At 72.7% G+C, this 113585-nt stretch carries 113 protein-coding genes and 1 other RNA gene (2 of these 114 cut by a window edge); 80 read left to right on the top strand and 34 right to left on the bottom strand.

Annotated features, from left to right (window positions below; translation table 11 throughout):
• The 10 genes from HDG68_RS09500 to HDG68_RS09545 form a co-directional block, all read left to right on the top strand.
• Window positions 1–926, top strand: the 3' portion of a protein-coding gene (locus HDG68_RS09500; protein ID WP_172151516.1) for an ABC transporter permease. The gene continues 55 nt to the left of window position 1, outside the view; 926 of the gene's 981 nt are visible here — the last part of the coding sequence; its start codon lies off the left edge, out of view; the stop codon is at window positions 924–926.
• Window positions 923–2647 (top strand): dipeptide ABC transporter ATP-binding protein, encoded by a 1725-nt coding sequence (locus tag HDG68_RS09505; protein ID WP_172151517.1) that lies wholly within the window; start codon window positions 923–925, stop codon window positions 2645–2647. Before HDG68_RS09500 ends, HDG68_RS09505 begins: the two co-directional genes overlap by 4 nt.
• Window positions 2648–2774: 127 nt before the next feature.
• Window positions 2775–4523, top strand: coding sequence for a BCCT family transporter (locus HDG68_RS09510; protein WP_172151518.1), 1749 nt, complete (start codon window positions 2775–2777; stop codon window positions 4521–4523).
• 57 nt (window positions 4524–4580) lie between these two features.
• Window positions 4581–6491 (top strand): translational GTPase TypA, encoded by a 1911-nt coding sequence (gene typA, locus HDG68_RS09515; RefSeq protein ID WP_172151519.1) that lies wholly within the window; start codon window positions 4581–4583, stop codon window positions 6489–6491.
• Window positions 6492–6504: 13 nt separating this feature from the next.
• A complete protein-coding gene (locus tag HDG68_RS09520; protein ID WP_343037517.1) occupies window positions 6505–7503 on the top strand; it encodes a PIG-L family deacetylase in 999 nt (332 codons plus the stop codon).
• Window positions 7500–7913 carry a DUF6113 family protein gene (locus tag HDG68_RS09525; protein ID WP_172151520.1) on the top strand — a complete coding sequence of 138 codons (414 nt, stop codon included), beginning with the start codon at window positions 7500–7502 and terminating at the stop codon, window positions 7911–7913. Before HDG68_RS09520 ends, HDG68_RS09525 begins: the two co-directional genes overlap by 4 nt.
• Window positions 7914–8014: 101 nt before the next feature.
• Window positions 8015–10111 carry a VanW family protein gene (locus tag HDG68_RS09530; RefSeq protein WP_172151522.1) on the top strand — a complete coding sequence of 699 codons (2097 nt, stop codon included), beginning with the start codon at window positions 8015–8017 and terminating at the stop codon, window positions 10109–10111.
• Window positions 10111–11004 carry a hypothetical protein gene (locus HDG68_RS09535; protein ID WP_172151524.1) on the top strand — a complete coding sequence of 298 codons (894 nt, stop codon included), beginning with the start codon at window positions 10111–10113 and terminating at the stop codon, window positions 11002–11004. Before HDG68_RS09530 ends, HDG68_RS09535 begins: the two co-directional genes overlap by 1 nt.
• Window positions 11001–11957, top strand: coding sequence for a prephenate dehydratase (locus HDG68_RS09540; RefSeq protein ID WP_172151526.1), 957 nt, complete (start codon window positions 11001–11003; stop codon window positions 11955–11957). Before HDG68_RS09535 ends, HDG68_RS09540 begins: the two co-directional genes overlap by 4 nt.
• Complete coding sequence (locus HDG68_RS09545; RefSeq protein WP_172151528.1) at window positions 11954–12976, top strand: prephenate dehydrogenase/arogenate dehydrogenase family protein; 1023 nt, start codon at window positions 11954–11956, stop codon at window positions 12974–12976. The genes HDG68_RS09540 and HDG68_RS09545 overlap by 4 nt, the downstream gene beginning before the upstream one ends.
• A 43-nt stretch (window positions 12977–13019) precedes the next feature.
• Here HDG68_RS09545 and HDG68_RS09550 read toward each other — a convergent pair whose 3' ends face one another.
• Window positions 13020–13310: a DUF6725 family protein gene (locus HDG68_RS09550; RefSeq protein ID WP_172151530.1), complete on the bottom strand. Its 291-nt coding sequence runs from the start codon at window positions 13308–13310 to the stop codon at window positions 13020–13022.
• Window positions 13311–13381: 71 nt separating this feature from the next.
• On the opposite strand from HDG68_RS09550, the gene fdxA reads away from it, so the two are divergent.
• The 3 genes from fdxA (at window position 13382) to HDG68_RS09565 (ending at window position 16327) form a co-directional block, all read left to right on the top strand.
• Window positions 13382–13699, top strand: coding sequence for a ferredoxin (gene fdxA / locus HDG68_RS09555; protein WP_172151531.1), 318 nt, complete (start codon window positions 13382–13384; stop codon window positions 13697–13699).
• 8 nt (window positions 13700–13707) lie between these two features.
• Complete coding sequence (gene dapC / locus HDG68_RS09560; protein ID WP_216648250.1) at window positions 13708–14856, top strand: succinyldiaminopimelate transaminase; 1149 nt, start codon at window positions 13708–13710, stop codon at window positions 14854–14856.
• 169 nt (window positions 14857–15025) lie between these two features.
• Window positions 15026–16327, top strand: coding sequence for a citrate synthase (locus HDG68_RS09565; protein ID WP_172151532.1), 1302 nt, complete (start codon window positions 15026–15028; stop codon window positions 16325–16327).
• Between the two features lie 358 nt (window positions 16328–16685).
• Here the strand turns inward: HDG68_RS09565 and HDG68_RS09570 are convergent, their stop codons facing one another.
• Together HDG68_RS09570 and dapD are read right to left on the bottom strand one after the other, a co-directional pair.
• Window positions 16686–17564: a hypothetical protein gene (locus HDG68_RS09570; RefSeq protein ID WP_172151533.1), complete on the bottom strand. Its 879-nt coding sequence runs from the start codon at window positions 17562–17564 to the stop codon at window positions 16686–16688.
• Window positions 17564–18529: a 2,3,4,5-tetrahydropyridine-2,6-dicarboxylate N-succinyltransferase gene (dapD, locus tag HDG68_RS09575; protein WP_172151534.1), complete on the bottom strand. Its 966-nt coding sequence runs from the start codon at window positions 18527–18529 to the stop codon at window positions 17564–17566. Before dapD ends, HDG68_RS09570 begins: the two co-directional genes overlap by 1 nt.
• Window positions 18530–18568: 39 nt before the next feature.
• Here dapD and dapE point away from each other — a divergent pair, with 39 nt between their 5' ends.
• The 4 genes from dapE to HDG68_RS09595 all read left to right on the top strand — a co-directional run bounded on the left by dapE (window position 18569) and on the right by HDG68_RS09595 (window position 21789).
• Window positions 18569–19714: a succinyl-diaminopimelate desuccinylase gene (gene dapE / locus HDG68_RS09580; RefSeq protein WP_172151535.1), complete on the top strand. Its 1146-nt coding sequence runs from the start codon at window positions 18569–18571 to the stop codon at window positions 19712–19714.
• A gap of 9 nt (window positions 19715–19723) precedes the next feature.
• Complete coding sequence (locus HDG68_RS09585) at window positions 19724–20503, top strand: LOG family protein (RefSeq protein WP_172151536.1); 780 nt, start codon at window positions 19724–19726, stop codon at window positions 20501–20503.
• Entirely contained in the window at window positions 20500–21471 is a 972-nt protein-coding gene (locus HDG68_RS09590; protein ID WP_172151537.1) for a dihydropteroate synthase, read from the top strand. Before HDG68_RS09585 ends, HDG68_RS09590 begins: the two co-directional genes overlap by 4 nt.
• Before the next feature lie 150 nt (window positions 21472–21621).
• Window positions 21622–21789: a DUF3117 domain-containing protein gene (locus tag HDG68_RS09595; RefSeq protein WP_106266794.1), complete on the top strand. Its 168-nt coding sequence runs from the start codon at window positions 21622–21624 to the stop codon at window positions 21787–21789.
• A gap of 114 nt (window positions 21790–21903) precedes the next feature.
• Here HDG68_RS09595 and HDG68_RS09600 read toward each other — a convergent pair whose 3' ends face one another.
• Window positions 21904–22542: an O-methyltransferase gene (locus tag HDG68_RS09600; RefSeq protein WP_343037533.1), complete on the bottom strand. Its 639-nt coding sequence runs from the start codon at window positions 22540–22542 to the stop codon at window positions 21904–21906.
• Between the two features lie 94 nt (window positions 22543–22636).
• On the opposite strand from HDG68_RS09600, the gene sigE reads away from it, so the two are divergent.
• Entirely contained in the window at window positions 22637–23221 is a 585-nt protein-coding gene (sigE, locus tag HDG68_RS09605; protein WP_246253798.1) for an RNA polymerase sigma factor SigE, read from the top strand.
• Complete coding sequence (locus HDG68_RS09610) at window positions 23218–24105, top strand: anti-sigma factor (protein WP_172151541.1); 888 nt, start codon at window positions 23218–23220, stop codon at window positions 24103–24105. The genes sigE and HDG68_RS09610 overlap by 4 nt, the downstream gene beginning before the upstream one ends.
• Here HDG68_RS09610 and HDG68_RS17090 read toward each other — a convergent pair.
• The gene (locus HDG68_RS17090) at window positions 24092–24334 is read right to left on the bottom strand and encodes a hypothetical protein (RefSeq protein ID WP_246253799.1); all 243 of its coding nucleotides are present in this window, start codon (window positions 24332–24334) and stop codon (window positions 24092–24094) included. The genes HDG68_RS09610 and HDG68_RS17090 overlap by 14 nt on opposite strands.
• Window positions 24335–24503: 169 nt before the next feature.
• Here HDG68_RS17090 and HDG68_RS09615 point away from each other — a divergent pair, with 169 nt between their 5' ends.
• From HDG68_RS09615 to HDG68_RS09635, 5 genes are all read left to right on the top strand, one after another.
• Complete coding sequence (locus HDG68_RS09615) at window positions 24504–25580, top strand: S1C family serine protease (protein ID WP_343037518.1); 1077 nt, start codon at window positions 24504–24506, stop codon at window positions 25578–25580.
• Window positions 25581–25622: 42 nt separating this feature from the next.
• Window positions 25623–26042, top strand: coding sequence for a twin-arginine translocase TatA/TatE family subunit (locus HDG68_RS09620; RefSeq protein ID WP_172151545.1), 420 nt, complete (start codon window positions 25623–25625; stop codon window positions 26040–26042).
• 73 nt (window positions 26043–26115) lie between these two features.
• Entirely contained in the window at window positions 26116–27171 is a 1056-nt protein-coding gene (trpS, locus tag HDG68_RS09625; RefSeq protein WP_172151547.1) for a tryptophan--tRNA ligase, read from the top strand.
• Entirely contained in the window at window positions 27168–27722 is a 555-nt protein-coding gene (locus HDG68_RS09630; protein ID WP_172151549.1) for a 2'-5' RNA ligase family protein, read from the top strand. The genes trpS and HDG68_RS09630 overlap by 4 nt, the downstream gene beginning before the upstream one ends.
• 52 nt (window positions 27723–27774) lie before the next feature.
• Complete coding sequence (locus HDG68_RS09635; protein WP_172151551.1) at window positions 27775–28797, top strand: YhjD/YihY/BrkB family envelope integrity protein; 1023 nt, start codon at window positions 27775–27777, stop codon at window positions 28795–28797.
• Between the two features lie 222 nt (window positions 28798–29019).
• On the opposite strand, the gene HDG68_RS09640 is transcribed toward HDG68_RS09635, so the two are convergent.
• From HDG68_RS09640 to sdhC, 4 genes are read right to left on the bottom strand one after another with little or no spacing between them, the layout of a single operon-like run.
• A complete protein-coding gene (locus HDG68_RS09640; RefSeq protein WP_172151553.1) occupies window positions 29020–29793 on the bottom strand; it encodes a succinate dehydrogenase iron-sulfur subunit in 774 nt (257 codons plus the stop codon).
• Window positions 29793–31628 carry a succinate dehydrogenase flavoprotein subunit gene (gene sdhA / locus HDG68_RS09645; RefSeq protein WP_172151555.1) on the bottom strand — a complete coding sequence of 612 codons (1836 nt, stop codon included), beginning with the start codon at window positions 31626–31628 and terminating at the stop codon, window positions 29793–29795. The genes HDG68_RS09640 and sdhA overlap by 1 nt, the downstream gene beginning before the upstream one ends.
• 52 nt (window positions 31629–31680) lie before the next feature.
• A complete protein-coding gene (locus HDG68_RS09650) occupies window positions 31681–32142 on the bottom strand; it encodes a succinate dehydrogenase hydrophobic membrane anchor subunit (protein ID WP_172151557.1) in 462 nt (153 codons plus the stop codon).
• A complete protein-coding gene (gene sdhC, locus HDG68_RS09655) occupies window positions 32142–32540 on the bottom strand; it encodes a succinate dehydrogenase, cytochrome b556 subunit (RefSeq protein ID WP_172151559.1) in 399 nt (132 codons plus the stop codon). The genes HDG68_RS09650 and sdhC overlap by 1 nt, the downstream gene beginning before the upstream one ends.
• A 154-nt stretch (window positions 32541–32694) precedes the next feature.
• Between sdhC and HDG68_RS09660 the strand changes: the two genes are divergently transcribed.
• From HDG68_RS09660 to HDG68_RS09725, 15 genes are all read left to right on the top strand, one after another.
• Entirely contained in the window at window positions 32695–33813 is a 1119-nt protein-coding gene (locus tag HDG68_RS09660; RefSeq protein WP_172151561.1) for a mannose-1-phosphate guanylyltransferase, read from the top strand.
• A complete protein-coding gene (locus HDG68_RS09665; protein WP_172151563.1) occupies window positions 33810–34985 on the top strand; it encodes an amidohydrolase in 1176 nt (391 codons plus the stop codon). The genes HDG68_RS09660 and HDG68_RS09665 overlap by 4 nt, the downstream gene beginning before the upstream one ends.
• Window positions 34986–35169: 184 nt before the next feature.
• Window positions 35170–36276 carry a BMP family ABC transporter substrate-binding protein gene (locus HDG68_RS09670; RefSeq protein WP_172151565.1) on the top strand — a complete coding sequence of 369 codons (1107 nt, stop codon included), beginning with the start codon at window positions 35170–35172 and terminating at the stop codon, window positions 36274–36276.
• Between the two features lie 114 nt (window positions 36277–36390).
• Window positions 36391–37911, top strand: coding sequence for an ABC transporter ATP-binding protein (locus HDG68_RS09675; protein WP_172151567.1), 1521 nt, complete (start codon window positions 36391–36393; stop codon window positions 37909–37911).
• A 37-nt stretch (window positions 37912–37948) separates the two neighbouring features.
• Window positions 37949–39310 (top strand): ABC transporter permease, encoded by a 1362-nt coding sequence (locus HDG68_RS09680; RefSeq protein ID WP_172151569.1) that lies wholly within the window; start codon window positions 37949–37951, stop codon window positions 39308–39310.
• Window positions 39307–40602 (top strand): ABC transporter permease, encoded by a 1296-nt coding sequence (locus HDG68_RS16715; protein ID WP_216648251.1) that lies wholly within the window; start codon window positions 39307–39309, stop codon window positions 40600–40602. Before HDG68_RS09680 ends, HDG68_RS16715 begins: the two co-directional genes overlap by 4 nt.
• A gap of 5 nt (window positions 40603–40607) precedes the next feature.
• Window positions 40608–40997: a cytidine deaminase gene (locus tag HDG68_RS16720; RefSeq protein WP_343037520.1), complete on the top strand. Its 390-nt coding sequence runs from the start codon at window positions 40608–40610 to the stop codon at window positions 40995–40997.
• Window positions 40994–42283 (top strand): thymidine phosphorylase, encoded by a 1290-nt coding sequence (locus tag HDG68_RS09690; RefSeq protein ID WP_172151573.1) that lies wholly within the window; start codon window positions 40994–40996, stop codon window positions 42281–42283. Before HDG68_RS16720 ends, HDG68_RS09690 begins: the two co-directional genes overlap by 4 nt.
• A gap of 15 nt (window positions 42284–42298) precedes the next feature.
• Window positions 42299–43201 (top strand): hypothetical protein, encoded by a 903-nt coding sequence (locus HDG68_RS09695; protein WP_172151575.1) that lies wholly within the window; start codon window positions 42299–42301, stop codon window positions 43199–43201.
• Window positions 43198–43458, top strand: coding sequence for a hypothetical protein (locus HDG68_RS09700; protein WP_172151577.1), 261 nt, complete (start codon window positions 43198–43200; stop codon window positions 43456–43458). Before HDG68_RS09695 ends, HDG68_RS09700 begins: the two co-directional genes overlap by 4 nt.
• A 46-nt stretch (window positions 43459–43504) precedes the next feature.
• A complete protein-coding gene (locus tag HDG68_RS09705) occupies window positions 43505–44608 on the top strand; it encodes an adenosine deaminase (RefSeq protein ID WP_172151579.1) in 1104 nt (367 codons plus the stop codon).
• Complete coding sequence (gene deoC, locus HDG68_RS09710; RefSeq protein WP_172151581.1) at window positions 44605–45357, top strand: deoxyribose-phosphate aldolase; 753 nt, start codon at window positions 44605–44607, stop codon at window positions 45355–45357. Before HDG68_RS09705 ends, deoC begins: the two co-directional genes overlap by 4 nt.
• Before the next feature lie 18 nt (window positions 45358–45375).
• Entirely contained in the window at window positions 45376–46020 is a 645-nt protein-coding gene (locus tag HDG68_RS09715; RefSeq protein WP_172151583.1) for an ATP-binding cassette domain-containing protein, read from the top strand.
• Window positions 46017–47630 carry a hypothetical protein gene (locus HDG68_RS09720; protein WP_172151585.1) on the top strand — a complete coding sequence of 538 codons (1614 nt, stop codon included), beginning with the start codon at window positions 46017–46019 and terminating at the stop codon, window positions 47628–47630. The genes HDG68_RS09715 and HDG68_RS09720 overlap by 4 nt, the downstream gene beginning before the upstream one ends.
• A gap of 47 nt (window positions 47631–47677) precedes the next feature.
• Window positions 47678–48484 (top strand): siderophore-interacting protein, encoded by an 807-nt coding sequence (locus HDG68_RS09725; protein WP_172151587.1) that lies wholly within the window; start codon window positions 47678–47680, stop codon window positions 48482–48484.
• Window positions 48485–48537: 53 nt separating this feature from the next.
• Here the strand turns inward: HDG68_RS09725 and HDG68_RS09730 are convergent, their stop codons facing one another.
• On the bottom strand, window positions 48538–50373 hold the full coding sequence (locus HDG68_RS09730; RefSeq protein WP_172151589.1) for a phospho-sugar mutase: 1836 nt from the start codon (window positions 50371–50373) through the stop codon (window positions 48538–48540).
• 12 nt (window positions 50374–50385) lie between these two features.
• Window positions 50386–51237 carry a purine-nucleoside phosphorylase gene (locus tag HDG68_RS09735; protein WP_172151591.1) on the bottom strand — a complete coding sequence of 284 codons (852 nt, stop codon included), beginning with the start codon at window positions 51235–51237 and terminating at the stop codon, window positions 50386–50388.
• A 46-nt stretch (window positions 51238–51283) separates the two neighbouring features.
• On the opposite strand from HDG68_RS09735, the gene HDG68_RS09740 reads away from it, so the two are divergent.
• Entirely contained in the window at window positions 51284–52750 is a 1467-nt protein-coding gene (locus HDG68_RS09740; RefSeq protein ID WP_172151593.1) for an NAD(P)H-quinone dehydrogenase, read from the top strand.
• 24 nt (window positions 52751–52774) lie between these two features.
• On the opposite strand, the gene HDG68_RS17555 is transcribed toward HDG68_RS09740, so the two are convergent.
• The 11 genes from HDG68_RS17555 to HDG68_RS09795 form a co-directional block, all read right to left on the bottom strand.
• On the bottom strand, window positions 52775–54775 hold the full coding sequence (locus HDG68_RS17555; protein ID WP_172151595.1) for an endonuclease/exonuclease/phosphatase family protein: 2001 nt from the start codon (window positions 54773–54775) through the stop codon (window positions 52775–52777).
• A 37-nt stretch (window positions 54776–54812) separates the two neighbouring features.
• Entirely contained in the window at window positions 54813–55328 is a 516-nt protein-coding gene (locus HDG68_RS09750; protein ID WP_172151597.1) for an NUDIX domain-containing protein, read from the bottom strand.
• A 3-nt stretch (window positions 55329–55331) separates the two neighbouring features.
• The gene (locus HDG68_RS09755; RefSeq protein WP_172151599.1) at window positions 55332–57143 is read right to left on the bottom strand and encodes an ATP-binding protein; all 1812 of its coding nucleotides are present in this window, start codon (window positions 57141–57143) and stop codon (window positions 55332–55334) included.
• Between the two features lie 159 nt (window positions 57144–57302).
• Window positions 57303–57974 carry a Maf family nucleotide pyrophosphatase gene (locus HDG68_RS09760; RefSeq protein ID WP_172151601.1) on the bottom strand — a complete coding sequence of 224 codons (672 nt, stop codon included), beginning with the start codon at window positions 57972–57974 and terminating at the stop codon, window positions 57303–57305.
• Window positions 57975–58085: 111 nt separating this feature from the next.
• Window positions 58086–59006 (bottom strand): AEC family transporter, encoded by a 921-nt coding sequence (locus HDG68_RS09765; RefSeq protein WP_172151603.1) that lies wholly within the window; start codon window positions 59004–59006, stop codon window positions 58086–58088.
• Window position 59007: 1 nt separating this feature from the next.
• A complete protein-coding gene (locus HDG68_RS09770) occupies window positions 59008–60762 on the bottom strand; it encodes a DUF885 family protein (RefSeq protein ID WP_172151605.1) in 1755 nt (584 codons plus the stop codon).
• Between the two features lie 107 nt (window positions 60763–60869).
• On the bottom strand, window positions 60870–61601 hold the full coding sequence (locus HDG68_RS09775; RefSeq protein WP_172151607.1) for a tyrosine-protein phosphatase: 732 nt from the start codon (window positions 61599–61601) through the stop codon (window positions 60870–60872).
• 114 nt (window positions 61602–61715) lie between these two features.
• Window positions 61716–62273: a hypothetical protein gene (locus tag HDG68_RS09780; protein ID WP_172151609.1), complete on the bottom strand. Its 558-nt coding sequence runs from the start codon at window positions 62271–62273 to the stop codon at window positions 61716–61718.
• Window positions 62270–62509 carry an acyl-CoA carboxylase epsilon subunit gene (locus tag HDG68_RS09785; protein ID WP_172151611.1) on the bottom strand — a complete coding sequence of 80 codons (240 nt, stop codon included), beginning with the start codon at window positions 62507–62509 and terminating at the stop codon, window positions 62270–62272. Before HDG68_RS09785 ends, HDG68_RS09780 begins: the two co-directional genes overlap by 4 nt.
• Before the next feature lie 31 nt (window positions 62510–62540).
• Window positions 62541–63077 (bottom strand): hypothetical protein, encoded by a 537-nt coding sequence (locus tag HDG68_RS09790; protein ID WP_172151613.1) that lies wholly within the window; start codon window positions 63075–63077, stop codon window positions 62541–62543.
• A gap of 38 nt (window positions 63078–63115) precedes the next feature.
• Window positions 63116–64693 (bottom strand): acyl-CoA carboxylase subunit beta, encoded by a 1578-nt coding sequence (locus HDG68_RS09795; protein WP_343037522.1) that lies wholly within the window; start codon window positions 64691–64693, stop codon window positions 63116–63118.
• Window positions 64694–64827: 134 nt separating this feature from the next.
• Here HDG68_RS09795 and HDG68_RS09800 point away from each other — a divergent pair, with 134 nt between their 5' ends.
• Both HDG68_RS09800 and HDG68_RS17560 read left to right on the top strand, forming a co-directional pair.
• Window positions 64828–65688 carry a biotin--[acetyl-CoA-carboxylase] ligase gene (locus HDG68_RS09800; RefSeq protein WP_172151617.1) on the top strand — a complete coding sequence of 287 codons (861 nt, stop codon included), beginning with the start codon at window positions 64828–64830 and terminating at the stop codon, window positions 65686–65688.
• Between the two features lie 42 nt (window positions 65689–65730).
• Window positions 65731–66795 carry an adenylate/guanylate cyclase domain-containing protein gene (locus HDG68_RS17560; protein ID WP_172151619.1) on the top strand — a complete coding sequence of 355 codons (1065 nt, stop codon included), beginning with the start codon at window positions 65731–65733 and terminating at the stop codon, window positions 66793–66795.
• A gap of 16 nt (window positions 66796–66811) precedes the next feature.
• Here the strand turns inward: HDG68_RS17560 and HDG68_RS09810 are convergent, their stop codons facing one another.
• Window positions 66812–67594: an SOS response-associated peptidase gene (locus HDG68_RS09810; protein ID WP_172151621.1), complete on the bottom strand. Its 783-nt coding sequence runs from the start codon at window positions 67592–67594 to the stop codon at window positions 66812–66814.
• 128 nt (window positions 67595–67722) lie between these two features.
• Between HDG68_RS09810 and HDG68_RS09815 the strand changes: the two genes are divergently transcribed.
• Window positions 67723–68952 carry a multidrug effflux MFS transporter gene (locus HDG68_RS09815; protein WP_172151623.1) on the top strand — a complete coding sequence of 410 codons (1230 nt, stop codon included), beginning with the start codon at window positions 67723–67725 and terminating at the stop codon, window positions 68950–68952.
• Window positions 68953–69062: 110 nt separating this feature from the next.
• Window positions 69063–70331, top strand: coding sequence for an LCP family glycopolymer transferase (locus HDG68_RS09820; protein ID WP_172151625.1), 1269 nt, complete (start codon window positions 69063–69065; stop codon window positions 70329–70331).
• 31 nt (window positions 70332–70362) lie between these two features.
• On the opposite strand, the gene HDG68_RS09825 is transcribed toward HDG68_RS09820, so the two are convergent.
• On the bottom strand, window positions 70363–71274 hold the full coding sequence (locus tag HDG68_RS09825) for a LysR family transcriptional regulator ArgP (protein ID WP_172151627.1): 912 nt from the start codon (window positions 71272–71274) through the stop codon (window positions 70363–70365).
• A gap of 70 nt (window positions 71275–71344) precedes the next feature.
• Here HDG68_RS09825 and HDG68_RS09830 point away from each other — a divergent pair, with 70 nt between their 5' ends.
• On the top strand, window positions 71345–71962 hold the full coding sequence (locus HDG68_RS09830) for a LysE family transporter (RefSeq protein WP_172151628.1): 618 nt from the start codon (window positions 71345–71347) through the stop codon (window positions 71960–71962).
• 1 nt (window position 71963) lies between these two features.
• Here HDG68_RS09830 and HDG68_RS09835 read toward each other — a convergent pair whose 3' ends face one another.
• The gene (locus HDG68_RS09835; protein ID WP_172151629.1) at window positions 71964–73166 is read right to left on the bottom strand and encodes a pyridoxal phosphate-dependent aminotransferase; all 1203 of its coding nucleotides are present in this window, start codon (window positions 73164–73166) and stop codon (window positions 71964–71966) included.
• A gap of 36 nt (window positions 73167–73202) precedes the next feature.
• Between HDG68_RS09835 and HDG68_RS09840 the strand changes: the two genes are divergently transcribed.
• The 5 genes from HDG68_RS09840 (at window position 73203) to HDG68_RS09860 (ending at window position 76718) form a co-directional block, all read left to right on the top strand.
• Window positions 73203–73817 (top strand): GyrI-like domain-containing protein, encoded by a 615-nt coding sequence (locus tag HDG68_RS09840; RefSeq protein ID WP_172151630.1) that lies wholly within the window; start codon window positions 73203–73205, stop codon window positions 73815–73817.
• Window positions 73818–74075: 258 nt separating this feature from the next.
• The gene (locus tag HDG68_RS09845; RefSeq protein WP_216648254.1) at window positions 74076–74219 is read left to right on the top strand and encodes a hypothetical protein; all 144 of its coding nucleotides are present in this window, start codon (window positions 74076–74078) and stop codon (window positions 74217–74219) included.
• Window positions 74220–74238: 19 nt separating this feature from the next.
• Window positions 74239–74907, top strand: a complete 669-nt coding sequence (locus HDG68_RS09850; RefSeq protein WP_172151631.1) for a hypothetical protein — start codon at window positions 74239–74241, stop codon at window positions 74905–74907.
• Window positions 74908–75619: 712 nt separating this feature from the next.
• Window positions 75620–76402 (top strand): hypothetical protein, encoded by a 783-nt coding sequence (locus HDG68_RS09855; RefSeq protein WP_172151632.1) that lies wholly within the window; start codon window positions 75620–75622, stop codon window positions 76400–76402.
• A 130-nt stretch (window positions 76403–76532) separates the two neighbouring features.
• Complete coding sequence (locus HDG68_RS09860; protein WP_172151633.1) at window positions 76533–76718, top strand: hypothetical protein; 186 nt, start codon at window positions 76533–76535, stop codon at window positions 76716–76718.
• 312 nt (window positions 76719–77030) lie between these two features.
• On the opposite strand, the gene HDG68_RS17380 is transcribed toward HDG68_RS09860, so the two are convergent.
• The gene (locus tag HDG68_RS17380) at window positions 77031–77159 is read right to left on the bottom strand and encodes a hypothetical protein (protein WP_281359049.1); all 129 of its coding nucleotides are present in this window, start codon (window positions 77157–77159) and stop codon (window positions 77031–77033) included.
• 253 nt (window positions 77160–77412) lie between these two features.
• On the opposite strand from HDG68_RS17380, the gene HDG68_RS09865 reads away from it, so the two are divergent.
• The gene (locus HDG68_RS09865; protein ID WP_172151634.1) at window positions 77413–77622 is read left to right on the top strand and encodes a hypothetical protein; all 210 of its coding nucleotides are present in this window, start codon (window positions 77413–77415) and stop codon (window positions 77620–77622) included.
• Between the two features lies 1 nt (window position 77623).
• On the opposite strand, the gene HDG68_RS09870 is transcribed toward HDG68_RS09865, so the two are convergent.
• The 3 genes from HDG68_RS09870 to HDG68_RS09880 all read right to left on the bottom strand — a co-directional run bounded on the left by HDG68_RS09870 (window position 77624) and on the right by HDG68_RS09880 (window position 80017).
• Window positions 77624–77998, bottom strand: coding sequence for a hypothetical protein (locus tag HDG68_RS09870; RefSeq protein WP_172151635.1), 375 nt, complete (start codon window positions 77996–77998; stop codon window positions 77624–77626).
• A gap of 9 nt (window positions 77999–78007) precedes the next feature.
• Window positions 78008–79456 (bottom strand): hypothetical protein, encoded by a 1449-nt coding sequence (locus HDG68_RS09875; protein WP_172151636.1) that lies wholly within the window; start codon window positions 79454–79456, stop codon window positions 78008–78010.
• 156 nt (window positions 79457–79612) lie between these two features.
• On the bottom strand, window positions 79613–80017 hold the full coding sequence (locus HDG68_RS09880; RefSeq protein ID WP_172151638.1) for a hypothetical protein: 405 nt from the start codon (window positions 80015–80017) through the stop codon (window positions 79613–79615).
• A gap of 82 nt (window positions 80018–80099) precedes the next feature.
• Here HDG68_RS09880 and HDG68_RS09885 point away from each other — a divergent pair, with 82 nt between their 5' ends.
• A complete protein-coding gene (locus tag HDG68_RS09885; protein WP_172151640.1) occupies window positions 80100–81227 on the top strand; it encodes a hypothetical protein in 1128 nt (375 codons plus the stop codon).
• Here the strand turns inward: HDG68_RS09885 and HDG68_RS09890 are convergent.
• A complete protein-coding gene (locus HDG68_RS09890; RefSeq protein WP_172151642.1) occupies window positions 81224–82225 on the bottom strand; it encodes a DUF4917 family protein in 1002 nt (333 codons plus the stop codon). The genes HDG68_RS09885 and HDG68_RS09890 overlap by 4 nt on opposite strands.
• A gap of 14 nt (window positions 82226–82239) precedes the next feature.
• Window positions 82240–82467: a recombinase family protein gene (locus tag HDG68_RS17670; protein WP_172151643.1), complete on the bottom strand. Its 228-nt coding sequence runs from the start codon at window positions 82465–82467 to the stop codon at window positions 82240–82242.
• A gap of 65 nt (window positions 82468–82532) precedes the next feature.
• Here HDG68_RS17670 and HDG68_RS09900 point away from each other — a divergent pair, with 65 nt between their 5' ends.
• Entirely contained in the window at window positions 82533–82910 is a 378-nt protein-coding gene (locus HDG68_RS09900) for a pilus assembly protein (RefSeq protein ID WP_246253824.1), read from the top strand.
• On the top strand, window positions 82907–83362 hold the full coding sequence (locus HDG68_RS09905) for a hypothetical protein (protein ID WP_343037523.1): 456 nt from the start codon (window positions 82907–82909) through the stop codon (window positions 83360–83362). Before HDG68_RS09900 ends, HDG68_RS09905 begins: the two co-directional genes overlap by 4 nt.
• A 23-nt stretch (window positions 83363–83385) precedes the next feature.
• Here the strand turns inward: HDG68_RS09905 and HDG68_RS09910 are convergent, their stop codons facing one another.
• Complete coding sequence (locus tag HDG68_RS09910; RefSeq protein WP_172151644.1) at window positions 83386–84126, bottom strand: HNH endonuclease family protein; 741 nt, start codon at window positions 84124–84126, stop codon at window positions 83386–83388.
• A gap of 107 nt (window positions 84127–84233) precedes the next feature.
• On the opposite strand from HDG68_RS09910, the gene HDG68_RS09915 reads away from it, so the two are divergent.
• The 13 genes from HDG68_RS09915 (at window position 84234) to HDG68_RS09975 (ending at window position 98759) form a co-directional block, all read left to right on the top strand.
• A complete protein-coding gene (locus HDG68_RS09915) occupies window positions 84234–85346 on the top strand; it encodes a magnesium and cobalt transport protein CorA (protein WP_172151645.1) in 1113 nt (370 codons plus the stop codon).
• 25 nt (window positions 85347–85371) lie between these two features.
• Window positions 85372–85740, top strand: coding sequence for an ankyrin repeat domain-containing protein (locus tag HDG68_RS09920; RefSeq protein ID WP_172151646.1), 369 nt, complete (start codon window positions 85372–85374; stop codon window positions 85738–85740).
• Window positions 85741–85762: 22 nt separating this feature from the next.
• A complete protein-coding gene (prfB, locus tag HDG68_RS09925) occupies window positions 85763–86872 on the top strand; it encodes a peptide chain release factor 2 (RefSeq protein WP_172151647.1) in 1110 nt (369 codons plus the stop codon).
• Window positions 86873–87253: 381 nt separating this feature from the next.
• Window positions 87254–88171, top strand: coding sequence for a cell division ATP-binding protein FtsE (ftsE, locus tag HDG68_RS09930; protein WP_172151648.1), 918 nt, complete (start codon window positions 87254–87256; stop codon window positions 88169–88171).
• 3 nt (window positions 88172–88174) lie between these two features.
• Window positions 88175–89086, top strand: coding sequence for a permease-like cell division protein FtsX (gene ftsX / locus HDG68_RS09935; RefSeq protein ID WP_172151649.1), 912 nt, complete (start codon window positions 88175–88177; stop codon window positions 89084–89086).
• Window positions 89087–89092: 6 nt separating this feature from the next.
• Window positions 89093–90616, top strand: a complete 1524-nt coding sequence (locus HDG68_RS09940; RefSeq protein ID WP_172151650.1) for a peptidoglycan DD-metalloendopeptidase family protein — start codon at window positions 89093–89095, stop codon at window positions 90614–90616.
• A gap of 102 nt (window positions 90617–90718) precedes the next feature.
• Window positions 90719–91225 carry an SsrA-binding protein SmpB gene (smpB, locus tag HDG68_RS09945; RefSeq protein ID WP_343037524.1) on the top strand — a complete coding sequence of 169 codons (507 nt, stop codon included), beginning with the start codon at window positions 90719–90721 and terminating at the stop codon, window positions 91223–91225.
• A 124-nt stretch (window positions 91226–91349) separates the two neighbouring features.
• Window positions 91350–91716, top strand: a transfer-messenger RNA (tmRNA) gene (gene ssrA, locus HDG68_RS09950).
• A gap of 234 nt (window positions 91717–91950) precedes the next feature.
• Window positions 91951–93684, top strand: a complete 1734-nt coding sequence (locus tag HDG68_RS09955; RefSeq protein WP_216648257.1) for a BCCT family transporter — start codon at window positions 91951–91953, stop codon at window positions 93682–93684.
• A gap of 82 nt (window positions 93685–93766) precedes the next feature.
• Window positions 93767–95557, top strand: a complete 1791-nt coding sequence (locus HDG68_RS09960; protein WP_172151652.1) for a family 20 glycosylhydrolase — start codon at window positions 93767–93769, stop codon at window positions 95555–95557.
• Window positions 95554–97206 carry an N-acyl-D-amino-acid deacylase family protein gene (locus HDG68_RS09965; RefSeq protein WP_343037525.1) on the top strand — a complete coding sequence of 551 codons (1653 nt, stop codon included), beginning with the start codon at window positions 95554–95556 and terminating at the stop codon, window positions 97204–97206. Before HDG68_RS09960 ends, HDG68_RS09965 begins: the two co-directional genes overlap by 4 nt.
• On the top strand, window positions 97203–98357 hold the full coding sequence (locus HDG68_RS09970) for an alanine racemase (RefSeq protein ID WP_172151654.1): 1155 nt from the start codon (window positions 97203–97205) through the stop codon (window positions 98355–98357). The genes HDG68_RS09965 and HDG68_RS09970 overlap by 4 nt, the downstream gene beginning before the upstream one ends.
• Window positions 98358–98759, top strand: a complete 402-nt coding sequence (locus HDG68_RS09975; protein WP_172151656.1) for a RidA family protein — start codon at window positions 98358–98360, stop codon at window positions 98757–98759.
• A 17-nt stretch (window positions 98760–98776) separates the two neighbouring features.
• On the opposite strand, the gene HDG68_RS09980 is transcribed toward HDG68_RS09975, so the two are convergent.
• Window positions 98777–99763: a DUF4349 domain-containing protein gene (locus HDG68_RS09980; RefSeq protein WP_172151658.1), complete on the bottom strand. Its 987-nt coding sequence runs from the start codon at window positions 99761–99763 to the stop codon at window positions 98777–98779.
• Window positions 99764–99942: 179 nt separating this feature from the next.
• On the opposite strand from HDG68_RS09980, the gene HDG68_RS09985 reads away from it, so the two are divergent.
• From HDG68_RS09985 to HDG68_RS10025, 9 genes are all read left to right on the top strand, one after another.
• Window positions 99943–101094: an ROK family transcriptional regulator gene (locus tag HDG68_RS09985; protein ID WP_172151660.1), complete on the top strand. Its 1152-nt coding sequence runs from the start codon at window positions 99943–99945 to the stop codon at window positions 101092–101094.
• A gap of 71 nt (window positions 101095–101165) precedes the next feature.
• A complete protein-coding gene (locus tag HDG68_RS09990; RefSeq protein WP_343037526.1) occupies window positions 101166–102515 on the top strand; it encodes an extracellular solute-binding protein in 1350 nt (449 codons plus the stop codon).
• Window positions 102516–102615: 100 nt separating this feature from the next.
• Window positions 102616–103557 carry a carbohydrate ABC transporter permease gene (locus tag HDG68_RS09995; protein ID WP_172151662.1) on the top strand — a complete coding sequence of 314 codons (942 nt, stop codon included), beginning with the start codon at window positions 102616–102618 and terminating at the stop codon, window positions 103555–103557.
• Entirely contained in the window at window positions 103554–104459 is a 906-nt protein-coding gene (locus HDG68_RS10000; RefSeq protein ID WP_172151664.1) for a carbohydrate ABC transporter permease, read from the top strand. Before HDG68_RS09995 ends, HDG68_RS10000 begins: the two co-directional genes overlap by 4 nt.
• A gap of 1 nt (window position 104460) precedes the next feature.
• Window positions 104461–105459 carry an ROK family protein gene (locus HDG68_RS10005; RefSeq protein ID WP_343037527.1) on the top strand — a complete coding sequence of 333 codons (999 nt, stop codon included), beginning with the start codon at window positions 104461–104463 and terminating at the stop codon, window positions 105457–105459.
• A gap of 92 nt (window positions 105460–105551) precedes the next feature.
• Window positions 105552–106871 (top strand): extracellular solute-binding protein, encoded by a 1320-nt coding sequence (locus HDG68_RS10010; protein ID WP_172151666.1) that lies wholly within the window; start codon window positions 105552–105554, stop codon window positions 106869–106871.
• Window positions 106872–106908: 37 nt separating this feature from the next.
• On the top strand, window positions 106909–107691 hold the full coding sequence (nagB, locus tag HDG68_RS10015) for a glucosamine-6-phosphate deaminase (protein WP_172151668.1): 783 nt from the start codon (window positions 106909–106911) through the stop codon (window positions 107689–107691).
• A 145-nt stretch (window positions 107692–107836) separates the two neighbouring features.
• Entirely contained in the window at window positions 107837–108157 is a 321-nt protein-coding gene (locus HDG68_RS10020; RefSeq protein WP_172151669.1) for a DUF3039 domain-containing protein, read from the top strand.
• Between the two features lie 53 nt (window positions 108158–108210).
• Entirely contained in the window at window positions 108211–110010 is a 1800-nt protein-coding gene (locus HDG68_RS10025; protein ID WP_216648298.1) for a DEAD/DEAH box helicase, read from the top strand.
• Between the two features lie 6 nt (window positions 110011–110016).
• On the opposite strand, the gene HDG68_RS10030 is transcribed toward HDG68_RS10025, so the two are convergent.
• Window positions 110017–111441, bottom strand: coding sequence for a nicotinate phosphoribosyltransferase (locus tag HDG68_RS10030; protein ID WP_172151673.1), 1425 nt, complete (start codon window positions 111439–111441; stop codon window positions 110017–110019).
• Window positions 111442–111533: 92 nt separating this feature from the next.
• On the opposite strand from HDG68_RS10030, the gene clpS reads away from it, so the two are divergent.
• The 4 genes from clpS to HDG68_RS10050 all read left to right on the top strand — a co-directional run.
• Window positions 111534–111848 carry an ATP-dependent Clp protease adapter ClpS gene (clpS, locus tag HDG68_RS10035; RefSeq protein WP_172151674.1) on the top strand — a complete coding sequence of 105 codons (315 nt, stop codon included), beginning with the start codon at window positions 111534–111536 and terminating at the stop codon, window positions 111846–111848.
• Window positions 111845–112525 carry a DUF2017 family protein gene (locus HDG68_RS10040; RefSeq protein ID WP_172151675.1) on the top strand — a complete coding sequence of 227 codons (681 nt, stop codon included), beginning with the start codon at window positions 111845–111847 and terminating at the stop codon, window positions 112523–112525. The genes clpS and HDG68_RS10040 overlap by 4 nt, the downstream gene beginning before the upstream one ends.
• Window positions 112526–112639: 114 nt before the next feature.
• Window positions 112640–113443: a glutamate racemase gene (murI, locus tag HDG68_RS10045; protein ID WP_172151676.1), complete on the top strand. Its 804-nt coding sequence runs from the start codon at window positions 112640–112642 to the stop codon at window positions 113441–113443.
• A gap of 19 nt (window positions 113444–113462) precedes the next feature.
• Window positions 113463–113585 carry the 5' portion of an MBL fold metallo-hydrolase gene (locus HDG68_RS10050; protein ID WP_172151677.1) on the top strand. The gene runs 681 nt beyond the window's last position, so 123 of the gene's 804 nt are visible here — the first part of the coding sequence; the start codon lies at window positions 113463–113465; its stop codon lies beyond the right edge, outside the window.

Here is a 113585-nt window from a genome sequence, read left to right on the forward strand (position 1 = left end):
CCGGGCAGGAGCACTTCACCGCACCGGTCGACGAGGGCGGCCTCGGCGCCGTCGACGCCGTCCGCGCCGACGACGCCCCCACGAGCCTCTGGGGCGACGCCTGGCACGCGATGCGCCGCCGCTGGCTGTTCTGGGTCTCCGCGGCCGTCATCGTCCTGGTGATCCTGGTCGCGGCCTTCCCCGGGCTGTTCACCTCCATCGACCCCCGGGTCTGCGACCTGAGCAAGGCGCTCCAGGGTCCGCAGGCGGGCCACCCGTTCGGCTTCGACCGGCAGGGATGCGACATCTACTCGCGCACCGTCTACGGCGCCCGGTCCTCCGTCGTCGTCGGGGTCCTCGCCACCGTGATGGTGGTGCTGCTCGGCACCACGATCGGAGCGGTCGCCGGCTACTACGGCAAGTGGTTCGACACGATCCTGAGCCGCATCACCGACATCTTCTTCGCCATCCCGCTGGTGCTCGCCGCGATCGTCATCATGTCCGTGACGGCCGACCGCACGAGCTTCCTCGTGGCGTTCGTGCTCGCGTTGTTCGGCTGGACCCAGATCGCCCGCATCACGCGCGGCACGGTCATGTCGGTGAAGAACAACGAGTTCGTCACCGCGGCGCGGTCCCTCGGCATGAGCCGCGGGCAGATCCTCGTGCAGCACGTGCTGCCGAACTCCTCGGCGCCGATCATCGTCTACGCGACGGTCGCGCTGGGGCAGTTCATCGTCGCCGAGGCGACGCTGAGCTTCCTCGGCATCGGCCTGCCGCCGTCCGTCGTCTCGTGGGGCGGTGACATCTCCGCGGCCCAGGGTGCCATCCGCACCGACCCGGAGATCCTGCTCTACCCGGCCGGCGGCCTGGCACTGACGGTGCTCGGCTTCATGATGATGGGCGACGTCGTGCGCGACGCCCTCGACCCGAAGGCTCGTAAGCGATGACGACCCAGTTCCCCGTGACCGCAGGAGACGACGGGCGCCCCGCCGTCGACCCGAACACCCCGCTGCTCGAGATCCGCGACCTGCAGATCTCGTTCTCCACGGGGGCCGGCGACGTGCACGCCGTGCGCGGAGCCGACCTGACCGTCTACCCGGGCCAGAGCGTCGCGATCGTCGGCGAGTCCGGTTCCGGCAAGTCCACCACCGCCGCCGCGATCATGGACCTGCTGCCCGGCACCGGCCGGGTCACCGGCGGCACGATCACGTTCGGCGGGCGTGAGCTCGTCGGCGCACCGCGCCGGGAGAAGGAGGCGCTGCGCGGCCGCGAGATCGGCCTCGTCCCGCAGGACCCGATGTCGAACCTCAACCCGGTGTGGCGCATCGGCACCCAGGTGACCGAGGCGCTCAAGGCCAACGGGTTCAAGGGATCCAAGGCGGACCTGCGTCAGCGCGTCGCCGACGTGCTGCGCGAGGCGGGCCTGCCCGACGCCGAGCGGCGGGCACGCCAGTACCCGCACGAGTTCTCCGGCGGTATGCGTCAGCGTGCGCTGATCGGCATCGGCCTCGCGTCGCGGCCCCAGCTGCTCATCGCCGACGAGCCGACGTCGGCCCTGGACGTCACCGTCCAGCGCCAGATCCTCGACCACCTGGGCGACATGACCCGGGACCTGGGCACGGCCGTGCTGTTCATCACCCACGACCTGGGCCTGGCCGCCGAGCGTGCCGAGCACCTCGTGGTGATGTTCAAGGGCCAGGTCGTCGAGTCCGGCCCCGCGCAGCAGATCCTCGCCGACCCGCAGCACCCGTACACCCAGCGCCTGGTGTCCTCCGCCCCGTCGCTGGCCTCGCGCCGCATCCAGACGGCGCACGTGTCGGGCCAGGAGTCCGCCGAGCTGCACGCCCACCACGCGGGCGAGCAGCCGCCCGCCTCGAACGAGGCCGTCGCGGTGCGGAACCTCACCAAGGTGTTCCAGATCCGCGGGGCGCGCCCCGGGTCGTCGACCGACTTCAAGGCCGTCGACGACGTCTCGTTCACCCTGGGCCGAGGGCGGACGCTCGCCCTGGTGGGGGAGTCCGGGTCGGGCAAGTCCACGGCCGCGAACATGGTGCTGGGGCTGCTGGAGCCGACGTCGGGCACGGTCGAGTTCGACGGCACCGACGTGGCGACCCTCAACGCCAAGCAGGCGTTCGCGTTCCGACGCCGGATCCAGCCGGTGTTCCAGAACCCGTACGGGTCGCTGGACCCGATGTTCTCGATCTACCGCTCCATCGAGGAACCGCTCAAGCTGCACGGCGTCGGCTCCAAGAAGGACAGGGAGAACCGGGTCCGCGAGCTGCTGGACATGGTCTCCCTGCCCCAGTCGGCCATGCGACGGTTCCCGAACGAGCTGTCCGGCGGGCAGCGCCAGCGCATCGCCATCGCCCGTGCGCTCGCCCTCAAGCCCGAGGTCGTGGTGTTGGACGAGGCGGTGTCGGCGCTCGACGTGCTCGTCCAGGCGCAGATCCTGGACCTGCTGGACACCCTGCAGACGGACCTGGGCCTGAGCTACCTCTTCATCACCCACGACCTGGCCGTGGTGCGCCAGATCGCCGACGACGTCGTGGTGATGCAGAACGGGCGGGTCGTCGAGCAGGCCACCACCGACGAGGTCTTCGACACGCCGCGCGAGCAGTACACGCGCGACCTGCTGGAGGCGATCCCGGGGGCGCACCTGGTGGGCTAGGACTTCCACCGCCGCCGTCGGACCCCCACCGCCGACCGCCGGCACGACACCGCAGGACGCCGATCGGGACCGACCGATCGGCGTCCTGCGTTTGCGCTGGTGACCGAACCACGACACTGTGAAGGGCATGGCACGCCGACGCTCGACCCTCGCGCCCGCTGTCTTCTACCCGGCAGGCGGACTCATCCTGCTCTTCGTCCTCCTGGGGTTCTTCGCCACCGACGCGGTGGCGGAGGTGATGAGCACCCTGCAGGCCAAGACCGTCAACGGCTTCGGCTGGTACTACGTCGTGCTCGTGGCCGCGTTCGTCATCTTCGCGGTCTACCTGGGGGTCAGCCGCTTCGGCGAGATCACCCTGGGACCCGACGACGAGGCGCCCGACTTCAAGCTCCCGGTGTGGTTCGCGATGCTGTTCGCCACCGGCATGGGGATCGGCCTGGTCTACTACGGGGTCGCCGAGCCGCTGTCGCACTTCGAGAACCCCAAGCCCGGCGTCGGCGGTGACGAACCGCAGCTCGCCGAGGCGGCGATGGGGCAGACGTACCTGCACTGGGGGTTCCACCCCTGGGCGATCTACGTGATCATCGGCCTGGCGCTGGCGTACTCGATCCACCGCAAGGGCCGGCCGGCCTCGATCCGGTGGGCGCTCGAACCGCTGCTCGGCGAGCGACGCGTGCGCGGGTGGCTCGGCAACGTCATCGACGTGCTGGCGATCTTCGGCACGGTGTTCGGCGTGGCGACGTCGCTCGGCCTCGGCGTCCAGCAGATCGCGGCCGGGCTGGACTACCTCGACGTGGCCAGCCCCGGTCTCGCGCTGCAGATGGGCCTCATCGCCGGCATCACGGCGGTCGCCGCGCTGTCGGTGGCCTCGGGCCTCGAGAAGGGGATCAAGTGGCTGTCGAACGCCAACATGATGCTCGCCGGCCTCCTGCTCGTCGCGGTCCTCGTCATGGGCTCCTCGCTGTTCCTCATGCGCGAGTGGGTGCAGTCGATCGGCTACTACTTCCAGAACGTCATGATGATGACGTTCGACACGCTGGCGTTCCAGGGTGACGCCGGCCTGGAGTGGGAGTCCGGCTGGACCATCTTCTACTGGGGCTGGTGGATCTCCTGGGCGCCCTTCGTCGGGCTGTTCATCGCCCGCATCTCGCGCGGACGCACCGTGCGCGAGTTCGTCATGGGCACGCTGCTCGTGCCGATGCTCGTGACCACCGTGTGGTTCAGCGTGTTCGGCGGGTCCGCCATCCACCAGGAGCGCAACGAGCCGGGCTCCATGCTCGCCGACGGTGCGGTGAACACCGACACCGCCATGTTCCAGCTCTTCGAGACGCTGCCGGGCGGCGGGGCCTGGATGGCGGTCGCCGCGATCGTGCTCGTCGTCGTGTTCTTCGTCACCTCGTCCGACTCCGGGTCGTTCGTGGTGGACATGCTGGCCAACGGCGGCGAGCAGAACCCGCCGCTGTGGTCCCGGCTGTTCTGGGCGATCCTCGAGGGCGGCGTGGCCGCGGCGCTCCTGTACGCCGGTGGGCTCAGCGCGCTGCAGACCGCGTCGATCCTCACGGCGCTGCCGTTCTCCTTGGTCCTCATCGGTGCCGCGATCTCGATCTGGAAGGCGCTGGACGGCGAGTACAAGGAGATCACGCGGGTCGAGCGCCGCCTGCGGCGTCGTGAGCTGACCGAGGAGGTCACGGAGCACGTCACCGGCCACGTGACCGAGCACTTCGCCGAGCTCACCGGGCAGCTCCCCGCGGTCGACGACTCGAACCGGGACGGGGCGGCCCCGGCGGCCGCCCGGTCCGGCCGTCGCGCCGGGGTCCCGTGGCGGCGTCGGGACGCCGGGAACGGTCGCGGGAGCGGGCAGGACACCAGCGGGTAGGATGGACCGGCCCCGGGTTCCCGGGTGCTCCCCTCCCCGACGGAAAGAGAACTGTCGATGTCTGTGCGCTCCGACCTGCGCAACGTGGCGATCGTCGCCCACGTCGACCACGGCAAGACCACCCTGGTCGACGCCATGCTCCGACAGGCCGGCGCCTTCGCCGCGCACCAGCAGGTGGACGACCGGGTCATGGACTCCGGTGACCTGGAACGCGAGAAGGGCATCACGATCCTCGCCAAGAACACCGCGATCCGGTACGCCGGACCCGCGGCGGCGGACGCCGGCGAGCCCGACGGCGTGACCATCAACGTCATCGACACCCCCGGTCACGCGGACTTCGGTGGCGAGGTGGAGCGCGGGCTGTCCATGGTCGACGGCGTCGTCCTGCTCGTCGACGCCTCCGAGGGGCCGCTGCCGCAGACGCGGTTCGTGCTGCGCAAGGCGCTCGCCGCCAAGCTGCCGGTCATCGTCGTCGTCAACAAGGTCGACCGCCCCGACTCGCGGATCACCGACGTCGTCGCCGAGACCACGGACCTGCTGCTGGGTCTCGCGAGCGACCTGGCCGACGAGGTCCCCGACCTCGACGTCGACGCCGTCCTGGACGTGCCCGTCGTCTACGCATCGGCCAAGGCCGGCCGCGCCTCGACCGAGCAGCCCGCCGACGGCGAGCTGCCGGCCAACGAGGACCTCGAGCCGATGTTCTCCACCATCCTGCGTACCGTCCCGGCGCCGACGTACGACGAGGACATGCCGCTGCAGGCGCACGTCACGAACCTCGACGCCTCGCCGTTCCTGGGCCGCCTCGCCCTGCTGCGGGTCCACAACGGCACCCTGCGCAAGGGGCAGACCGTGGCCTGGGCCCGCCAGGACGGCACCCTGAGCCAGGTGAAGATCACCGAGCTGCTGCGCACCGAGGCGCTCGACCGCGTGCCGGCCGAGTCGGCCGGTCCGGGCGACATCGTGGCCGTGGCCGGTATCGCGGACATCATGATCGGCGAGACCCTCACCGACGCGGACGACCCGCGACCGCTGCCGCGCATCACCGTGGACGACCCCGCCATCTCCATGACGATCGGGATCAACACCTCCCCGCTGGCCGGCAAGGGCGGCAAGGGGCACAAGGTCACCGCCCGGCAGGTCAAGGACCGCCTCGACGCCGAGCTCATCGGCAACGTCTCGCTGCGCGTGCTGCCCACGGACCGCCCCGACGCCTGGGAGGTGCAGGGGCGCGGCGAGCTCGCCCTGGCGATCCTCGTTGAGCAGATGCGTCGCGAGGGCTTCGAGCTGACCGTCGGCAAGCCGCAGGTGGTCACGCGGCAGGTCGACGGCAAGACGTGCGAGCCGATGGAGCACATGACCATCGACGTGCCCGAGGAGTTCCTCGGCGCGGTCACCCAGCTCATGGCGGCGCGCAAGGGCCGCATGGAGACGATGTCCAACCACGGCACCGGCTGGGTCCGCATGGAGTTCGTGGTGCCCGCCCGCGGCCTGATCGGGTTCCGCACCCGGTTCCTCACCGAGACCCGCGGCACCGGCATCGCCTCGTCGTACTCCGAGGGCTACGAGCCGTGGCACGGCACGATCGAGTCGCGCTCGACTGGTTCGCTCGTGGCCGACCGGGCCGGCGTCGTGACCCCGTTCGCCATGATCAACCTGCAGGAGCGCGGGACGTTCTTCGTGGACCCCACCCAGGAGGTCTACGAGGGCATGATCGTCGGCGAGAACTCGCGCAACGAGGACATGGACGTCAACATCACCAAGGAGAAGAAGCTGACGAACATGCGGTCCTCGACCGCGGACAGCTTCGAGAACCTGGTGCCGCCGAAGAAGCTCACCCTCGAGGAGTCCCTCGAGTTCGCCGCCGAGGACGAGTGCGTGGAGATCACGCCCGAGATCGTGCGGATCCGCAAGGTGAACCTCAACGCCGTCGAGCGCGCCCGCGCCGCCGCACGGGCCAAGCGCGCCTGACCCGGTCGGCGTCGTGCCGACGCGCCCCGCACCCTCCGCAGCCGGTCCGACGGCGTCACCCGTGACGCCGTCGGGCCGGCTGCTGGCCGTGCACGCCCACCCGGACGACGAGACCCTCGCCACCGGCGCGCTCCTCGCGGCGTGGGCCGCCGCGGGCGAGCCGGTGACCGTCGTGACCTGCACGCGCGGCGAGCGCGGCGAGGTGATCGACACCGCCTCCCACCGCACGGGCCTCGGCCACCTGGAGGGTGACGGGCCTGCGCTGGCCGCGCACCGGGAGCACGAGGTGGCCGCCGCGCTGGCCGCGCTCGGCGTGCGCGACCACCTGTTCCTGGACGCCGCGGGCCCCGGCCGCCAGGGAGCGCGGTTCGAGGACTCGGGGATGGCGTGGGTCGCACCCGGTATCGCCGGTCCGGCGGCGGACTCCGGGCCGGCGGCGTTCGCGCGCGTCCCGCTCGACGACGCCGCCGGACGCCTGGCCGCCACCGTCCGGGACCGTCGTCCCGAGGTCGTGGTCACCTACGAGGTGGGCGGCGGCTACGGCCATCCCGACCACGTGCGGGCCCACCAGGTCACCGTGCGGGCCCTCGAGCTCGCCGCGGACCCGGGCGCCCCCGTGCCCGGGGCGGCGTGGTCGGTACCGGAACGCTGGGAGGTCGTGGAGCCCGCCGAGGCCCTGCGGGCGGCGCGCCGCACGCTCGTGGCCGCCGGCGCCCCGGAGGGGCTGACGCTGCCCGACCCGGAGGGCGACCTCCCACCCGTCGCCGTCGCCCGCGCCGACCTGGAGCGTGCGACGGTGCGCACCCTCGACGTCCTGCCCGTGCGGGCCCCGGTCCTGGCCGCCCTGGCCGCGCACGCCACGCAGGTCCAGGCCGTCCGTCCGCTCGACGGCGGGGGCCTGGCCGCGCGGTACGCGCTGAGCAACGCGGTCCTCGCGCCGCTGGCCGCCACCGCGCACCTGCGGGTGGTCACGACGTCGGCGCCGGACACACCGGTAGGCTCGGCCCGGTGACCTCCCCGCCCCACCACGCCCACCCCGCCCCGGCCCGCCGCGGCCCGGTCGCGACGGCCGGTCGGATCCTGCTCGCCGTGCTGCTGGGCGGGGCGGTCGGCACCATCGGCACCGTCGCGCACCGCACCTCCTGGGCCGACCTGCCCGCCGGACTGGTCCTGGCGCTCGTGCTGACGACGGGTGCGGCGTTCCTGTGCCGCGCGTGGTCGGGCGTCGGCACCCTGCTGGGGTGCGGGGCCGGCTGGCTCGTCGCGGTGCAGCTGCTGGCCGCGGCCGGACCGGGCGGTGACGTCCTGGTCCCGGCCGACGTCGTCGGTTTCACCTGGACGTACGGGGGCTTGGTGCCGTTCGTCGTCGTGGCGTTCCTGCCCCGGCGCTGGTTCGAGGACACCGGCGACGAGGCCTGGTGACCGTCCCCGCCGAGTAGGATGCCGTCGCGCGCGGTGTACGCCGCGCGCAGACGTCCACGAGGGCTTGCGGGCCCTCTCGAGTGCAGCACGGGAGCGTGTCGATGGGCCAGTCGCCGACCGAGGACGAGTCGGGAGCGCCCGAGCGCCCGGAGGGCCCTGAGGACGCGACGACGTCGGCACCCGGGGAGCAGGGGACCGGAGAGCCTGCTGCGCAGGCGCCCGGCGCCGGAGGGCCGGCCGCCGAGGGGTCGACGACGGAGGCTGGTCCGGGGACGCCCGACGCGGCGCCGGACACGGACGACGAGACCCCGTACGAGCCGCGGGTGCGGGCGTACGAGCAGCGCCGGGTCGTGGGGACGGTGGCCACGCCGCGGACTCCCGACGCGACAGCGGCCCCGACCGAGGCGATCCCTGCGGTGTCGTCGGCCGGCACGGCGGACCCCGCCGGCGCCGCGTCCGGCCCGTCGGGCGATGCCGGGGACCCGCTGGGCGGGCTCTCCGGCGACGGCGCGCCGAGCCGCTGGCCCAAGGTGCTGCTCGGGGTCGGTGTCGGAGCGGTCGTGCTCGCCGGACTCTACGTCGGCGCCCAGTGGTACGTCGCCGACACCGTCCCGCCGGGCACCACCGTCGCCGGGGTCGACATCGGGGACCTGCCGACCGAGGAGGCCACGGCAGCTCTCGACGAGGGTCTGTCGCCGCGCGCCGCCGAACCGATCACCGTGCGGGCGGGCGACGCCACCAGCACGCTCGACCCGACCGAGGCCGGGCTGACGCTGGACGCCGCGGCCACGGTCGACGGGCTGACGGGCTTCTCGCTGTCACCGGCCCGGCTCGTCGAGCACATCGGCGGCGGGGGAGAGGTGGCCCCGGTCGTCGACGTCGACCAGGGGGCCCTGGCGAGCAGCGTCGCCGCCGTCGGGGAGTCGCTCGCGGTCGAACCCGTGGACGGGACGGTCCGGTTCGTCGACGGCGAGCCGGCGGCGACGGAACCGGTCGACGGCACGCAGGTGGTCCCCGACGCCGCCGGCGACGCCGTCGTCGACGCCTGGCTCGTGACCAGCGGCCCGGTCGAGCTGCCCACCGAGGCCGTGCCGCCTGCGATCGACCAGGCCGACACCGACGCGGCGCTGGCCGAGGCCGAGCAGGTGGTCGCCGCCCCCGTGGTCGTCGAGGTCGGCGGGCAGAACCCCGAGCTGCCGCAGCGGGTCCTGGCCCGGTCGACGTCGTTCGCGCCGCAGGACGGCGCGCTCGAGGCGCGGTTCGACGGGGACCGGCTCACCAGCGCGATCGTGGAGCGCACCAACGACCTGCTCCGGGAGCCGGACGACGCCCACTTCGAGTTCTCCGGCGGCGAGCCGGTGATCGTGGGCGGCCAGACGGGGACCACGCTGGACCCCGAGCAGGTGTCCGGCGCCGTCGGTCCCGCCGCGCTGTCCGCGGACCAGCGCACCGCCGAGGTCGAGCTGGTCGAGGAGGACCCCGAGAACTCGCGCGCCTCGCTCGAGGAGCTGGGCGTGCAGGAGGTGATCTCCGAGTTCTCCACCCCGCTGACCAGCGAGCCGATCCGCACCAAGAACCTGATCCGGGGCGCCGAGCTCGTCAACGGGACGCTCGTCAAGCCCGACGAGACCTTCTCCCTGGTGGACACGCTGTCCCCGATCGAGGTGTCCAACGGCTACTTCGCGGCCGGCGTGGTCAACAACGGCATCCACAGCGACGCCATCGGCGGCGGCCTGTCCCAGATGGCCACCACGACGTACAACGCCGGGTTCTTCGCCGGGTTCGACGACGTCGAGCACCGCCAGCACAGCTACTGGTTCAGCCGCTACCCGGCCGGCCGGGAGGCGACGATCTACGTCGGTTCCATCGACATGCGCTTCAAGAACGACACGCCCTACGGCGCGCTCATGCAGAGCTACGTCTCCGGCGGGCGCCTGCACGTGCGGATCTGGTCCACGGAGCACTACGACGTCGAGGCGTCGGACTCCGGCAAGCAGGAGATCGTGCCGACCAAGACCGTCGACCTGTCGAGCAACCCGGACTGCGAGCCCTACTCGGGCGGGCAGGACGGGTTCGCGATCACCGTCTACCGCAAGGTCTACCTGGACGGTGACCTCGTCAAGGACGAGTCGGATTTCTGGCGGTACAAGCCGGACGACGCCGTGACCTGCTCGGGCGGCGGCGAGGAGGAGGACTGATGCTGGGACGCACCTCGCGGGAGTCGCCGGCCCACGCCGCGCGCGCCGCGCACGACGCCGGCTGGTCCGGCGTCGCGCCGGGCTCGCCCGTGGTCTCCGCCGTCGCCGACGAGTCCACCGAGATGCTGGACCTGGGCACGACCCCCCAGGCGCTGGCGACGGTGGCGAGCATCGACGACCTGGCGGCCGTGGTGCACGTCGGCCACCCGGAGCAGCCGTCCCCGACGCTCGAGCAGGCGCTGCTCGCCGGCGACCCCACGCTGCTGCTGACCGCGGCGGTCCCCGTCGAGCCCCGGTGGGTGTGGGTGGCCCCGCAGGGTCGCGGCGGCGGACAGGTCGTGGTCGACGAGGCGGGGGTGCGCGACTGCGCGGACGTGCTGCGCACCATGGGTGTCTCGCCACGCCTGGTGCCGACGGCCACGTCGATCGAGGAGCGGGCCGCGCTCGCCGGCGACCAGGGGTCGCTGGTCGTCGAACGGTCCCGCGTGCCCGCCGGCTGGACCGAGATGGCGGGCAGCGAACGCCTCGCCGACGTCGGACCGGTCTGGTACGGGTTGCTGGAGGCGCGCCGGGCGTGGCCGCGGTTCGAGGCGCCGGCCCAGGTGTGGCTCGCCTTCGGCCCGTCCGACGACCACCGCGGGTCGCTGCGGCACACGCTCGCGCTGCTCGACGAGGCCGGCGTGGACATGCAGCACCTGCGCAGCAACCCCTCGGCGGCCGGACCGCACGTGTTCTTCACGTCGTTCCGCTGCCCGGACGTCGCCGTGCTGGACGCGCTCGTCGACGAGCTCGACGGGCGCTCGGTGGCGCACCGGACGCTGGCGGTGCTGCCGGGCGGCCCCTCCGCCGTCGGGCCGGAAGCCCTCGCGCCCCGCTGGTGGACGGGAGCATGAGACTCGCCTACCTGGGCCCGGAGGGCACGTTCACCCACCAGGCGGCGCGCACCTGGACCGACATGTCGGCCACGGGCGAGCCGGGTGCCGGTACCGCCGAGGTCGTGCCCGTCGCCGACGTGACGACCGTGCACGACGCCGTGGCGGACGGGACGGCCGACCTGGGCGTGGTCGCGATCGAGAGCTCGGTCGAGGGGTACGTCGTGCCCTCCCTGGACGCCCTGCTGGGCAGCGCCGACGTCGTCGCCGTCGACGAGGTCGTCCTCGACGTCTCCTTCGACGCCTTCGTGCGGCCGGGCCACGGGGAGCTCACCGAGGCCACGGCCCACCCGCACGGCCTGGCCCAGTGCCACGGATTCGTCGCCGCGGGCGGGTGGCGGACGGTGCCCGCGGCGTCGAACGCCGCCGCCTGCCGCGACGTCGCCGACCACCAGGTCGCGCTCGGTCCGCGGCTGTGCGGCGAGCTGTACGGCCTCGAGACGTACGCCGAGGCCGTCGAGGACTTCTCCGGGGCGCGCACGCGGTTCCTGGTGCTCGGTCGGCGCGCGGAGGCGCGGGCGCGGCTGCGCGCCCGGGAGTCGGCCGGTGCGGCGTCCTGGCGCACGATGCTCGCGGTCACGCCCGTGGTCACCGGGCCCGGGGTTCTGGCCCGGATCACGCACGCGTTCGGCGGCCGCGGGGTCAACATGTCGAGCCTGGTGACGCGTCCCCTCAAGGCGCGCGAGGGGCAGTACGTGTTCGTGGTGACGCTCGACGCGGCGCCCTGGGAGCCCGCCGTGCGGGAGCTGTTCGGCGACCTCCTCGACGCCGGCGACGCCCTCAAGGTCGTCGGCGTCTACCCGGCAGCACCCGGTGAGGGCGGTCTCGACGGCCCGCTCGCCGACCACGTGCCCACCGGGAGCGTGCGTCGCGGCCACGACGTCGCCGTCGTCGACGCGGGGCTGCTGTGGTGACGCCCGGCGCCGCGGGGCCGGGCCGCACCGCCGTCGTCGGGCTGGGCCTGATCGGCGGGTCGCTGGCGCGCCTGCTGGCCGCCCGCGGGGTCGACGTCGTCGCCACCGACGTCGCCCCGGCGACCCGCGCCGCGGCGCGGCGGGCGGGGCTGGACGTCCACGACGACCTGGCGTCCTGCGTGGCGGGTGCGGGGCTGGTCGTGCTCGCCGTCCCGCTGCGGGCGATGGCGGCGACCGCCCTGGAGGTCGCCCGCCACGCGCCGGAGTCCGCCACGATCACCGACGTCGGCAGCGTCAAGGGCCCCGTGCGCGCGGCCCTGGCGGCGGCCGGCCTCGCCGACCGGTACGTGGGTGCGCACCCCATGTCCGGCACGGAGCACAGCGGGTTCGACGCCTCCGACGCCGGGCTCCTCGACGGCGTGACCTGGGCGGTCGCCCCGGCCGCTGGCCCGGAGGGCAGGACCGCGCCCGCGCAGCGGCTCGCCACCGTGCTGGCGCTGGTCACGGGCCCCTGCGCGGGCCGGGCGGTGGTGCTCACCGACGACGTGCACGACGAGGCCGCCGCCCTCGTGAGCCATGTCCCGCACGTGCTGGCCACCCAGCTGTTCAACGCCGTCGCGGGCGCCCCGGTGCGCGAGGTCGCCCTGCGGCTGGCGGCCGGCAGCTTCCGCGACGGGACCCGGGTGGCGCTGACCGACCCCGCGCGCACCGAGGCGATGGTCACCGAGAACGCCGCCTGGGTCGCCCCCGCGCTGCGCAAGGTGATCCGCGACCTCGAGCTGGTGGTGGGCGCCCTGGAGTCCAACGGGTCCGTGCACGGCTTCTTCCACGACGCCGACGCCCTGCGCGGCGCGGTCCGGTCGGGTCCCGGACGCGCTCCGGACGGGTCGGCGACCGACGTCGAGGAGGTCCCGCTGGGCCCGGACGGCGTGACGACGCTGCTCGAGCACTGCCGGGCGGGCGCCGTCGTCGTCGGCCTGGACACCACCCGCGCGGTAGCGCTCCTCGCCGCGAGGTAGGCAACGTCCCCGCGAGGTAGGCAACTTTCCCGCGAGGTAGGCCTCAGGGCCTCCCGGTGCGTCGTGGCCGCGGCGGCAGCTGCTTGACGGCCTCGATCTCGGCACGCGCGACGCGCACCTCCGTCCCGGCGCCGGGCGCCGACGCGCGCGCCGGGTCACGCCGCAGCACCAGCGCGTCGTCGTCCGCGGCGACGACGACGCCGATCACGTCCGTCCAGCGCTGCCCCGTGGACGTGGCCTCGGCCGCGGAGAGCCGACGGCGCACCACGACGCGCGTCCCGACCGGCCAGTCTCGCCAGGCGGACGGTCCGGGGGGTGAATGTCGGGATCCCACGTGAGCGATACTAGAGTGATCCCCCGAAACACCGGAGCCTCGCTCCACCCCTCCTCCGGAAGGTGACTGCAGTGACCTACGTGATCGCTCAGCCGTGCGTCGACGTCAAGGACAAGGCGTGCATCGAGGAGTGTCCCGTGGACTGCATCTACGAGGGCTCCCGCTCGCTGTACATCCACCCGGACGAGTGCGTGGACTGCGGCGCCTGCGAGCCGGTCTGCCCGGTCGAGGCCATCTACTACGAGGACGACGTCCCCGAGGAGTGGAAGGACTACTACCGGGCCAACGTCGAGTTCTTCGACGACCTGGGGTCGCCGGGCGGCGCCGCCAAGATGGGCGAGATCGACAAGGACGACCCCATGATCGCGGCCCTGCCCCCGCAGGCCTGACGGCCCGGATGGGTTTCACCGACCTGCGGGACGAGCCCTACCCCTGGGACACGCTGGGCGACGTCCGCGCGACGGCGGCCGCCCACCCGGGCGGCATGGTCGACCTGTCGGTCGGCACCCCCGTCGACCCGACGCCGGACGTCGTCCGCGACGCGCTCGCGGCGGCGTCGGACGCGCCGGGGTACCCGGCCACGTTCGGGACCCCGGCGCTGCGGGCGGCCGTCACCGACTGGTTCGTGCGGCGACGCGGCGTCGAGGGGCTCGACCCGGCCGGTGTCATGCCGACGATCGGCTCCAAGGAGCTGGTGGGGCTGCTGCCGTCCCTGCTGCGCCTCGGGCCGGGAGACGTCGTCGTGCACCCGGGGATCGCGTATCCCACCTACGACGTCGGGGCGCGCCTGGCGGGGGCCACGCCGCTGCCCGCCGACGACGTCGGTACCTGGGCCGGGCGCGACGACGTACGCCTCGTCTGGGTCAACTCGCCGTCCAACCCCACCGGCGCGGTCGCCGACGTCGCGCACCTGCGCGCCGTGGTGGAGGCCGCTCGCGCGGTCGGTGCCGTCGTCGTGTCCGACGAGTGCTACGCCGAGCTGGCGTGGTCCGAGCCCTGGACCGCCGAGGGCGGGCGGAGCCGGGTCCCGAGCCTGCTCGACGACCGGGTCACCGGCGGGTCGCCGGACGGCCTGCTCGTCGCCTACTCGCTGTCCAAGCAGTCCAACCTGGCCGGCTACCGGTCCGCCTTCGTGGCGGGGGACCCGGCCCTGGTGGCCGACCTCGTCGCGACGCGCAAGCAGCTCGGCATGATCGTGCCGGCACCGGTCCAGGCCGCCACGATCGCCGCGCTCGGTGACGATGCCCACGTCGTGCAGCAGCGTGAGCGCTACCGCCGACGCCGCGACCTGCTGCTGCCCGCGCTGGAGGCCGCCGGGTACGTCGTCGACCACTCCGAGGCCGGGCTGTACCTGTGGGCCCGGTCCGCGGACGGCGCCGCAGGTGGGACGACGTCGCGGGACCTCGCGCGCGAACTGGCGGGACGGGGCATCCTGGTGGGACCCGGGGAGTTCTACGGCGCCGCGGGGGCCCGCCACGTGCGGGTCGCGCTCACCGCGTCGGACGACGCGGTCGCCGAGGCTGTGGCGCGCCTCACAGTGTCTTGACGCGGGGATTGGAACCGCATGGGATTGAGGGGTAGTTTCATCCGCAGGCCGAGGCTGCCCTGTGATTCCGCCCAGGCGGACCCGTCAGGTAGTCCGTGACATTGCCACGTGTTCACGTGCCCGTCCGCCTCCGACGTCGGAGGGCTCGGGCCCGTCAGGGAAGGAAGACATGACGTCCACCCAGCCGACCGCTTCGGTCCAGCTCAGCGTCGACGGCACGGCGCGCGACCTGCCCGTGGTCCCGGCCACCGAGGGGAACGACGGCATCGTCGTGTCCTCGCTGCTCAAGGACACGGGGATGGTGACCGTCGACCCGGGCTTCACCAACACCGCGTCCTGCGAGTCGACCATCACCTACATCGACGGCGCCCAAAGCATCCTGCGCTACCGCGGCTACCCGATCGAGCAGCTCGCGGACAACTCGTCCTTCCTCGAGGTCGCCTACCTGCTCATCCACGGCGAGCTGCCCACCACGGACGAGCTCGAGGCGTTCACCGACCGCATCAACCGGCACACGCTGGTGCCCGAGGCGTTCCGCACGTTCCTCGGCACCTTCCCGCGCGGCGGTCACCCGATGGCGATCATGGCGTCGGCCGTGAACGCCCTGGCGACCTACTACCCGGAGTCGCTCGACCCGCACGACGACGACGCGGTCGAGCTGGCCACGGTGCTGATCCTCGCCAAGATCCGCACGATCACCTCCTACGTGCACCGGTCGATGCAGGACGAGCCGCTGCTCTACCCGGACGCCGCCCGCGGGTACGTGGACGACTTCCTGCGCATGACGTTCCAGCGCCCCTACGAGGAGTGGCAGGCCAACCCCACGCTGGTCGCGGCGATGGACAAGCTGCTCATCCTGCACGCCGACCACGAGCAGAACTGCTCGACGTCGACCGTGCGCATCGTGGGCTCCTCGAACGCCACCCTCTACGCCTCGGTCGCGGCCGGCATCAACGCGCTGTCGGGCCCGTCGCACGGCGGGGCCAACGAGGCCGTGCTCCTGATGCTCGAGAACATCCGCTCCGGTGACGACTCCGTGGAGACCTTCATGAAGAAGGTCAAGAACAAGGAGGACGGCGTCCGGCTGATGGGCTTCGGGCACCGCGTCTACAAGAGCTACGACCCGCGCGCCGCCATCGTCAAGAAGCACGCCGACGCCGTGCTGGACGAGCTCGGCGCCAAGGACGAGCTGCTCGAGATCGCCCGCGGCCTCGAGGAGATCGCGCTCAACGACGACTACTTCGTCGAGCGCAAGCTCTACCCGAACGTCGACTTCTACACCGGCCTCATCTACAAGGCGATGGGCTTCTCGCCGGCGATGTTCACCCCGCTGTTCGCCCTCGGGCGGATGCCGGGCTGGATCGCGCAGTGGCGCGAGATGTCGAAGGACCCGCAGACCAAGATCGGCCGTCCGCGGCAGATCTACACGGGGCCGACCGAGCGGGACTACGTCGCGCTCGACCAGCGCTGAGCGGACCGCGACCGGCGCGGCGCCGGCGTGTGCCGCCGTCGTCCCGCCAGCGCTCTCGCGGGGTAGGCAACTCTCCCGCGAGGTAGGCAACGTTCTCGCGGGGTAGGCAACTCTCCCGCGAGGTAGGCAACGTTCTCGCGGGGTAGGCAACTCTCCCGCGAGGTAGGCGAGAGCTTCGCGGTCAGCACGAAGGGGCCCCTGGCCGGGGCCCCTTCGTCGTCTTCCGGGCCGGTCGTGTTGCCTACGTCGCGCAAGGATCGCCTACCTGGCCGGGAGGTTGCCTACGTCGCGAGAACGTTGCCTACCCCGCGAGAAGGTTGCCTACCTGGCGGGGACGTTGCCTTCGGTGGGCGGCGGTCTACCCCGCGAGGCGGAGGACGACCTCGCCGCGTCCGGGCGGCTCCGGTGCGCTCCCCGCCTCCCGCCAGTCGACGGCCTCTCGGGTCCAGACCAGCTCGCCGGCGCGCACCTCGACGACGCCGGTCGCGCTGGCCGTGGCCACCGCCCAGTGGGCGACGGCCCAGGTCGACCGGGAGCGGTCGTCGTAGCCCAGCACGGACGCGTCGATCCGCACGGTCGCGCCGTCGGTCGTCACCGCGTCGCCGGGCACGCCGAGGTCGCGGGCGATCCGGTCGGCGACCCCCACGGCGTCCGACCCGGCGTCGACGGGCCGCAGGTCGCACGTCACCGAGCCGGGGGAGTGACCCGTCAGCGACGACGCCCAGGCCCGCGCGAGCTGCTCGTGCTGGGCGTACGCCTCCGGGAAGGCCGACCGCTGCACGGCCTGGGCGGCATCGGTGACCTCCATCGACTCCCAGCCGTCGACCTCGACGAGCCCGTCGTAGAACGCTCCCGTGGAGTACACCGGGTCCATGATCTGCTCGACGGCGCCCCAGCCCTGGGAGGGGCGCTGCTGGAACAGCCCGACCGAGTCGCGGTCGCCGTAGTCGATGTTGACGATCCGTGACTCCTGCATCGCGGTGGCCACCCCGATGGTCGCGGCCCGGGCCGGCAGGCCGCGCTGGATCGTGGTGCCGACGATCAGCGCGGTGTTCTGCGCCTGCACGGTGGTCAGCTCGTGCTCGACGCCGTCGAGCCGCGCGGCGCACGACTCGCGCAGGGGGCCGGCGTCCCGGGCGGACAGCGCCCACACGACGCCGAGGACGGCCGCCGCCCCCACGGTGAGGACCGCGACGACGGCGCCGGCCGTGCGGGCGGCCGGACGCCGTCGCGCCATCAGTTGGCGTGCAGGTCGGCGTTGAGCTCGACGCCGGTGCCCCGGCGGGCGAGCACCTCGACCGTGCCGGTGCGCGAGTTGCGGCGGAACAGCAGCCCGTCGCGGCCGGCCAGGTCGCGGGCCTTGACCACGCGGGGCTCGCCGTCGTCGCCCATCTCGCCCAGCACGACCACCTTGGTGCCGGCGGTGACGTACAAGCCGGCCTCGACGACGCAGTCGTCGCCGAGGGGGATGCCGAGCCCGGCGTTCGCGCCGAGCAGGCACCGCTCGCCGAGGGAGATGACCTCCTTGCCGCCGCCGGACAACGTGCCCATGATCGAGGCGCCGCCGCCGACGTCGGACCCGTCGCCGACCACCACGCCGGCGGAGATGCGACCCTCCACCATCGAGGCGCCGAGCGTGCCGGCGTTGAAGTTGACGAACCCCTCGTGCATGACGGTGGTGCCCTCGGCCAGGTGCGCGCCCAGGCGCACGCGGTCGGCGTCGGCGATCCGCACGCCGGACGGCACCACGTAGTCGACCATCCGTGGGAACTTGTCGATGCCGTACACGGTCACGGGGCCGGCGTTCGCGGCCCGGAGCCGCAGGCGCGTCGTCTCGAAGTCGGCCACGCTGCACGGCCCGTGCGAGGTCCACACCACGTTGGTGAGCTTGCCGAAGAGGCCGTCGAGGTTGAGGCCGTGCGGCTGGACGAGCCGGCTCGAGATCAGGTGCAGGCGCAGGTAGGCGTCGGCGGCGTCGGCCGGCGCGGCGTCCAGGTCGATGGTCGTGTGCACGACGCGCACGTCCACGCGACGGGCGTCGTCGCGCTGGGTGAGCGCGGCCAGGTCGGCGGGGACGTCGACGTCGGCCGGCGCCTCGCCCAGCGTGGGCGTCGGGTACCAGACGTCGAGGGTGGTGCCGTCGTCGGCCACGGTGGCCAGTCCGAGGCCCCAGGCGGTGCGGGGGGAGGTGCTCGTGGTCATGGGCCACAGCCTATCGGCGCGAGGTGGCACGATGAGCGGGTGACCAGTGCGCCCACCCGCCTCGATCCCGCCCTCGTGGACCCCGCGACCGTCCCCGCCTCGGACCTGGCCGGCCTGTGCGCCGCGATCTGCGACGTCGAGTCGGTCTCGGGCGCCGAGACGGACCTCGCCGACGCCGTCGAGGCCGTGCTGCGCGACCAGCCGCACCTGAGCGTGCACCGTGACGGCGACGCCCTCGTGGCCCGCACCGACCTGGGCCGTGACCGCCGCGTCGTGCTCGCCGGGCACCTCGACACCGTGCCCCTGACCGACCCGCCGAACCTGCCCGTCCGGCTCGAGGGCACCGGCGACGACCGCGTGCTGCGGGGCCGCGGCACGGTCGACATGAAGGCGGGGCTGACGGTGATGCTGGCGCTCGCGATCGAGCTCGGCCGCCCCGGCAGCGAGCCGGTCGCGGACCTCACCTACGTCTTCTACGACCACGAGGAGGTCGAGGAGTCCAGGAGCGGCCTGAAGCGCCTGGCGGCGAACAGCCCGGAGCTGCTCGCCGGGGACTTCGCGGTGCTCGGCGAACCGACGTCGGCCAACATCGAGGGCGGCTGCCAGGGCACGATCCGTGTCGACGTGCGCACCCGGGGCGTGGCGGCGCACTCGGCCCGCTCCTGGCGCGGCGAGAACGCGATCCACGCCGCGGCGCCGATCCTCGCGACCCTCGCCGCCTACGAGGCCGCCGAGGTCGAGGTCGACGGGCTCGTCTACCGCGAGGGCCTCAACGCCGTCGGCGTCCGCGGCGGCATCGCCGGCAACGTCGTGCCCGACGCCTGCACCGTCACCGTCAACTACCGGTTCGCGCCGTCACGCACCCTGGCCGAGGCCGAGGCCCACCTGCGCGAGCTGTTCACCGGCTACGACGTCGAGGTCACCGACGCCTCCCCGGCCGCCCGCCCGGGCCTCGACGACCCGCTGGCCGCCGAGTTCGCCGCCGCCGTGCTGGCACGCACCGGCGGGACACCCCGGCCCAAGTTCGGGTGGACCGACGTCGCGCGGTTCGCCGAGCTCGGCGTGCCCGCGGTCAACTTCGCCCCCGGTGACGCCTCGCTGGCCCACGCCGACGACGAACGCGTCCCCGTCGCCGAGCTCGCCGTGTGCCGCGACGCCCTGCGGTCCTGGCTGCGCGGTGCCTAGGCTCGCCCTATGAGCGAACGCACCGACGACGGCGTGCCCCAGTCCGGCCGGGGCTACCGCAAGGGGCCCGTGCTGCTGCGCGGCACCCAGATCCCCGACAGCACCACCGACCAGCGGCTGCTGGCGCCGGGGGAGGGCGCGGAGTGGGTCCACACCGACCCGTGGCGTGTCATGCGCATCCAGGCCGAGTTCGTCGAGGGTTTCGGTGCGCTCGCGGAGGTCGGCCCGGCCGTGTCGGTGTTTGGCTCGGCCCGCACCGCGCCCGACCACCCGGACTACGCCCTCGGCGAGGAGATCGGCCGCCTGCTCGTCGAGTCCGGGTACTCGGTGATCACCGGCGGCGGGCCCGGGATCATGGAGGCGGCCAACAAGGGCGCCGCGGAGGCGGGCGGCACGTCGATCGGCCTGGGTATCGAGCTCCCGTTCGAGCAGGGCATGAACGCCCACGTCAACCGGGGCGTCAGCTTCCGCTACTTCTTCGCGCGCAAGACGATGTTCGTCAAGTACGCCCAGGGCTTCATCGTCCTGCCCGGCGGGTTCGGGACGTTCGACGAGCTCTTCGAGGCGCTCACCCTCGTCCAGACGCACAAGGTCACCGGGTTCCCGCTGGTGCTCGTCGGCAGCGACTACTGGGGCGGCCTGCTGGACTGGATGCGCTCCGCCGTCGTGGACCGCGGCATGATCAGCCCCGGCGACATCGACCTGCTGCACCTGACCGACAGCGCCCCGGACGCCGTCGAGCACGTCCTCGAACGCGGCCGCGCGCTCGCCGCCGAGTTCCGCGAGTGATCCCCCCGGCCGGGGCCCCGCTCGTCCTGCGCGGCCGGGAGGTCGGCCGGGACGACGACGGCGTCGTGCGCCCGGTGGTGATGGCCATCGTGAACCGCACCACCGACTCGTTCTACGCCCCGGCACGGCTCGCGGACGACGGGCCGGCGCTCGCGGCCGCGCACGCCGCCTGGTCCGACGGCGCCGCCATCCTCGACGTCGGTGGCGTGCGGGCCGGGGTCGGCCCGGAGGTCGACGAGGCGGCCGAGATCGACCGCGTGGTGCCGTTCGTCGCCGAGGTGCGCCGCCAGGTCCCCGACCTGCTGCTGAGCGTGGACACCTGGCGTGCCGGCGTCGCGCGGGCGGCGATCGAGGCCGGTGCCGACCTGATCAACGACACGTGGGCCGGTCACGACCCGGAGCTGGTCGAGGTCGCCGGGGCGGCGGGGGTCGGGGTGGTCTGCTCCCACACCGGCGGTGCCCGGCCGCGCACCGACCCGTACCGCGTCACGTACGACGGCGGCCCCCTCGGCCCCGGGGACCCGGGTGACCCGGGTGACCCGGTCGAGCAGGCCCTCGACGACCCGCGCGACGGCGTCACCCGGGACGTGGTGGCCACCCTGCGGCGCGGCGCGGCGCGGGCGGTCGCCGCCGGGGTGCCGCCGTCGTCGGTGCTGGTGGACCCCACGCACGACTTCGGCAAGAACACCTGGCACTCGCTGCACCTGCTGCGGCGCACCGAGGTCCTGGCCGGGCTCGGGCACCCGCTGCTGATGGCGCTGAGCCGCAAGGACTTCGTGGGCGAGACGCTCGACCTGCCGCCGGACGAGCGCCTGCCCGGCACGCTCGCCGCGACCGCGCTGGCCGCCTGGCACGGCGCGCGCGTGTTCCGCGCCCACGACGTCGCCGCGACCCGGCACGTGCTGGAGATGGTCGCCGCGGTCCGGGACGAGGCCCCGCCGCGGGCGGCCCGCAGGGGACTGGCGTGACGGGCCGTTGACCGAGGACGCGCTGGTCCGACGGTAGAATGGTGAGGCAGGCCTCATCCTGCGTGGCCGTGCTGGTGGCGTCGACCCGCTGCCGGGGCGACGGTGCGGGGGCGGGTCGAGGAACCGGACAACGGAAATGGAGAGCCACACATGGCTGCGATGAAGCCGCGCACGGGCGACGGGCCGCTCGAGGTCACCAAGGAGGGACGCGGCATCGTCATGCGTGTCCCGCTGGAGGGCGGCGGTCGCCTGGTGGTCGAGCTGAACGCCACCGAGGCCGGCGAGCTGGGCGAGGCCCTCCAGGCCGTCACCGGCTGACGTCGGACGCCTCCGGCCGACGCGATCCACGGGCGCGGAGCGGGACCCCCCGCTCCGCGCCCGCCGCGCGTCCGGACGGGTCCGCGCCGTGCCCAGCGGGGTGACGGGCCCCGGCTACCGGCGTACCGCCAGCAGCACGCCCTCGCCGACAGGCACGACCGCCGGGGCCAGCCGGTCGTCGTCGCGGAGCGCGCCGGTGACCTCGCGCACGATGGCGGTCTCCTCGTCGCGCAGCGCGGGGTCGGCGACTCGGCCACCGAGCAGGGCGTCGGTGATCACGAGCATCCCGCCGGGACGCAGCAGCCGGACCGCCGCGGTCACCTGGCCGGGCAGCGCGTGCGGCTCGGTCGAGACGACCACGAGGTCGTAGGCGCCGTCGGTGAGACGGGGCAGCACCTCCGCGGCGGAGCGGGCGATCGTGCGGGTGCGGTGCGCCGGGACGCCCTCGTCGGCGAACGCCGCCTTGGCGGCCCGCAGATGCTCGCCGTCGGCGTCGATCGTGGTCAGGACGCCGTCCGGTGCCATGCCGCGCAGCAGCCACAGGGAGGCGACCGCGCTGCCCGTGCCCAGCTCGACGACGGCCCGCGCCTGCAGGGCCGCCGCGAGGGTGCGCAGCAGCGCGCCGGTACCGGTCGAGATCGAGCGGCAGCCCAGCTCCTCGCCCCGCTCGCGGGCGCGCAGCAGCGTCACGTCCTCGGTGAGGTACGTCTCGCTGAAGGCCCAGGCGGCACTCGGACCGTCGTGGGCACCGATCCCGGTGGTGATGTCGGCCCCCCTTGCTCGCTGGGCCGATCGTACGGGGGAACCGTTCAGGGTGCTCACACGTTGGCGTGGGACCATGGCCGTGATGACCGAGACCGTAGCCAGCACCCGACCCAGCGACGGACCGTCCCCCGACGGCACCACGCCGTGGGTCCCCCCGACGTGGGACGAGATCGTCCGCGAGCACTCGGCACGGGTGTTCCGGCTCGCGTACCGGCTGACCGGCGACCGTCAGGACGCCGAGGACCTCACCCAGGAGACGTTCCTGCGGGTGTTCCGGTCCCTGTCCAGCTACACCCCCGGCACGTTCGAGGGCTGGCTGCACCGCATCACGACCAACTTGTTCCTCGACCAGGTCCGCCGCAAGAAGCGCATCCGGTTCGAGGCGATGGGCGAGGACGCGTCCCGGGTGGAGGCCACCGACGACCGCTCGCGTCCCGAGCGCGGGTTCGAGCACGCCCACCTCGACCACGACGTGCAGGCGGCGCTGGACGCGTTGCGGCCGGAGTACCGCGCCGCCGTCGTGCTGTGCGACATCGAGGGGCTCAGCTACGAGGAGATCGCCGTCACCCTCGGCATCAAGATCGGCACCGTCCGCTCGCGGATCCACCGGGCGCGCGCCCAGCTGCGCGACGCCCTGGAGCACCGACGCAGCGAGGTGAGCGGGTGAGCCGGCACCTCGGGGACTGGGTGAGCCCGCTCGCGGACGGACAGCTCGGTGCGGAGGACACCGAGCGCGCCCTCGCGCACGTGGCGGCGTGCCCGACGTGCGCCGCGGAGCTGGAGACGGCCCGCGCGGCGCGTCGGCACCTGGCCGGTGCCGGGGACGTCGTCGCCGACCCGGACCTGACGCGGCGCCTGCTCGCGTTGTCCGCGTCGATCCCGTCCACCGACGGGGATCCGCTGCGGGCCCCCGAGCGGGACACGACGTGGTCGACGCCGGTGGAGTGGCGGACCACGCTGACCGGCGACGTCGCGGTGGAACGCCGCCGTCGCCGCCGTCGGCGGGTCGCGCTCGCCGGCGTGGGCGGGGTCGGCGTGCTCGGGTGCACGCTGTTCGCGCTGGGCCAGGCGCCCGTGGTCGCCCCGGACCCGTCGCGGGCGGCCGCGCTGTCCACGCTGGCGTCGGCGTCGACGACGCCGGGCGGATCGGGGGAGGCGATCGAGTCGGCCGGGTTCGTGGCTCCCGCGGCGTTGCCCGCCGGGTACGAGATCACCGCGGTGCGGGCCGCGGACGACGTCCTGGAGATCGACCTGGACGGGCCGGACGGACCGGTCGTGGTGCGTGAGCAGCGGGGCCGGCTCGCCGACGTCGGCGAGCCCGAGGCGACCGTGTCGTTCGACGACCGGTCCGACGTCGTCGTCCTGACGGGCGACCCGTGGCACGTGGCCTGGCAGTCGGGGGACGTCGTCGTGGAGGTTACGACCGACGCGCCGCACGACGTGGTCCGCGACGTGGTCGCGGCCTTCCCCGGGCGTGCCTACGATGCCGGGGTCGTGCCTCGACTCACCCGGGGCTGGTCGACCGTGACAGGAGCACTCAGCAGCCCATGACGTCCCACGACCCGACGGACCTGTTCGCCACCCCGGAGCCTCCGCCGCGCCGCGAGGCGCCCGCGCCCCGGGCCGAGCCGGGCACGCCGTCGTCCCCGGCGCGGTCCGCCGCGACCCCGCCGTCGTCCCCGGCGGCCTGGACCGCCTCGCCGGCCTCGCCAGCGTCCTGGGCGCCGCGGAACGCGACTGCGCCGACAGGTTCCGCCGCCCCGCCGACCGGACCTGCCACGCCGTCCGGCCCCGCCGCGCCGTCCGGTCCCGCCGCGCCGTCCGGTCCCGCCGCGCCGTCCGGTCCCGCCGCGCCGTCCGGTCCCGCCGCGCCGAGCGGCCCGCACCCCGCTGCGACGCCACCGCCACGTCCCGCCCGCCCCCGGCTGGGCGCCGCGCGGGTCGCGCTGGTGGTCGTCCTGGCGCTCGTGGCCGGGCTGGTGGGCGGGTTCGCCGGCGACCGGCTCTCGGGCACGACGGCGGAGGATGCGCCGGTGGAGGCCGACCTGCCCGCGGCGCCCGACGGCGGTGAGGGCACGGACCTGTCCCGCCCCGCCGGGTCCGTGGCGGCGATCGCCGCGGACGTGCTCCCCTCGGTGGTCTCCCTGGAGGTCTCCGGCGGGGGCGGCGCCGGGTCGACCGGCTCCGGGTTCGTGCTGCGCGAGGACGGCTACGTCCTGACCAACGCCCACGTGGTCTCCGCGGGTGACGACGGCGGCGCGGTGACCGTGGTGCTGTCCGACGGCAGCGAGCACCCCGGCGAGGTCGTGGGGCTCACCACGGACTACGACCTGGCCGTCGTCAAGATCGACGTCGACGGGCTGACGCCGCTCGTGCTCGGCGACTCGGACGACGTCGTCGTCGGCGACCAGGTGCTGGCCGTCGGTGCCCCGCTCGGTCTGGACTCGACCGTGACGACGGGCATCGTCTCGGCCCTGCACCGCCCCGTGCAGGCCGGGGACCAGTCCTCCACGGCGTTCATCGACGCGATCCAGACCGACGCCGCGATCAACCCCGGCAACTCCGGCGGTCCGCTGGTCGACGCGGACGGCGAGGTGGTGGGCATCAACTCCGCCATCGCGCAGGCCCCGGGCGCGCTGCAGGCCACTGGGAGCATCGGTCTGGGGTTCGCCATCCCGGCGAACCAGGCACGCACCACCGCCGAGCAGCTCATCGAGACCGGGCAGGCGACCTACCCGGTAATCGGCGTCCTGCTGGACACGACGTACACCGGCGAGGGGGTCAAGGTCTCCGAGGATCCGCAGCAGGGCAACGCGCCCGTGACGTCCGGCGGGCCCGCCGACCTCGCGGGCGTGCGTGCCGGCGACGTCATCCTCGCGATCGACGGCCGGCCCGTCTCGCGCAGCGACGAGCTGATCGTGGCGATCCGTGCCCGGCAGCCGGGCGACGCCGTGACGTTGCGCGTGCGCAGCGGCGAGGAGGAGCGCGACGTGCGCGTCGTCCTGCAGGAGAGCGACGGCGAGTGACGCGGTACCTGTCCCGCGACGCCGCGGGCTAGGCTGTCGGCCGTGAGCTTCTTCGGAATCAACGGCGGCGAGCTCATCGTCATCGTGGTGCTGGCTCTGGTCCTGATCGGTCCCGAGCGCCTGCCCCGGTACGCCGCCCAGCTCGGGGCGCTCGTGCGCCAGGGCAAGGTGCTCGTCCGGGACGCCAAGGCACGGGTGGACTCCGAGCTCGGCGACGAGTTCCGGGACGTGGACTGGCAGAAGCTCGACCCGCGGCAGTACGACCCGCGCCGCATCGTCAAGGAGGCGCTGCTCGACGACGAGCCGGCGCAACGTCCCGCCCGCACGAGCGGGGGCTCCGGCTCCGGGCCTCGCCCGACGGCCGGCGCCGCCGCGGCGCCGGTGGCCGGAGCACCCGGCACGCCGACCGCCGGTCCCGCACCGGGTGCCGGTCCCGCACCGTTCGACGACGAGGCCACGTGAGCCCGTCCCGACCCGCGCCACGTGTTCCCGGGGAGTTTCCGGCGCACCCCGCCGACCTGTCAGAATGAGTCACATGTCCGACGCCGTCACCGCCGCGGGCACGCCGTCCGCGTCCCGCCCCCGCATCCTCTCGGGGATGCAGCCCACCGACTCCTCGTTGCACCTGGGCAACTATCTCGGGGCGCTGACCCAGTGGGTGGCCCTCCAGGAGGACTACGACGCCCTCTACTGCGTCGTCGACCTGCACGCGCTCACGGTGAACCCGGACCCGGCCGCGCTGCGAGAGCGCACCCGGGCCACGGCGGCGCAATACCTGGCCGGCGGCGTCGACCCCGCCCGTTCAGCGCTCTTCGTCCAGTCGCACGTGCCCGAGCACGCGGAGCTGGCCTGGCTGCTGAGCTGCCAGACCGGGTTCGGCGAGGCGAGCCGCATGACGCAGTTCAAGGACAAGTCCGCCAAGCAGGGCACCGAGGGCACCACGGTCGGGCTGTTCACCTATCCGGTGCTGATGGCGGCGGACATCCTGGCCTACGACGCCAACCTGGTCCCGGTCGGTGAGGACCAGCGTCAGCACCTCGAGCTCACGCGCAACCTGGCCGAGCGCCTCAACGCCCGGTTCGGCGCGGGCACCGCCGTCGTCCCGGACGCGCACATCGTGGGCTCCACCGCCAAGATCCAGGACCTGCAGAACCCCACGGCGAAGATGTCCAAGTCGAACGCGGGCGGCAAGGGCGTCATCTGGCTCCTCGAGGACCCGAAGAAGGCAGCGAAGGCGGTCAGGTCCGCCGTCACGGACGCCGACGACTCCTACGCGGTCTACTTCGACCGCGAGGCCAAGCCGGGCATCTCGAACCTGCTGACCATCTACTCGGCCGTCACCGGCCGCGCGGTCGAGGACATCGCCGCCGAGTACGACGGCCGCGGCTACGGGTACCTCAAGGTCGACCTCGCCGACGCCGTCGTGGCGTTCCTCGAGCCGTTCCAGGAGCGGGCGCAGACCTATCTCGGGGACCCGGCGCAGCTCGACAAGGTGCTCGACGACGGCGCGGAGCGGGCGCGGGAGATCGCGGCCGGCGTGCGGGCGCGCATCTTCGACCGGTTCGGGCTGCTGCCGCGAGGTGCGCGGTGAACATCCCCGCCAGGGGCCCGGACCAGACGCGGATCGGCATCGCGATCGCCGTCCCCGAGCCGCACGCGAGCAGGCTGCAGCAGGCGCGTGCCGACGTGGGGGACCCGCTGGCCGACGTGATCCCGCCGCACATCACCGTCGTCGGCCCCACCGTCGTGGACGACTCGACGCTTGCTGCGGTTGCCGAGCACCTGGAGAAGGTCGCCGCCGAGTCGGCGCCGTTCCGCGTCCACCTGCGGGGCACCGGGACGTTCCGGCCCGTCTCCCCGGTCGTGTTCGTCTCCCTCGTCGAGGGGATCGCGGAGTGCGAGCTGCTCGAGCAGCAGGCGCGGTCCGGCGTGCTCGCCCAGGAGCTGCGGTTCAACTACCACCCGCACGTCACGATCGCCCACGAGATCCCCGACGCCGCGATGGACGAGGCCTTCGAGACGATGGCGGGGTTCGAGGCCGAGTTCGAGGTCGACCGCTTCTGGCAGTACACCCACGGTGACGACGGCGTGTGGCGGCCGCGACGCGCGTTCGTGCTGGGTGGCTCGCCCCCGACGTCCTGACCTCGGCGGCTGCCGCCGTGCCCCCTGCGCTCCGCGCGGCTAGTGTCGTGGCGTGCCTGAACGTGACGACGGAATCAAGGAAGTCCTCACCCGCCTCGTCGGCTGGGTGAAGGACCGCCGTGAGGTCCGCGCCGTCCAGTGGTACACGGCGCGGCGCGGCAACCTGCTCTCGGGCGGGATCGCGTACTCGGCGCTGTTCGCCATCGGCGCGGGGCTGACCATCGGCTTCACGATCTTCTCGGCGACGCTCGGCAACCGCCCCGACCTCATGGCGGCGGTCACCGACCAGATCGAGCTGTGGCTGCCCGGCCTGATCGGCACCGGAGACGGTCAGCTGAACCCGCAGGATCTGGTCGTCGAGAACGTCTGGAACCCGGCGACGCTGATCGCTACCGTGGTGCTGCTCTGGACGGCCATCAGCTTCATGGGTGCCCTGCGGCACTCGATCCGGTCGATGTTCGACGCCCCGGTGGTCGGGGTGAATCCGGTGCTGGCCAAGGTGTGGCAGCTCGCCGGGTTCCTGCTGCTCGGGGTGATGGTCGTGGTGACGGCGGGCGCCAGCATCCTGTCGAGCGCCGTCACGAGCGAGGTCGACTCCTGGTTCGGGGACAACCCCGCCGTCGGGCGCCTGCTGGCCGTCGGGAGCCTCGCCGTCGCCGTGGTGCTCGACGCCGTGGTGGTCTTCCTCGTGGTCCGCGTGGTGGGCCGTGTGCGCCCGCGACGGGGCCGGGACATGGTGATCGGCTGCCTGCTCGCCGGCGTGGTCTCCGGGGCGCTGCGCTACGCGGGGACCTCGTTGGTGACCTCCAGCGTGTCGAACAACATCCTGCTGGGCTCGTTCGTGACGATCGGCACCATCCTGCTGCTCGCCAACTTCCTGTCCCGGATGCTGCTGATCGTCTGCGCCTGGATGTACGACCCGCCGCGGCTGGACGAGATCGCGCGGGCCGACGCCGAGCTCGCCGCCCTCCGGCACGAGGAGGAGGTCGAACGGCTGGTGCGGCAGGGCTCCGGGAGCGGGCGACCCTACAGCCCGGTGGTCCGCGGCGTGCGCCGGGGCCGGTACGCGTTCTGAACGGCCGAAGACCCCGGACCCGAGTTCCGAGAGCCCTGAGCGGCCACGACCGAGAACGGCCGAACTGCCGACGTCGGCAGCTCGTGCCGAGATCGGCAGTCGGAACGACCGATCCCGTCACGAACTGCCGACGTCGGCAATTCGGTCATCGGGCAGCGAGGGGCGACCGCGGGAGTCGGCGCGGCGTGGCGTCGACGGCCCCGTGTCCCCGGCGTCGGGTCCTCAGAAGGCGCGGGTGATCATCGCCCGCTTGACCTCCTGGATCGCCTTGGTGACCTCGATGCCGCGCGGGCACGCCTCGGTGCAGTTGAAGGTGGTGCGGCAGCGCCACACGCCCTCCTTGTCGTTGAGGATCTCGAGGCGCTGCGTGGCGGCCTCGTCGCGCGAGTCGAAGATGAACCGGTGGGCGTTGACGATCGCCGCGGGGCCGAAGTACTGACCGTCGGTCCAGAACACCGGGCAGGACGACGTGCACGCGGCGCACAGGATGCACTTGGTGGTGTCGTCGAACCGGTCGCGGTCGGCCTGGGACTGCAGATGCTCACGGCTGGGCTCGTTGCCGGAGGTGACCAGGAACGGCATGATCTCGCGGTAGGAGGCGAAGAACGGCTCCATGTCGACCACGAGGTCCTTGACCACCGGCAGGCCCTTGATGGGCTCGACGGTGATCGGCTTGTCCGGGTTGATGTCCTTCAGCAGCGTCTTGCAGGCCAGGCGGTTGCGACCGTTGATGCGCATCGCGTCCGACCCGCACACGCCGTGGGCGCACGAGCGCCGGAACGTCAGCGACCCGTCCGTCTCCCACTTGATCTTGTGCAGGGCGTCCAGCACACGGTCGGTGCCGTAGGCCGTGACGGTGTGCTCCTCCCAGGTCGGCTCGGCGGAGACCTCCGGGTTGTACCGGCGGATCCTGAGCGTGACCTCGAAGGAGGCGACGGCACCGGCCTGGGACTCCGGAGCGGAGCTCGCGGTGTTCTCTTCCACAACAGCAGTCATCAGTACTTCCGCTCCATCGGCTCGTAGCGCGTCTGGGTGACGGGCTTGGACCCCAGGACCACCTTGTAGTCCCCGAAGTCCTCGACGTGGTCGAAGTAGCCCTCGACGTGCCCGTCGGCGGCGTCGGGAGCCGACGTCGGACGGCGGTACGCCATCGTGTGCAGCATGTAGTTGGTGTCGTCCCGGTCGGGGAAGTCCTCGCGGTAGTGACCGCCGCGCGACTCGCGCCGGTTGAGCGCCGCGAGCACCGTGACCTCGGCGATGTCCAGCAGGAAGCCGAGCTCGATCGCCTCGAGCAGGTCGGTGTTGAACAGCGTGCCCTTGTCCTGCACGGAGACGTTCCGGTAGCGCTTCTGCAGCTCGCGGATGTCGTCGGCGGCCTGCTGCAGCGACTCGTTGGTGCGGAACACCTGGGCGTTCGCGTCCATCGTCTCCTGCAGGGCCTTGCGCACCTCGGCGACCCGCTCGCCGTCGGGCCGGTCGCGCATCTCGGACAGCTGGGCCTCGACGCGCTCGGTCGGGTTCTCCTGGATCGGCAGGTGCTGCTCGACGGTCTTGGCGTAGGCCGCCGCGGACCGGCCGGAGCGCTTGCCGAACACGTTGATGTCCAGCAGCGAGTTGGTGCCGAGCCGGTTGGAGCCGTGCACGGACACGCACGCCACCTCGCCGGCGGCGTACAGGCCCTTGACCACGTTGTGGCTGTCGCGCAGCACCTCGCCCTTGACGTTCGTGGGCACGCCGCCCATGGCGTAGTGCGCCGTGGGGTAGACGGGCACCGGCTCGGTGTAGGGCTCGATGCCGAGGTAGGTGCGGGCGAACTCGGTGATGTCGGGCAGCTTGGCGTCGATGTGCGCCGGCTCGAGGTGCGTCAGGTCGAGCAGCACGTAGTCCTTGTTCGGACCCGCCCCGCGGCCCTCCCGTACCTCGTTGGCCATCGACCGCGCCACGATGTCGCGGGGGGCGAGGTCCTTGATGGTGGGGGCGTACCGCTCCATGAAGCGCTCGCCGTCCGCGTTGCGCAGGATGCCGCCCTCGCCGCGGGCCGCCTCGGACAGCAGGATGCCGAGGCCCGCCAGGCCGGTGGGGTGGAACTGGAAGAACTCCATGTCCTCCAGCGGCAGCCCGCGGCGGTAGGCGAGGGCCATGCCGTCACCGGTGAGGGTGTGGGCGTTGGACGTGGTCTTGAAGATCTTGCCCGCGCCACCGGTGGCGAAGATGATCGCCTTGGCCTGGAACACGTGGATCTCGCCGCTGGCGAGGTCGTAGGCGACGACGCCGGTCGCGTTGACCTCGGCGTCGTCGTCCAGCTCCTCGGTGGTCAGGTCGTGGTCGGTGAGCAGGTCGAGCACGTAGAACTCGTTGAAGAACTCCACGTCCTGCTTGACGCAGTTCTGGTAGAGCGTCTGCAGGATCATGTGCCCGGTGCGGTCCGCGGCGTAGCAGGCGCGGCGCACGGCGGCCTGTCCGTGCTCACGGGTGTGCCCGCCGAACCGGCGCTGGTCGATCCGGCCCTCGGGGGTGCGGTTGAACGGCAGCCCCATGCGCTCCAGGTCGAGGACGGAGTCGATCGCCTCCTTGGCGAGGATCTCGGCCGCGTCCTGGTCGACGAGGTAGTCGCCTCCCTTGACCGTGTCGAAGGTGTGCCACTCCCAGTTGTCGTCCTCGACGTTCGCCAGCGCGGCGGCCATGCCGCCCTGGGCGGCGCCGGTGTGGGAGCGGGTGGGGTAGAGCTTGGAGATGACGGCGGTGCGCGCGTCCTTGGACGCCTCGAGCGCCGCACGCATGCCGGCGCCGCCTGCGCCGACGATGACGACGTCGTACTGGTGGGTCTGCATCGGTGTCGATGCCTCCTGCGTGGTGGTCAGCGGGCTGGGGGGTGCGGGCGGCTCAGGCCGTGCAGAACGAGGCGAGCAGCTCGGCCGGCGCCTCGGGCGGGCACGGGTCGAACGTGAAGATCACGAGCGTCCCCAGCACCACCGTGAGGGTGAAGGCCAGGTAGAGCAGGCTCTTGAGCACGCCGCGGGTGAGGTCCCGCTGCGCGTAGTCGTTGATGATGGTGCGCACGCCGTTGGTGCCGTGGATCATCGCGAGCCACAGCATGAGCAGGTCCCAGACCTGCCAGAACGGGCTGGCCCACTTGCCGGCCACGAACGCGAAGTCGATCGCGTGCACGCCGTCCCCGACCATGAGGTTGACGAACAGGTGGCCGAAGATCAGGGCGACGAGCACCACGCCGGAGGCGCGCATGAACACCCAGGAGTACAGCTCGAAGTTGCCACGGGTCGTCTTGCGCCGCACGTACGGGGAGCGCGGGCTGGCGACCAGGGGGGTCGCGTCGGTCTGAGCCATCAGTGCCCACCTCCGAAGACGTTCATCAGGTGCCGCGGCAGGAAGCCGGCCATGGTCACGACGAGCAGCCCCAGGACCACCCAGAGCATCACGCGGTGGTACTGCGGTCCCTTGGACCAGAAGTCCACGAGCGCGATGCGCAGGCCGTTGAAGGCGTGGAAGACGATGGCGGCGACCAGGCCCGCCTCGCCGAGCCCCATGATCGGCGTCTGGTACGTGCCGATGACGGCGTTGTACGCCTCGGGGGAGACCCTCACCAGTGCCGTGTCGAGCACGTGCACGAGCAGGAAGAAGAAGATGGACACGCCGGTCACGCGGTGCGCGACCCAGGACCACATGCCTTCACGGCCGCGGTAGAGCGTGCCTGCGGGAGCGTTCGGCACGGGGGGAGCCTCCATTGGCGGAGTGGGTGCGGTTACGTGAAGACACTGTAGTGACACCGGGTCGCGATCGGGTCACGGAGGGTCCGAAAACGGCGTCTCTGCGCAGAATCTGTGACTCATTCCACAGGCGTCACGTCATCGGGGCCCGGCGCGTCACTATGCTGCGCACATGCCCTCTGCTGCTATCCCCGGGTTCCACGCCGTCATCCCTGCCGGAGGGGCGGGTACCCGGCTGTGGCCGGTCTCGCGGGCCGGTTCGCCCAAGTTCCTGCACGACCTGACCGGCTCGGGCCGCACCCTGCTCCAGGGCACCGCCGACCGCTTGGTGCCGCTGGCCGGTGAGTCGGGCGTGCTGGTCGTGACGGGGCGGCAGCACGAGGCTGCCGTGCGCGACCAGCTCCCGTCGCTGGGTGCCGGGCAGGTGCTCGCCGAGCCGTCGCCGCGCGACTCGATGGCGGCGATCGGGCTGGCGGCGGCGGTCCTGGAGCAGCGCCACGGGGAGGTCGTGCTCGGTTCGTTCGCCGCGGACCAGGTGATCTCGGGCCGACCGGAGTTCGAGCGCTCGGTGCGCGAGGCCGTCGCGGCGGCGCGCGAAGGGTACGTGACCACGATCGGCATCGCCGCGTCGCGGCCGTCCACCGCGTTCGGGTACGTGCACGGCGCCGCGCCGCTCGGGGTGGACGGTGCTCCCAGCGCGGTGCACGTGTCGGGGTTCACCGAGAAGCCCGACGCCGCCACCGCCCGGGGCTACCTGGCCTCCGGCGAGTACCGGTGGAACGCGGGCATCTTCGTCGCCAGCACCACGGTGCTGCTCCGTCACCTGGCCGAGCAGCGCCCTGCCCTGCACGACGGTCTGCGCCGTGTCGCGGCCTCGTGGGACACGGCCGAGCGGGACGCCGTGCTGGAGGTCGAGTGGCCGGCGCTCGAGCGGATCGCCATCGACCACGCCGTGGCCGAGCCGGTGGCGGCGGCGGGCGGCGTGGCGATGGTGCCCGGGTCCTTCGGTTGGGACGACGTCGGCGACTTCAACTCGCTGGCGGCGCTCCTGCCGGCCGACGACGACTCGGGGTCGAAGGTGCTCGGTGACAGCGCGGACGTCGTGCGCGTCCAGAGCGCCGGCTCCGTGGTGGTCCCCGCGGGCGGGCGGACGGTCACCCTGCTCGGGATCGACGACGTCGTGGTCGTCGACACCCCGGACGCGCTGCTGGTGACCACGCGCGGGCGGGCGCAGCAGGTGCGCGCCATGGTGGACGCGGTCCGTGCCAGCGGCCGCGAGGACCTGCTGTGAACGGGCCCGGCGCCCGTCTGGACGAGATCGTCGCCGGCCTGGAGCCGGAGCTCGTGGCCGTGCGCCGCGACCTGCACGCCCACCCGGAGACGGCGCGCCAGGAGGTGCGCACGACGGCGGTGCTCGCCGAGCGGCTCCGCGCGGCCGGGCTGGCGCCCCGGCTGCTCGAGCCCACCGGGCTGGTGTGCGACGTCGGCCCCGACGTGCCGGGGCGCGGCCGCGTGGCCCTGCGCGCGGACATCGACGCGCTGCCCCTGGACGACGCCTGCGGCTGCGACTTCGTCTCGACCGTGCCCGGCGTGGCGCACGCGTGCGGCCACGACGTGCACGCCGCCGTCGTGCTGGGCGCCGGGCTGGCGCTGGCGAGGCTGGCCGACGAGGGGATCCTGCGGCACGGCGTCCGGCTGATCTTCCAGCCCGCCGAGGAGACGATGCCGGGCGGGGCCCTGGAGGTCGTCGCCCAGGGTGTGCTGGACGGGGTCGACCGCATCGCGGCGGTGCACACCGAGCCGAAGCTCGACGTCGGTCTCGTGGGGACGCGCATCGGTCCCATCACGTCGGCGTCCGACCTGGTGACCGTGACGCTGTCCTCCGGCGGCGGGCACACCTCGCGTCCGCACCTGACCGGGGACGTCGTGTACGCGCTCGGTCAGGTCGTCACCCAGGTGCCGGCCGTGCTGGGGCGTCGCCTGGACCCGCGCTCGGGGGTGAACCTCACCTGGGGTGCCGTCGAGGCGGGGCATGCCCACAACGCCATCCCGGCGTCGGGCGTCGCCAAGGGCACCCTGCGCTGCCTCGACGTGCGGGCGTGGGAGAAGGCGGGCCAGGTGCTGCACGACGCCGTCGAGCAGGTGGTGGCGCCCTACGACGTGGACGTGTCGGTGCACCACGTCCGCGGCGTGCCCCCGGTGGACAACGACGCCGACGTGACCGCCGCGCTGGAGGCGGCGGGGGCCGCGGTGCTCGGCGAGGACGGCGTGGTCCTGACCGAGCAGTCCCTCGGCGGCGAGGACTTCGCCTGGTACCTGACCAAGGTGCCCGGGGCGATGGCGCGGCTCGGCACGGCGACGCCGGGCGGGCGCCGCTACGACATCCACCGGGGCGACCTCGTGGTGGAGGAGGGCGCCATCGCGATCGGCGCCCGGGTGCTGGCGCGGTTCGCGCTGTCCTGACGGACCGTCGGGCGTACGGTCGGGTGTGACGCACCTCATTCCAGCGGTGTACCCATTCGATAACGACTCGGCCACGACCTGCACTCTGGACTGGAAGCGGCCCCCGGCGTGGCTAGGCTGTGCGTCTCTGATCGTGAGACGGGCGGGTGCCCGTGCTCACCCCCATCATCGACAGGAGCGACAGGTGAAGAGTGCGATCAAGTTCACCGCCCTCGCCGGCGCGGCGGCACTGACCCTCGCGGCGTGCGGAGCGGCCCCGGAGGAGACCCCCGCGGACGAGTCCACCGAGACCGAGATGGCCGAGAGCGAGACCGTCGACTACCAGCCCTGCATCGTCTCCGACCAGGGCGGCTTCGACGACAAGAGCTTCAACCAGCTCAGCTTCGAGGGCACCCAGCAGGCCGCCGAGGAGCTGGGCCAGACCGTCATCGACGTGCAGTCGCAGTCCGAGACCGACTTCCAGCCGAACCTCCAGTCGCTGGTCGACCAGAGCTGCGACGCCATCGTCTCGGTCGGCTTCGCCCTGTCGGCGGACACCATCGAGTCGGCGAACGCGAACCCCGAGACCGACTACTTCCTCGTCGACGACGCCGCGGACGCGGACTTCGACGGCGAGGCGGACGCCGACAACATCAAGCCGCTGCTCTACAACACGGCCGAGGCCGCGTTCCTGGCCGGCTACCTGTCCGCGGGCTACTCCGAGGCCGGAAAGGTCGGGACCTTCGGCGGTCAGCCGTTCCCGACCGTGACCATCTTCATGGACGGCTTCAAGCAGGGCGTCGAGCACTTCAACGAGGTCAACGACGCCGAGGTCGAGGTCATCGGCTACTCCGGCGGCGAGGACGGCTCGTTCACCGGCGGGTTCGAGGCCAACCAGACGGCGAAGACCACCGCGACGAACATCCTGGACCAGGGCGTCGACGTGATCCTGCCCGTCGGCGGCCCCATCTACCAGTCGGCCGTCGCCGCCATCCAGGACTCCGGCCGCGACGTCGCCCTCGTGGGTGTCGACGCGGACTTCTACGAGACCGACCCGAGCACCCAGCCCTACGTGCTGACCTCCATCCTCAAGAAGATGGACGTCTCGGTCCACGACGCGCTCATGACCGCCGCCACCGAGGAGTTCGACCCAGAGCCGTACATCGGCACCCTCGAGAACGAGGGCGTGGGCCTCGCCCCGCTGCACGACTTCGAGGACCAGGTGGACCCCGAGCTGATGACCGAGGTCGAGGACCTGCAGCAGCAGATCATCGACGGCGAGCTCGAGGTCACCTCCTACCTGGATCAGTGATCGGCTGAGCAGTCGTCACCGCGCGGCGGGACACGGTGCGTCCACCGTGTCCCGCCGCGCGGTGCGGCCTAGGCTGACGACCAGAACCGTGACGGAAGGGGCAGGCGGACCGCGATGAGGCTCGAGCTGCGGGGGATCACCAAGCGTTTCGGCGCGCTGGTGGCCAACGACCACATCGACCTGGTGGTCGAACCGGGGGAGATCCACTGCCTCCTGGGGGAGAACGGCGCCGGCAAGTCCACGCTGATGAACGTCCTGTACGGCCTGTACGACGCCGACGAGGGCGAGATCCTCCTCGACGGCGAGGTGCAGGACTTCGAGGGCCCCGGTGACGCGATGAACGCGGGCATCGGCATGGTCCACCAGCACTTCATGCTGGTGCCCGTCTTCTCCGTCGCGGAGAACGTCATGCTCGGCCACGAGACCACTCACGGCCCCGGCATCCTCGACCTGTCGGCCGCGCGCGAGACGGTGCGCAGCACCGCGGACCGCTTCGGCTTCCACGTCGACCCGGACGCCGTCGTCGAGGACCTGCCGGTCGGTGTCCAGCAGCGGGTCGAGATCATCAAGGCTCTCAGCCGGGACGCCCAGGTGCTCGTCTTCGACGAGCCCACGGCGGTGCTCACCCCGCAGGAGACCGACGAGCTGATGGCGATCATGCGTCAGCTCAAGGACGAGGGCAAGGCCATCGTCTTCATCACCCACAAGCTGCGCGAGGTGCGCGAGGTCGCCGACCGGATCACCGTGGTCCGGCACGGCAAGGTGGTCGGCGAGGCCGACCCCACCGCACCGGACAACGAGCTCGCCTCCCTGATGGTGGGCCGCGCCGTGCAGCTCACCGTCGACAAGCAGGCGGCCCGGCACACGGACAACGAGCTGGCCGTCTCCCACCTCCAGGTCGCCACCCCGAACGGGCAGGTCGTCGTCGACGACGTCAGCTTCACCGTGCGCGGCGGCGAGATCCTGGTGATCGCGGGCGTCCAGGGCAACGGGCAGACCGAGCTCACCGAGGCCCTCATCGGCCTGCACCCGGACGCCCGCGGGTCGATCCTGCTGGACGGGTCCGAGCTGCGGGGCCGCAGCGTGCGCAAGGTGCTCGACGCCGGTGTCGGGTTCGTGCCCGAGGACCGCAGCACCGACGGGCTCGTCGGCGAGTTCAGCATCGCCGAGAACCTCATCCTCGACCGCACCGACGGGGCGCCGTTCGTGCGGGCCGGCTCGCTGCAGCTCGGTCTGCGCGACGAGTTCGCCCGCGAGAAGGTCGACGAGTTCGACGTGCGCACCACCGGCATCGACCTGCCCGTGGGCCGGCTGTCCGGCGGCAACCAGCAGAAGGTGGTGCTGGCGCGGGAGATGTCCCGCGAGCTGCGGCTGCTGGTCGCCGCCCAGCCCACCCGCGGCGTCGACGTGGGCTCGATCGAGTTCATCCACCAGCGCATCGTGGAGACGCGCGACGCCGGCATCCCGGTGATCGTGGTCTCGACCGAGCTCGACGAGGCCGTCGCCCTCGCCGACCGGATCATGGTGATGTACCGCGGGCGCGTGGTCGGGATCGTGCCGGCCGACACCCCGCGCGACGTGCTCGGCCTGATGATGGCCGGCGTCGCGCCCGAGACCGAAGGAGACGCCGCGTGACGAGGCAGCGGGCACGGGCACGCAAGGAGGGATCCGCGTGAGCGCGAGGCCGGGACAGGACCCCGCCGACTCCGCCGAGCAGCCGCCCGCGGACGACCGCGAGCCCGTCGGAACGACGGAGCCGGGTCGGGCCGAGGAGATCGAGCAGGAGAAGGCCCGCGAGGGCGCGGCGGACGACGGCGAGACCGACGACCGCTGGCAGGAGGCGTTCCGCCGGATCATCTCGGGCGGCTGGGCCGTGGCGCTGGGCGCCATCCTGCTGGCGGTGATCGCGGGCTCGCTGATGATCATCGTCACCGACGAGGCGGTCCAGGAGGCGGCCGGGTACTTCTTCTCCCGCCCGGGTGACACCTTCGCGGCCGTCGGTGAGGCCGTGGGCGGCGCCTACTCGGCGCTGTTCCAGGGAGCCGTCTACAACTTCCGCGCGGACACGTTCGCCGCCGGGATCCGCCCCCTGACGCAGACGCTCAACAACGCCACGCCGCTCATCGCGGCGGGTCTGGGCGTGGCGATCGCGTTCCGCGCCGGCCTGCTGAACATCGGTGGCCAGGGCCAGATGCTGATGTCCGCCACGGCGGCCGGCTGGGTCGGCTTCGGCGTCACCGGGCTGCCGTTCCCGCTGCACCTGATCCTGGCGCTCGTCGCCGGCATCCTGGCCGGGGCCCTGTGGGCGGGCATCGCCGGCCTGCTGAAGGCGCGCACCGGCGCCCACGAGGTGATCGTGACGATCATGCTCAACTACGTGGCCCTGTACCTGCTGTCCTACTTCCTGGCCACGCCGGGGCTGATGCAGGCTCCCGGGTCGGCGAACCCCAAGACCCCGCCGACGCCGGAGTCGGCGCAGCTGCCGCCGCTGCTCGGTGAGCGCTACACGCTGCACTGGGGCTTCGTCCTGGCGCTCGTGGCCGTCGCGGTGGTGTGGTGGATCCTCAACCGGTCCGCGGTCGGGTTCTCCTACCGCGCGGTCGGGGAGAACCCCCGCGCCGCTCGGGTGGCGGGCATCGACGTGTCCCGCTCGACGGTCTCGGTGATGCTCGTCGCCGGTGCGCTCGTGGGCCTGGCGGGCGTCACCCAGGTCCTGGGCACCGTCACGACCGGCTTCGGGTCGGACATCGACGCGGGGATCGGCTTCGACGCGATCACCGTCGCCCTCCTGGGCAACTCCAACCCGCTCGGCGTCCTCGGGGCGGGCATCCTGTTCGGCGCCTTCAAGGCCGGTGGCTCGGCCATGCAGGCCGCCGAGGGCATCCCCATCGAGATCGTGCTGGTGGTCCAGTCCCTCATCGTGCTGTTCATCGCGGCGCCGCCGCTGGTGCGGGCCATCTTCCGCCTGCCCCAGCCTGGCAGCGCCCCGAAGAAGAAGCGGTCGAAGGCCGCCCGGAAGGAGGTGTCGGCATGACCGCCCCCGCCGTCGACGGCACGCCCGCGGCCACGCCGGACGCGCCGCGCACCGTTAGCACCGTGTCGTGGAAGACGCCGATCGCGCTCGGCGTCGTCCTGGCGCTGTACGCCCTGCTGCTCCTGCTGGCGCCCCGCGAGGGTGACGCCCGCTTCTCGCTGTCCACCCCGACGGACTTCTTCCAGCTGCCGGTGTACGTGATCCCGGGCATGGCCACCGCCTGGCTGTGCGCCGCGATCGGTGCCGTGCTCGTGGTGCCCTCGGTGCTGGCGACCCGGCGTGCGCGCCGTACCCCGCTGTGGGTGACGGGCGTGTTCGCCGCCGTGCTGCTGTTCGGCTTCCTCGCCTGGGCCGCCGCCGGCAGCGCGCGCGACCTGTCCGTCGTCGGGCTGCTCGGCGGGGCGGTCGCGCTGTCCGTGCCGCTCGTCTACGGCTCGCTCAGCGGTGTCATCGGCGAACGCTCCGGCACCATCAACATCGCCATCGAGTCCCAGCTGCTGGCCGGTGCCTTCACCGCCGCCGTCGCGGGGTCGCTGACGAACAGCCCGTGGGTCGGACTGGTCGCCGCGATGCTGGCCTCGGCGCTGGTGTCCCTGGTGCTCGCCGTGTTCACCATCACCTACCGCGTCAACCAGATCATCGTCGGTGTGGTGCTCAACGTGCTGGTCATCGGCCTGACGAGCTTCTTCTACTCCCTGGTGCTGGTGCCCAACACCGAGACGTTGAACTCGACGACGCGGTTCGAGCGCATCCCCATCCCGTTCCTGGAGCGCATCCCCGTCATCGGGCCGGTGCTGTTCGACCAGACGATCGTCGTCTACCTGATGCCGGTGATCGTGTTCGGCGTCTGGTACGGGCTCTTCCGCACCCGCTGGGGGCTGCGGCTGCGGGCCGTCGGCGAGCACCCGCGTGCCGCGGACACCGTGGGCATCGAGGTGCTGCGCACCCGGTACCGCGCCCTGCTGATCGCGGGTCTGGTCGGCGGCATGGGCGGCGCCTTCTACACGGTGGTCTCCATCAACCAGTTCGGCCGCGAGATGACCGCGGGCGCCGGCTTCATCGCCCTGGCGGCGATGATCTTCGGCAAGTGGAACCCGGTGCGCGCCGCGCTGGCGGGGCTGCTGTTCGGGTTCGCGACGAACCTCCAGAACGTGCTGTCCGTCGTCGGCTCCCCGGTGCCGAGCCAGTTCATGCTCATGCTGCCGTACGTCGTGACGCTGTTCGCCGTCGCGGGCCTGGTGGGCCGTTCGCGGCCGCCCGCGGCGCTGGCGACCCCGTACACGAAGGAGTAGGCGACGTGGGACCCGACTGGGACGCCCTGCGGTCGGCCGCCCGCGACGTCTCCCGCCACGCCTACGTGCCCTACTCCCAGTACGCGGTCGGCGCGGCGGCGACGGCGGACGACGGTCGCCTGCTGGTGGGCTGCAACGTGGAGAACGCCGCCTACGGCGTCACGCTGTGCGCCGAGTGCTCGCTGGTCTCGGCGCTGGTCACGGGCGGTGGGGGCCGGCTGACCGCCTTCACGTGCGTCGACGGGCGCGGCCGCGTGATCACGCCGTGCGGACGCTGCCGCCAGCTGCTGTGGGAGCACGGGGGGCCGGAGCTGCTGGTCGAGACCCCCCAGGGCGTGATCACCATGGACCAGCTGCTGCCCCAGGCGTTCGGACCGGAGGACCTGACCCGATGAGCGAACCGTTCGACGTCGTCGACGTCATCCGTACCAAGCGCGACCGCGGCCTGCTGTCGGACGCGCAGATCGACTGGGTCGTGGACGCCTACACCCGCGGCGTCGTCGCCGAGGAGCAGATGGCCGCGCTCGCGATGGCGATCCTGCTCAACGGGATGCAGCGCGACGAGATCGCGCGCTGGACCGGGGCGATGATCGACTCCGGCGAGCGGATGGACTTCACGTCGCTGTCCCGCCCGACGGCGGACAAGCACTCCACGGGGGGAGTGGGGGACAAGATCACCCTGCCCCTGGCTCCGCTGGTCGCGGTGTTCGACGTGGCCGTCCCGCAGCTGTCCGGACGTGGCCTCGGGCACACGGGCGGCACGCTCGACAAGCTGGAGTCGATCCCGGGCTGGCGGGCGTCCCTGAGCAACGCGGAGATGCTCGCGCAGCTCGACGACGTCGGCGCGGTGATCTGCGCGGCGGGCGCGGGTCTCGCCCCGGCGGACAAGAAGCTGTACGCCCTGCGTGACGTGACGGGCACGGTCGAGGCGATCCCTCTCATCGCGAGCTCGATCATGTCCAAGAAGATCGCCGAGGGCACGGGCGCCCTGGTCCTCGACGTCAAGGTCGGCTCGGGCGCGTTCATGAAGGAGCTCGACCAGGCGCGCGAGCTCGCGCGGACGATGGTCGGGCTCGGCACGGATGCCGGGGTGCGTACGGTCGCCCTGCTCACCGACATGTCGGTGCCGCTGGGTCGTACCGCCGGCAACGCGCTGGAGGTCCGCGAGTCCGTCGAGGTGCTCGACGGCGGTGGGCCGCGCGACGTGGTCGACCTCACGGTGGCGCTCGCCGTGGAGATGCTGGCCGCCGCCGGCCGCCCGGTGGGCGAGGACGAGGTGCGCGCGGCGCTGGCCGACGGCCGCGCCATGGACGTCTGGCGGCGCATGATCGCCGCCCAGGGCGGGGACCCGGACGCACCGCTGCCGACGGCGCGGCACACCCGCGACGTCGTGGCCGACCGCGACGGGGTCGTCGACCGCCTCGACGCGTACTCCGTGGGCGTGGCGGCGTGGCGGCTGGGTGCGGGACGGTCCCGCAAGGAGGATCCGGTCCAGGCGGGCGCGGGGATCGAGATCCACGCGCGTCCCGGCGAGACGGTGCGGGCCGGGACCCCGGTGCTCACCCTGCACACGGACACGCCCGAGCGCTTCGACCGCGCCCTCGAGGCGCTCGACGGCGCCTGGACGGTGGCGCAGGACGCCCCGGCGCGCGGCCCGGTCGTGCTGGACCGGATCGACTGACGCCGGTGTGACGTCGTGGGACTGCCGGGGCTGCGCCTGACCGACCTGCTCGGGTCGGTGGGGCTGTTCGCCGGGCAGGTCCCGGCGGCGCCGCCGGTCGGCACGTTCCGGCGGCCGTCCCTGCCGTCGGACGCGGTGCCGGGCGCAGGGGACGAGCAGAGCCTGGGCTGGGTCCGTGATCCGCTCGGTCGCGACGACCCGCCGCCCCTCTGGGCGCCTCGCCGGCTCCTTCTCCCGGGCGGCGCGCCGGCGCGGCAGGTCTCGCCCACCACCTGCGGGGCCGCGGTGCTGGCGATGCTGCGCTACGCGGGCGACCCGGTCGCGGCCCTCGCCGTCGCCGGCGGCGACGGCCGCGACGGCGGCGACGGCGCCGGCCAGGGCGATCCGGCGGGTCGGTTCGCCGCCGACCAGCAGCGTGTCCACCGAGCCTGCACACGGGGTCCGCTGGGGCTGCCGAGCTGGCCGCCCTCGCTGGGCACCCCGCCCTGGGCGGCCGCCGCGCACGCCCGCTACGGCCCGGTCCGGTACACGCACCGGGTGGTCGGCGCACCGGGGTCGGCGGCAGCCCGCCGCGTGCTCGACGCCGCGCTCGACGCCGCCCGCGCCGGGGTCCCGGTGCCGCTGTACAGCGGCGGCGACCTCGCGCGCGGTCCGGCGACGGCGGTGCCCCGGCACGTGGTGCTGCTGACGACGGTCACGGGTGCGGCCCCGGACGCGACCGCGACGCTGTACGAGCCGTCGTCGGGCACCCTGCACTCCCTGCCGGCCGCCGTGCTGCGCGCCGGGACCCGCGCCCGTACCCGGCCGGACCGCCGCGGCGAGGCGGCCAGGACGCGCGCGCTGGGCGGCTGGCCGCACGTCGTCTGGGCGATCCTGCCTCGCGGATCGAGCGACGAGGCGCCACCATGGAGGGCATGAGCACGACACCGTCTGACGCCTGGCGCGACGCCGGCCTGGACGCTCCCGACGACTCGACGAGCCTGGCCGAGGAGCTCTCCGGACCCGCGTCGACGCCCACGCCCGAGCACGACGCCGAGGAGTACCACCCCGGCACGCCCCGTCCCGACCTGGAGGGGTCGGCGGACGAGGCCGACGTCGTCGAGCAGGCCGGCGAGGTCCCTCTCGACGACCCCGACGCCGACCTCGGTGACACCGGTCACGACCCGACCGTCTGACGCCCGCGGGTGCGCCCGGACGTCGGCGCGCCGGTAGGTTGGCCCCATGACGCAAGCGCTGCTCGACGAGATCCCCGACCTGCCCAAGGTGCTCCTGCACGACCATCTCGACGGCGGCCTGCGCCCGCAGACCGTGCTCGAGCTGTGCGACGCCGTCGGGCACGAGCTGCCTGCCACGGACGCCGACACCCTGGCCACCTGGTTCCGGGACGCCGCCGACTCGGGGTCGCTGCCGCGCTACCTGGAGACGTTCGACCACACCATCGCGGCCATGCAGACGCCCGACGCGCTGGCCCGTGTGGCCCGGGAGGCCGTGCTGGACCTCGCCGCGGACGGCGTCGTGTACGCCGAGCAGCGCTGGGCCCCCGAGCAGCACGTGCAGCGGGGCATGTCGCTGCCCGAGACGGTCGAGGCCGTGCAGGCCGGGATCGACGCCGGCATCGCCGAGGCCGCCGCGGCGGGGCGCACCATCCGCGTCGGGCAGCTCGTGACCGCGATGCGGCACACCGACCGGTGGGTCGAGATCGCCGAGCTCGCCGTCGCCTACCGCGACGCCGGGGTGGTCGGGTTCGACATCGCCGGGCCGGAGGACGGGTTCGCGCCGGACCGGCACGCCGAGGTGTGGCGGTTCCTGGCCGAGCAGAACTTCCCGACGACGATCCACGCGGGGGAGGCCGCCGGGCTGGACTCCATCTCCCAGGCGGTGCACCTCGGGCAGGCCGACCGGCTGGGGCACGGCGTGCGGATCATGGAGGACGTCACCCTCTCGGAGCACGACCGGACCGCGACGCTCGGCCGGCTGGCCCACTGGGTCCGCGACCACCAGATCGCCCTGGAGGTCTGCCCGGTCTCGAACCTGCAGACGAACGCCGCCCCGGGCGTGACGTCGGTCGCGGACCACCCGATCACCCGGCTCAAGGAGCTGGACTTCGCGGTCACGCTGAACACCGACAACCGGCTGATGTCGCGCACGTCGATGTCGCACGAGATGCGCCTGCTGGTCTCCGAGGCGGGCTGGACGATCGACGACCTCGCCGACGTGACGCTGACGGCGGCCTGGAGCGCGTTCTGCCACCACGACGAGCGGCGCGAGCTCGTCGACGAGCTGATCCTGCCCGGATACCAGAAGGTCGAGGGGGCCCTGCGATGAGCACGAACGACAGCACCGGGACGCCCGCCGTCCCCGGCACGCCGGCCGAGCTGGCGCGCTACGTCGACCACACGCTGCTCAAGCCGGAGGCGACCGCCGCCGACGTGACCGCGCTGGTCACCGAGGGCGCCGCGCTCGGGGTGTTCTCCGTGTGCGTCTCGCCCACGTTCGTGAGCCACGCCGTGGAGGTGGCCGACGGCCGGCTCGCGGTGGCGACCGTGTGCGGGTTCCCGTCCGGTAAGCACGCGAGCGAGATCAAGGCCGCCGAGGCGGCCCGCTCCGTGCTCGACGGCGCGGACGAGGTCGACATGGTCATCGACGTCGGCGCGGCGAAGGCCGGCGGGTTCGACGTGGTCCAGGCGGACATCGCCGCCGTGCGCGCCGCCGTGCCGTCCGACAAGGTCCTCAAGGTGATCATCGAGTCCGCCGCCCTGGACGACGACGAGATCGTGGCCGTCTGCCGGGCCGCCGACGCTGCGGGAGCAGACTTCGTCAAGACCTCCACGGGCTTCCACCCCAGCGGTGGTGCCTCGGTCCACGCGGTCGAGGTCATGGCGGCCACCGTCGGTGGCCGGCTCGGGATCAAGGCCTCCGGGGGAGTGCGCACCCTCGCCGACGCCCGTGCCGTGATCGCCGCCGGTGCCACCCGCCTCGGGCTGTCCGGGACCGCCGCGGTCCTCGCGGGGTTCGACGACGCGGACCCGGCCGTCGGCACGCCCCCGGACGCCTCCGGGAGCGGCGGCTACTGACCCGTTAGCCTCGGCACCGTGCATGAAGTGCTCGTCGACGTCGAGGCCGTGACCAGGACCTACGGCACCGTCCAGGTGCTCGCCCCCACCTCGCTGCGCCTGCACGCGGGGCAGGGCTCCGCCGTCGTCGGCCCGAACGGGGCCGGCAAGTCCACCCTGCTGCGCCTGGTGGCGGGGACGGAGGAGCCGACGTCGGGCACCGCGACGGTGCTGGGGCTGGACGCCCCCGAGGCACGACGACGGCACCGGGACCGGATCGTGCGCCTGCTGGGCCCGGCGCCGACCTACCCGGACCTGACGGTGGCCGAGCACTTGCAGCTCGTGCAGGTCGCCTGGGCCGGCCGTCACGACGGCCCCGACGTTGACGAGGCGCTCGCCGAGGCCACCCTGGACCGGGTGCGGGACCAGTTCCCGGGCGAGCTGTCGTCCGGCGAGACCCAGATGTTCGCCCTCGTGGCCACGCTGTACCGGCCCGCGGACCTGGTGCTGCTCGACGAGCCGGAGCAGCGTCTCGACACCTGCTGGCGGGAGGTCGCCCGCCGGCTCGTGCTGCGCGCCCTCGACCAGGGCCGGGCCGTGCTCGCCGCGACCCACGACCCCGGGCTGCGCGAGGTCCTCGCCGACCGGGGTCCTGTCGTGGAGCTGGCGGAGCCGACGCGGTGAGCGGCGACGGCGACGCGGCCGACACCGCGGGCCTCGCGATGCCCTACGGCCCCTGGCGGCGCTGGGTCCGCGCCCTGCGGGCGCACCACCGTCGGCGCCGTGCGGACGACGACGGCGACCGTACCTACCTCGCCTACGGGTTCACCCTGCTGGCGCTGATGTACGGGCCGATCCTGTGGACCACGCTCGCCCAGGCAGGGGTCCCGCTGGGCGAGGGCGCGGGGTGGTCGGTCCGCGGCACGCTGGTCGTCGCCGGCACCGTGGTCGTCGCGGCGGCCGGCCTCGGCGGCGTCGTCCTCGCCCGGCTCGGGGCGCCGCTGTGGGTGACACGGACCGACGCCGCCTACGTGCTCTCCGGCGTCTGGGATCCACGAGCCGTGCTGTGGCGGCGGGTCCTGGTGCTCGTGGCGGTGGCGGGCGTGCTCGCGGCGCTCGTCGGTTCGGCCCTGGCCTTCGGGGCGCTGGACGCCGCCGGAACACCCGCCGGTGCCGGGACGCTCACGGCCTGGGGTGCGTGCGCCGCCGGGGTCGCGATGCTGCCGCTGACGCTCGCCGTGGCTGCCCAGTGCCCGCGGTGGCGCACGACGGCCCGGGTCGCGGCAGCTCTGATCGCCGCTGTCGGCGTTCTTGTGGCGGTGCAGGGTGCCGACTTCCCCGTGGGGACAGCGGTGCTCGGCGCTGACGTGCTCTGCGTCGATCCGTCGGGCTGCGCGCCGCTGCCCGTCCGGGACGGCGTCGCACCCGCCGGCCCGCCCGCCGCCGTCGTGGGCTGGGCCGCAGGGCTGGCCGTGGTCTGCGGGTGGCTGCTCCTCGCGGTCCTGCCGCGTGATCTCGACGCGGACGTGACGGCGGAGGCCTGGAGCCGGACGGTGGCGACCGGCGAGGCGCTCGGCGCGGGGGACGCGACCGGGGTGCGCGCGGTGGCCGGGCCCGCCCGGCTGACGGGGCGACGGCGGACCTTCCCGCGGATCCTCCTGCCGTCCGTCCCGCTGGTCGCCCGCGACGTCCTGGCCCTGTCGCGGCGACCGGCGGTGCTGCTCGGCTCCCTGCCGGCGGGCGTGGCCGGCGCGGCCCTCCTGGCGCTCGCGGCCGGCGGCGGACCGGGAGCCGCGCCGGCAGCGGTGGGCGGCGGCGTCGTGCTGTACGCGGCCGCCGCCGCCTGGACGGGTGGTCTGCGGGACCTCGCGGAGCAGGCCGAGCCCGGCGGCCTGCTGCCCGGCGGCCCGTCCCGGGCCGTGCGGGGCCACCTGCCGGTCCCGGTCGCGCTGGGGGCGGTGAGCGGGGCGCTCGGCCTGCTGGTGGCGGCCGTGCTGGCCGGCGTGGACGGGTCCTCGGTCGTCCTGGTCGGCACGGGGCTGGTCGTCGCCCTGGGTGCCCGGGTGTGGGTGGCGGGTGCGACGCAGGCGCCGCCGGAGGTGTTCACCCCGGTGGCCGGCCCGACCGGGGATCTCAGCACGGTCATGGTGATCGCCTGGTTCCTGCGCGCCTGGCTGGTGGTGATCGGCTCGGCCTGGGTCGTCGCCCGCCTGGGCCTCACGTGGGTCCCGCTGGTGGTGGTGGTCGTCGTGGCACTGGCCGCCGCGGGCGCGCGTCGCCTGGACCGGGGGTGACGGCGGGGCTGTCCTCCGATCCAGAAGATAGGTTAGGCTCACCTACGATGATCGAGACGACAGAGCGCCGCGGGGGACCGCCCGCCGGCAAGCGCACCCCGAAGTCCGCGACCGTCAGCGCCACCCGATGGCTGACCCCGCACATGGTGCGGATCACGCTGTCCGGTGGCGACCTGGCCCAGGTCGACCCCACCGAGCACACCGACCGCTACATCAAGCTCGTCGTCGGACCGCCGCCCGTCGAGGGCGCCCGCCCCGTGGTGCGCACGTACACGATCCGTGCGGTGCGCGACGGCGAGTGGGACCTGGACTTCGTGGTGCACGGCGACGAGGGCCTCGGGGGGCCGTGGGCGGCCGGGGCGCAGCCGGGCGAGGAGATCACGTTCCTCGGGCCGGGCGGCGGCTACGCGCCGGACGCCGGGGCCGACTGGCACCTGCTGGTCGGTGACGACTCCGCGCTGCCGGCCGTCGCGGCCGCCCTCGAGGCGCTCCCCGCCGGTGCCCGCGCCCACGTCGTCGTCGAGGTTCCCGGCCCCGACGACGAGCAGCCGGTCGACTCCGCCGCCGACGTCACGATCACCTGGCTCCACCGCGGCGAGGCCACCCTGCTCGAGACGGTGCAGCGCCTCCACGCCGACGGCGTCCTGCCTGCCGGCGTCCCGCACGCGTTCCTGCACGGCGAGGCCGGCGACGTGCGCGACCTGCGCCGCTGGGCCCGCAGCGAGCTCGGCGTCACCCGCGAGCTGCTGTCCGCCTCCGGCTACTGGCGGCGCGGGCACGACGACGAGGCCTGGCGTGCCGCCAAGAAGGACTGGAACGCCGCCGTCGAGCAGGACGACGCCGCCCTGTCCTGACGGCGCCCCCCGACGACGCCCGTCCGGGCCGCGGCCCGGCCCGGACGGTCTCCTCAGAGCCCGAGGTGCCCGGCGAGCTCGCCCTTGAGCGCGACCAGGCGCTCGCGGGCCGCCACCCGGGCGGTGCCGACCTCGAGGGCGGACGCGTCCCGCGCCACGTCGGTCACGGTCTCGAGGTAGCACTTCACCTTCGGCTCGGTGCCGGAGGGTCGCACGATGACGCGCGTGTGGTCCTCGGCGAGCAGTAGCAGCCCGTCGGTGGGCGGCAGGCCGTCGTACCCGTCGGCGAGGTCGACGACCGTCGTCACCGGTGACCCGCCGAGCGTCGACGGCGGGTCGGACCGCAGCCGGGACATCGTCTCGGGGATCTGGCGCAGGTCGTCGAACCGGCCGGCGAGCTGGTCGGTGACGTAGAGGCCGTGGTCGCGGGCGATGTCGTCGAGCGCGTCCACGAGCGTGCGGCCCGATGCCGCGAGGCGCGCGGCCAGGCCCGCCACCAGCACCGCGGCACTGATCCCGTCCTTGTCGCGCACGTGCTCCGGGTCCACGCAGTAGCCGAGCGCCTCCTCGTAGCCGAACACGAGGCCCTCGGTCCGCGAGATCCACTTGAACCCCGTCAGCGTCGTCGCGTGCGCCACGCCGGCGTCGGCGGCGAGCCGCGCCAGGGCGCGCGAGGAGACGACGGAGCTCGCGACCGTCGCGCCGGGCCTCCCGGTGGCCCGGGCCACCGCCTCGGTACCGAGCAGCATCCCGACCTCGTCGCCGTGCAGCATCCGCCAGCCGCTCGAGCGGGCCGTCTCCACACCCTGGTGGGTGCCCTGGGTGGTGTCGAGCACCGCGACGGCGCACCGGTCGGCGTCGGGGTCGTTGGCGATCACCAGGTCCGCCCCCACCTCGATGGCCAGCCCCAGCGCGAGGTCCATCGCACCGGTCTCCTCCGGGTTCGGGAACGACACCGACGGGAAGTCCGGATCCGGGTACGACTGCTCCTCGACCGGCGTCACCCGGGTGAACCCGGCGTCGGCCAGCGCCCGGGCGAGCAACCGGCCGCCCACCCCGTGCAGCGACGTCGTGACGACCTTCAGACGGCTCGCGGCCCCCGGGTCCGCCGGGCGCAGCGGGGCCAGCGTGCGCAGGTACTCCTCGACGACGCCGAGGTCCAGCTCGGCCCAGCCGCCGTCGGCCCGGGGAACCTCGTCCGCGGGGCCGACGTCGGCGATCGCCTCCGCGATCAGCGCGTCGTGCGGCGGCACGATCTGCGCGCCCTGCCCCGGCCCGGTCTCCGCGCGACCGCCGAGGTAGACCTTGTAGCCGTTGTCCGCGGCCGGGTTGTGGCTCGCGGTCACCATCACCCCCGCGTCGGCGTCCAGGTGCCGGACCGCGAACGCCAGGATCGGCGTCGGCAGCGGGCGGGGGAGCATCAGCACCTCGCAGCCCGCGGCGGCCAGCACGGCCGCGGAGTCGCGGGCGAAGTCCGCCGAGCGGTGCCGGGCGTCGTAGCCGACGACGACGCGCGGCCCGGACCCCGGCCCGAGCGTCCGGATCAGATGGGCGCCCAGCCCGGCGGCCGCGCGGATCACGACCGCGCGGTTCATCCGGTTCGGTCCGCCCGCCATCGTGCCGCGCAGCCCGGCCGTGCCGAACTGCAGCGTGCCGGCGAACCGGTCCTGGAGCTCGGCGAGCGCCCGCGGGTGCCGGCGGCCTTCGTCGGCTGTGGCGAAGTCGACCAGTCGCGTGAGCTCGTCGACGTCCCGGTCGTCGACGTCGTGGCGGATCCACCTCTCGACCTGCTCCAGCAGCGTCGGCAGGTCCGTGGTCGGTGTCGGCGGCAGGTCCGCGGCCCGCTCAGGGGCCGTCCCGTCCGCCGTCGGCTCGTCCGTCGTGGCCATCGTGCTCCTCCCTCAGATCGCCCGGACGATCCGGGCCAGGAGGTCGCTGATCCGCGGGGCGGCAGCCGCACCCGCCTCGAGGACCTCCTCGTGGGACAGGGGCTGCGGGCTGATGCCCGCCGCGAGGTTCGTCACCAGCGAGATGCCGAGCACGTCCATGCCGCAGTGCCGGGCGGCGATCGCCTCCAGGGTCGTGGACATGCCGACCAGGTCGGCGCCCATCAGCCCGGCCATGCGCACCTCGGCGGGCGTCTCGTAGTGCGGTCCGGGGAACTGGGCGTAGACGCCCTCGGGCAACTCGGCGTCGATCGTGCGGGCGACCTCGCGCAGGCGTGCCGAGTACACCTCGGTCAGGTCCACGAACGTCGCACCCTCGAGGGGAGAGGTCGCCGTGAGGTTGATGTGGTCCTTGAGCAGCACGGGCTGCCCGGGCCGCCACGCCATGTGCAGGCCGCCGCACCCGTTGGTCAGGACCACGGTGGAGCAGCCGGTGGCCGCCGCCGTGCGCACGCCGTGCGCGACGCGGCGCACCCCGCGCCCCTCGTACAAATGGGTGCGGCCGCCGATCACGAGCACCTGCCGCGTCGAGCCGTCCGCGCGGTCGACGCGGATCGAGCGCGTGGTCGCCGCGTGGCCGACGACCGACGGCCGGGCGAACCCCGGGATCTCGTGCGTCGGGACCTCCGCGACGACCTCCCCGACGAGCTCGGCCGCACCACCCCACCCGGATCCCAGCACGAGCGCGATGTCGTGCCCCGGGACCCCGGTGGTCTCGGCGATGTGGTCGGCGGCGGCCCGCGCGACGTCGAACGGGTCGGTCCCGGGATCGTCCAGGTCCGGTGTCGTGGCTGGTGTGGTGCTCATGCCCCGAGACTAGCCCTGCCCGCAGGACCCCGCCGGGGCTGTCACAATGGCACCCGTGGCTGCCTCGACTTCTGCTCCTGCCGGACCCAACCACTCCGTCGTCGTCGTGGGCGGCGGCCCCGGAGGCTACGAGGCGGCGCTGGTCGCCCGCCGTGCCGGCGCCGACGTGACCGTGGTCGAGCGCCAGGGTCTCGGCGGCGCCGCCGTGCTGACCGACGTCGTCCCCTCCAAGACCCTCATCGCCACCGCCGAGTGGCTCACCATCGCCGAGTCCGCCCCCGAGCTCGGTATCCGCACCGGCGCCGCACCGGTCGGCCCCGACGACGACCAGGGCAGCCGACGCGACCTGGTCGACCTCGAGGCGGTCAACGCCCGCGTGCTCGCGCTGGCCGCGGCGCAGTCCGCCGACATCCGTGGCCGGCTGGAGCGCGAGGGCGTGCGGATCGTCGAGGGCGCCGGGCGGCTCGACGGGCCCAGCCGCGTCGTGGTGACGCCGTCCGACGGCGGTACCACCGAGACGCTCGACGCCGACATCGTGCTCCTCGCCACGGGCGCCACCCCCCGCGAGCTGCCCACCGCGCCGCCCGACGGCGAGCGCATCCTGACGTGGACCCAGCTCTACGGGCTGGACGCGCTGCCCGAGAAGCTGATCGTCGTCGGCTCGGGCGTCACCGGCGCCGAGTTCGCCGGCGCGTACCACGCCCTGGGTTCCGAGGTGGTGCTGGTCTCCTCGCGCGACCGTGTCCTGCCCGGCGAGGACGAGGACGCCGCCGAGCTGCTCGAGGGCGTCTTCCGCTCCCGCGGCATGACCGTCATGTCGCGCTCGCGGGCCGCGTCCGCGGAGCGCACCGCCGACGGCGTGGCCGTCACGCTCACGGACGGGCGGGTCGTCGAGGGCTCCCACGTGCTGGTCGCCGTCGGCGGCGTGCCGAGCACGGCCGACCTCGGTCTGGCCGAGGCGGGTGTCGAGGTCGCCGACTCCGGGCACATCCGCGTCGACAAGGTCTCGCGGACCTCGGTGCGCGGGGTCTACGCCGCCGGGGACTGCACCGGTGTGCTCCCGCTCGCCTCCGTCGCCGCCCAGCAGGGCCGCGTCGCCATGGCGCACGCGCTGGGTGACGCCGTCGTGCCGCTGCGGCTCGGCGCCGTCGCGGCGAACATCTTCACGGCCCCGGAGATCGCGACCGTCGGCTACTCGGAGGAGAAGCTGCGCGAGCAGGGCTCGCGGTACGTCACCACCACGCTGCCCCTGGCCCGCAACCCGCGGGCGAAGATGCACGGCGTGCGCGACGGGTTCGTCAAGCTGTTCGCCCACCCGGAGGCCGGCGTGGTGCTCGGCGGTGTGGTCGTCGGCCCGCGGGCCAGCGAGCTGATCTTCCCCGTGACGCTGGCCGTCACGCACCGCCTGACGGTCGACGACGTCTCGGACTCCTTCACCGTGTACCCGTCGCTGTCCGGCACCATCGCCGAGTCCGCGCGCGTGCTGCACGGGTCGGTGACGCCGACGGCCTGACCGGCCGGTCGCGGCGGCCACGGGTCAGGGGAGCTCCAGCGTCGCCACGACGGGCCGGTGGTCGCTCGGGACAACGTCGAGCACCTCGACCGCGGTGAACGGCAGGTCCGGGGTCGCGAACACCCAGTCGACGCGGTGGCGCGGGACCACGGCCGGCGAGGTGAGGGTGGCCGGGTCCCCGACGGCGTCCTGGCCGCTGACCATCCCGCGGTCGGTGATCGCAGTGATCTCCGGCCACCCGGGCTCGGCGTTGAGGTCACCGAGCAGCACGGTCGGGCCGTCGACCGGTTCGGCCTCGAACAGCGCGTCGAGCTGGTCCAGACGGGTGGCGGTGTTCTCCTCGCGGTGCTGCAGGTGGGTGGTCACGACCCGCACCGGCTCGCCGCCGACCGGCGTGACGGTCGCCGCCAGCGCCGAGCGGTCCTGAGGCCCGTCCCCGAAGAGCAGCTCGACCCGGTCGACGTCGGCCGCCTCGACGCGGTCCGGGTCCCACATCAGCGCGTTGCCGAACCGGCGGTCGGCGGCCGGCACCCACGCGGCCTCCATGCCCGTGGCGTCGGCGAGGTGGGTGAGCATGTCGGCGCCGCCGCCGAGCACCCAGCCGCGGGACACCTCCTGCAGGGCGACGACGTCGGCGTCCACGCCGTGCAGCACCTCGACCATCTCCCCGAGGCGGACCGACGGGTCCGAGCTGACCCCGTAGTGGACGTTCCAGGTCATGACGGTGAGCCGGTCGGCGCCGCCCGCCCAGGACGTCGGTGCAGGACCAGGTGCCTCACCGGACGACGTGCCGGTGACGAGGCCCGGCACGAGCGCGGCGGCGGCCAGCCCGGCGACCGTACCGGTCAGGGCGGCACCGCCCGGCACGCGGCGAGGAGCCAGCCGACGTGCCGCCACCACGCCCGCCAGCACCAGCGCGAACGCCGTCACGACGGGCACCAGCCCCACCGGGAAGGGCAGCGGGACGTCGAAGTCGAGCTGGTAGACCAGCAGCGGCAGGGCGGTCCCGAGCCCGACGGCGGTCCCGGTCACGATCGTGCGCCACCGGACGAACGGCCGCAGCGGCCGCGTGAGCGCCCCGGCCAGGGCGCGTGCGCCGACAGCGGGCAGCAGCGTGGCGACCACGAGGAGCCCCCACGCCCACGGCAGCGGCGGGCCCTCGACGCGCGGCACGGTCAGGAACAGCGCCCACACGCCCACGACGAACACCGCGGCGGCGGTCAGCGGCCGTACGGCCGGCCGGTGCATCGACAACGCCGCGCCGGCGAGCAGCGCGGCCACCGCGACGCCCACGGTCGCCGCGACCGGCGGCAGCCCCGTCGTGGCCGCGACGAAGGCGGGGTTCGCCCACACCTGCACGCCCAGCGCGAGGAACGGCCCCAGCACCCACAGGCCGCGCACCCCCGCCGTGGCGCCGGTACCCCGCACCGCCCAGGCGGCCGCGAGGCTCCCGGCCCCGAGGAGAACGGCGGGAAGCCACCCCGCGAGGCCGTCCCGCCACACCGCGTCCCACGTCCCGAGCAGCAGGGAGACGGCCGCAGCGCCCAGCAGTCCCAGCGTGACCCCCCGGGCGACGAGCAGGCCGCGGGCGCCGCCGTCGTCCGCTCCGTCGTCGGACGTCCCGGGGCTGCGGGCGCCGGCGGCGAGGACTGCGACGAGCACCAGCACCGCGAGGGCGAGGGCCACGGTGCCCAGGCCCACGTAGTAGCGCACCGTGCCCAGCGTGGGTGCGACGGCCCGCTCGGCGACGGGTCCGGCGAGCGCCTGCAGGCCGAGGCGTGCGGTCACGAGCAGCGACACGGCCACCAGGACGGACCGCCCAGTCACGCGGCCGCGGGCGACGAACGCCGCGACGACCGCGCCCGGCAGCGCGTAGGCGACCAGCGCGGTGACGGCCGCCGTCGTGACGCCCGCGGCGAACGCCCGGTCCAGCAGGGGGCCGCTGGCACGCACGAGCTCCGCGGTCAGCGCGGTGACCAGCGCGAGGAGCCACAGCAGCGAGCGGTCGCGGGATGCCGTGGTCACGACGGCGAGGCTATCGCGGTACCGGCGCGCATCCGGGTCAGCGCTCCGAGCCGACGGCGATCTCGAGCAGGGTGTCCACGGCGTCGGCGAACGCCGGGTGCAGCGGCAGGTCGGAGAGGGCCGCCACGGGGGTCCAGCGCACGTCGATGCTCTCGGCGTCGGTGGGGGCCGGCACGACGGCGGACCCTGCGGCGACCTCCGCCACCACCGTCGTGTAGGACCACGCCGGGTGCGCCAGCACGTGCTCGCCGAGCACACGGACGTCGGCCGGGTCCAGCCCGGCCTCCTCGGCGGCCTCGCGCAGCGCCCCGCCCGCCGCGGACTCCCCGGGGGCGAGCGCCCCGCCGGGGATGCCCCACGTGCCGCCCTCGTGCGACCACGCGGCGCGGTGCTGCAGGACGACGTCGTCGACACGCAGCGCGCCGTCCGGTGCGGGCGCGCGCCGGACCAGGAACAGCCCCGCCGCGCCGTGCAGCCCCCAGTGCCGGTGGTCGCCGCAGTTCACCCAGCCGTCACCGGGGTGGCGGTGGTGCGGGGGCGGGGCGGCGGCCACGCGTCAGGCGATCTCGCAGATGGCGGTCCCGGCCGACACGCCGGTCCCGGGCTCGAGGCTGAGCCCCTGGACGGTGCCGGCCCGGTGCGCGGTCAGCGGCTGCTCCATCTTCATCGCCTCCAGGACGACGATCAGGTCACCCTCGGCGACCTCGTCGCCCTCGGACACGGCGACCTTGACGATGGTGCCCTGCATCGGGGAGGCCAGGGTGTTGCCGCCGGCGCCGGACGAGGCGGTGGACCGTGCGCCGCGGCGGGCCGGACGGCGGCCGTTCTTGGCGGCGTCGGCGCGGCGCGCACGGCCGGCGGCCATGCCGAGGCCGGCCGGCAGCACGACCTCGAGGCGGCGTCCGCCGACCTCGACGACGACCCGCTCGGGGGCCTCGTCGGTGTCGTCCTCGGTGTCGTCCGCCGCGGGTGCCGCCGGGGCCAGGGCACGCAGCTCGTCGGTGAACTCGGTCTCGATCCAGCGCGTGTGCACGCCGAAGTCCGCGGCGGTGGCGGCCTCGCCGTCAGCCGGCACGAACGCCTCGGCCTCGAGCACGGCCCGATGGAACGGCACGACGGTGGGGATCCCGGTCACCTCGAGCTCCCGCAGGGCACGGCGGGCCCGCTGGACCGCCTGGGTCCGGGTCGCACCCGTGACGATGAGCTTGGCGATCATCGAGTCGAACAGCCCGGAGATGCTGTCGCCCTCGACCACGCCGGTGTCGACGCGCACGCCGGGGCCCGAGGGCCACCGCAGCGTCGAGACCGTGCCGGGCGCGGGCAGGAACCCGGCGGCCGGGTCCTCGCCGTTGATGCGGAACTCGAGGCTGTGGCCCCGCACGGTCGTGGACTCGTAGCCCAGCTCCTCGCCGGCGGCGATGCGCAGCTGCTCGCGCACCAGGTCGATGCCCGTGACCTCCTCGGTCACGGGGTGCTCCACCTGCAGGCGGGTGTTGACCTCGAGGAAGGACAGCGTGCCGTCGGTGCCCACGAGGAACTCGCAGGTGCCGGCACCGACGTACCCGGCCTCGGCCAGGATCGCCCTCGAGGCGCGGTCCAGCTCCGCCTCCTGCTCGGCGGACAGGAACGGGGCGGGCGCCTCCTCGACCAGCTTCTGGTGGCGGCGCTGCAGGGAGCAGTCGCGGGTGGAGACGACCACGACGTTGCCGTGGGTGTCGGCCAGGCACTGGGTCTCGACGTGCCGGGGCCGGTCCAGGTAGCGCTCCACGAAGCACTCGCCGCGACCGAACGCCGCGACGGCCTCGCGGACCGCCGAGTCGTACAGCTCGTCGATCTCCTCGTGCGTGCGGGCCACCTTCAGGCCGCGTCCCCCGCCGCCGAACGCGGCCTTGATGGCGATGGGCAGCCCGTGCTCCGCGGCGAACGCACGGACCTCTGCGGCGTCGGCCACCGGATCCTTCGTGCCGGGCACCAGCGGCGCACCCGCGCGCTGGGCGATGTGCCGGGCGGAGACCTTGTCGCCGAGCGCCTCGATCGCCGCCGGGGGCGGTCCGATCCACGTCAGGCCGGCGTCGATCACGGCCTGGGCGAACGCGGCGTTCTCCGAGAGGAACCCGTACCCGGGGTGGACGGCGTCGGCACCGGAGCGGCGGGCGACGTCCAGGAGCTTGTCGACGTCGAGGTAGGTGTCGGCCGCGCGGTCGCCGCCCAGCGCGAAGGCCTCGTCGGCGAGGCGCACGTGCAGGGCCTGACGGTCCGGATCGGCGTAGACGGCGACGGAGGTGAGACCGGCGTCGGTGCAGGCGCGGGCGATGCGGACGGCGATCTCACCACGGTTGGCGACGAGGACCTTGCTGATGGAGGGCACGGCTCACGGTAACGCGCCACCGACCCCGTCCCGGTACTTCGCCGGGGCAGCGTGGGGAAGTCTGTGCCGGGTGCCAACGGCGATCCAGGCCGTTTGTGCACATCCCACATGGACGGGGTCCCAGGGCCCCTGGGGACCGGCCTGATCTTGGCGGTTCCCTCAGCCGGCGGGCGTGCTGCGCAGCGCACGCCACGGGACGTCGATCTCGGCGAGCAGCTCGCGCAGGAGCGGGAGCGACACCCCCACGACGCCGTGGTGGTCGCCCTCGAGGCGCTCCACGTACGGCCCGCCCAGGCCGTCGATGGTGAACGCGCCCGCCACGTGCAGCGGCTCGCCCGTGGCGACGTAGGCGTCGATCTCGTCGTCGTCGAGGTCGGCGAAGTGCACGGTGGTGGAGCTCGTGGCACCCAGCGTCGCGCCGGTGCCGCCGTCGTCGGGCTCGCGCACGTCCACGAGCCAGTGCCCGCTGTGCAGCACGCCGCTGCGTCCGCGCATGCGCCGCCAGCGGTCGCGGGCCTCGTCGGCGTGGGCGGGCTTGCCGACCACCTCGCCCTCGATCTCCAGCATCGAGTCGCAGCCCAGCACCAGGGCCGACGACGCCCCGGCCGCCTCCGGCCCGCCGTCCTCGACGCGGCGTGCGACCGCTTCCGCCTTCGCCTGGGCCAGGGTGAGCACGGCGTCCGACGGCGCCAGGTCCGGGAACCGCTCGCGGGCCGCCGCCAGGACGGCGTCCTCGTCGACGGCGCTGACGATCACCGTCGGCTCGACACCCGCCGCGCGCAGCGTCGACAGGCGGGCGGGGGACTGGCTGGCCAGCACGAGTCGCGTCACGTCCGGCACACTACCCGCCCCGCCCCGCCCCGCTGTTGTGGGCATGAGATTTGCAGGTGTGCATCCGCGCAGACCTGCAGATCTCATGCCCACAACCGCGGGGCACCGGGGTCAGGTGAGCAGCGCCGCCGCGACGATCATCACCACGGGCGAGGCCAGCGTGGTCATCAGCACCGTGTCCCGGGCCAGCACCTCGCCCCGGCGGAACCGCGCGGCGTAGTTGTAGATGTTCTGCGCCGTGGGCAGCGCCGCGAGCGTCACCGCGGTGGCGACCGCCGCGTCGTCCAGCCCGAACCCGAACCGAGCGACGACAAGGGCGACCGCCGGCATCACCAGCGCCTTGAGCACGGTGGCCACGACGACGGGAGCCCGGCCCTCCTCACCCCGCAGCGGTCGTGAGCCGTGCAGCGACATGCCGAACGCCAGCAGGATCATCGGCACCGCCGCGCCCCCCAGGATCTCCAACGGGGCCAGCACCACGTCCGGCACCGTGACCCCCGTCAGCGAGACGGCCGCCCCGGCCAGCGCGCCGAGGATGATCGGGTTGCGCACCGGCTGGCTGACCACGAACCCGAACGACACCTTGCGGCTCGTCGCCGAGTCCAGCAGCAGCAGGACCAGCGGCGACACGACCAGCAGCTGCAGACCGATCACCGGCACCACCGCCGTCGCGTCCCCGATGACGTACACCGCCACCGGCAGGCCGATGTTGCCCGCGTTGACGTACCCGGCCCCCAGCGCGCCGATCGTGGCCTCCGGCACCTGCAGACGCCACCACAGCAGGTTCACGACCACGAAGACGGCGGCCGTCGTCACCGCCGCGACGAGCTGCACCAGCAAGGGGGCGCCCAGCAGCCGTCCCAGATCGGCGTCGGCCACCACCGTGAACAGCAGCGCCGGGGACGCCACGAAGAACCCGACCCGGTTCAACGCCTCGCGGGCGTCCGGCCCTCCGATCCGCAGCCGAGCCGCGACGTAACCGGCGACGATGACGACGCCGATGATCGCGAAGCCGGTGACGACACCCTGCACGTCAGGCGAGCGCCGAGCGCAGCACGTCCAGGCCGACCGAACCCAGGGCCAGGGCGCGCGCGTGGAAGCCGCGCAGGTCGAACTCCTCGCCGCGAGCCTCCGCGGCCGCCCGCGCGTCGTCGCGAGCCTGCTCCCACAGCCGCTGGCCCACCTTGTACGACGGCGCCTGGCCCGGCCAGCCGAGGTACCGCTCCAGCTCGAAGCGCAGGAACGACTCGTCCATGTCCGCGTTCGCGCGCAGGAACTCCCACGCCTTGTCGGCGTCCCACGTGCCACCGCCCCACTCGGCGGGGCACGGCTTGCCCAGGTGGACTCCCAGGTCCAGGACGACGCGTGCCGCGCGCAGCCGCTGGGCGTCCAGCATGCCGAACCGGTCGCCCGGGTCGTCGAGGTAGCCCAGGTCGGCCATGAGGCGCTCCGCGTACAGCGCCCACCCCTCGCCGTGCCCGGACACCCAGCACGCCAGCCGGCGCCAGCTGTTCAGCGTGTCCCGCGCTGCGACGGCTGCCGCGCACTGCAGGTGATGGCCCGGGACGCCCTCGTGGTAAACCGTCGTCGTCTCGCGCCACGTCGTGAACTCCGAGACCCCCGCCGGCACCGACCACCACATGCGACCCGGCCGGGAGAAGTCGTCGCTCGGCGGCGTGTAGTAGATGCCGCCCGTCTGCGTGGGCGCGATCCGGCACTCGATGGTGCGCACCGGCCCGGAGATGTCGAAGTGCGTACCGGCCAGGTCCTCGACGGCGCGGTCCGCGGTCGTCTGCATCCACGCGCGCAACGCCTCCGTGCCGTGCAGGCGGCGGGCGTCGTCGGCGTCGAGGGCCGCGGCGGCCTGCCGGACGGTGGAGCCGTCACCCGCGATGGTGCGGGCCACCTCCTCCTGCTCGGCCACGATCCGGGCCAGCTCCGCCAGCCCCCACTCGTAGGTCTCGTCCAGGTCGACCTCCGCGCCGAGGAACTCGCGCGAGAACAGGGCGTAGCGCTCGCGGCCGACCGCGTCGTCCTCGGGGGCCCGCGGGGCGAGCTCCCGCTCCAGGAAGTCCGCCAGCTCGCCGTAGGCCGCCCGGGCCGCCGTCGCGCCCCGCTCCAGCTCGGCGCGCACCAGGCTGCACGCCGCCGAGTCGTCGAGCACGCGGCCGGCCTCCTCGCCGGTCACGAGCGCGGTGAACGTCGACTCCGGGCCGGCGAGGTCCCGGGCCTGGCCCACCGCCGCGCGCACCTGGCGGATCGCGGCGACGCGGCCCCGCTCGGCGCTGAGGGTCAGGGACTCGCGGTACCCGGCCAGGGCGTCAGGGACGGCGTTCAGGCGCGCGGCGACGTTCTCCCACGCCTCCATGGTGCCGGTGGGGACCACGTCGAACAGGTCGCGCAGCTGCTGCACCGGCGACTCGATGTTGTTCAGGCTGGCCTGCGGCTCCCCGGCCTCGTGGAGCTCGAGCGCCAGGCCGACCCGTTCGCGCATCGCCGCCATCGTGACGCGGTCGACGTCGTCGACGGGCGCCCGGCCCGACGCCTCCAGCTCGTCCAGCTCGCGCAGCAGGGCCCGGTCCAGGTCGGCGCGCGCCTCGTGGCCCGCCGGCGACAGGTCCGGCAGCTCGTGATCATGACCGGGCAGACCCATGAAGGTCGCGGCGATCGGGTCGAGCGCGGCGGCACGGACGACGTAGGCGTCGGCGGCGGCGTCCAGGGGAGTGGGGGTGCGGGGGGAGCCGGCGGGGGCGCCCGGGGTGGGGGCGCCGGAGGTGTCGTGGGTCACGGGCCGAGGTTATCCCAGCGGCGGCGGCTGCCCTCGGCTCCGTCGCCGTCGAGCGTCTCTGCCTGCACGCGATCAGCAGCCGATCACGTGCAGGCAGACACGCTCGATCACGCGGTGTCGGCGGTCAGGAGGTCGCGCAGCCGCCGGCGGGAGGCCGTGGAGAGCCCGATCACGTCGAAGCCCTCCTCCGTGCGGGTCGCCGCATCCCGCACCAGGGGTTCGGTGCGCCGCCACCAGGACTCCATCTGATCGACCGACCATTCCTGCTGCCGGTCCACGGTCGGTGCGTGGGACGGTCGGCCGGCCATCGCTCGGACGGATGCCGCGTAGTCGGCGGCGACGTCGTCCGGAGCGACACCCGCGTTGCCCAGGAGCAGCGCACTGATCATTCCGGTGCGGTCGCGGCCCGCGCTGCAGTGGACGAGGACGCCCGGCGCTGCGTCGGCGACCGCCTCGAGAGCGGTGCGCACGAGCCGCGGGAGGATGCGCCAGTTGTGCGGCCAGTATTCCGGGGAGTCGAGGATCGGGAAGCAGACCCGACGGAACTCGGCGTCGTCGTGGTCCTCCGTGGGCGCGTGGACGACGTCGATGCCGTCGGTCGCGGCGGGGTCGACGTCGGGATCACCCGGACGGGGACCGACCTCGGCCGCGCACCGCAGGTCGACGACGGTCGTCAGGCCCCAGGAGCGCGCCGCCGACCAGCCGGGGCCCGTGAGCTGCTCGCGACGCGGTCCCCGGGCCAGGCGCCCCGTCCGGGTGAGCCCCGTCGCGGACAGCGGGGTGGGAAGCCCTCCCAGGTCACGAAGGTTCGGGCAGCCGTCCCAGTCGAGGTCACGCATCGCCACAACCTAGCGACCGATGGGGTACCCGAACGGCGTCGAGCGTCTCTGCCTGCACGCGATCGGTAGCCGATCACATGCAGGCAGAGACGCTCGATCGGTGGGGAGCGGGTGTCAGCCGGTCCGACGGCGCAGCTCGTCCGCCCAGCCGCGGTGGTAGCGCGCCACGACGTCGTCCGACCCGGGGGCCCACCAGACGGCCACAGGGTCGTGGGGCCGCGGACCTGGGTCGGCGCCGTCGGGCACCAGCAGCGACCAGGTGTCCTCGGCGGTCTCGTCCCCGCGCGGGTACGTGAGCAGCCCGCGCAGCATCACGCTGTCGCCCACCGGTCGCTCGGACACCGTCACCGATCCGGTGGTCGCACGCGCGTCCCGACGCAGCGCCTCGACGCTGCGCGACTCGTGGGCGAACCGCTGGTCGTCCCGGTAGCGCACCAGCGCCGCCACGGCCGTCACCATGAGCCCGGCGAGCAGGGCGAGCATCAGCCACATCTCCAGCTCGCCGGAGGGGTCCTCGACCAGCCGCTGCGTCACGTAGATGCCGATCGTCGCGACCACGGCCGGGGCCCACAGCCAGCGGCGCAGCCAGCCGGGCCGGCGTGGCGCGGGCAGCTCGCCCAGGGGGGCCTCGACGTCCGACGCCGTGGGGACCTGCTGCCAGCGCACGCTCACGAGCGCAGGCTCCAGCGCCAGGAGTCGATGTTGTGGCGGCCGGCGCGGCCGCCGAAGCTGCGGGCCGTGGCCGCCCCGTTGCCGCGCAGGTTCCGGGCGCGGTTGGTCCACTCGTCGACCGGTGCGACGTCGTCGGGCAGGTCCTCCCGGGCCGACACGGCCGCCAGCCCCGCCACCAGGGCGGCGACCTCGACGTCGTCCGGTGCTCCGCGCACCACGCGTACCTGCGGGGTCATGGGTGGATCTCCTCGGGTCGGTCGGTCGTGCTCACTCGTCGTCCTCGTCGCTGTCGTCGCCGAACCCCGGCGCCATGCCTCGCGAGGCCGCCCACTCGAGGACCTGGTACCCGCCCTCGGCGAGCCGGGACGCCGCCTGCTCGCCCGCCTCGTCCAGCATCTCGATGACGCCGTCGAGCGTCATCGACGCACCCGCCGGCGGGTCCGCCACGACGAAGCCGAGGTAGAAGGCCTCGGCGCGGATCGTGCCCTCGGGCAGGTCCTGGTGCGCCGCCTCGTCGTGCCCCGCGCCCGGCTCCCAGACCGACGTCGTCAGGTCGGGGTGCATGCCGAGCGCGTCGTGCAGCGCGTCGAAGAGGGTGCCGTTGAGCGTGCCCACCCGGTGCTCGAGCGCGAGGATGCGGGGGTCCTCGTCGGCCTCGGTCGCGCCGAACTCCGCGCGCACCCCGACGGCCGCGTCGACGTACTCGTGCAGCGCGGCGGCCAGGGAGTCGACCGCGCGGTGCATCGGATCGGGGTCGACGTCGCCCAGCGGAGCCGGGCCGTGGGTCGCGTCCTCGTGGCTCATCGGTCGATCTTCTCAGACCTTCGGACGCCGGGGACCGGTCACAGCGGGATGTTCCCGTGCTTCTTCGGCGGCAGGCTCGCCCGCTTGGTCCGCAGCGCCCGCAGTGCGCGGACGATCTCGACGCGGGTCTCCGACGGGCGGATGACGGCGTCGACGTACCCGCGCTCGGCCGCGCCCCACGGGTTCACGATCGCCTCGGTGTACTCGTCGGTGAGGCGGCCGCGCTCGGCCTCGACGTCCTGGCCGTCCTCGCCGGCGGCCTTCAGCGCCCGGCGGTGCAGGATGTTCACGGCGCCGGAGGCACCCATGACCGCGACCTGCGCCGTCGGCCACGCGAGGTTGACGTCCGCGCCGAGCTGCTTGGAGCCCATGACGATGTACGCGCCGCCGTACGCCTTGCGGGTGATGACGGTGACCAGCGGGACGGTGGCCTCGGCGTAGGCGTAGATGAGCTTGGCGCCGCGGCGGATGATGCCGTCGTGCTCCTGCCCGACGCCGGGCAGGAAGCCCGGCACGTCGACGAACGTCAGCACGGGGATGTTGAACGCGTCGCAGGTGCGCACGAACCGGGCCGCCTTCTCCGAGGCGGCGATGTCCAGGGTGCCGGCCATCGACTGCGGCTGGTTCGCGATGACGCCGACGCTCTGGCCCTCGACGTGCCCGAACCCGACCAGCACGTTCTGCGCGTACAACGGCTGCACCTCGAGGAACGAGTCGGGGTCCAGCACCGTCTCGACCACGGCGCGCATGTCGTAGGGCTGGTTGTCGCCGTCGGGCACGATCGTGTCGAGCGTCTCGTCGTCGGGCGTGACCTCCAGCGCACCCTCCTCCTCGGGCGGGTACGTCGGCGCGTCGGACAGGTTGTTCTGCGGCAGGTAGCCGATCAGGTGCCGCACGTAGTCGATGGCGTCGTCCTCGTCCTCGCCGAGGTAGTGCGCGACGCCGGAGGTGGCGTTGTGCGTGTAGCCGCCGCCGAGCGTCTCGAAGTCCACGTCCTCGCCGGTGACGGTCTTGATGACGTCCGGGCCGGTGATGAACATGTTGGACGTCTTGTCCGCCATGACGACGAAGTCCGTCAGGGCGGGGGAGTAGACGGCGCCGCCCGCGCTCGGCCCGAGGATCAGGGAGATCTGCGGGATGACGCCCGAGGCGGCCACGTTGCGCCGGAACATCTCGGCGAACTGCGTCAGCGCGGCCACGCCCTCCTGGATGCGCGCCCCGCCGCCGTCGGAGATACCGACGATCGGCACGCCGGTGCGCAGCGCCAGGTCCTGCACCTTGGCGATCTTCTCGCCGTGCACCTCGCCCAGCGACCCGCCGAACACGGTGAAGTCCTGGGAGAACACGCACACCTGGCGGCCGTCCACGGTGCCGTGGCCGACGACGACGCCGTCGCCCGGCAGCTGCTTGGCGTCCATGCCGAAGTTGCGGCTGCGGTGCGTCGCCAGCGCGTCCAGCTCGACGAACGTGCCCTCGTCCAGCAGGGCCTCGATGCGCTCGCGGGCGGTCTTCTTGCCTCGCGTGTGCTGCTTGGTGCGTGCGGTCTCCTCCGGCGCGGTGATCGCGGCGGCACGGCGGCGGTCGAGCTCGGCGAGCTTCTCGGCGGTGGTCTTCACTCCGCCGACCCTAGATGGTGGGTTGCGACGAATCGATGCGCGACAGGCCCGCTCCACGGCTGTGAACTTGTGGGTTGTGCACAAACCAGGCCGTGTCGTGGCCGGGGCGGCCGGTCGGGGTGAAGGATGGGGGCATGATCCGTCCCGCCCTGGACGCCGCGTCGTTGCGTCCCGTCCTGCTCGCGCCCGCCGGACCGCTCGCCGCGCTCGACGTGGTCGCCGAGACCGCCTCGACGCAGGCCGACCTGGTGGAGCGTGCGCGTTCCGGGCGGGCGGACCCGGCGGTGCTGGTCGCCGAGCGTCAGACGGCCGGCCGGGGTCGCGCCGGGCGGTCGTGGGAGGCGCCGGCGCGGTCGGCGCTGACCGTGTCGTTCCTGCTGCGCCCGCACGTCCCGTCGGCGGCGCTGGGCTGGCTTCCTCTCCTGGCGGGGCTCGCCGTGGTGCGCACGCTCGGCCCGGGCGGCGTCCCGGCGCGGCTGAAGTGGCCGAACGACGTCCTGCTGCCCGGCGGGTCCGACGTCGACGGCTACGGGCGGTACCGGAAGGTCGCCGGCGTGCTCGCCGAGGTGGTGCCCGACGGCGGCGAGGTGCCGGCGGTGGTGCTCGGCGTCGGCCTGAACGTGGACCAGGAGCCCGGTGAGCTGCCGGTGCCGACGGCGACCTCGTTGCGCCTGGTCGGGGGTGCGGGGATGGACCGCAGCGAGCTGCTCGTCGCGCTGACCGGTGAGCTGCTCTCGACGCTCGCGCAGTGGGAGGCGGCCGACGGGGACGCGGTGGAGGCCGGCCTGGCGGGGGAGTACGCCGAGGTCTCGGCGACGCTCGGCTCGACGGTGCGGGTCGAGCTCGCGGGCGGCTCCGGGGTGGTGGTCGGCGAGGCGTTGCGGGTCGCCGACGACGGCGCGCTGGTGGTCGGCACGCCGGACGGGGAGCGGCACGTCTCGGCGGGCGACGTGCACCACGTGCGACGCCGGGACCCCGGCGTTCCCGCCCGATGAGCACTCAGGTCCCGCCCAGGTGACCGCCGTTACAGTGGGGCCGTGACGAGCCCGGAACCCCACGACGCCAGCAGGACCGACCGCGACGGCGCCGCCGTCGAGACGTCGGCCGGTGCCAGTACGGCCGGCCGGATCGACGAGGCGATCCTCGGTGGCCCGCGCACCTACACGTTCGACGACCTCGTCGCCGCGACGGGCCTGTCGGCCGAGTTCGTCGAGAACTACTGGCGCTGGCTGGGGCTGCCCGTCACGCGCACCGCGGAGGCGCGGTTCACCCGCGCCGACATGGAGTCGCTGCGGGAGATCGGCGCGCTGATCGACGACGGCCAGCTCGACGAGCAGGCGCAGATGACGCTGATCCGTTCCTTGGGGCACACCTCGGACCGGCTCGCGCTGTGGCAGGTGGAGGCGTTCGTCGAGCACCTCGGACGCCGCTTCGAGCTCGACGACGTCAGCGCGCGCCTGGCGGCCCTGGACCGCATCCCGGGTTTCGCCGACGTCCTGGCCCGGCAGCTCGAGCACGCGTGGCGCCGCCAGCTCGCGGCGCTGATGGGCCGGTTCGCCACGGAGTTCGCCGGGGCGGACGGTGCGGGCACCTCGGGCGACCAGCTGCCGCTGCGGCGTGCGATCGGGTTCGCCGACATCGTGTCGTTCACCAAGCGCACCGCCGGGCTCGGTTCGCAGGAGCTCGCCGAGTACGTCCAGCTCTTCGAGTCGCGGGCGCGGGACGTCATCACCGAGGCCGGCGGCCGGGTGGTCAAGACCATCGGTGACGCCGTGCTGTTCGTCGCCGACGACGTCGTCACGGGCGCGGAGTGCGCCCTCGGGCTGGCGGCGCCGCACGCGACCGAGGAGGAGATCCCGGTGCGGGTCGGGTTCGTCTGGGGCCGGGTCCTGTCCCGGTTCGGGGACGTGTTCGGCTCCGACGTGAACCTGGCCTCGCGGATCACCGAGCTGGCCGAACCGGCGCAGGTGCTCGTGGACCCGCCGACGGCCGCGCTGCTGAGCTCGTCGAAGCGGTACGCGCTCACGGCGCAGGCGCCGCAGGCGGTGCAGGGGCTGGGGGAGATCACTCCGGTGCGCCTGCAGCGCGCCTACACCGGTTGAGGGTCGCTGCCGGACCTCACAGGAGCACGAGCTCGGGGTCGCGGGGGTCGTCGTCCGGCTCGAGCAGCGCCGGGTCGTCGAACCGGACGTTGCCGACCCGTGGTCCGACGGGCCGGGTGTGCAGGGGTGCGACCGGCGCGTCGAGCAGGGCGTGGGCCTGCTCCGCCCCGACGGCCGGGTCGAGCCAGGCGTCCCAGGACTCGCGCGGCAGGCTGACGGGCATCCGGTCGTGGATCCGTTCCAGGCCGCCGGAGGCCGCCGTGGTGACGATCGTGGTCGAGACGAGCCAGCGGGCCGGGTCGCCGTCCGGCCGGGCCGGGTCGCGCCAGAACTCGTAGAGGCCCGCGAAGGCGGTGACCTGGCCGGGGTCGGGGTGGATCCAGTACGCCTGCTTGGGCACCTTGCGGACTGCGGGAGCCGCCGCGAGCCTGCGCCACTCGTAGTACCCGTCGGCCGGGACGAGGCACCGCCGCACGGCGAGCGGGCGCGCGAACGCCGACTTCTCGAGCAGGGTCTCGCGGCGGGCGTTGATCATCCGCGGACCGATCCCCGGGTCCTTGGCCCACGACGGGACCAGGCCCCACCGGGCCACCTGCATCGAGCGCGTGATCTCGCCCGCGGTGGTGCCGCCGTCGGGCGCGGGTTCCCGGCGCGGACGTTCGACGACGATCCGCACGTCGTCCGTGGGCGCGACGTTCCAGCGGGGTCCGAGCAGCCGGGCGTCCTCGGCGACCTCGGCGAGCGCGAGGTCGTCGGCCAGGGACTGGGCGTCGGTGAAGGAGGCGTACCTGCCGCACATGGGTCCATCCTGCCTCGCGGGTGCGACACCGGGTGCCCGGGCCGGCAACGGGGCCGCGTGAGCCGTCTCACGGCAGGGGCGCAGGAAACCCGTGGCCCGCCTCGTATCGATTCGATACGATGTGGGCCATGCCCGAGAAGACCGCCGCACCCCAGCGCGCCCGCTCGTCGTTCCGCTGGGTCGTCATGCTCGGCGCGCTCGCGGCGATCCCGGCGTTCACCGTCGACATGTACCTGCCGTCGCTGCCCGAGGTGGCGGCCGACCTGGGGTCCACCTCGTCCTTCGCGGCGCTGTCCGTCTCGATCATGCTCGTCGGCGGGGCCGCCGGTCAGCTCGTCATCGGTCCGCTGTCCGACCGCTTCGGGCGCCGCCGGCCGCTGATGATCGGGCTCGGGATGCACGTCGTCATCTCCCTGCTCTGCGCCCTGGCGCCCAACATGACCGTCCTCGTCGGGCTGCGGCTCCTGCAGGGGTTCTTCAACGCGGCGTGCGGCGTCGCGGCCATGGCGATCGTCCGCGACCGGTTCGTCGGGTCCGAGGCCGCGCGCATCCTGTCGCGACTCATGCTCATCATCGGCATCGCCCCGCTGCTCGCCCCGACCTTCGGGTCGGCCGTCGCCGAGGTCGCCTCGTGGCGCTGGGTGTTCGGCTTCCTCGCCCTCATCGGTGTGACCATGGGCGTGATCGTCTGGCGGTTCCTCCCCGAGACCCACCCCGTGCAGCGCCGGGCCACGGGAGGAGCTCGGTCCGTCGCCGGCGGCTACGCGCACCTCCTGCGCGACCGGCACTTCATGGCGCTGGCGCTGCTCCCGGGGCTCGGCATGGCCGTCCTGATGAGCTACGTCGTGACCTCGCCCTTCGTGTTCCAGGAGGTCTACGGGCTCAGCCACGGGCAGTTCTCCCTGCTGTTCGCCCTCAACGGCGTCGGCCTCGTGGCCTCGGCGCAGCTCAACGCCGCGCTGGTGCGCCGCGTGGCGCCGATCCGCATCCTGCGTACCGCGCTCGTGCTGCAGGGGTTCTTCGCCGTCGTCCTGCTCGTCGTCGCCGTCACCGGGGCCGGGGGACTGGTGGGGCTGCTCGTCGCCCTGTGGTGCGTCCTGGCCTTCACCGGGCTCGTCCCGGCGAACGCCTCCGCGATCGCCCTGTCCCGGCACGGGGAGCGCGCCGGAACCGCCGCGGCGGTCATCGGCGCGGTGCAGTCGGGCGTCGCGGGCCTCGTCTCGCCGTTGGCCGGGGCCCTCGGCGGCGGCGCCGTGGCCATGACCGCCGTCATGCTCGCTGCCTGGACCTGCGCGTTCCTGGTCCTGTCGCTGGCCACGCCGGCCTTCCGGCGCGGCGGTTGGGTCCAGCTCGCCTGAGCGCGGTGGTGCGTCTCACCGGTCCAGGACGTCGTGAAGGTGAGGTGAAGAGCGGGATGTCCTGACTCGCCCGATCCGCGCCGCAGTCCTCTCCGTCTTATGGTGGCGGTGTGGAGAACGCCAACCCCCGGCACGCGGGACACCATGCCGGGCACCCTGTCGTGCGATGGGTCGCGCTCGCCCTGACGGGCGTCCTGGCGTTCGTCGGGGTCGGCGCCGTCGGAGCCTACGTGGACCTGCAGTCCCAGATCGAGGTGTCCGACGTCGACGCGCTGCTGGGTCGGACCGATCCGCCCGAGGTGCAGGTCGAGGCGTCCGACGACGAGCCGGAGGACCCCACCGACCCGTTCGCCGGCGAGTCGTTGGACATCCTGGTCATGGGCACGGACTTCCGTGGCGAGGGCAACGCGGGGATCGCCGGCGGTGGCGACGAGTTCCACTCCGACACGACGTTGCTCGTCCACGTCAGCGGTGACCGCACCCGGATCGAGGGGGTCTCGATCCCGCGCGACTCCCTGGTGGACATCCCCTCCTGCCCGCGTCCCGACGGCAGCTCGACGTCCCCGCAGTCCAACGCGATGTTCAACACCGCGTTCGCCCTGGGCGGCGGGCCGGAGCAGGACGTCACGGCCGCGGCCGCGTGCACCATCCTCACCGTCGAGGCGCTGACGGGCGTCACGATCGACGACCACGTCGTGGTCAAGATGAACGGGGTCGTCGACATCGTCGACGCGCTCGGCGGGGTGACGATGTGCCTGCCGGAGCCGGTGGTCGGCGACACCCGCTACAGCGACCTCGACCTCCCGGCCGGCGAGCAGGTGCTCGACGGCGAGACCTCCATCCAGTTCCTGCGGGTGCGCAAGGGCGAGGGGATGGGGCTCGAGTTCGGCAGCGACCTGAAGCGGATCGAGCGTCAGCAGGCGTTCGTCGACTCGATGCTGCGTGAGGTGCTCGCGAAGAACATCGTCACGGACACGCCGAAGCTGTACCGGATGGTCCGCTCCGCGCTCGGCGCCATGTCGACGAGCCCGGAGCTGGCCAGCCCCACGGCGCTCGCGGGTCTGGCCTGGAGCCTGCGCAACGTGGACCCCGCCGACATCGTGTTCGAGTCCGTCCCGGTGGTCGAGGCCCCCTACGACGCCAACCGGGTGGTCTGGACCTCCGCCGCCGACGAGATCTGGGAGAAGCTGGCCGCCGACGAGTCCCTCGTGGACGAGCCCGAGCCCAGCGCGTCGCCCTCGACGGATACCTCCGGTTCCGGCGGGACGTCGGACGACGGCGGCGGTTCCGCGGACGACGGCGGGTCGGGCGGCACGGACGGCGACCCCTCGCCCGAGCCGTCGCCCAGCGCCTCGGTGCTGCCGGGCGTGTGCGCCTGAGCCGGGCCGCCGGTGGTCAGCCGCTCGCGGGTCAGCGCTGCGGCAGCGCCCGCCGCGCCTCGTCCCGCAGGACGTCGGTGACCCGGTCCAGCACCGCGGAGCGCAGGCGCCACTGCTGCAGGTGGAGCGGGACGTCCACGGTCTGCTCGGACAGCGCCTCGACCTGACCGGCCCGTTCCAGCACCTCGAACCGGGTGCCGGGGGCGGGCAGCGGCCCCCACATGCCCCAGCCGAGACCGGCGCTCACGGCGGCCAGGAACTCCGCCGTGGACGGCACGTGGTGGCGCGGCGGGTCGGGCACGGCGCACCCGGCGGCGGCCGCGACGTCGCGCAACCAGGCGTCCTGCAGGTCGTCCGTCCGGGCGAACACCACCATCGGGGCGCGGGCGAGCGCAGCCGGGGTGACGCCGTCGGCGAACCAGCGCTCGACGAAGGCGGGGGAGGCCGCCGGTCGGTACCGGGTGATGCCGAGCGGCGTCGAGGTGCAGCCGTGCACGGGGCTGCGGCGTGAGGTCACCGCGGCCATGACGGTCCCGGCCGGCAGGAGGTCGACCGTGCGGTCCTGGTCGGCCAGGTGCAGGTCGAAGGTGACGCCCTCGACCGCGGACAGCGCCGGCAGCAACCAGGTCGCCAACGAGTCGGCGTTGACCCCCAGCGGGACCGTGACCGGCCGGTCGCCGGCGTCACGCGGGCCGATCTCCGCCGCGGCCTCCGCCCCGAGCAGGTCCACCTGGCGGGCCAGCCGCAGCAGCGTGCGTCCCGGACCGGTCGGCTCGACCGGACGGGTGCGCCGCACCAACACCGCGCCGGCAGCGTTCTCCAGGGCGCGGACCCGCTGGCTGACGGCCGACGGCGTGACGTGCAGCGCACGCGCCGCGGCGTCGAACGACCCCTCGGCGACCACGGCCGCCAGGGCCTCGAGCTGTCCGGACTCCCACCGCAATGCAGTTCTCCTTCATCAGATGAAGAAACAGTAGATGGACTTCATGACTGGGCCAGCCTAGCGTCGGGGCGTGCTCACCTTCCTCGCCGGCCTCGGGCTCGGACTGTCCCTCATCGTCGCCATCGGGGCCCAGAACGCGTTCGTGCTGCGCCAGGGCGTGCGCCGCGAGCACGTCGGGCTCGTCGTCGTCGTGTGCGCCACCTCCGACGCCCTGCTCTACACCGCCGGCGGCGCCGGGCTCGGCGCCCTCGTCGAACGGCACCCCCTCGTCGTCGACGTCGCGCGCTGGGCGGGTGCCGCCGTCGTCCTCGGCTACGGGGCGCTCGCCGCACGCCGCGCCTGGCGCGGGGGAGAGGAGCTGGAGGCCGCCGGCGCCGCCGAGCTGCCCGACGCCGGCCGGCGCGTGCGCCCCGTGCTGCTCACCGCGCTCGCGCTCACCTGGCTCAACCCGCACGTCTACCTCGACACCGTCGTGCTGCAGGGCACGATCGCCGCGTCCTACGGGGCCGACCGGTGGCTCTTCACCGCCGGGGCGATCGTCTCGAGCGTGCTCTGGTTCGTCGGGCTCGGCTTCGGCGCCCGCCTCCTCGCCCCCGTCCTGCGGAAGCCCGGAGCCTGGCGCGTGGTCGACGGCGTCATCGCGCTGATCATGCTCGCCGTGGCGGTCTCGCTCGTCGCCGGCGGCTGAGTCAGGCCGGGCGCAGGCGGGCGAGCCGCTCCACGCCGTCGCGCAGCACCTCCGGGCGCTTGACGAACGTGAACCGGACCCGCGAGCGCAACGCATCGGCCGCCGTCGACCCGGCACGGCAGAACGCCGAGATCGGCACGCCGACCACCCCGACCTGTTCCGGCAGGCGCAGGCACAGCCTGTGCCCGTCGTCGAACCCCAGCGGCGCGCCGTCGGCCACCACGAAGTACGTGCCCTGCGGCACCGTCACGTCGAACCCGGCCCGCTCCAACCCCTCGCACAGCAGGTCCCGCCGCTGCGCCAACGACGCCGCCAGCGCCCGCGGCGCCTCGTCGTCGCCGAGCGCCCGCGCGATCGCCGGCTGGAACGGCGCGCCCGACGTGTACGTCATGAACTGCTTGACCGTGCGCACCGCCGTCACCAGCTCGGCCGGGCCGTGCAGCCAGCCCACCTTCCACCCCGTCAGGCTGAACGTCTTGCCCGAGCTCGACACCGTCACCGTCCGCTCGGCCATGCCCGGCAGCGTCGCCACCGGGACGTGCACCGCGTCGTCGTACACCAGGTGCTCGTACACCTCGTCGGTGAGCACGACGGCGTCGCGCTCGCGGGCGACGGCGGCGACCTGCTCCAGCTCGGCCCGCGTCAGCACGGTGCCGGTCGGGTTGTGCGGGGTGTTGACCAGGATCATCGCGGTGCGCTCGGTGGCGGCGGCGCGCAGTGCGCCGGCGTCGAGGCGCAGGTGGGGGGTGAGCGGCACGGGGACGTGGGTGGCGCCGGCCATGGCGATCGCGGCGGCGTGGGAGTCGTAGAACGGCTCGAGCGTGACGACCTCGTCGCCGGGGCCGGTCAGCGCGAGGATCGCCGCCGTCAGGGCCTCGGTGGCGCCGGTGGTGGCCAGCACCTCGGTGTCCGGATCGACGTCGAGGCCGTAGCGGCGTCGCTGGTGGTCGGCGACGGCGTGGCGCAGCTCCGGCACGCCGTCGCCGGGTGCGTACTGGTTGCGGCCGGCGTCGATCGCCTCCTTGGCGGCCTCCTTGATCCAGGCCGGCCCGTCCACGTCCGGGAAGCCCTGACCCAGGTTGACCGCCCCCGTGCGGTTCGCGAGCACCGTCATCTCGGCGAAGATCGTCTGCGCGATCGCTCCGTCGTCGGACAGCAGGCCGGTGGCGGCGGCGACCTGGCGCCACCGGGGTGCGGACGTCATGGGGCGACCCTACCGAGGCCGGGCCATGCTGGACCCGTGACCGCCGTCGATCTCAAGAAGACCTACCGTGCGCTGTACTCCGCGCCGCGCGAGCCGGCACTCGTCACCGTGCCACCCCGTCCACACCTGATGGTCGACGGCGCCGGTGACCCGAACGCGGCGCCCGCCTACCGCGACGCGATCGCGTCGCTGTACCCGCTGGCCTACGCGTTGCGGGCCGCGATCCGCGACGCCACCGGCACGGCCTACACCGTCATGCCGCTCGAGGGGCTGTGGTGGGCGGACGACATCGAGCGGTTCCGCGAGCTGCCGCGCTCGGCCTGGCGCTGGACGATGATGATCAGCCTGCCCGACGACGTCGGCCAGGTCGACGCGGCGGCTGTCGTCGAGCGCACGACGGCGGCCCGCGACCTGCCGGCAGCGGTGCGGCTGGAGTCGTTCGGTGACGGGGAGGCTGCCCAGGTGCTGCACGTCGGACCGTACTCCGCCGAGGCTCCGACGGTGGACGCGCTGCACGCGTTCGTGGCGGCGTCCGGGCTGGAGCTGACAGGCCGGCACCACGAGATCTACCTGTCCGACCCGCGGCGGGTTGCGCCGGAACGGCTGCGGACGATCATCCGGCAGCCGGTGGCGGGCGGCCGCGAGCGCTGAGACGGGTGGTGCGTCCCGGTCGGGTCCAGCATGTGGGACATGTCCGGATCTTCCGAGACGGGTGTCGCACCGGGGCCGTGTGAGCGCTCACCACGACGCTGACGTGCGAGGACGTCGCCGGCCCGACGGCGCACAGGTCGGCGGTTCCGGGAGCCGGCCGCCGGTTTTCCACAGGCGCCCAACCCCGTGACCTGGATCTTCGCTACTGTCTGCGGCGCGTGATGGAAGGTCCGGTACCGCGACGGAGAGGCAGACCCGGTGGCCATCGAAGTACTCGCGCGCAGCGATGCCGCGAGCCTTCTCGCCCAGGAGGTGCGCGAGCTCGTCCGGCGTCGCGGCCTCGACCCCGTGACCGACCGTCGCGGACTCGAACGGCTCGTCGCCGAGGCCGCAAGCGACTGACCAAGACGGCGAGCGCCTGATGGCGAACCGACGATCAACCAAGTGCTCCGACTGCGGCACCAAGTGGAGCCAGCACATCCCGTTCAACCGCGAGCCCTCCACCTGGACCGCCCTGGACGTCCTGGCCCTCGTCGAGAACGAGTGGGAGAACAACCCGAGCGTCCCGTCACGAGAGTTCGCCTACTCCACCGTGGCACGACAACTGCTATGGGAGCTCGCAGCCCACGGTTTGCACGACGCCGTCGTGCGAGAGCTGACGCTGGCGGTGTGGCGCTGGGGCGAGACGCCCGGACGGGCGCTCACGCCGAAACGGTGGCTCAAGCTGTTCCGGCAGGGCGGTCACGCCGAGGTCGACAACGCCAGCGTCGACGAAGGTCGGTTCGCTCACGCAGCACCAAGGCCCGAGGCGCCCGTAAGCCTGCGCCGGGGAGCGCCGATGCTGTGGCGCAACGGCCTCGCCTGGACCACCTCACGCCAGGTCGCCGACTTCTACGCCTACGGACGTATCCAGCGTGACGGCATGGCCACGAGCGTGTGGGAGATCCGCGACGTGCCTTCTGAGCGCATCCTGGGACGCGTCATCGGATCCGAGGACGGCGACGGGGAGCTGATCATCGACCCCACGGCCTCAACCTCATTCGCCACACGCCCACCGACCCGACCGTCAACCAGTAGCATTCGAACATGAGTTCGAACAAGCGTTCGGTCGGCGACCGCGGGATCGAGCGAGTCCCTATGCGGGACTTCGCTACCGACGTCCCACCCGAGGCGCGGCGCGAGACGCCGACTCGCCCGTCCGAGCCTGTCCCCGTGACCGCATGGGTCACAGACGGGCGAGGGCGGGCGTTCGAGGCCAAGGGCGAAGCCCTCGCCTGGACCTCTCGAGCCGTCTATGTTCGCTACATCGACCCTGCAGGCCGTGAGGGGTTCGCCTGGGTGTGGGCGTCGGCCGTGACGCGGCAGTAAGGGGCAGGGCTGGTGTGCTAGCGGTACTATGCGGCGCATGAGCGCGTCGCTGGCCCGATCCTTGGCCGCCGTGTGGCACTCTCGACACTAGGAGGCTCCACAACAATGAGGATCAAAGGTACTTCCGACTTCGCCGTCAAGAGCCCTCTTGGCCTAGACGCAGCCGTCGAGGCGGTAAAGCGCGTTCTCGAGGACTTCGCGGATCGAAATCCGAGCGTATCAGCAGTGCAAGTCGAGGTGGTGCACTCGGATGAAATTCGAATTGAGATCGTGGCGAGCGGGACATACGCACGCCTTGACGACGAGCTCGATGAGTTGGCTGACCGAGTGTCTTCGGCTTTGCAGGCTGGAGAAGCAACCGTGAGTCGAGGGCTCACTTCCCTGGTCCCGAGTTGATCGCTGTAGTGCCGCGCAGGGGGGGTAGTCTGGGTAGTGTGGCTGGCGACGGTCAGAGTTTCGCTGAGCGTCTAGTCGGCGCGCTCCAGACGCTGTGGGCGAACTTTCCTACCTTCCTCCTGGCCATTGGTGCAGTGCTGCTCGCTTTCGGTGTCGAGGATTATCCTGAGGTCTTCTTCGTCGGTGCCATTGTCTCCGTGATTGCAGCAGTTTGGGCGCTGTTGGCCGCGCCGCGAATTGGCAAGATTCTCCGCCAGGAAGAAGAATCTAGGCAGCGGGCTCAGCAGCGATCGAAGTCGATGGTCGGAATAATGGACTACATGCTGCACGAGCTGCTAGCGGGCCTCAACATCAAGACCTTCGATTCTCGCGCTTCGGTATACATCTATTCTGACGAGTACTTCAACCTTGTAGCTCGGGCCTCGGATTCGCCCGGTCTGCGCGAAAAGGGTAGGAAGCGATATCCAAAGGACCAAGGCGTCATCGGTGAAGTTTGGAACAAGGGGTCGGCATGTTATACCCGTATGAGTGCCGACCGTGACCGCTGGAACAGGCAGTGCGTTGACGAATTCGGCATGGACCCGAAGGAGACGCGCTCGATCAAGATGCACTCACTTAGCATGATAGGCTATCGCATAGAAGCGCCGGGCGCCCATCCCGAGCCCGTCGGGATCGTTATGATTGAGAGTCTCTCAAGGCAGGGCGTTAACGGAACGCATGTAGATACCATCGCCACGCTCGACTCGTGGCCGATTATCAGAACAGTACTGCAGCAGATCATTCAGTCACTGGATGAGGACGACGCCTTTCCCCTGGACTGACAGTACGGTTCTCTCATCGGGCTAAAACTTCAAGCCCGGAAGCGCCCCACCCTCAGTTATTGGGGCAGGGCAGCACGCTTTCGGGCTCACGGTTCCTGGGCCTGTCGGAGGCCGTCGCTAGTCTGTCCACATGGCATATACGAGCATCCGCAAGGCCGCGGAAGGCGCAAAGATTGAGATCATCCTCAGTCCGTCAGAGGTCGATTCGCTGTTCAGCGAGGGGGCCGTTCAGGTGGACGGCGAACGGTTGACGACGGGCCACGGTCCGGCTGATCTGATATCGCTGAAGCTTGAGGTCGGGAACCAGACCGCTTAAGGGGCGGCCCGGAGACCTCCTGGACCCGTCCCGCCGCCCAAGCCGAGTGTTCGCCCAGCCGCTCAGCCCTCCGGGCGGGCCGGGACGCACCCGAACCGCCCGGGAGGCTCCGTCCGTCGGAGTCCGCGCTGCATCTGCTCCAGGGCGTTGGCTGCTTCTCGATGAAGAGCGACCAGATGCTCGCCACGGCACCCGCGCTAAGACGCGCGTTTCGTCGATGCGGGCCGCGAACTCGTCCGCTTCCATCAGGTCGCTCATTTCTGCGGCCGCTCAGTCGGCAGCGCGGCGACGTAGGCTGCGAGCTCGTCCCGCTCAACCACGGGCTTCGTGTTCTTTGGCGCCGGCGTATCGGACTGCGATGTCGCCGTTGCGGATGTGGTGGCGGATCAGCGACTCGGACAGGCCGGTTGCTGCTGCCGCTCCGGGGATGTCGTAGGACACGGGCTGGATCTGATACTGAGGCACTCGCCAGAGGGTGCCTCAGTCCGCACAAGTCCGCAACAGACCGGATCTCGCCAGCATCGACCAACGCCAGAATCGCTAGATTCCAACGGTTCTGGCGTTCGTCGTGTCTGGCCGTCCCTCGGGGGACAGGTATGGATCAACACCCCTTGTTAGGTTGGCAAGGGTTAGCGTCGTTGGTTTTTCCGAGAACGCTAGCCCCCTGGTGCGGTCGCAGGGCTAGAGTAGTTTCATGGCGATGAAGTACCGGGTGGCCGAGCGCGGCGAGCGGACGATCTACGTGGATCACGGCGTCTGGTACGACGCCAACACGAAGCACATCCACGTCACGGTGCCTGGTCACGAGGGCGCTCACTGGTCGTACGGGAAGTCGGACGAGAAGTACGCGATGTACCGCGCCATGGTCGAAGAGACGGGTCGCTGGCCGGAGAACGCGGACTAGATCAAGGACGGTACTCGTCGAGTGACTTCAAGATCGCATCCGCGTCGAACTCCGGCAGGCCTGATAGATCCACTTCAGGGATCTCGGCCAGGAGCCGCTGCAACTCGGTGTCGGCCGGCAGGACGTCATCGCTAGAGGCGAGGAGTTCCGTCAGCGCGTCCGCAGAGGTCCCGAGTAGGTCGTCCTCCTCGTCGTCAACTGCTTCGTCATCCGCCATCCTGCGGACTTGGACCACGACGCTCTCCCTGAGGGAACGGACGACCTCCTTGTCTTTGAGGAACGTGAAGAACTTCGCATCCACCTTGTAGGTGTCGGCCTCGATCACCTTGTCGAGGCCGCTCCTGCCGGTGTTGTAGAGGACTTCGAAGCGCGCCATGTCGGTCTCCTAGATCTTGGAAGCGGACGGCTTGTTGTCGTTGCGGGCGTCAACGAAGATCGGCTCCATCTTCACGCCCTTCTGATCGCTGAGGGCTTTGCAGGTGTCACGCACTCGGTCGAGCCGCAATTTCGAAAAGTCGTTGTCGGTGAACCCTACGCAGAGGTAGTAGCCGCCGGTGATTTTCTCGGTCTTGAGGTACTGCGGAAGTTGTTTCTCCGCACCCTGGAAGAATTTCGTGCTTCCGATGAACTTGACCTCGACCAGGGCGCGCTTGGTCCAGCCCGCCGAGAACTTGAAGTCCACCGGCCCGCGTCCCATGTTGGGCTCCTTGCTGATGTCCACATTTGCGGCCTTGCACTGCTGGACCCACATCGAGCCGGCGATCGCTTGGACGATCTTCTCGTCGCGGTGTTTCGTCAGGTTCTCGTTCCAGAGCGCCTTCCATAGGTCGGTGTCCTCGACAGCCGCCTTGAACTCGTTCGCGAGGCCCTTAACCCACTCCATGAACTCGTCCGCGGTCTTCGGCTGCGCCAGGTCTGCGGCGGCTGCGGCGGCGGCCTCTCGTCCGGCCTCGGCCCAGCCCACCAGCAGTTTGGGGTCGGTCTCGACGTCGTAGGGGAGGAGGGCTCCGCTCTCGATGACCTCGATGTAGCGCATCGCGATCTCCGGACGGGCGCGAGCGACGGCACGCCCTCGCTCAGCTTTCTTCCGCTTGGTGAGGGACTCTTCGAGGTCGTAGTTGAGGTCGTCTCGGAGCACGGAGGACTCGTTCGTCTCGGCCCAGCCCCAGAAGCCGTCCGCCGTGACCCGCGGAATGTCCTTCAGGAACCGCTCCGGGACGAGCAACACTCCACCCTTGGTCGCGGGGCTCTTGGGCAGCGGGAGCCGGCGGTCGTTCCAGCGGCCCTGCTTGGTCCAGGAGGCGTGCTTGACCATCACGTCCGCGGTCGTGATCCCGTGACGCTGGACCACCTGGCCGGTGTAGTCGATGAACAGGCCCTTGACGATGTTGCAGAACGCGTCGCTGATCCTGTCGACACCCATGCCGTCACAGAACAGGGCGAACGCCTCGACGTACTTCACGGTGTCGATCGAGTGGGTGTTCAGGATGTTGAGCGCTTCGGCCATGCGCCGCGCGAAGTCCTTGCCGGTGCCGGAGCCCTCCGGATGACCCATCGACAGCCCGAGGGCGAACTCCTTGGGCTCGGGGAAGGTGAGCATCCGCTCGGCCTTCTTCCAAGCAGGCGACTTGTTGTCCCCGCCGGAGTTGGCCACTAGGTCGAGCGCGAGCCCGAAGAACTGGGTCAGCTGAAAGCGTGTGTCCGACCAGTAGGGGTCCGAGTCGTCGAAGACGAGGAACGGGTCGACGTACAACGGCGTGTCTTCCGTACACTCAAGATCAAACCAGTCATCGTCATCTGTTGGAGTAATCCCAAACTCGTCGGTGAACCGCACCGTTGCCCCCGTGGGTCATGGGTGCGAGCGCGTCTCGCATCCGAGTTCCAGAGCACCACGACGGACCCCTGATTCTTGGGTGACACGCCGGTGTGAATCCGGCATCGCCGTACTCCGATGCGCTAGTGCGTCACTGTGCCTCACAGGCACCAGGCGTCACAGCAAGGTCTTCGTGCGCTGGGTGCCCGGAGTTGCGGAGGTGGCTAACTCTGCCAGGTCGGATCCTTGGAGTGTGTTGATGTTGGGTGCAATAGCCTCGGACGGCGAGGCGTGAGAGATCGGATGAAGGACATGAGCGATCGAGAAGTGATGGAGACCGGCCCGGCGTGCCCCGAGTACGGACGCCCGCTGCGTTGGGGGGACCTGCTGCAGCTTGGCGAACAGGTCGGACAGGTCGCGTCCGTCGGCGGTCGTGCTCATGACGTCCGTGTGGGCGTTGTAGCCGCGTGGCATGTGCGTCTCCTTGTGAGTCGGGAAGTCGCGGACGTCTGCCCGCCCCGTTGCCTCACAAGGGCTCGCTGCAGCCAACTGGTTGACAAGCGCAACGATGCCCTCATCCACAGGGCGAAGGCTAGCGACTGGGGCATTCGGGGTGGCGTCGCCTTACGGTGCGAGTCGGACTCGGCCGCATAGGGTTCCGTTCGTGAGTAATCAGGACGACAATCAGCCAAAGGCACGTTGGGGCCTCGTCGCACTTGTGACCGCCCTGGGGGCTCTGGTGATCGGCGTCCCCTTCGCCCTGACCAAGTGGGTCAATCCGGAATTCGGCACCCCGCAGTCGCTTGGCTCGACGGCTCTCATCAACGTCGGGACGACGCTGCTTCTCGCAGCACTCCTGGTCTGGCTCGGCCGGAGTTTCGTGAGCCACGCGGAGGGAGCGGCCCGGCGGGTAGTCGAGGAGAGGACGGAAGAGTTCCGCCAAGAGACGGAGGACATTCGTCAGAGACTTGAGGCGTTGCAGGGCCGGGTCGATGAGCGCACGGCCTCGGCAGAGGCAGCCGGAGCCGCCGTTGCGGATGACATCGTCACGGACGTTTCGTACGAGACGGTGACTAGGGCTCTGGAGCTCGCCAACGACGTCGAGGCGCTATGGCACTCCGCGATCACTGTCCCCACGAATGATTCCATCGACGCTCCGGCCGTCAGGCTGAGTTGGACCGCTGCGCATCACGGCGGACGGTTCGACGATCTCGACAACCTCATCGCGACCCTGGAAGTGGACTACGAGCACCACCCCGAGTCGTCCACCCGTCGCTTCGATCAGGAGTGGCTACCCGGCGTTCCTGCGGACGAGATGCTCCACGAGCTGAAGGAGTCGATGATCAGGGCGGACTACGGAGAGGCCGCACAAGCGCTGGACGCTCGGTACATGTTCGAGCGCTTCGGCCATGGGATCAGCGACGCCATCGCGGGCAAGCGTGCGCAGGCCGACGCGTGGCTGAAAGGCTGCGGCGCGCTGCACGAACTTGTTGGGGCGGACCTTGCGGTTACGAGTCTGGGGGTGGCTGCTCGCGGACACGGCCTCGCTTTTAAGTCAAGCGAGTTTCCCCAGCGTCCGCCGCCCGTCGTGTCCGCCGAACAGCTTACCAATCGGAAGCTCTACCGGCTGCCGACGCCGCCCGTGCCGGACGGGATCGACCCGGAGCACTGGACCGTGGCAATCGCCCGTGCAGCGGAGCATCATCCGCCGGTGAGACGGCCGGGTATCCCCGACTTCGGTGGCTATGGCATCCCGGTCACGTCGGCCAACTCTCCGGTGCCTCGGGACTAGGGCGCGGAGATCAGCAGCGCGGGATCACCAATCGGGTGCGTCGTCGAGTCGAAGAACCTGACCGTGTGGCTCGGCAGTTGGCGGCGAATGCGAGCCTTCTCGGCGATGATCGCGTGGTCGTCTCCGCTGGGGTACATGGAGACAGCGATCCGCCGGCTCCTTCCTTCATTCAGAGCCGCAGCAATGTGTGCGTCTTGCCCGGCGAGCGAGTGACCGAACAGTACCGTGGGCGACTCGTCCTCGCGCAGACCCTCTAAGCAGAACGAGAGGTAGGGCGACTGCCGGATAGTGCGCAGCTTCGCGGCCGAGGTGCCTTCGCTGACGAAGAGCGGACGACGGGTGCCCATAGGGCCGTAGTTCGACTTGAGGACGTCCAAGAGTCGACCATCGGCGGAGGTCCACTTGCCGTCCTCGCCAGTGGAGTCGTCTGTCCACAGATGCAGGCCTCCGTGGAGGTAGTAGACGCAAGTCGCGCCAGACCGATGGACCTCGACGTCGAGGGGGTCGAAGCGACGCCCGGCAGCCCAGAAGAAGTCGATGATGTTCACCTGCTCGCTCGATTGCAGATGGCTCCAGTAGAGCGACAGGTCGTAACTGGTCGTGTACACGTACCGGTGGGCGTTCATGGTCTTCGCCAGCAGGTCGTGTGTCGCCTGCGGAAAGACTCCCCACGGCACGTGGACGTCGTTCACGGTCTCGAACAGCGCGTCTCGGACTTCCGCGTAGGTCTGCTCGACCTTGCTCGTGGACTCGTGGAGGGCTCGCAGCGAAATGTTCGCGTGGTGCAGGCATTCCAAGCACTGCTCAAAGTTCGTCGTCCCGAGTTCCGCGAAGATCGCTTCCGCCTCCGGCGTCAGGGTCGCGCTCGTGAAGAGGCTGTCGTAGCGGAACCCCGCCCACAGGTTGATGCTGAGGCCGTTGCCGATGAGGAGTGAGGGCCACTCGCGGGACTCGAGGTCGGCCCAGTCTTCGAGATCGGAGTCGAGGGGATCTGCCACCCACCGAAGCCTACTCAGGCCGAGGCGAGGCGGCGGACCTCTGCGCGCTGGGCAGCGGCGAGTACGTGGCTGTGGTGCCAGGACTTGGACTGCTTGGTGGGATGGGGTACGCCCTCGTCGTCCAGCAGCCGGGCGATAGCCGAGGCGGAGAGGCCGGCGCGGCGCAGGTCGTAGATGCGCTCAACTGTTCGGACCCTCCGGCACCATGACGGTGACCGGTCACGCCCTGGACGAGTCGGCATGACCCGCGCGCCATCCCGAACGCGGGTCTGCCGCCGTCGAGTTCCTCGGTGCGAGCGTGCTGCTCATGGTGCCGCTCGTCTACCTCGTGGTCGCCCTGGCCCAGGTGTCCGCCGCGGCGTTCGCCGTCGAGGGTGCGGCACGGGAGGCGGCCCGGGCGATCGTGAACGCGGACTCGTCCGGCGAGGGGGTCGAACGTGCCCGGGCCGCGACACGACTGGCGCTCGCGGACCAGGGGTTCGACGTCGACGCGGCGAGCGTGCTGGACGTGGAGTGCTCCCACGAGCCGTGCCTCACCCCCGGCGCGACCGTCGGTGTGCGCGTCTCCTACGAGGTTCCGCTGCCGCTGGCGCCGCCCGCGCTGCAGGGCTGGGTACCGCTGGCGATCCCGCTGGAGGCGGCGCACGTGGCCCCCGTCGAGGAGCACGTGGCGGTGCGGCCGTGAGCGGAGCACGGGAGGACGGCCGCATCATGCTCCTGACGGCAGGGTTCCTGGCCATCGGCCTCATGCTGGTCGGCGTGGTCGCCTCGGCGGCCGCGGTGCACCTCGATCGCAAGCACCTGTTCGACCTGGCCGATTCGCTGGCGGTGGCGGGCGCCGACTCGATGTCGCACGCTTCCTACTACGACGACCCCGGGGCTCCGGACTCCTCCGGGGTGCTGACCCTGACCGACGCGGGGGTGCGCGACGCGGTCGCCGAGCACCTGGCGGTCCAACCGGCGTCGTCGGCGCCCGGACTGCGCGACGTCCGGGTGACCGAGGCCGTCACACCGGACGGTCGCAGCGCCCGGGTCAGCCTGGTCGGGACCTCCCACCCGGCGCTGGTGCGGTGGTTCACCGACTCCTTCGGCGCGGGCATCACCGTCACGGCTAGCGCGACCGCCCGCGCGGGGTGAGCGCAGGGCCGCGCCACCAGTGGTCAGCACCCGTCGAGCACGCGGATCATGGCGTCCTTCTCGGGCTGGGTCACGGCGAGGTCATAGGCGGCCTTGATGTGGATCTGTGTCGCGACGTACCGGCAGCGGAACGCGTTGTTCGGCGGCAGCCACTCGGCGGCGTTCGCCGCACCCTTGGCACGGTTCTCGCTCGGGTCGACCATGAGCAGGTTCGCGGGGTCGTTCGCGAACTCCTCGCGACGATCCTCGTCCCAGGCGTGCGCGCCGGAGATCCAGGCGTTCTGCAGGGCGACGAGGTGCTCGGCGTCCAGGGACACCGCCAGGTCGTCGCTGCCGCGCTCGAACGCCCGGTCGGTCTCGCCGGTGTACGGCTCGGTCGCGAGCGTCCCGGTCAGCACGGTGCAGCCGTTCTCGTCCACCGTCTCGTCGACGAGGTCGCGGGCCAGCGCGTCGTTGCGGGCGTCGCAGCCGTTGCCGTCCGGGTCGGTCCAGTGGTCGAACTCGTCGCGGTCGTAGCCGGTCTGCGGTGCCTTGCCCTTGACGGTCAGCCCGTCGAGCTGTGTCGTGACGCGGGCGACGTCGACGGACCCGTCCGGGGTGACGCCGTCGTCGGCGGTCACCTCGCCCTCCCCGAGCACGGCGCCGGCCGCCTCGGAGACGACGGCCCCCAGGTCGAGGTTCAGCTTCTCGTCCAGGTCGGTCGCCACGACGGCGACGACGGCGGCGATGAGGACGGCGATCAGGCCGGTGAGGGTGCGACGCATCCGCGCATCTCACCAGGTCGGAGCCGGTGCGCGAGGTTCCCACGCCGGTGTCGGCGCTGCTGGGTGCGGCTCGGCTGCGTAGGCTGCCCGCGAGGAAAGGGGGCCGCATGGCTCAACGGGACAGGGACACGCCGTCGTCGCGCCGCCGGGACCTGCTGCGGCGTCGCGCCGTCGTGCACGAGGCCGCGCCGGCCGGGGTCCCGCACCTGACCCGCTACGTCGAGGACGGCCGTCCGACGCCGGCGCCCGCCGGAGCCAGCGTGGCGGACGGCCTGCGCTTCGCGGACGCCGCCGACGGGCGCATGACGATGTCCCTCTACCCGCGGCCCACCGAACCGGACGTCCGCGAGCTCGCCGAGGCATGGGACCTGCACCCCCTGGTCGTCGAGGACCTGCACCACGCCCACCAGCGGCCCAAGCTCGAACGGTACGGGGACGTGCTGTTCCTGGTGGTGCGGTCCGCCTGGTACGTCGACGCCGAGGAGGACGTCGTCCTCGCCGAGTTCCACGTGCTTGTGCGTCCGGGCGCCGTCGCGGTGCTCTGCCAGGACGGGCGCTGGATCGACGGCACGCCGGCCGACCGGCTCGACGAGGAAGGGGCGGGCTCGGACGCGACCGTGCGCACTCTCCTCGCGGACGAGGACCTGCTGCGGCTCGGCCCCCAGGCCGTGGCCTACCGGCTGCTGGACGCCATCGTCGACGGCTACGCGCCCGTGCTGCAGGGAGTGGGCGTCGACAAGGAGCAGATCGAACGCCAGGTGTTCAGCGGCGACGCCGCCGTGGCCGAGCGGATCTATCGGCTCAGCCAGGAGGTCATCGATATGCAGCACGCGACGGCGTCGCTGACCGAGGTGCTCGACGCGCTGCGCGCCGGGTCCGCCAAGCACGACATCGCCCCGGAGCTGCAGGCCTACCTGCAGGACGTCTCGGACCACCTCACCCGGGCGGACGCCCGGGTGCGCGAGTACCGCGAGGCGCTCGGGCAGATCCTCGACGTCAACGCGACGCTGGTGGCGCAGCGCCAGAACGAGGACATGAAGAAGATCTCCGGCTGGGCGGCCATCCTCTTCGCGCCCACGCTGGTGGCCGCCGTCTACGGCATGAACTTCGAGGTCATGCCGGAACTGCACTGGGCGTTCGGCTACCCCCTGGCGGTCGGGCTGATGCTGACCTTCTCCGTCGTGCTCTACGTCGTGTTCAAGCGCGGCCGGTGGATGTGACGGCGCGGTCCGCTACGGTCGAGTCATGAGCGACGACCAGCTTCCCGTCCACCTGGACCAGATGTTCGACCTCGCCCGGGCGGGGGAGGGGCTGCTGCTGGAGTTCGTCGACGCCGGGGTCCCCGTGGAGCACGCCGACGCCCAGGGCAACACGCTGCTGATGCTGGCCGCGTACCACGGGCACGCGGAGCTGGTGCAGGGTCTGGCCGAGCGGGGCGCCGACGTCAACCGGCTCAACGCTCGCGGTCAGTCCCCGCTGGCCGGCGCGGTCTTCAAGAACGAGCCCGCAGTGATCGGCGCGCTGCTCGCGGCCGGGGCGGACGTCGACGCCGGGAGCCCGAGCGCCCGCGCGACGGCGCAGATGTTCGGCCGCACGTTGCCCGGGGCGTTCTGATCGACCGGTAGGCTGGATCCTCGTGGCCACCATCGACTTCCCCGCCGAGATCAAGGGGCTCCGCTCCACCCTCGAGTCCATCGAGGCGGTGAGCGACCCCACCGTCCTCGAGGCCAAGATCGCCGACCTGTCCCAGCAGGCGACGGCGCCGGACCTGTGGGACGACCAGGAGAACGCGCAGCGGGTCACCTCGGCGCTGTCCAACGCGCAGAACGAGCTGGAGCGCGTCAAGCGGCTCGGCCAGCGCATCGACGACGTCGAGACCCTCGTGGAGCTCGGCAACGAGATGGACGACCCGGACTCGCTGGCCGAGGCCGAGACGGAGGTCGCGGCACTGCGCAAGGAGCTCGACTCCCTCGAGGTGCGTACGCTGCTCAGCGGCGAGTACGACGCCCGCGAGGCCGTCGTCACCATCCGTGCCGGGGCCGGCGGCGTCGACGCCGCGGACTTCGCCGAGATGCTCATGCGCATGTACCTGCGCTGGGCCGAGCGCCACGGCTACCCGGCCAAGGTGATGGACACCTCCTACGCCGAGGAGGCGGGGCTGAAGTCGGCCACCTTCGAGGTCAACACGCCGTACGCCTTCGGGCACCTGTCCGTGGAGGCTGGCACCCACCGCCTCGTGCGCATCTCGCCGTTCGACAACCAGGGTCGGCGTCAGACGTCGTTCGCAGCCGTCGAGGTGATCCCGCTCATCGAGCAGACGGACTCCATCGAGATCCCGGAGAACGAGCTGAAGATCGACGTCTTCCGCTCCTCGGGCCCGGGCGGTCAGTCGGTCAACACCACGGACTCCGCGGTGCGCATGACGCACATCCCGACCGGCACCGTCGTCTCGATGCAGAACGAGAAGTCGCAGATCCAGAACCGCGCCGCCGCCCTGCGCGTCATGCAGTCGCGCCTGCTGCTGATCCGTCAGCAGGAGGAGGCCGCCAAGAAGAAGGAGCTTGCCGGCGACATCAAGGCGAGCTGGGGCGACCAGATGCGCTCCTACGTGCTGCACCCGTACCAGATGGTCAAGGACCTGCGGACCGAGCACGAGTCCGGCAACACCCAGAACGTGTTCGACGGCGCGATCGACGACTTCATCGAGGCGGGCATCCGCTGGCGCCGCGGCCAGATGGACGACTGAGCGGCCCCTGCGAGGTAGGCAACTACTCCGCGAGATAGTCCAGGTCCCGCTGAGGTAGGCAACTTCTCCGCGAGGTAGGCCACGGTTTCGTGGCCTACCTCGCGCCGACGTTGCCTACGTGGGCGAAAGATCGCCTACCTCGGCGGGAGGATGCCTACCTCGGCGGGAGGATACCTACCTCGCCGGGACGTCGCCTACGTCGCGGGGGAGTTGCCTACCTCGGCGGGACGCGCCTCTCGGCACGATTGCGGCGGGCAATGGACTGGGGGGTCTACCCGCGACACACCGGCGTGTCCTGCCCGGGCGCGCCGAGCGCGCCGTGCGACTCTCGAACCGGGCCGTCGCCCACCTCACAGGGTGACAGCCGGGGGGAGGTACGCCGTGATCCGATTCGAGAACGTCTCGAAGGTGTACGCGCGAGGAGCGCGTCCTGCGCTGGACGACGTCTCGGTGGACGTCGAGCGCGGCGAGTTCGTGTTCCTGGTGGGGGCCTCCGGCTCCGGCAAGTCGACGTTCCTGCGGCTCGTGCTGCGCGAGGAGCGCCCGACCGGCGGCCGCGTCTACGTGGCCGGGCGGGACCTGACCCGGTTGTCCTCGTGGCGGGTGCCGGCGCTGCGCCGCGGCATCGGCATGGTGTTCCAGGACTTCCGGCTGCTGCCCAACAAGAGCGTCTACGAGAACGTCGCCTTCGCCCTGCAGGTCATCGGCCGCCCGCGTCACGTCATCCGCACCACCGTGCCCGAGGTGCTCGAGTGGGTCGGGCTCGACGGCAAGGAGAAGCGCCGCCCGCACGAGCTCTCCGGCGGCGAGCAGCAGCGGGTCGCCATCGCCCGCGCGTTCGTCAACCGGCCCCAGATCCTGCTGGCCGACGAGCCGACCGGCAACCTCGACCCCACCACCTCCCTGGGGATCATGCGTCTGCTGGACCGCATCAACCGCACCGGCACCACCGTGGTCATGGCGACGCACGACGACGAGATCGTCAACGAGATGCGCCGCCGCGTCGTCGAGCTGTCCACCGGGCACGTCGTGCGCGACGAGGCCGACGCCGTCTACGGCCGCCGCGAGGAGATCCTGCCCGCCGTCGGCCCGGTCGCCGTGCTCGACGCTCCCGGACGGGACGTGCCGGTCCGCCGCATCACCGTTCGCCCCGAACCGGGCGACGTCGCCGCCGAGCGCGCGTCGGAGGAGGCGGCCGAGCACCTCACCGAGGACATCGAGCGCGAACCCGTCTCCGAGCCGCTGGAGGAGCGCTCGAGCGCGATGTCCGGTGCGGCGCGAGCCACCGAGGAGGCCTGAGCCGTGCGGTTGCAGTTCGTCCTCGCCGAGGTCCTCCAGGGGCTGCGGCGCAACGCCACCATGGTCGTCTCGGTGATCCTGGTGACCTTCGTGTCCCTGACCTTCGTGGGCGCCGCGGCCCTGCTGCAGATGCAGGTCACCAAGCTCAAGGGCGACTGGTACGACCTGGTCGAGGTCTCCGTCTTCCTCTGCCCCGAGGGATCCGCGGTCCCCACGTGCGCCGACGGGGAAGCCGGCGACGAGCAGGTCGCCGCGATCGAGGACGTCATCGACACCGAGCTCGGCGACATCGTGGCCACCACGTACTTCGAGACCAAGGAGGAGGCCTTCGAGGCCTTCGAGGCGCGCTATCCCGACGGCTACCAGGGCACCCAGCTCACCGTGGACGACATGCAGGCCTCGTTCCGGCTCCAGCTCGCCGACCCCGAGCAGTACCAGGTGGTCGACGACGTGCTCACCGGGCGGGACGGCATCGAGGTGGTCGAGGACCAGCGTGCGGCGTTCGAGCCCCTGTTCGTGGCGCTGAACAGGGCTTCCATCGTCGCCGTGGGCCTGGCCGGCGTCATGCTGCTGGCCGCGGCGTTGCTGATCACCACCACCATCCGGCTCTCCGCCGTGTCGAGACGCCGGGAGACGGGCATCATGCGACTCGTGGGTGCCTCGTCGCTGTTCGTCCAGCTCCCCTTCATGCTCGAGGGGGCGATCGCCGCGCTGGTCGGCGCCGTGCTCGCCGTCGTCGGGCTGTGGCTCGCGGTGCAGTACCTCGTGGCCGACTGGCTCGCCCGCTCGGTCGACTGGGTCGACTACGTCAGCACCACGGACGTGCTGACGATCGCGCCGCTGCTGCTCGCTGTCGCCGTGGCGCTCGCCGGGGTCTCGTCCGCCGTCACGCTCTACCGTTCCTCGAGGGTGTGATCGATCGTGTCCCGCCGTACCTCTCCCGTGCCCGCCCGCGGCCGCCTGCGTCGCTGGGTCGGCCTCCTGCTGGTCGGGCTCCTGGTGGTGGGCGCCCCGGCGCCGACGGTCCAGGCCGACGACCTGGACGACCAGCGTGCCGCCGCCGAGGAGAAGCAGCGCCAGAAGCAGGCCGAGCGGGACAACCTGCAGGAGGAACTGGAGGACACGACCCAGAAGTTCCGGCAGGCGGTCCTCGACCTGAACGAGGTCGAGGGACGCCTCCCGGTGGCGCAGGCCGAGCTGGCCGAGGCGCAGGCCGAGCTGGCCGAGGCGCGCCGCAAGGCCGAGATCCTGGCGCAGCGACTGGCCGACGCCGAGGACGAGGAGGAGCAGGTCTCCTCCGAGATCGCGGCCGGGGCCGGCAAGGCGGACGAGGCCCGGTCCGACGTCGTCTCGATGGCGCGCGAGGCCTACCGGCGCGGCGAGGGGGTCAGCACGCTCGGGCTCGTCACGGGTGCGGAGTCGACCCGAGAGTTCCTCGAGGACCTCACGGTGACATCCTCCGCGGCGCGCAGCCGGTCGCGGGCGGTGGCCGAGCTCCAGGAGGCCGAGACGGTCGCCCGCAACCAGGAAGCCCGGCTCGTCGCGATCCGCGAGACGATCGCCGACCTCAAGGCCGAGGCGGACGCGAACGTCGTCGCGGCGGAGCGCGCCGAGCAGGAGGCCGCCGACCGCAAGGCCGAGGTGGAACGCCTCATCGCCGAGCAGGAACGGCTCAAGGCCGCGATCGCCGAGCAGCGTGACGACACGATCGCCGAGCTCGAGGAGAACGAGGCCGAGCGCAGCACCCTGGAGTCCCAGATCCAGGACATCATCGTCAAGCAGAAGGAGCGGGACCGCCGCCTCGAGGAGGAGCGCAAGCGGCGCGAGGAGGCCGAGCGCAAGCGGCGCGAGGCCGAGGCCGCGGCGCAGCGCCAGGCCGAGAAGGAAGCCGCCGAGCGTCGGGCAGAGCAGGACTCCGGCTCCTCGAACGGCGGCGGATCCGGTGGCGGTGGCGGAGGGTCGGGCTCGGGTGGCAGCTCGGGCGGCGGCTCCAGCTCCGGCGGAGGTTCCGGCGGAAGCGGAGGCGAATCGTCGTCGTCCGGCCCGTTCCTGGGCTGGCCCACCAACTACCGGGTCGTGACCTCCAGCTACGGCATGCGCTACCTGGAGATGTACGGCTACTCGCGGCTGCACGCCGGCACGGACATCCGTTCCTACTGCGGCACGCCGATCTACGCGGCGCAGAGCGGCTACGTGGAGCAGGCGTACTACGGGTCCAACCCGGGCAACAACGTGCTCATCAACCACGGTCGCCATCAGGGTGACAGCGTGATGTCGCGGTACCTGCACCTGTCGCGCGACATCGTCTACGTGGGCCAGAAGGTGTCCAAGGGCCAGGTCATCGGCTACTCGGGCAGCACGGGCTCCTCGGGGGCGTGCCACCTGCACTTCGAGGTGTACGTCAACGGCAGCACCACCGACCCGATGGGCGGCTGGCTCAACTGACGCCACGCGCGGCACGCACGCCGACGGCGAAAACCGGTGGACCGCCGTCGTCGGCCGCGTATCCTGGGACGTCGCGATCCTGCGAACCCGGGAGGAGGGGACGTGTCCAACAAGGCCAAGGGCGCCAAGAAGAACCAGAAGTCGGCCGACCCGCGTCAGGTCGTGGCGAACAACAAGAAGGCCCGTCACGACTACGTGATCGAGGACGTCCTCGAGGCGGGCATCGTCCTGTCGGGGACGGAGGTCAAGGCGTTGCGCATGGGTCGCGCGTCGCTGCTGGACGGTTACGTGGCGGTCGACCACGACGAGGCCTGGCTGGAGAACGTCCACATCCCCGAGTACTTCCAGGGGACCTGGAACAACCACGCGCCCCGACGTCGGCGCAAGCTGCTGCTGCACCGGGACGAGATCGACCGGCTCGGCGTGAAGTCCCGGGAGAAGGGGCACACGATCGTCCCGCTGCGGCTGTACTTCCTGGACGGGCGGGCCAAGGTGGAGATCGCGCTGGCCCGCGGCAAGAAGGAGCACGACAAGCGCCAGGCCCTGCGGGAGAAGCAGGACATGCGCGAGGCGCAGCGTGCGATGCGTCGCCACGAGCTGCTGACGTAGGCGGACACCGGGGCACGACGACGGCGGGCCGGCGGGAATGTCCGTGCGGGCCGCGCCGTTGATCCACTACGATGGTCGGACCGGTCGGGCAGTCCCGGCCGGTGCGGATCTTGACAAATCCATAGGGGCTGATCGGTTTCGACGGTGGTCGTGCTTCCAGGAGAAGCGGGCCGAGGATGCAGGCTCATCTCGTCAACGCTGCCTGCGAACTCATAGGTGCCGATAACAAGCGCACCGACTTCGCCCTCGCCGCCTGAGCGAGTCCCGAAGTCCGTGAGCCCGGGTTCGCTCTCGACCCGGTAGCTCACGTCATCTAGAGAGCCACTGCTCGTCGCCCTCGTCACCGGGGCGGCGGGGACTTTCAGGTGACTGGGCCCGTCCGCACCTTGTCTGCGTGAGTGCGGGGGCCGAGAAAATCGCAGCAGACTGCGCCCGGAGAAGTCCTGGAAAAGCGCTACCGGACCGGGGTTCGATTCCCCGCAGCTCCACCCCACACGAGGGCCCGCACGGCGACAGCCGTGCGGGCCCTCGTCGTGCCCGGACCCTCGGGCGAGGCCTTCGCCCCCGGGCGTCCGGATCCACACGACCTGCGACGACGTGCCCCGCCGATGCGCCGCGCGGAGGAATGGTGAATGCTGGACATCCGGCCGGTGTCCCGCGAGTGTGGACCCCTGGCCGCGAGGCAGATCACGAACGGCACGATCCGGGAGATGAGGGGTTCACCGATGGCCGATCGAGGACTGGATGCTCTGGCGAAACGCCTCGGGCTGAGGACGGACCCGACGATCTTCTTCGTCTCGGCGGGTCTGATGATCCTCTTCCTGATCGTGCTGCTGGTCTTCCCGGCGCCGATCGGTTCCGCCTTCGGGTCGGCGCGCGAGTGGATCGTGACCAACCTGGGCTGGTTCTTCATCCTCGGGGTGACGGTCTGGCTCGTGTTCCTCGCCTACGTGGCGCTGAGCCGGTACGGCCACCTGCGCCTGGGCGACGACGACGACCGGCCGGCGTACGGCAACCTGTCCTGGTTCGCGATGCTGTTCGCCGGTGGCATCGGCACGGTGCTGATGTTCTGGGGCGTCGCCGAGCCGATCTCCCACTTCGGCAACCCGCCCTTCGCCGACGTCGAGCCGTACTCGACCGAGGCCGCCGAGGACGCGATGTCGATCTCGTTGTACGACCTGGGCCTGCACACCTGGACGATCTTCACCCTGCCGGGGCTGGCGTTCGGCTACTTCGTGTACCGGCACAAGCTGCCCCTGCGGGTCAGCTCGGTGTTCTACCCGTTCCTCAAGGACCGCATCTATGGCCCGATCGGCAAGACCATCGACATCTTCGCCGTCCTGGGCACCCTGTTCGGCCTGGCGGTCTCGCTGGGTCTGGGCACCTCGCAGATCGGCGCCGGGATCAACCACCTGCTGCCGGACGTCGAGAACGACACCTGGCTGCAGGTCGGCATCATCACGGTGCTCACGGCTGTGGCCGTCGGGTCGATCGTCGCGGGCCTCGACAAGGGCGTCCGGCGGCTGTCGAACATCAACATCCTCATGGCCGTGGGGATCATGGTCTTCATCCTCCTGGCGGGGGACACCGTGTTCCTGCTGCGGCAGATCCCGCAGTCGATCGGGGTCTACCTGCAGGACCTGACCGGTCTGGCGTTCTGGAACGACGCGATGTCGCCCTTCACGAAGGAAGGCGGCTGGGGCTGGCAGGGTGACTGGACCGTCTTCTACTGGGCGTGGACGGTGACCTGGGCGCCGTTCATGGGCGTGTTCCTGGCCCGCATCTCGCGGGGCCGCACGATCCGCCAGTTCATCGCCGGGGTGCTGCTCGCCCCGACGCTGTTCACGATCGTGTGGTTCGTGGTCTTCGGCTGGTCGGCGATGGAGCTGGACGGCATCGGCGGTTCGGGCGGTGAGATCTCCGCGGCGGTCGCGGACGACGTCGCCCTGGCGATGTTCACCTTCTTCGAACAGTTCCCCGCGGCGACGCTGGTGTCCGGCATCGCCGTGGTGGTGGTGGCGCTGTTCTTCGCGACGTCGTCGGACTCCGCGTCCCTCGTGGTGGACATGCTCTGCGTCGGGACGCCGGACGCCGGGCCGACGCGCCAGCGCGTCTTCTGGGGCGTCAGCGAGGGCGGGCTCGCCGCGTCGCTGATCATCCTCGGCGGGGTGACCGACGCCGACGGGCTGGCGGCGCTCCAACAGGTGATCACCGTGATCGGCCTGCCGATCTTCATCCTCGTGTTCGTGATGGTCTTCAGTCTGCTCAAGGGGTTGCACTCGGAGAAGCGGGCGGCCGTGGAGGCCCAGTTCGCCGGCGTGCTCGAGAAGGCCGGTCAGGGACGCGGGCGGCCCAAGGTCGCCGGGATGAAGCGGACCCGGACACGGTCGTCGGAGTCGACGATGACCGCGCCGACCCCGGCGGTGCCGGAGGAGGAGCAGAGCTCCGACCAGTCCTGAGCCGAGCGGGCCGGGAGCGCCGCGGCCGGCGTGTGGCGTCGAAAACGTAGGAAAGGTTCCTAATTCGGCTAGGGTGTGGTCCGTGTCTCACACACCGCCGACGACGACGGTCCCCACCGTTCCTGCCCCGGCCGAGGGCGCGCTGCACCCGGGAGAGCTCGTGCTCGGGGACGGCACCCGCGTCCGGGCCCATCCGACGCTGCGACCCGCCGCGGACCGGTGGCGCCGCGCCACCGAAGAGGCTTTCGACGTCGCCCTGGTCCCGGCCGACCCCGCCGCCCCGGACGACGGCGCGCCGGAGACCCCGGACAGCAGCCCGCGGGCCGAGGTCCGGTTCGACCTGGACCCCGGCCTCGACCCGGGCGGCTACACCGTGGAGATCGGCGACGGCGGAGCGGTGGTCGCCGCGAGTGACCTGGCGGGTGCGCACGCAGCGGGTCAGACGCTGCGCCAGCTCGCCGGGGCGCCGGCGTTCCGGCGCGCCCCGGCCCACGGGGGCGGCCCCGTGCTCCCGCACCTCGCGCTGCGGGACGCCCCGGCCCACGCCTGGCGCGGCGTCCTCCTCGACGTCGCGCGGCACTTCCTGCCCAAGGCGGACGTGCTGCGGTTCGTCGACCTGGCCGCGGCCCACCACCTCAACGTGCTGCAGCTCCACCTCACCGACGACCAGGGCTGGCGGGTCGAGTCCCGCCGCCACCCGCGCCTGCACGAGGTCGGCTCCTGGCGACGCGAGTCCACCGTCGGCACGTGGCGCACCGGACGGCGGGACGGTCGTCCGCACGGCGGCTACTACACGCAGGACGACCTGCGCGAGATCGACGCCTATGCCCGGGCCCGAGGGGTGCTGGTGATCCCCGAGATCGACCTGCCCGGGCACGTGCAGGCCGTCCTGGCCGCCTACCCGCACCTGGCGGCCCGGCGCGGCGAGCACGAGGTCTCCACGACGTGGGGGATCAGCGACGACGTGCTGGACCCGTCGGACGAGGCGCTGGCGTTCTGCACCGACGTGCTCGACGAGGTCTGCGCGGTGTTCGCGGGGCCCTTCGTCGCGCTCGGTGGCGACGAGGTGCCGACCACGGCCTGGCGGGAGCGGCCCGACATCGTCGAGCGGGCCGCGGCCCTGGGGCTGGCGCGCTCCGGCGTGGACGGCACCGACGGCGTGGCGCGCCTCGCCGGGTGGTTCCTCGCGCGGCTCGCCGACCATCTGCGCACGCGCGGTCGCCGCGCCGTGGTCTGGGACGAGGCGTTCGGCCCCGACCTGCCGACGGACGCCGTCGTCGTGTGCTGGCGGGGCCACGCCGTCGCGCTGGACGCGATGGCCGCGGGCCACGACGTCGTCCTCGCGCCGGAGCAGGAGGTCTACCTGGACCACCGCGCCGGCGACGGCGACTCCGAGCCGGTGCCGGTCGGGTTCGTGCGCACCACCCGGGACGTCTACGCGTTCGACCCGCTGCCGTCCGCGCTGCTCGAGGACCGCGGCGTCACGCCGGGCGCGCTGCCCGGTCGGCTCCTCGGGGCGCAGGCGCAGGTGTGGAGCGAGCACCTCGACAGCGCGCGACGGGTCGACTACGCCGCGTTCCCGCGGCTGGCAGCCTTCGCCGAGGCCGTGTGGACCACCGACCCCGCGTCCCGCGCACCGGGGTCGGCGGCGTCGGCGGAGTTCCTCGCCCGTCTCGAGGACGCCCACCTTCCCCGGCTGGCGGCGGCGGGCGTCGAGTACCGGCCGCCGGCAGGTCCGCACCCGTGGCAGCAGCGCCCCGGGGTGGCCGGCCACCCGCGCGACCTCGCCGCCGAGCGGGCGGCCGCCGGCTGGACCGGGATGGGCGGCTGGGTGCCGGGCCGCGACGGCGCCGAGCCGGAGACGGCCTCGTGAGCAGGGGAGCCGTGGACGTGGTCCGGGGCGTCGTGCTGCCGCGGCCCGACGGCGGAACGACCGCCCCGATGGACCTGCACCTGGCCGGTGGCCGGGTCGGGACGGTGGTGCCGTCGTCGGGCACCCGGGGGAACAGCACCTCCGGGCGCGTCCTGGACGCCGGGGGACGGCTCGCCCTGCCCGGCCTCGTCGACGCGCACGTCCACGCCGGCGGGGCCGTGCTCGACGCCGGCGTGCAGCACGCCCTGCTGCGCCAGGGCGTGACCGCCGTCGTCACCGGGGCCGACGGCGTGGGGTTCGCGCCGTCCGACCGCACGGCCTACGAGTGGGCCTGCGGGTACTTCGCCGGGATCGACGGGGAGCACCCGCGCTTCTCGGGCGGCACGCTGGCCCAGCTCCTGGCCACGTACGACGGCGCGACGGCGGTGAACGTGGCGGCGCTCGTGCCGCACGGGACCGTGCGGCGGCTGGTCGTGGGCACCGAGCAGCGCCCGGCCCGGCCCGCCGAGGTCGACCGCATGGTGCGGGTGGCGCGGCAGGCGTTCGCCGAGGGTGCGGTCGGCCTGTCCACCGGCCTGGAGTACGTGCCGGCGGCCTGGGCCGACGAGGCCGAGCTGGTCGCGCTCGCCAGGGTCGCCGCCGAGCACGGGCTGCCGCACGTCTCGCACATGCGCGGCTACGAGGCCGCTGCCGTCCCGGCGCTGGCCGAGCTGTTCCGCCTCGCCGCGGCCTCCGGCGTCGCGACCCACGTGTCCCACCTGCACGGGCCCGCCGCGGCGATCACGGGCGTGCTCGACGACGCCCGCGCCGGAGGGCTCGACGTCACCTTCGACTCCTACCCCTACCTGCAGGGCAGCTCGATCCTCGCGATGGTCGCCCTGCCGACCTGGCTCCCGCTGGCCGACCCGGACGCCACGATCGCGGCGCTCGACGCCCCCGCCCTGGCCCGCCGCCTGCGCGACCACCTGGCCGGCCTCGACGACCTGTGGCACCGCGTCACCCTCGCCTGGGTGCCGGGCCTCGACCCGGACGAGGGCGACGTCGCCGGTCGGCGCCTCGTGGACGTCGCCGCCCGCTGGGGCGTCGCCCCCGCGGACGCCGCGCTGCGCGTCCTGCGCGCGTCACGCCTGCGCGCCGCCTGCGTGTTCGCCCAGCCCGACACCAACGACGCCGACGCCGTGCGCACCCTGGCCAACCACCCCGCGCACCTGGGCGGCTCGGACGCCATCTACCAGCCCGTCGGCGCCGGGGCCTGCGCCGGCCGCCCGCACCCGCGCGGGTGGGGCGCCTTCGCGCGCTTCCTCGCCGAGCACGTGCGGACCGGCGGCGACTGGACGTGGCACGACGCCGTGGAGCACCTGTCCGCCCGCGCCGCCCGCCGCTTCGGGCTGGCAGATCGGGGCAGCCTCGAGGCCGGGTCCGTCGCCGACGTCGTGCTCGTCGACCCCCTCGCGGTCGCCGACCGGGCCACCTACGACCGGCCCCGCACACCCGCCGTCGGCATCGACGACGTCCTCGTCGCCGGCGTCCCGGTGCTGACCCACGGCGAGCTCACCGGGCGACGGCCCGGCCGCGGGCTGCGACCGTCCGTCCGCGCCGGCCACCCCACGCCCCCGGCCGTGCCGGCCGGGACGGAAGGAGCACCATGAGGATCGACGACCCCGGCCGGTCCTGGCCGCTGCTCACCCTGGACGACGCCGCCGTGACGCACAACGTCGCCACGGTGGCCGACGTCGTCGCCCGCCACGGCGCCGAGCACGCACCGCACGTCAAGACCCACCTGTCCCGCGAGCTGTGGCAGCGTCAGCGCGACGCCGGTGCCTGGGGCGCGACCGTCGCGACGCCCGCCCAGCTGCGCACCGTCGTCGGCTGGGGGAGCGCGCCACGGATCCTGCTGGCCAACGAGCTCGTCGACCCGCGCGACGCCGCCTGGCTGCGCACCATCCTCGACGCGGCCCGCGCCGAGGAGGTGTGGGTCTACGTCGACTCGCCGACCGGAGTCGACGTGCTGCGCCGGGCCTTCGACGGCGCCGACCACCGGCGCCTCGGCGTGCTGGTCGAGCTCGGCGTGCCCGGCGGCCGCACCGGGGTGCGCGGCGTCGCCGAGGCGGCGGCGCTCGCGGGCGCGGTGGCGGAGGCCGGGCTGCGGCTCGTGGGCGTGGCCGGCTACGAGGGCCCCGTGGCCGGCAGCACCGACGGCGCCGGCCTGCAGGCCGTGGGCGCCTGGTGCCGCCGGCTGCGCGAGGCGGGCGCCGCCGTCGCCGGCCTGGTGGACGACGAGGTGGTGCTCTCGGCCGGGGGCAGCGCCTTCGCCGACGTGGTGCTGGCCGAGCTGACCGCGGCGTCGGGCGCGCGCGTCGTGCTGCGGTCCGGGGCGTACCTGACGCACGACCACGGGCACTACCGCCGCACCGACCCGTGGACCCGGCTCGGCACCGCGCCGCTGCGCCCGGCGATCACCGTGCACGCCGCGGTGCTCTCCACGCCCGAGGCGGGCCTGGCGGTCTGCGGGATGGGCCGCCGGGACGTGTCCTTCGACCTTGACCTGCCGGTGCCGCTGCACGTGCGCACGACGGACGACGCCGGCCGGCTGGGTGCCGTGCGGCCCCTCGACGCGCACGTGACCGCCCTCGACGACCAGCACGCCTACCTGCGCACCGACGACGCGCTCACGCCGGGTGACGTCGTCGCCTTCGGGATCTCCCACCCGTGCACCACGTTCGACAAGTACCGCACCGGGTTGCTCACCGACGGCGACGTCGTCGTGGGCACCCTGACCTTCGACCTGCAGGAGAAGTGAATGCGCAAGAGCCCGATCCGTACCGAGTCCGCCCCGGCCCCGGCCCACACCTTCCACCAGGGGGTGCGCAGCGGCCCCTTCGTGCAGGTCTCGGGCCAGGGGCCGGTCGACCCGGGCACGGGGGAGTACCTGCACCCGGGCGACGTGGCGGCGCAGACGACGCGCACGCTGGAGAACGTGCGCGCGATCGTCGAGGCGTCGGGCGCGACGTTCGACGACGTCGTGATGCTGCGCGTCTACCTGACCTCGCGCGACGACTTCGCGGCCATGAACGAGGCCTACGGCGCGTTCGTCACCCGGCACTGCCCGTCCGGCGTGCTGCCGAGCCGGACCACCGTGATGGTGGGGCTGCCGCGCGAGGAGATGCTGGTGGAGATCGACGCCTTCGCGATCACGGGCTGAGGCCGCCGGGGCGCGGCTCAGCGCACGAGCTGCGGCTCGCGCTCGGGGTCGTGCGGTGCCGGGTCGGGCGAGGAGTCCGGGGTGCCGTCGTCGTCCGTGCCGCCGCCCTCGCCCGGGCCGCCCGCCGGCGGGGCCTGCTCGGTGCGGCGACGGCGGACCAGGCGGTAGGCGACGTAGCCGGCGGCGGCGATCGCGAGCCAGGGCAGCAGCACGCCGAGCGCCAGCACCACCGTCCCCACGGTCGCGGTCAGGGCGCTCCAGCCGGTGGCCAGCCCGTCGACGAACCCGGACGACGGAGCGGTCACGGGGGCCGTCCGTGCGGTGATGGACACGTGGATCGTGGACATGGCGACCTGGTCGCTGAGGGCCTCGCGCTGCGCGGTGAGGGAGTCGAGCTCGGCCTGGCGCTGCGCCAGCTCGCGCTCGACCTCCAGCAGGTCCTCGGTGGAGCCCGCCGAGCCCATCAGCTCGGTGAGCCGGTCGGTGGAGGTGGTCAGGGCGGAGATCCGGGCGTCCAGGTTCTGGCCCCGGCTGGTGACGTCGTCCTCCGAGAGCTCGACGCGCTCGACGGCGGCGACGTCGCCGAAGGCCTCCACGGCGCTGGTGGTCCGCTCGGCGGGCAGACGGAAGATCGCGCTGGCCGACCCGGGCCGGTCCGGCGTGGTGGGTTCCTCGGTGAGCTGCTCCACGCGCCCGCCCGCCTGCTCCACCATGCGCACCAGCTCGTCGGCCGAGGCCGCCGGGTCGGGCGAGGTCAGCTCGACGAACCCGGTGACGACGATCTCGCGGTCGACGACGGTCTCGTCGCCGGCGGCACCGTCCGCACCGGCCTCCTCGGCGATCGCGGACGCGGCACCGCCGGCCTCGTCGGAGACGGCGGTGTCGGCGGTCCCGACGTCCGCGGCGTCGCCCGCACCACTGCCGGTGCAGGCGGCGAGGCCCAGGGCGAGCGTCAGCGCGGTCACGGCCGCCGCGGCGCGGCGAGGCAGGGATCGGTGCGGCATGGCACCGACTGTAGGCGGCTGACCTGCCACGACAGGGGTCCTGGTCGGGATCGTGATCCGACCGTGCCGAGACCGTGACCTGCCGTCCGCAGGTCGGGACGAACGGTGTGGTAACGATCAGATAACGAAGGGTTGCGGACGATAGACACCGGGTCTGTAAGGACGCTGTACTAACAAACATGACCACGACGACGCGTACCAGCCGACGGGGCCTGGACGGCGGTCTGCGAGCGACCACCAAGGTGCTGCCCGAGCATGCCCGGGCGCACAACCGGTCGCTCGTCCTGCAGCACCTCTTCCACGAGGGCCCCACCTCCCGAGCCGGACTCGCCCGCGCGACCGGCCTGACCCGAGTGACCATCTCCGACCTCGTGAGCGTCCTGCTGGCCGAAGGGCTCGTCGAAGAGCTCGGCACCCAGCCCGGACGCCGGGTCGGCAAGCCCGCGATCCTCGTCGGCATGCGCACCGACGCCTACCAGATCGTCGCCATCGACCTCTCCGACGACGCCGTGCTGCGCGGCGCCGTGCTGACGCTGACCGGCGAGGCCGTCGAGCGTCAGTCCCTCGGCGCCGACGACTACCGCGGCGACGACCTCGTCGAGCTCATCGCCCGCTTCGCCCGCAAGCTCGTCGCGGCCGCCACCCGGCCCGTCATCGGGATCGGCGTCGGCTCGCCCGGCGTCGTCGACCCGTCCGGGCGCGTCGTCGAGGCGCCCAACGTCGAGTGGGTCGACGTCCCGCTGGCGGCGACGCTGTCCGACAGGATCGGGTTGCCCGTCCACGTGGCCAACGACGCCAACTCCGCCGCGCTGGCCGAGTACACCTACGGCGGTGCCACCGGCTCCACCCTGGTGCTCACCATCGGCAAGGGCGTCGGTGCCGGGATCATGGTCGACGGCGCCCGCGTGCACGGCGCCGGATACTCCGCCGGCGAGCTCGGCCACGTCACCGCCGTCGACGACCACGGTGAGCCGTGCGCCTGCGGCCGCCGCGGCTGCCTCGAGACCGTCCTGTCCGCCCCCGCCCTGCGGCGGGCCCTCGACGGGCTCGAGGGCCCCGAGGCCGACGCGGCGCTCACCGGCGTCGGCGTCACCCTCGGCAAGGCGCTGGCCCCCGTGGTCGGTGCCCTCAACCTCGGCGAGATCGTCCTCGCCGGCCCCCCCGAGCTGCTCGGGGAGCCGCTGCGTCGAGCGGCCCTCGAGACCATCACGGACCGCACCATGCCGGCCTCTGCGGCCGGGCTGGGACTGCGGATGTCCACCCTCGACGACGACGTCGTGCTGGCCGGGGCCGCAGTGCTCGTCCTCGGCGCCCAGCTCGGCGTCTCCTGACCACCCGAAGTCCCCACCCCCGGGCGGTCCTGGAACCGCCGCCCGGAAAACCATCGGAAGGAAGTACCCCAGTGAAGAGGACACGACTCGTCGCCGCCACCGCGGCGTCGACGATCACCCTGGCGATGGCGCTCACCGCGTGCGCGTCCGACGACACCGAGGCCCCCGCGGACTCGGAGGAGACCACGTCGGAGTCCGGCGAGGTCGAGCCCGGCGACCTGACGCTGTGGGTCGCCGGCGGTGACACGCCGGACGAGCTGCGCGAGTACCTCGTCGACACGTTCGAGGCCGAGAACGAGGGCTCGACGCTGACGATCGAGGAGCAGGACTGGGGCGACCTGGTCACCAAGCTGACCACCTCGCTCCCGGACGCCGAGAACACCCCCGACGTCGTCGAGCTCGGCAACACCCAGGCCCCGACGTTCACCAACGCCGGCGCCTTCCGCGAGATCTCCCCGGAGCTGTACGAGGAGCTGGGCGGGGACAACCTGCTGCAGTCCTTCGTCGAGGCCGGTTCGGTCGACGGCACCGTGTACGCCCTGCCGTACTACTTCGGCTCGCGCTACATGTTCTACCGCGCCGACATCTGGTCGGACGCCGGCATCGAGGTCCCGACGACGCTCGCCGAGTTCGGCGACGCCGTCACCGAGCTGCGCACCGACGACATGTCCGGGTTCGCCCTCGGCGGCCAGGACTGGCGCAACGGCATCTCCTGGGTGTTCGCCAACGGCGGCGAGCTCGCCGTCAAGGAGGGCGAGGAGTGGGTCTCCACGCTGTCCGACGAGAACACGATCGCCGGCCTCGAGCAGTGGCAGGACGTCTACGAGGGCGCCTCGAACGTCCCCGCCACCGAGCGTGACGTGGCCTACTGGGACTTCCTGAACGACAAGGCCGAGGGCGGCGCCCCGGACGCGGCGACCATCATGGCGCCGGGCTGGGCCCGCTGGTCGATCGGCGACCTCACCGAGAACGACGAGGGCGAGGAGGTCCGCGACGGCATGGCGGACGACTCCAAGTTCGACATCTTCGCCCTGCCGGGCGTCGACGGCGGCGTCGCCCCGGTGTTCGCCGGTGGTTCGAACATGGCGGTCTCGGCCCAGTCGCAGCACCCGGAGCTCTCCGAGAACCTGCTGCGCATCATCTACTCGGACGAGTACCAGACGATGCTCGCCGAGAACGGTCTCGGGCCGGCCAACACCGAGTTCAACTCGATCATGGAGACCGACAAGTTCGGTGAGATCACCGTCGAGACCGCCGAGAACTCCAAGCTGACCCCGGCAGCGCCGGGCTGGGCCGCCGTCGAGGGTGCGTCCGTCTACGAGGAGCTCTTCCAGAAGATCGCCGAGGGCGGTGACGTGACCGAGCTCGCCGCCGAGTACGACGAGACCATCACGCCGATGCTCAACGGCCAGGCCGGCTGACGACACCGCTCGTCGACCGACCGTAGGAACTGACGGGCGGGGTGGCACCGGACCCCACGGCTGCCGCCCCGCCCGTCCCATGACCGGGAAGGAGGACCGCATGACCCAGGCCATCGGCACGACCGCAGGCTCGGACGGCATCGCGATCCGCCGTCGGCGCAGGCCGGCCACCCCCTATGTTCTGCTGATCCCCGCCGTCGCGGCCCTCCTGATCGGCCTCGGATACCCCGTATACTGGCAGATCGTCACCTCGCTGCAGGAGTTCGGGCTCATGCAGCAGTTCGGCGCCCCGCCGACGTTCGTGGGCCTCGACAACTACGCCCGCATCTTCACCGACGCCGAGGTGTGGTCGGTCGTCGCGAAGTCGATCGCCTTCTGCCTCGTCAACGCCCTGCTGACCGTCGGGATCGGCCTCGGCCTCGCCGTGCTCATGCGTGCGGTCAGCGGCTGGGTCCGCATCACGATGCAGATCACGCTGCTGCTGGCCTGGGCGACGCCGCTCGTGGCCGCCGTCACCGTCTTCCGGTGGCTGTTCGACTACCGCACCGGCGTCGTCAACTGGATCTTCGTCCAGTCCGGCTTCGAGAGCTTCGACGGCTACAACTGGCTGGGCAACGTCTGGACGTTCTTCATGGTGGCGTCGTTCATCGTCATCTGGATGTCCGTGCCGTTCGTGGCGCTGTCCATCTACGCGGGCCTGACGCAGGTCTCCGAGGAGGTCCTCGAGGCCGCCCGGATCGACGGCGCCGGCTCCCGCCAGATCCTGTGGCGCATCATCATGCCCCTGGTGCGCCCGGTCATCGCGATCGTGCTGCTGCTCCAGATCATCTGGGACCTGCGCGTGTTCGCCCAGATCCGCCTGCTGCAGGACGCCGGCGCCCCCATCGCCGAGACGAACCTGCTCGGCAACTACATCTACGAGCTCGGTGTCGGCAGCCAGGACTTCGCCGGTGCCGCCGCCGTCTCGCTGTTCGTCCTGGTGCTCACGATGGTGCTCTCGGGACCGTACGTGCGCTATCTCATGAAGGAGGACGCCGCATGAGTGCCGTCGCCGCCGACACCGTCGCGCCGACCGCGACGACGCCCCAGCGGACGCCGCTGCGCCGTCGTCGGGTCAGGCCGGGCAAGGTCCTGCTGAGCGTGCTGGGCCTCGCGCTCGCCGCGGTCTGGGTCTTCCCCGTCTACTGGATGATGAACTCCGCCGTCACCCCGGACGCCATCCTGGGCGGCGACACCCCGCAGTTCCTCCCGCTCAGCTTCACGCTGACGAACCTCCAGTCCGTGCTGACCGACTCCGGGTTCCTCAATGCCCTCGGCATGAGCCTCATGGTCACGGGCCTGACCATCACCCTGGTGCTGGCCTTCGCGTTCCTCGCGGCGCTGGCGATCAGCCGGTGGCGGTTCCGCGGCCGGACCAGCTTCATCCTCGCCGTGCTGTTCATCCAGATGCTGCCGGCCGAGGGCCTGTTCATCGCCCAGTACCAGATGATGTCCAGCCTCGGCCTGCTCAACCAGGTCATCGGCATCTCCGCGCTGTACGTGGCCATGCTCGTGCCGTTCACGGTCTGGATGCTGCGCGGCTTCGTCGCCGGCGTCCCGATCGAGCTCGAGGAGGCCGCGATGGTCGACGGGCTGTCCCGCCCGCGGGCCTTCCTGCGGATCACCTTCCCGCTGCTCGCCCCGGGCCTCATCGCCTCCGGCGTGTACGCGTTCCTGCAGGCCTGGAACGAGTTCACCACCGCGCTGGTCATCCTGCCGGCGGAGTCCGCCCAGACGCTGCCGATCTGGCTGCGCAGCTTCCTGTCGGCGTCGGCCAACCGCGGCATCAACTGGGCCGAGGTCATGGCCGCGTCCACGCTCATCGCGGTCCCCGTGATCATCTTCTTCCTGTTCGTGCAGGGCCGGATGACCTCGGGACTCGTCTCGGGTGCGGTGAAGGGCTGACGTGGACGACGTGCGAACGACGGCGCCCCCGGTGCCGTCAGGGTTCAGCGTGGGCCTGGACATCGGCGGCACCAAGACGCTCGCCGTCCTGCTCGGCCACGAGGGCCAGGTGCTGGCGCAGAGCCGCCTGGCCACCGAGACCGGTCCCGTCGGCGTGGTGGACGGCGCCGTGCGGGCCGTCGAGAGCGTGGCGCGGCAGGCGGGCGTCCTGCTGGCCGACGTCACCGGCGTCGGCGTCGGGGTGCCGGGGCTCGTGGAGTCCGACGACGGCACGGTGCGCCACGCCGTCAACCTCGGGCTCGACGGCGACCCCCTCGACCTCGCGCACCTGCTCTCCGAGCGGCTCGGTGGCGTCGGCGTCGGGGTGGAGAACGACCTCAACGTGGCTGCCGTCGGCGCCGCCCACCTCGTCGAGGCCGAGGAGCCGGACGACCGGCCCACCGACCTGGCGTTCCTGGCGCTGGGCACCGGCCTGGCCGCCGGGATCGTCCTCGACGGCAGCCTGCGCCGGGGTCGCACCGGCGCGGCGGGCGAGATCGGGCACGTCCCGGTCGACCCGCTCGGCCCGCCGTGCGGCTGCGGCCAGCGCGGCTGCCTCGAGCTGTACGCCTCCGGGTCGGCGGTCACCGCGCTGTGGCCCAGCATCACCGGGCGGCCCGCGCCCGTCGAGCTGTTCGAGGCCGCCGACGCCGGCGACCCGGAGGCGGTCGCCGCCCGGGACACCTACGCGCGGGCGGTCGCGGCCGCGGTGCGGATGCTGGTGCTCACCGTCGACGTGCGCCACGTCGTGCTCGGCGGCGGTGTGTCCCAGCTCGGCGAGCCGCTGCTCGACGTCGTGCGCTCCGCGCTGACCGACGAGTCCGCGGCGTCGGGTTTCCTGCGCTCCCTCGACCTGCCGGGCCGGGTCCGGCTCGCACCGGGACGCGTCCCGGTCGGCGCGATCGGTGCCGCCGTCATCGGGCGCGGGCACGCCGCCCGAGTCCGTGACCTGGCCCGATAGCCTCCCCCCGATAGCGTTGCCCCGACAAACGACCCGTGGGTGACGGCACCATCCCGCGCCGCCGCCCGCGCCGACCGAGAGGAACCCACTCCGTGAATCTCCGACGGATCGCCGCACCGCTCGCCGCGACCCTCGCCGTCGTCCCCGTGCTGGCCGCCTGCGGCTCCGGCGAGGTGGAGCCGGAGAGCTCCGACGACATCGTGCTCTGGCTCGTGGGCACCGACACCGGCGAGGACCTGCGCGAGCACCTCGTGACGACCTTCGAGGAGCGCAACCCGGGGGCGACGCTCACCATCGAGGAGAAGGAGTGGGGGACGCTCGTCGACGAGCTCGACGCGTCGCTGGGCGATCCCGCAGCGACGCCCGACGTCGTCGAGCTGGGCAACACCCAGGCCCCGACGTTCACCTACGCCGGCGACTTCCGGCAGATCTCGCCGGAGCTGTACACCGAGCTGGGCGGGGAGGACCTGCTGCAGTCGTTCGTGGAGGCCGGGTCGGTCGACGACACGGTCTACGCGCTGCCGTACTACTTCGGATCGCGCTACGTCTTCTACCGCAAGGACGTGTGGCGAGAGGCCGGCGTCGACGTCCCCGACACGCTGGACGAGTTCGGCGAGGCCGTGAAGACCCTGCACACGGACAACATGGCCGGCTTCGCGATGGGCGGCCAGGACTGGCGCAACGGCATCTCGTGGGTGTTCGCCCACGGCGGCGAGCTCGCCGTCAAGCAGGGTGGCGGGTGGACCTCGACGCTGTCCGACCCGAACACCATCGCCGGTCTCGAGGCCTGGCAGGACGTCTACCAGAACGCGTCGTACCTGCCGGCCACCGAGGTCGACGTCGCCTACTGGGACTTCATCAACGACGGCGTGGACTCCGACCAGCCGGCCGCCGCCACCATGATGGCGCCCTCCTGGGCTCGCTGGTCGATCGGCGACCTCGTCCAGGGTGAGGACGGCATCGAGGTGCGCGACGGGATGGCGGACACGTCCACCTACGACATCTTCGCCCTGCCCGGCGTCGACGGCGGGGTCGCCCCCGTGTTCGCCGGCGGGTCGAACCTGGCGATCTCGGCGCTGACGCGCAACGCGGAGCTCTCCGAGGACCTGCTGCGCGTCGTCTACTCGGACGAGTACCAGACGATGCTCGCCGAGGCCGGTCTCGGACCCGCCAACACGACCTTCACCGACCTGATGACGGGTGACAAGTTCGGTCGCACGCTCGTCGCCACGGCCGAGGCGTCCCAGCTGACCCCGCCCGCGCCGGGCTGGGCGGAGATCGAGTCGCGCGGCATCTACGAGGACCTGTTCAAGGAGATCGCACGCGGCGGAAACGTCCCCGCGCTCGCCCAGGAGTTCGACGCGAGGATCACCCCGCTGCTCGACGGCGGCGACGTCGCCGCCGAGGAGTGACCGCGCCGTCGGCGCACCACACAGAAGGGAGACCTCGATGGAGGTCGTCATCGCTCCCGCGGAGGAGCTGGCGGTGCTGGCCGCCGATGCCGTCGAGGCGCTGCTGCGCCGTCGTCCGCAGGCCGTGCTGGGCCTGGCCACCGGGTCCAGCCCGCTGAAGGTGTACGACGAGCTGGCTCGCCGCCACGAGCAGGACGGGCTGTCGTTCGCCGACGCGCGCGGGTTCATGCTCGACGAGTACGTCGGCCTGGCCGCCGACCACCCCGAGCGGTACCGCAACGTCATCGCCACCGAGATCGCCGAGCGGGTGGACTGGCCGGCCGAGCAGGTCGCCGGACCCGACGGCCTGGCCGCCGACCTGCCGGCCGCGTGCGCCGCCTACGAGACGGCGATCGCCGACGCCGGCGGCGTGGACCTGCAGATCCTGGGGATCGGCACCGACGGGCACATCGCGTTCAACGAGCCCGGCTCGTCGCTGGCCTCGCGCACGCGCATCAAGACCCTGACCCGCCAGACCCGGGTGGACAACGCCCGGTTCTTCGACGGCGACGTCGACAAGGTGCCCACGCACTGCCTGACCCAGGGCCTGGGCACCATCATGGCGGCACGCCACCTGGTGCTGCTGGCCACCGGCCGGCACAAGGCCGAGGCCGTGCACCAGCTCGTCGAGGGGCCGATCTCCGCGCTGTGGCCCGCCACCGTGATGCAGATGCACCCGCACGCCACCGTGCTGGTCGACGAGGCCGCCGCGTCCCGGCTGCAGCTCGCCGACTACTACCGCCAGACCTACGCCTCCAAGCCGGACTGGCAAGGCCTCTGACACCCCTCGCGAGGTAGGCAACCTCCCGCCGAGGTAGGCGAACGGACCACGCGTTCGTCGCCTACCTCGCGAGGCGCTGGTCTACGTCGGCGGGAGGTTGCCTACCCCGCGGTGGTGTCGGTGGCCGGCACGTAGGATGGAGCCCATGAGCGAGCCCCTCTCCACCCCGCCCGCGGACCCTGCGCAGGACACCGGATCGGGGACGAGCGTCCTCGAGCGTCCCGACACCCGCGAGCAGGCGGCGGAGCCGGGCGACCACGAGCGCTTCGCGCACTACGTGCGCAAGGAGAAGATCATGGAGTCGGCGATGTCCGGCAAGCCCGTGATCGCGCTCTGCGGCAAGGTCTGGGTGCCGGGTCGCGACCCGGCGAAGTTCCCGGTCTGCCCGATCTGCAAGGAGGTCTACGACGGGCTCCGTGACCCGCAGGACGGCGACGGCGACTCCGGCTCAGACTCCGAGCAGTGAGCGCCCCGCTCCCCGAGCCCGAGTCCGTCGACCTCTTCGAAGCCGCCAGCGAGCTGGCCAAGCCGCTCCCGCAGTCGCCGTCCGTCGCGGCGGCGTCCCACCTCAGCCCGGCCTACCCGCGCCGTGCCCCGTGGGGGACGGCGTCGAACCTGCGTGCCTGGCAGGCCGAGGCCCTCGAGCTGTACCACCAGCGGTCCGCGCGGGACTTCCTGGCGGTCGCCACCCCCGGGGCCGGCAAGACGACGTTCGCGCTGCGCGTGGCCACCGAGCTGCTCGACGCCGGCGTGGTCCGGCGGGTGACGGTGGTCGCGCCGACCGAGCACCTCAAGCACCAGTGGGCCGATGCCGCGGCGCGCGTCGGTATCCGCATCGACCCGTCCTTCAAGAACGCCCAGGGCAAGCACGGTGCCCACTACGACGGGGTGGCGCTCACCTACGCCCAGGTCGCCTCCAAGCCCGCGCTGCACCGCGCGCGGACCGAGGCGGCGCGCACGCTGGTCATCCTCGACGAGGTGCACCACGGCGGTGACGCGCTGAGCTGGGGCGACGCCATCCGGGACGCCTTCGAGGACGCGACGCGACGGCTCGCGCTGACCGGCACGCCGTTCCGCTCGGACACCGCCACGATCCCGTTCGTGACCTACGAGGCCGACGCCGACGGGATCCGCCGATCGAAGGCGGACTACGTGTACGGCTACGGCGACGCGCTGCGCGACCACGTGGTGCGGCCCGTGCTGTTCATGACGTACTCCGGTGAGATGCGGTGGCGCACCCGTGCCGGGGACGAGGTCAGCGCCCGGCTCGGCGAGGACATGACCAAGGACATGCACGCCCAGGCCTGGCGTACCGCCCTGGACCCGCGGGGTGAGTGGATCCCGTCGGTGCTCGCGGCCGCCGACCGCCGCCTGACGGAGATGCGGCGCGCGGTGCCCGACGCCGGCGGGCTGGTCATCGCCTCCGACCAGACGGACGCGCGGGCCTACGCCGGGCACCTGGCACGGATCACGGGCACGTCGCCCACGGTCGTGCTCAGCGACGACGACGGCGCCAGCGCCCGCATCGACGAGTTCGCGGCCGGCAACCAGCGCTGGATGGTCGCGGTGCGCATGGTGTCCGAGGGAGTCGACGTCCCTCGGCTCGCCGTCGGCGTCTACGCCACCAGCACGTCGACGCCGCTGTTCTTCGCCCAGGCCGTGGGGCGGTTCGTCCGCGCGCGCAAGCGTGGCGAGACGGCGTCGGTGTTCCTGCCGAGCGTGCCGCTGCTGCTGGGGCTCGCGAACGAGCTGGAGGCCGAGCGCGACCACGCGCTGGACCGGCCCCAGACCGCCGAGGAGCAGGGCATCGAGTACGACCCGGAGGCAGCGCTGCTCGCGGCCGCCAACAAGGAGGAGAAGGCGTCCGGCGAGCTGACCGGGTCCTTCGAGGCGCTCGACGCCCAGGCCTCGTTCGACCGCGTGCTGTTCGACGGCGGCGAGTTCGGCACCGGGGGAGACGTCGGGTCCGACGCCGAGCAGGACTTCCTGGGTATCCCCGGCCTCCTGGACGCCGACCAGGTCTCCACGCTGCTGCGTCAGCGCCAGGCCGCCCAGACGCGCGGGCGCAGCGGCGGCGGGGCCACGGCCGGCGAGGCCGCTCTCGAGCAGTCCGAGCAGGAGCACCGGCGCGCGGCCGCGCTGCGCAAGGAGCTGTCCAAGCTGGTGTCGGCGTGGGCCCGCAAGTCCGGCACGCCGCACGGCAAGGTGCACACCGAGCTGCGCCGCCGGTGCGGCGGTCCGGAGGTGCCCCTGGCCACCGCGGACCAGCTCGACGCCCGGGTGGCGATGGTGCGCGGCTGGTTCGTCGGCAAGCGCTGAGCAGGGTTACGCCAGGCGTTCCTCCACGGTCGGGATGGCCGGGTCGCCGGCCGAGAGCCGGCGTGCCCCGCGCGGGAGCTCGGCCCGTGAGGCCCGATGACGTTCGGCGGCGCTCTGCACGCCGTAGGCTCCGACCCACCGCGAGTCGACCGCGCCGTCGGTGACCAGCGGCACGTGCAGCGGCCGCATCCGCCCCGTGTCGGCCTCCTCGCCGGGCTCCCAGGTGACGACGGCCTCGTCCGGGCCCGTGAGGACGACCTCCTCGAGCGCCCGGCCCTCGTCGTCGAGACGTCGTGCCGCCGTCTTGCGGCCGCCCTGGCTCTGCTTGCGCGTCGACGTCTTGGCCACGGGCTGCATCCGACCGGTGGAGTCCGCACGCGCCACGAGCTTGTAGACCATCCCGCAGGTCGGCGCGCCGGACCCCGTCACCAGCGACGTGCCCACGCCGTAGGAGTCCACCGGGGCCGCGGCGAGCCCGGCGATGGCGTGCTCGTCCAGGTCCGAGGTGACCACGATCTTGGTGCCGGTGGCGCCGAGCTCGTCGAGCTGGGCCCGCACCTCGACGGCGAGCGCCCCCAGGTCGCCGGAGTCGAGGCGGACGGCCCCGAGGTCGGTGCCGGCGGCGGCGACGGCGTGCTCGACGCCGCGGCGGACGTCGTAGGTGTCGACGAGCAGGGTGGTGCCGACGCCGTGCCAGGCGACCTGGGAGGCGAAGGCGGAGGTCTCGTCGTCGTGCAGGAGCGTGAAGGAGTGCGCTGCGGTGCCGATGGTCTCCAGGCCGTACCGGTAGCCGGCCTCGAGGTTGGAGGTGCCGACGAATCCGCCGACGACGGCGGCGCGGGCGGCGGCGACGGCGGACTGCTCGTGGGTGCGGCGCGAGCCCATCTCCATGACGGGGCGGTCGACGGCGGCGCTGGTCATGCGCGAGGCGGCGGACGCGACGGCGGAGTCGTGGTTGAGGATGGACAGCACGAGCGTCTCGAGCAGGACGGCCTCGGCGAAGGTGCCCTCGACCTGCAGGACGGGGGAGCCGGGGAAGAACGTCTCGCCCTCGGCGTACCCGGAGATCCGCCCGCCGAAGCGGAATCCGCGCAGGAAGTCCAGCGTGCGGTCGTCGACGACGCCCTGGCGTTCCAGGAACCCGAGCTCGGCGTCGCCGAACCGGAACGCGGCGAGCGCCTCGAGGACACGTCCGGTGCCGGCGAGGACGCCGTAGCGCCGACCGGGCGGGAGGCGCCGGGTGAACACCTCGAAGACGCAGTGACGGTGCGCGGTGCCGTCGGCGAGGGCGGCGGCGAGCATCGTGAGCTCGTAGCGGTCGGTGAGCAGGGCGAGGGAGGGCCGCAGTGTGGGCAAGGGGGCCGCCGGGAGGGATCGGGGTGCGGTCAGGGTGTCGGGCGGAGCGCCGTTGCCCCGTCTCTCGTCGGTCATGTCCCTACCGTACGGGCGTGTCCGTGCTGCGGCCGGGCGAACCGCCCGGCGGGTGCGCGGGTCGGTGCGCGGCCTCTGCGTAGGGTGGAGCCATGACGAGCGGCGCGACGCAGGAGGACACCCGGACCGAGGCGGTGTCCCGGCTCGCCGACCCGTGGGTGACGATCGTGTGGAACGACCCGGTCAACCTGATGAGCTACGTGTCCTACGTGTTCGAGAGCTACTTCGGATATCCGGAGGCGAAGGCGCGCCGGCTGATGCTGCAGGTCCACCACGAGGGGCGCGCGGTCGTCTCGACGGGGCCCAAGGAGCGCATGGAGGTCGACGTGCAGGCCATGCACGGGTTCGGGTTGTGGGCCACGATGCAGCAGTCGGACGCGCCGGCCGCGGCGGGGGAGGGCGCATGAGTCCGTTCCGTGCCACCCCGGCGGGGTACGTGGCGACGTGGGAGCCGGTCGAGCGGGAGGTCCTGGCGCGGGTGGCCCGGGACGTGGCGGGGCTGCTGAGCGCGGACTCCGGGCTGCCCGACGACGCCACGGAGGCGGAGGTGGCGTTCACGGGGGTGGCGCGGGTCCCGCGGGATCCCGCGGTGCAACGGCTGCTCCCGGACGCGCACCGGGAGGACGCCGACGTGGCGGCGGAGTTCCGCCACCTGACCCAGACGGACCTGGCCGCCGGCAAGGTCGCCCGGCTGCACCGGTTCGCCGAGACGGTCGACCCGGTCGAGGAGCCCGTGACCGACGCGGGTGACGGCGACCAGGTGCTCGTCGGGCGGGACGCGGCCCAGGACTTCGCGGCGGCGCTGACGGACGTCCGGCTCGTGCTGGGCGAACGGCTCGGTCTGGACGACGACGCCGACGTCGAGCGTCTGCACCACGAGGTGCTGTCCGGGTTCGGTCCGGACGACGCCGACACCGACGCCGACACAGACGCCGACGCCGCGGACGGAGACACGGGCAGCGACGAGCTGGACCCGGAGCAGCGCGTCTACTGGGGCGGGGTGTTCGTCGCGGCGGGCTTCGCCCAGGAGTCCTTGATGGACGAGCTGCTGGCCGAGCTGCGGGCACGCCGCGCCGGGCAGTGACGTCCTGGGCCGGCCGCGGCCGGGCGGCGTCGGTCGCGCGTTGTGGTGGGCGCCACGCGTGAAGCGAGTCACCGAAACCGGTGCTCAGCGCGCTGCGCCGATAGGCTGCCAGCCGTGAACGACGCTCCGATCGGGATCTTCGACAGCGGGGTGGGTGGTCTCACGGTCGCCCGCTCGATCCTCGACCAGCTCCCGCACGAACAGCTGCACTACATCGGCGACACGGCGAACGGCCCCTACGGGCCCAAGCCGCTGGCCGCCGTGCGCGCGATGGCGCTCGCGGTGATGGACCGGCTGGTCGACGACGGCGTGAAGATGCTCGTCATCGCCTGCAACTCCGCGTCGGCCGTCGCGCTGCGGGACGCGCGGGAACGCTACACCGTGCGCCGCGGCATCCCGGTGGTGGAGGTGATCCTGCCGGCCGCGCGTCGCGCCGTCGTCGCCTCGCGGTCGGGACGCATCGGCGTGATCGGGACCAAGGCGACCGTGGAGTCGCTGGCCTACGACGACGCGTTCGCCGTCACGCCGGGGCTGGAGATCACGAGCCAGGCCTGCCCCGAGTTCGTGCGCCTGGTGGAGGAGGGCACGACGTCGGGTCCCGAGGCGCTGGACATCGCCAACCAGTACCTGTCCCCGGTGAGGGCCGCCGGCGTGGACACCCTCGTCCTCGGGTGCACCCACTACCCGCTGCTGGCCGGGCCCATCTCGTACGTGATGGGTCAGGACGTCACGCTCGTGTCCTCGGCCGAGGAGACGGCGCAGGACGTGTACCGCAAGCTCGTCGCCCACGACCTCGAGCGCCCGGCCGAGGCGCCCGCCCCGGTCCACCGGTTCGCGGCCACGGGCAGCCCCGCACCGTTCGAGGAGCTGGCGCGGCGGTTCCTCGGCCCGGAGGTCGACCTGGTGGAGGCGGCATGAACGCGACGAGGGAGGCCGCATGAGACTCGTGACCGTGGGAGTGGCCGGTTCGCTGCCGGGACCGTCGTCGCCGGCGTCGTGCTATCTGGTCCAGGCCTCCGACGGCGAGCGCGACTGGAGCGTGGTGCTCGACCTGGGTTCG

Source organism: Isoptericola chiayiensis, from assembly GCF_013149805.1.
Lineage (GTDB): Bacteria > Actinomycetota > Actinomycetes > Actinomycetales > Cellulomonadaceae > Isoptericola > Isoptericola chiayiensis.

What these genes read in the sequence shown, in the direction of transcription:
- HDG68_RS09505 (WP_172151517.1), top strand. Translation starts at nt 923, where the DNA reads ATGACGACCCAGTTCCCCGTGACCGCAGGAGACGACGGGCGCCCCGCC.
- HDG68_RS09510 (WP_172151518.1), top strand. Translation starts at nt 2,775, where the DNA reads ATGGCACGCCGACGCTCGACCCTCGCGCCCGCTGTCTTCTACCCGGCA.
- typA (WP_172151519.1), top strand. Translation starts at nt 4,581, where the DNA reads ATGTCTGTGCGCTCCGACCTGCGCAACGTGGCGATCGTCGCCCACGTC.
- HDG68_RS09530 (WP_172151522.1), top strand. Translation starts at nt 8,015, where the DNA reads ATGGGCCAGTCGCCGACCGAGGACGAGTCGGGAGCGCCCGAGCGCCCG.
- HDG68_RS09535 (WP_172151524.1), top strand. Translation starts at nt 10,111, where the DNA reads ATGCTGGGACGCACCTCGCGGGAGTCGCCGGCCCACGCCGCGCGCGCC.
- HDG68_RS09540 (WP_172151526.1), top strand. Translation starts at nt 11,001, where the DNA reads ATGAGACTCGCCTACCTGGGCCCGGAGGGCACGTTCACCCACCAGGCG.
- dapC (WP_216648250.1), top strand. Translation starts at nt 13,708, where the DNA reads ATGGGTTTCACCGACCTGCGGGACGAGCCCTACCCCTGGGACACGCTG.
- HDG68_RS09565 (WP_172151532.1), top strand. Translation starts at nt 15,026, where the DNA reads ATGACGTCCACCCAGCCGACCGCTTCGGTCCAGCTCAGCGTCGACGGC.
- HDG68_RS09570 (WP_172151533.1), bottom strand. Translation starts at nt 17,564, where the DNA reads ATGGCGCGACGGCGTCCGGCCGCCCGCACGGCCGGCGCCGTCGTCGCG.
- dapD (WP_172151534.1), bottom strand. Translation starts at nt 18,529, where the DNA reads ATGACCACGAGCACCTCCCCCCGCACCGCCTGGGGCCTCGGACTGGCC.
- HDG68_RS09585 (WP_172151536.1), top strand. Translation starts at nt 19,724, where the DNA reads ATGAGCGAACGCACCGACGACGGCGTGCCCCAGTCCGGCCGGGGCTAC.
- HDG68_RS09595 (WP_106266794.1), top strand. Translation starts at nt 21,622, where the DNA reads ATGGCTGCGATGAAGCCGCGCACGGGCGACGGGCCGCTCGAGGTCACC.
- sigE (WP_246253798.1), top strand. Translation starts at nt 22,637, where the DNA reads ATGACCGAGACCGTAGCCAGCACCCGACCCAGCGACGGACCGTCCCCC.
- trpS (WP_172151547.1), top strand. Translation starts at nt 26,116, where the DNA reads ATGTCCGACGCCGTCACCGCCGCGGGCACGCCGTCCGCGTCCCGCCCC.
- HDG68_RS09640 (WP_172151553.1), bottom strand. Translation starts at nt 29,793, where the DNA reads ATGACTGCTGTTGTGGAAGAGAACACCGCGAGCTCCGCTCCGGAGTCC.
- sdhA (WP_172151555.1), bottom strand. Translation starts at nt 31,628, where the DNA reads ATGCAGACCCACCAGTACGACGTCGTCATCGTCGGCGCAGGCGGCGCC.
- HDG68_RS09650 (WP_172151557.1), bottom strand. Translation starts at nt 32,142, where the DNA reads ATGGCTCAGACCGACGCGACCCCCCTGGTCGCCAGCCCGCGCTCCCCG.
- sdhC (WP_172151559.1), bottom strand. Translation starts at nt 32,540, where the DNA reads ATGGAGGCTCCCCCCGTGCCGAACGCTCCCGCAGGCACGCTCTACCGC.
- HDG68_RS09660 (WP_172151561.1), top strand. Translation starts at nt 32,695, where the DNA reads ATGCCCTCTGCTGCTATCCCCGGGTTCCACGCCGTCATCCCTGCCGGA.
- HDG68_RS09675 (WP_172151567.1), top strand. Translation starts at nt 36,391, where the DNA reads ATGAGGCTCGAGCTGCGGGGGATCACCAAGCGTTTCGGCGCGCTGGTG.
- HDG68_RS16715 (WP_216648251.1), top strand. Translation starts at nt 39,307, where the DNA reads ATGACCGCCCCCGCCGTCGACGGCACGCCCGCGGCCACGCCGGACGCG.
- HDG68_RS09690 (WP_172151573.1), top strand. Translation starts at nt 40,994, where the DNA reads ATGAGCGAACCGTTCGACGTCGTCGACGTCATCCGTACCAAGCGCGAC.
- HDG68_RS09700 (WP_172151577.1), top strand. Translation starts at nt 43,198, where the DNA reads ATGAGCACGACACCGTCTGACGCCTGGCGCGACGCCGGCCTGGACGCT.
- HDG68_RS09705 (WP_172151579.1), top strand. Translation starts at nt 43,505, where the DNA reads ATGACGCAAGCGCTGCTCGACGAGATCCCCGACCTGCCCAAGGTGCTC.
- deoC (WP_172151581.1), top strand. Translation starts at nt 44,605, where the DNA reads ATGAGCACGAACGACAGCACCGGGACGCCCGCCGTCCCCGGCACGCCG.
- HDG68_RS09725 (WP_172151587.1), top strand. Translation starts at nt 47,678, where the DNA reads ATGATCGAGACGACAGAGCGCCGCGGGGGACCGCCCGCCGGCAAGCGC.
- HDG68_RS09730 (WP_172151589.1), bottom strand. Translation starts at nt 50,373, where the DNA reads ATGGCCACGACGGACGAGCCGACGGCGGACGGGACGGCCCCTGAGCGG.
- HDG68_RS09735 (WP_172151591.1), bottom strand. Translation starts at nt 51,237, where the DNA reads ATGAGCACCACACCAGCCACGACACCGGACCTGGACGATCCCGGGACC.
- HDG68_RS09740 (WP_172151593.1), top strand. Translation starts at nt 51,284, where the DNA reads ATGGCACCCGTGGCTGCCTCGACTTCTGCTCCTGCCGGACCCAACCAC.
- HDG68_RS09775 (WP_172151607.1), bottom strand. Translation starts at nt 61,601, where the DNA reads ATGCGTGACCTCGACTGGGACGGCTGCCCGAACCTTCGTGACCTGGGA.
- HDG68_RS09785 (WP_172151611.1), bottom strand. Translation starts at nt 62,509, where the DNA reads ATGACCCCGCAGGTACGCGTGGTGCGCGGAGCACCGGACGACGTCGAG.
- HDG68_RS09790 (WP_172151613.1), bottom strand. Translation starts at nt 63,077, where the DNA reads ATGAGCCACGAGGACGCGACCCACGGCCCGGCTCCGCTGGGCGACGTC.
- HDG68_RS09800 (WP_172151617.1), top strand. Translation starts at nt 64,828, where the DNA reads ATGATCCGTCCCGCCCTGGACGCCGCGTCGTTGCGTCCCGTCCTGCTC.
- HDG68_RS09810 (WP_172151621.1), bottom strand. Translation starts at nt 67,594, where the DNA reads ATGTGCGGCAGGTACGCCTCCTTCACCGACGCCCAGTCCCTGGCCGAC.
- HDG68_RS09815 (WP_172151623.1), top strand. Translation starts at nt 67,723, where the DNA reads ATGCCCGAGAAGACCGCCGCACCCCAGCGCGCCCGCTCGTCGTTCCGC.
- HDG68_RS09835 (WP_172151629.1), bottom strand. Translation starts at nt 73,166, where the DNA reads ATGACGTCCGCACCCCGGTGGCGCCAGGTCGCCGCCGCCACCGGCCTG.
- HDG68_RS09850 (WP_172151631.1), top strand. Translation starts at nt 74,239, where the DNA reads ATGGCGAACCGACGATCAACCAAGTGCTCCGACTGCGGCACCAAGTGG.
- HDG68_RS09860 (WP_172151633.1), top strand. Translation starts at nt 76,533, where the DNA reads ATGGCATATACGAGCATCCGCAAGGCCGCGGAAGGCGCAAAGATTGAG.
- HDG68_RS09865 (WP_172151634.1), top strand. Translation starts at nt 77,413, where the DNA reads ATGGCGATGAAGTACCGGGTGGCCGAGCGCGGCGAGCGGACGATCTAC.
- HDG68_RS09870 (WP_172151635.1), bottom strand. Translation starts at nt 77,998, where the DNA reads ATGGCGCGCTTCGAAGTCCTCTACAACACCGGCAGGAGCGGCCTCGAC.
- HDG68_RS17670 (WP_172151643.1), bottom strand. Translation starts at nt 82,467, where the DNA reads ATGCCGACTCGTCCAGGGCGTGACCGGTCACCGTCATGGTGCCGGAGG.
- HDG68_RS09900 (WP_246253824.1), top strand. Translation starts at nt 82,533, where the DNA reads ATGGTGCCGCTCGTCTACCTCGTGGTCGCCCTGGCCCAGGTGTCCGCC.
- HDG68_RS09910 (WP_172151644.1), bottom strand. Translation starts at nt 84,126, where the DNA reads ATGCGTCGCACCCTCACCGGCCTGATCGCCGTCCTCATCGCCGCCGTC.
- HDG68_RS09915 (WP_172151645.1), top strand. Translation starts at nt 84,234, where the DNA reads ATGGCTCAACGGGACAGGGACACGCCGTCGTCGCGCCGCCGGGACCTG.
- HDG68_RS09920 (WP_172151646.1), top strand. Translation starts at nt 85,372, where the DNA reads ATGAGCGACGACCAGCTTCCCGTCCACCTGGACCAGATGTTCGACCTC.
- HDG68_RS09955 (WP_216648257.1), top strand. Translation starts at nt 91,951, where the DNA reads ATGGCCGATCGAGGACTGGATGCTCTGGCGAAACGCCTCGGGCTGAGG.
- HDG68_RS09970 (WP_172151654.1), top strand. Translation starts at nt 97,203, where the DNA reads ATGAGGATCGACGACCCCGGCCGGTCCTGGCCGCTGCTCACCCTGGAC.
- HDG68_RS09975 (WP_172151656.1), top strand. Translation starts at nt 98,358, where the DNA reads ATGCGCAAGAGCCCGATCCGTACCGAGTCCGCCCCGGCCCCGGCCCAC.
- HDG68_RS09980 (WP_172151658.1), bottom strand. Translation starts at nt 99,763, where the DNA reads ATGCCGCACCGATCCCTGCCTCGCCGCGCCGCGGCGGCCGTGACCGCG.
- HDG68_RS09985 (WP_172151660.1), top strand. Translation starts at nt 99,943, where the DNA reads ATGACCACGACGACGCGTACCAGCCGACGGGGCCTGGACGGCGGTCTG.
- HDG68_RS09995 (WP_172151662.1), top strand. Translation starts at nt 102,616, where the DNA reads ATGACCCAGGCCATCGGCACGACCGCAGGCTCGGACGGCATCGCGATC.
- HDG68_RS10000 (WP_172151664.1), top strand. Translation starts at nt 103,554, where the DNA reads ATGAGTGCCGTCGCCGCCGACACCGTCGCGCCGACCGCGACGACGCCC.
- nagB (WP_172151668.1), top strand. Translation starts at nt 106,909, where the DNA reads ATGGAGGTCGTCATCGCTCCCGCGGAGGAGCTGGCGGTGCTGGCCGCC.
- HDG68_RS10020 (WP_172151669.1), top strand. Translation starts at nt 107,837, where the DNA reads ATGAGCGAGCCCCTCTCCACCCCGCCCGCGGACCCTGCGCAGGACACC.
- HDG68_RS10030 (WP_172151673.1), bottom strand. Translation starts at nt 111,441, where the DNA reads ATGACCGACGAGAGACGGGGCAACGGCGCTCCGCCCGACACCCTGACC.
- clpS (WP_172151674.1), top strand. Translation starts at nt 111,534, where the DNA reads ATGACGAGCGGCGCGACGCAGGAGGACACCCGGACCGAGGCGGTGTCC.
- HDG68_RS10040 (WP_172151675.1), top strand. Translation starts at nt 111,845, where the DNA reads ATGAGTCCGTTCCGTGCCACCCCGGCGGGGTACGTGGCGACGTGGGAG.